The organism is Pollutimonas subterranea (assembly GCF_002849655.1).
GTDB classification, from domain to species: domain Bacteria; phylum Pseudomonadota; class Gammaproteobacteria; order Burkholderiales; family Burkholderiaceae_B; genus Pollutimonas; species Pollutimonas subterranea.
On record NZ_PDNW01000005.1, the window covers coordinates 1 to 114,076 of the forward strand.

Sequence of the window (114,076 nt, forward strand, 5' to 3'; positions counted from 1 at the left end):
GCCAACAGGCCTTTGGTTTCACTGCGCTTCGCCGTCTGCACCGCGGGTAAACCCTAGGTGTTGGAGCAGCGAAGAACGAAACTATAGCACAGGTATTTTGTGCCGCGCAAACGAAAAACGGGGAAATAATACGGAAAAGCGGCCTTTCGTGACCAAAGAATCGATAAGCCCTTGAAACAAAACAGTAAGATATTTTTAACGGGAATGAAATAATTTGGGGTCGCTGGCCCAATTCACGCGAAAGGGATGGAAAATGGGCTGATTTATGTTCTCCCATCGGCGTCCGGGCTCGCCCAAGAAAGAGTTAACGCGTCACAGCGAAGCTTTGCTGTCCATCCAGGCTGGGGCGCCATCTGCGTTGCATCCCTATATAAGTACCCTCCCTATATAGGCGGCTCTATCTATATAGAGAGCTAGCGGCCGCTATCTATATAGACAGGTAAGCGACCCGCTATCTATATACAGAACACATCCGGCGATTAAGACAAGAAGCACACCTCTCAAGACGGGGCGTCTATAGAATGCGTTGGATAGGATGCCAGGAATCCATTCACGGCCACGGCGCTACACGGCCAACTCGGTCGTCTCTTTAATGCGCTGCAAGGTAAAGCTCGACCTCATGTCGACAACAGCAGGATGTTGCATGAGTTTGTCCATGGCAAAGCGGGAAAATTGCGTGAGGTCCTCGACCTGGACGCGCAACAAGTAATCCATGTCACCCGACATGGCATAGCACTCTACGACCTCAGGCCAATCCTGCACATCATGCGCGAAGTCGGAGATCGGCGCATGGCTTGCCCTGTGTATCTTGTTCAGCCTGATGGTCACATATGCCAGCAGCTTGAGCCCGACCTTATCGGGGTCAACGAGCGCGACGTAGCGCTGTATGTAGCCCTCGTCCTCCAGCCTTCGTACCCGGCGCAAGCACGGGCTGGGCGAGAGCGCCACCTTATCGGCAAGATCCTGGTTGCTAAGGCGGCCATTACGTTGCAGTTCCGCCAGAATTTGCTTATCTATCCGGTCCAAATCATTTTGCGCCATAAACTGCCTATATTCGTTTCAATAGCCATATTAAATTGCTTTAACCACTTTCTATCAAGGGGATTTCGCAAGCACCTGCCAGGGCATAGTGCTTAAAATCTTGCTATTACCCTACCACCGCCGCCGCATATTGCAGGAGCCTTATATGACCGCTCAATTCCAGCCATGGGACAACCCCATGGGCACTGCAGGTTTCGAATTCATTGAATACACTGCCCCCGACCCCGTTGCCCTTGGAAAGGTTTTCGAGGCGCTAGGCTTCAAAGCCATCGCCAAACACCGCAACAAGGACGTTACGCTCTACCGCCAGGGCGGGATCAATTTCCTTATCAATGCTGAACCAGATTCCTTTGCACAGCGCTTCGCACGGCTGCATGGGCCATCCATCTGCGCCATCGCATTTCGTGTCGACGATGCCGGAAAAGCCTACAAACGCGCCCTTGAATTGGGTGCGTGGGGTTTTGATTCGGGTAGCGGCCCCATGGAACTCAATATTCCTGCCATCAAGGGCATAGGCGATTCGCTCATCTATTTGGTGGATCGCTGGCAAGGCAAGCAAGGGCACGGCGGAATCGGCGACATCAGCATCTACGACGTCGACTTTGAACCCATCGATCCGGCCACCGCCCAGGCGGACCTCAACTACACGGGCGCCGGCCTGACTATTGTCGACCACCTGACCCACAACGTGCACAAAGGCCGCATGGACGAATGGGCCGAGTTCTATGAGCGGCTGTTCAACTTCCGCGAGGTTCGATACTTCGATATTGAAGGCAAGGTGACAGGCGTGAAGTCCAAGGCCATGACTTCGCCTTGCGGCAATATCCGCATTCCCATCAATGAAGAAGGCACAGAGGAAAAAGGCCAGATTCAAGAGTACCTGGATCTCTATCGCGGTGAAGGCATACAGCACATCGCCCTGGCCAGCGACAATATCTATGGCACGGTGGAACACTTGCGAAGTGCCGGGCTTCAGTTCCTGGACACCCCCGACACGTATTACGAACTGCTCGACCGCCGCCTGCCCAACCATGGCGAAGACGTTTCCCGTTTGCAAGCGAACAAAATACTGCTGGATGGCGCCGCAGAAGGCGAACTGTTATTGCAAATATTTACCGAGAACCAGATCGGCCCCATCTTTTTCGAGATCATCCAGCGCAAGGGCAATGAAGGTTTTGGAGAAGGCAACTTTAAGGCGCTGTTCGAGTCCATCGAACTCGATCAAATGCGGCGAGGCGTGCTGAAAAACGTCGAATAGCATTGCGGTACAGGCAACGGGGTAACCCTGTTGCCTGAAAACCGATAAAATCGCTGCACTCAATATGCAGGGAAGCGTGATGCTCTCGTATCCAAAGACCATGCTGTCGCGCAGCTGGCACATGTTTATTGCTGTCAGCAAGGTCATGCTCCCGGTCATGATCATCGTCCAGATCGCTCAAGAATTTGGCCTGGTGGACCTCGTGGGCCGCGTCATCGCACCGGCCATGTCCCTGCTGAACCTTCCCCCCGAAGCCGGCATCATCTGGGCCACCACGCTACTGATCGGAATATACGGCGGCATCGCCTCGCTAAGCAGCCTGGCCGGCACCATCGACATGACAGCCGGACAGCTCAGCGCCCTGTGCGCCATGATGCTTTTTGCGCATGGTCTGCCGGTAGAACAGGCTATCGTACGGCGCGCGGGAGCGGGCTTCTGGGTAACAGGCGCATTGCGCGTTGGGACGGCCTTGGTGTACGGTGCTGCCGTCTCGTGGGCTTGCTATTTCACTGGCGCGCTCGCCGACCCCGTATCTTTCGAGTGGCTTAGGGGATCGGACACGGCGGTTGCCGCGGCATCCGGCGGTTATCTGGACTGGATACGAGCCACTGCGTTTTCGCTGGCCCTGACTTTTGTAATCATTGCAGTCCTCGTGGTCATACTCGACGTGCTGGAGCGTCTAGGCATTACCCGGCGTATTACGGCCGCCATGATGCCCTTGCTTCGCGTTTCAGGCTTGAACGCCCAGGTTGCACCGGTGACCACCGTCGGGGTATTGCTTGGACTTACCTATGGCGGCGCGCTGATCATCGAAGAGGCGGAGAAGCAGAACTTCTCGCCGCGGACACGATTGTTGGCCTTGTCGTGGCTATCACTATCCCATTCCCTGATTGAAGACACCCTGCTGCTGATGGCGTTGGGTGCCGATATATGGGTAATACTGGTCGGCCGTGTTTTAGTGACCCTGGCCATTGTTGCGGTACTGGCCAGGCTGACAGGCGGAGGTAGCCGAAGCGCTGTCCACGTCAGCGTTCAGCAGCCCTGAATTCAACACACTGATACATAGCCGTGGCGCTAACAGCGCATGCTATTTGATCTCGGGCAGATTTTTGTCCGCCAGCGACAGTATCCATGCGGCGATCAACTGGGCATTCGCAGGACTTACCTGTGGCTGGGCAGGCATGGGTACGGCACCCCAGCGACCACGCCCCCCGTGCCGTATGGTGTTGGCCAGGTATTCCAAGGCGCCGTCCTGATTGGCGAATCGCTGCGCAACCAGCGTGAAAGACGGGCCTACCCTTTTCTTGTCGACCTGATGGCATGCCAGGCAGTTATTGGATTTGGCCAGGTCAATACCAGTGGTCTGGGCGGTCACATTGGCGCTCAGTCCAAAGCTGGCCCAGCACAATAAAGTGATGAAAAAACGTGAATACATAAACTACCTGACTGCGTTAAAAGAAATGCCGGATTCAAAGCAGGCCAGCTTGAGCCTGTATCGCGGTATTATCGGCCATATTTCAACAAGACAATCAAAGCCATGCTTCACTATCCGCAAATCGACCCCGTCGCCCTGCAAATCGGCCCGGTGGCCATACACTGGTATGGCCTCATGTATCTCATCGGCTTTGCGTTGGTGTGGGTGCTTGGGCGGTGGCGTATCAACAGGGGCGACACCGACCTGAGCTTGCGCGACCTTGAAGACATCATTTTCTATTGCGTGCTTGGCGTGGTGGTGGGCGGCCGCCTGGGTTATGTGTTGTTCTACAAGCCCGCCGAATATCTCGCCCGTCCGCTGGAAATCTTCTATTTATGGCAAGGCGGCATGTCGTTTCATGGCGGGCTGGTGGGTGTAATCGTCGTGCTGCTGATTTTCGCGCGCAAACGCAATAAATCCCTTCTGGAAATCGGCGATTTCGTTGCGCCGTTGATCCCGCTGGGCCTGGCAGCCGGACGCCTGGGCAATTTCATCAATGGCGAGCTATGGGGCCGACCCACCACATTACCATGGGGCATGGTGTTCCCACATACCGAAGACGGCATTGCACGCCATCCCTCGCAGTTATACGAAATGGGCCTAGAAGGATTCGCGCTGTTTGCCCTGGTCTGGCTCTTCGCGCGCAAGAAGCGGCCCGTCGGTCAGGTCAGCGCCGTATTCCTCATGGGTTACGGCACGTTCAGATTCCTGGCGGAATTTACGCGAGAGCCCGACTATTACCTGGGCCTGTTGGCGGGCGGCTTGTCCATGGGCCAGTTGTTGTCGCTGCCCATGGTCCTGGCCGGTGCGATTATTTTTGCGTGGTCTGTAAAAAAATCGAACCGCGAATCGACACCGTGACCGTTTCCGTGCCGCCTTCCAATGGGACACTGGATTTGTCTGCGGCCATTCCGACCATGCGCTGAGCAGGCTGGTACTGGGCTCCGGCGCCACTCAAGTCGATATTGCGTATGGAATAGCCGGCAAAGCCCAGCGCATCGGTCAAGGCCTGGGCCCGCTGGCCGAAAGCCTTGACGGCTTGCGTCAGCAAGGCCTCTTCGTGTTTCGCCCGGACTTGCGGCGAAACCGAAAAATCAAGGTTTGAAATGGGCATGCGATCGCTTAATTTTGCTGCGAGCTCGGATGCCGCGGCGAAATCCGTGGATTTCAGGAAAATTTCACCGCGCCCGCGCCAATTTGATATCTTGCCCTTCTCATTGTTCATGGGCCATACATGGTAGTTGCCGCTACTGACTTTCACCTTGGCATCGCCCTTGGCATCGTCCATCACGCTTTGCAGCGTCTTGCTGAGGGATTTGGCAACGGCCGACTGCGTGGCATCGCTGACTTCGGACGCAAGCGTGATTCTCACGGTGTCCTGAGCAATCTGTTCGGACGCTTCAGCACGCAAGCTTGCCTGTGGCCACTTCCCGCCTTTCGGCTCGTCATCGCCTTCTTGCTGCGCCAATACCGGTAACGTCATGGTACTTGCACCCACACTCAAAGCGAGTGCGAACAGCCGTTTTCGATTCTGCCCTGATAAGTACATAGTTTCATCCCATAAAGAAAAAGCTCGTCCGAAGACGAGCTTTGATAAATTGCCCCGCCTGTGCCGTCTAGGCCGGCATCCTGGAACCGAGGGTTCAAGGTGGTCGCCTTCAGTCAAGCTTCGGGTTCGCCATAAATGGAGAGCACTCCTACTTGTCAATCCAGCAACCGGTATGCCAAAAGCATTGGTTCAAGGAATGTATGGCCAAGGTCACGAACACGGCAGGGACTAACTGGTGGATATTGAATGCCAATATCCGAAAACTATTATGTTGATTCTACCTCTGAGCTTGAGTTGCTGGCCCGACTACTTGGTCGAGCATGTTGTTCATGTCATCAATTTTACGCTTGAAATCACCCAATGCAAGGTTACTTAGCGGTCCGTCGGGTGCGCGCATGGCTAAAAGCTCGACGGCGATCTGAATTGCCGCCATAACTGCAATGCGCTCGTTGCTGGCCACCTTGCCCGAACCTTTTACACCAAGCATGCGTTGATCGACGTGGCGTACCGCTGCCAGCAGAGCTTCTTTTTCGGCGGGCATGCATGCTAAGGAGTAATCCCGGCCCAGAATGGATACGTCTATGCGTTCCATAATACTCTACTCCTGCGGCGCGCCGGGCAGGCGCACTAAGATTGAATCGATATGTTCGCGAGCCTTGTCAGCCACGACGCGCAAACGCGAGGTATCGGACTGACTGGCCGCAAGCTTCAGCTTCAGTGCTTCGCACTCGGTCCTGTACTGCGTGACTTCGACTTGCAGCGTCGCATGGGCAGCATCGGTCGCGGAACGAAGTGTGTTCATCTCGGCTTCGTGCACACTGACGCGCTGAGCCATGGACGCATATTCGGCTTCGCGCCGCAACAGTTGGTCGCGCAAGGCGGAGCGCTCGTCCTCGAGATTTTTAAGGCGAGCCTGCAAGGCAGCGCGTTCGCTTTGAAGCTGGCGGGCGAACTGTACCATTTGCCCGATACGGGCAGCGAGAGAATCTAGATCTTGCAACATGGGCGTTATCGTAAACCATCCCACACCGATGTGGATAGGGAAAAATGAAAACCAATCATAACCTTTCACCGCTCTTTCCAAAACCTTTCAGTTTTCTTTCATGCAGGGCTTGAAAATGCATGATAAGCCGCATGACGGCAAAAAAAAGGCATTTTCAGGGGTAAACCCTAAACCAACTCGCCCCTGTCTTGCTTCTCAGCCCTCCCCGCGTCTATTACCATGCCTCACCTTTCGATATTCAGCCAGTCTGATTGTCTTCGCGAAACGCAGGGACTCGTGCAGATACGCTTGAGAATATCTTGTTCTACCTCGCTGTCAGGGAGTTTTCGTCAACATGCAGCTCAGAAATAAACAGGACTTCTGGTCCGGTATTATGTTCGTCACCATAGGCGTCGGCTTTGCGTTAGTCGCCACCAATTACTCCATGGGTACCGCTGCCCGCATGGGTCCCGGCTATTTCCCCTTCTGGTTGGGCGTCTGCCTGGCCGTGTTGGGCGCATGCGTCACACTCGGCTCCATGTCCAAAAAGGCAGAAGAAACTGAAGTCGAAAAATTCGACTGGAAGATCGTGTTCGTCGTGATCGGATCGGTTGCGCTGTGCGGCAGCGTACTAGACTTCCTTGGTGTCTATATTTCGGTCTTCCTGCTGGTGTTTCTCAGCAGCATGGCAAGCCACATCTTCAACTGGAAGGTCGCCGCGATCAACGCGATATTTATCGTCCTGTTCGTATGGCTGGCATTTATCAAGGGTCTAGGTCTGATCTTCCCCTTGTGGCCTAGCTTTCTCGGCAACTAAACGGAAATCGGAAAAATGGAACTCATTGAACATTTATCGTTGGGCTTTTCCGTCGCGCTCTCGTTCGAGAACCTGGCGTACTGCCTCCTGGGCTGCCTGTTGGGCACATTGATCGGCGTGTTGCCGGGTATCGGCCCTGTGCCGACCATCGCGATGCTGCTGCCCATTACCTATGTCCTGCCACCCGTGGCTGGCCTGATCATGCTGGCCGGTATTTATTACGGCGCCGCCTACGGCGGATCAACCACAGCAATTTTGGTGGCGCTGCCGGGAGAAACAGCCGCGGTGGTGACCGTGCTGGATGGCCACCAGATGGCGCGCAATGGGCGTGCCGGAGCGGCCCTGGCCATTGCCGCACTGGGCTCCTTCTTTGCCGGCTGCGTGGCCACACTGATGATTGCGGCCTTCGCGCCGCCCCTGGCTGAAGTCGCATTCAAGTTTGGCCCTGCGGAATACTTTTCGCTGATGGTATTGGGCCTGATCGGCGCGGTCGTGCTGGCATCCGGTTCGCTGCCCAAGGCCATCTGCATGATATTGCTGGGCTTGTTGCTGGGTATGGTCGGCACCGACGTGAACTCGGGCGTTGCCCGCTACGACTTCGGCATTCCTGAACTGCAGGATGGCATCGACTTTGCCGTGGTCGCCATGGGTGTGTTCGGTTTCTCCGAGATCATGAACAACCTGGAACTCAAGGACCAGCGGGTAGACCTGACCGGTAAAGTCGGCAGCCTGTATCCCAACAAGCAGGAATTCAAGGAATCCTGGCCCGCCGCCGTTCGCGGTACGGCCGTCGGTTGCGCACTGGGCATCCTGCCCGGCGGCGGCGCGGTGCTTTCGTCCTTTGCCTCCTACACATTGGAAAAGAAGATATCGAAGAATCCCGAGCGTTTCGGCAAGGGCCACCCCGCTGGTCTCGCCGGCCCGGAATCCGCCAACAACGCTGGTTCGCAAGCGTCTTTCATTCCGTTGCTGACCTTGGGTATTCCGGGTAATGCGGTCACGGCCCTGATGATCGGCGCCATGACCATCCACAACATCCAGCCTGGTCCCCAGGTCATGACCAGCCACCCGGACCTGTTCTGGGGCCTGATCGTGTCGATGTGGATTGGCAACCTGATGCTGGTCATCCTGAACCTGCCGCTGGTGGGTCTGTGGGTCAAGCTGCTGAACGTGCCATACCGCATTCTGTTCCCCGCCATTCTGGTGTTCTGCACGATCGGTGTGTATTCGCTGAACTACAACGTCTTTGACATCTGGATGACCGCGGCCTTCGGCCTGATCGGATATATCTGGAGCAAGCTCAAATGCGAGGGCGCACCGTTGCTGCTGGGCCTGGTGCTCGGACCCATGATGGAAGAGAACTTCCGGCGGGCATTGCTGCTGGCCCGGGGCGACTACACCACCTTCGTGACCCGGCCCTTGTCGATGTCCTTGCTGATTGCCGCAGCAGTCCTCGTGGTGCTGGTGGCGCTTCCTTCGATCCGGAAAAGACGCGAAGAAGCATTCGTGGAAGAAGGCTAAGCCGCTAACGAAGTACGCAGTCCAATTGGCCGAGCCCTGTCACACAGGGCTCGGCCTTTTTAGTTTTTGTCCGACTCTACCGTGGGCCTCTGTCTATGAGGTAATCTTACGGATAGAACAACACAGAACTTTCATTACACGGAGAACAACGATATGTCGTCTATCAAAGCCAGGCCCTACGATTCCGTCCCTAGTTCCCAGATCGCCTATCTGGGCCTGGGCGTAATGGGCTTTCCCATGGCGGGACACCTGGCAACGTCGGGCCACCAAGTCACAGTCTATAACCGCACATTCGAAAAGGCAGAGGCGTGGGCTCAGGAGTTCGGCGGCAAAGCTGCCCGGACCCCCAAAGAAGCCGTACAGGGTGCCAGCATCGTGTTCTGCTGCGTGGGCAACGACGACGACCTGCGCAGCGTCGTGCTGGGCGAGAACGGCGCATTGGCGGGCATGGCCGCGGGAAGCATTTTTGTCGATCACACGACCGCCTCTGCCGAGGTTGCTCGCGAACTTTATGAACAGGCCAGGAAACAGAACGTCGGTTTTGTCGATGCACCGGTATCAGGTGGCCAGGCCGGCGCCATCAATGGCGCGCTGACCGTCATGTGCGGCGGCGAGCAGGCACACTTCGATACCGTCAAGCCGTTGATCAGCGCCTGCGCGCAGGCCGTCACCTTGCTGGGCGAATCCGGTGCGGGCCAACTATGCAAAATGGTCAACCAGATCTGCATCGCGGGGCTGGTTCAGGGCCTCTCTGAAGGCATCGCGTTCGGCCAGGCAGCCAAGCTGGACATGAAGCAGGTTCTGGCCGTCATCAGCAAAGGTGCGGCACAAAGCTGGCAAATGGAGAATCGCGGCTCGACCATGGTCGATGACAAGTTCGACTTCGGCTTCGCCGTCGACTGGATGCGCAAAGACCTGGGCCTGGTGCTGGATGAGGCCAAGCGCAATGGGGCGCGAGTTCCGGTAACGGCCTTGGTCGATCAATTCTATGCAGACGTACAGCACATGGGCGGAAACCGCTGGGATACCTCCAGCCTGATCAAGCGCCTGCAAAACAAGTAGAGGAACAGGCCTCAAGCCGAATGTTTCGGCATGATCAGTACCGCGCACAGTCCGACGCCGCCGTCCACGGTGGCATCGCCGTCTTTCAGCAAAATGGTACCGCGATTGCGTTGCGCATACGCCAGCGCAATCGCAAGCCCAAGTCCTGAGCCGCTACCGCGATTTCCCTTGCGCGCGGTGCCACCGCGGTCAAAACGTATGAACACGCTTTCACGCAACGAAGGGTCCAGCCCGACGCCGTTGTCGCAGACGCTGACCCAGGCGTCGTTTTCTTCGATCCCGGCAGAAACCGTTATGGTGCTGCCATCGCCAGCATGATTGATGGCGTTATGCACAAGGTTGGAGATCGATTCGTGAATTTCGGCATCGCTGCCCAGTACCCATACGTGGGCGGCATCCTCCTCGTCGTTCGCCTCGCCGCAGTCAACCCAGCCGAGATCCTGGTGCTTCTCTCGCGCTAGCGGCAAATATAAAAGTACGACTTCGCGAGCGAGTGCATTGAGATCCACCTTTGCATGGGGCGAGGCGTCATTACGGCTGGCATGCGCCAGCGATAAAAGCTGCTCGGTCAGACGCGAGGTTTGGCCCAGCTGGCGGATGATCGCGGCCAGCGTTTCGCGCATGCGGGCGATATCCGGCTCGCGTTGAGCATATTGCGCCTGCGTGCGCATGATTGCCAAAGGAGTACGCAACTGGTGCGACGCGTCTGCCAGAAATCTTGCCTGTCGGTCCAGTACCTGGCGGTACAGATCGATATGGTGATTCACCGCTTTTACCAGCGGCACCACTTCGCGCGGTACGTGGCTGTCGTCCAGAGGCATGAGGTTGTCAATATCGCGTGCCTTGATTTCGCGCCGCAGCTCGTTCAATGGGCGCAATGCCCACAGGACGCTGAGCCATACCAACAATATCGCGAGGATAAGCATGCGACCATCGCGAAACAGCCCCTCTCGCCAAGCCTGTTGCTGCGTACGCAGCCGCATGTCCATGCTTTCACCCACCAACACCACCACCTGCCGATGAAGGCCGTCGTAATGCAGGTCGCGCCAAAGCGCCACCATGCGAACCTCGTCGTTACGGTACATGGTGTTGTAGAAGACCGGCATCCCTTCGTTATCAGCGAGATTTTCGGGCGGGGGCAGGCCCTGCATTCCTAGCAGCGTGCGTCCATTGATTTGCTTGCCCGATGAACCCGCCAGGCTCAAGACCCTGGGTACCACTTCTTCCACGTGGAAATATTTTCGATTGCCTGCGCGCGATTCCAGCATTACTTGTGCATAGAAAGGAGGGTCGATGCGCAGCGTCCCGTCCGTGTTGAACTCGACACTGTTTTCCAGGATCTTTGCGGGCTCAAGCAGCGCGCTGTCATACACTTCCTGGGTGACGATGTTCAAGGCTTGATAGTCGCTGCGACTGTCGACCAGCAATAAAGTGACCACGCCCGGAATAAGAAGAACCAGTAGCCAGAAACGGATGCCGCCACGCCTGACGGGTTTCAAGACCAAGCCTCAGACATCATCAAGAATACTCTCAAGCATATAGCCGAGACCGCGCACGGTCACGATGTGGACATCGCTGCCGGCAAGCTTTTTGCGAAGGCGGTGCAGGACAACCTCGATGGCGTCGGTGCTTGATTCGCTGTCGTGCTCGAATACCCGATTGAATAGCTGGCTTTTTTCGACGGGCATCCCGCTGCGGGTGATAAGCACGGCAAGCGCGGCATGTTCGCGCGGGGTCAGGTGCAGAATGGTCCCATCCAGCGAGAACGCCCGGCTTTCGCTGTCGTACAGCAGGGACCCGCAAGCCATGCGAGGCGTCTTGCGTCCACGGCTGCGCCGAACCAGCGCGGCGAGCCTGGCTTCGAGCTCTTCCAAGGCAAAAGGTTTGGTGAGGAAATCGTCGGCGCCCAGATTCAGGCCCCGCACGCGATCCTGCAATGCCCCTTGGGCCGTAAGAATCAGTACCGGCGTTACGTCGCCGCGATTGCGCATTTCGCGCAGCAATACGAGCCCGTGCTTGTCAGGCAGGCGCAAATCCATGACGACGGCATCGTAGCTTGCACCCTCGAGCATCTGTTCCGCCGTTTGCGCGTCGGGCGCATGCTCTGGCACAAAGCCGCTTTGAGCGAGCGCCCGTTCCAGCCAAGCCGCCATTTCGCGCTCATCTTCAACCAACAATATGCGCATGACCCTCGTTTTCCGATGACGCAGCCCGGTGTCCCTGGACACGCTGGCGCAAATAACGGGTTTCCTGTCCGCGTTTGAACAGGATCAATGCCAGCTCGTTAAGTGCCTGGGTGTAAACGTCGCGTTTGAACTCGATGACGGCATCGAGAGGAACCCAATACTGGCTCCATCGCCAGGCATCGAACTCCGGATTACGGGTGGCGCGCAAACACACGTCGGTATCGCGGCCGACCATTCTTAACAAAAACCAGATCTGTTTTTGACCCTTATAGTGGCCGCGCGAATCCCGCCGAACAAAATTGTTCGGCACGTTATAACGCAGCCAATCACGTGTCCGGCCTAATATGCGAACGTGCTCGGGCCGCAAACCCACCTCTTCGTGGAGTTCACGGAACATGGCTTGAACGGGACTTTCCCCGAATTTAATGCCACCCTGCGGGAATTGCCACGCATGCTCCCGAATACGTTTACCCCAAAAAACCTCGTTTTTCTGATTTACGAGGATAATGCCGACATTAGGACGGTAGCCTTCACGGTCTAACATGGGCCACCCCAAAGCGAATTCAATACAATTACCATTGATTATACGTATCTGTCGAGATCACCACCATGCATGCAAGCAAGTATCACATTAATACACTCAAAGAAGCACCTGCAGAAGCCGAGGTAAAAAGCCACCAACTGATGACAAGGGCCGGCATGATACGCAAGGCGGCCGGAGGCATCTACACCTATATGCCCATGGGCCTGAAGGTGCTGCGCAAAATCGAAGCGATCGTTCGCGACGAGATGAACAAGGCGGGAGCCATTGAATTACTGATGCCCGTCGTGCAGCCGGCCGAACTATGGGTCGAGTCAGGCCGCTGGGAACAATACGGCGGCGAGCTGCTGCGGATCAAGGACAGGCATAACCGCGACTTCGTATTGCAGCCTACTTCTGAAGAAGTGATTACCGATATTGCGCGCAACGAAATTCATAGCTGGCGCCAGCTTCCCCTGAATTTCTATCACATACAAACGAAGTTCCGTGATGAACGGCGCCCGCGCTTCGGCCTGATGCGGGGCCGCGAATTCACGATGAAGGATGCGTACTCGTTCGACCGGGATGAGGCTTCCGCCCAGGCCAGCTACGACGCCATGTTCGAGGCCTACATGCGCATCTTCGGTCGCCTGGGACTGGAGTTTCGCGCGGTTGCGGCGGATACAGGATCAATCGGCGGTTCTCGCAGCCATGAGTTCCAGGTCATAGCCGACACGGGCGAGGATCTCATCGTATACAACCCGGCGTCCCCCTATGCCGCGAACCTGGAATTGGCCGAGGCGCCCTGCCTTATTGCAGAAAGGGGACCCGCCACCGAAAACCTGGCGAAAACCGCCACGCCCGATGCACCGAAGTGCGAGATCGTTGCAGAGCAATTGAGCCGCCCCTTAACCGATACCGTGAAATGCATTGTCCTGGCCACAGAGGTCGAAGGCAAGCCTGAAGAAACGCGCATCTGGCTGCTGCTGCTGCGTGGCGATCACGAGCTGAACGAGGTCAAGACGGGCAAGCTGCCCGGCTTCGAGAATGGCTACCGATTCGCCACGGAAGACGAGATCCTGGAAACGTTTGGCTGCATACCCGGCTATCTCGGACCTATCTCCCCAGTCAAACCGATTACCGTCATTGCGGACCGTACCGTCGCCAACATGAGCAATTTCATTTGCGGCGCCAATGAACAAGGCTACCACTACACCGGCGCCAATTGGGGCCGCGACCTGCCCGAGCCGCAAGTTTCAGACCTGCGCAATGTGATCGCCGGGGACCCCGATCCACAAGGCGGAAACCTGGCCTTGCAACGCGGAATAGAAGTCGGCCACGTATTTTTCCTGGGCGACAAATACTCCAAAGCCCTGGGCGCCACTTTTTTGGAGAAAGACGGCAAACCTGCCATGCTGCAAATGGGCTGCTATGGAATAGGCATCAGCCGCATCTCGGCCGCAGCCATCGAGCAGAACCACGACGACAAGGGAATAATCTGGCCGCTGGCCATCGCGCCTTTCGAAGTAGTCATATGTCCGATGGGCCTGCAGAAAAGTGAAACAGTCCGCAACGCCTCGGAATGGCTTTATCAGGAGTTGCAGGCTGCGGGCGTTGACGTCATACTCGATGATCGCGACACACGTCCTGGAATCATGTTTGCAGACTGGGAGCTGATCGGCGTTCCGTTGCGCATTACCATTGGAGACCGCGGGCTTAAAGACAATGTCCTCGAAATCCAGGCTCGGCGTGACGATTCTGCCGCTAAGGTGCCAGTTGAAGAGGCTTTATCCCACATACTGGACAGGCTTAAATCGCTGTAGCAAGCCATGGGCTGAGGATGCATCCTTGCCTCCTGACATTCCCGTCGACAGCCGGGAATGTCACACCACCTAACTAAAGACATGGCGACTGAAACACCCACTGCATTTTCGACATTCGATATTCGCGTATATTACGAGGACACCGACGCCGGTGGCGTTATGTATTATGCCAATTACTTGAAATTTTTTGAACGAGCCCGAACAGAATGGCTAAGACGCCTCGGTGTAAACCAATCGGAACTGGCCTCCAAAGAACATCGGATATTCGTTGTCAAAAAGGTTGAAATACAATATCGCAAACCGGCAAGGCTCGACGACTTGCTTGTCATACACAGCCAAATCACCCGCCTTGGGCGGGCCTCGATCATCTTTGGTCAGTCCGCCTCCCGGGATGGAGAGCTGCTGTGTGAAAGCGGGACGCACGTCGGTTGCGTCGACGCGAATACTTTCCGTCCGGCCGGGCTCACTCACGAACTTAGAAACCTACTGGAAAAGGCTCAGAACTAACCATGCAAGCCTCTAGCGACCTGTCGCTGCTTACTCTATTGCTGGATGCCAGCATCCCCGTACAACTGGTCATGCTCGTACTGCTTGGCATTTCCGTTTTATCCTGGACTTACATTTTCAGCAAGCGCTCGGCACTCAAGCGCGCCAACGAACAAACGCGCCGTTTCGAGGACGACTTCTGGGCGGGCGGCGACCTTTCGGTGCTTCAACAGGCGGTGGCCACGCGCCGCGCCGAACATGGCGCACTCGCCCGTATCTTCGATGCGGGAATGACCGAGTTCGTCAAAGCACGCCGGAACAGTGCCGGCGGCGAAGCCATGCTCGATGGTCCCCGCCGCGCCATGCGAGCCACCTATCAGCGCGAAATGGACAGTCTGGAGTCGCACCTGAACTTCCTCGCGTCCGCCGGCTCTGTCAGCCCGTACATCGGCTTGCTGGGAACTGTCTGGGGCATCATGCACGCCTTTATCGGACTGTCGTCGATGCAGCAGGCCACTCTGTCAGCAGTCGCGCCAGGCATTGCCGAAGCGTTGATCGCCACGGCAATCGGCCTTTTTGCCGCGATTCCCGCTGTTGTTGCCTACAATCGATACACCAATGAGATCGACCGCCTGTCGATTCGCTTCGACAGCTTCATTGACGAGTTCCTGAACATCTTGCAACGGCAGGTGCGGTAATGCCTTCCGCCCGCGGCAGCAGCCGCTCCCGCCGCCTCAAAAACGATATCAACGTCGTGCCTTACATCGACGTCATGCTGGTGCTGCTGGTTATTTTCATGGTTACGGCGCCCATGATCACGCCTGGACTGATTGAGCTTCCTTCCGTAGGAAGCGCCGCCGAAGTTCCGGCCAAGCCGGTGGAGGTCGAGATCAGCGAAGACGGCACCATCGCATTGCGCGTGCGCGATGCGGGCGCCAACTTCGAAAAGATCAACAGCCAGAACCTGGTCTCGGAAGTGAAGTCCCGGATTTCCGCCGACACCCCAGTGGTTATTGCTGCTGACGGAAGAGTTCCGTACGATACGGTCATGAAGGTCATGGACCAGTTGCGCACCAGTGGCGTGACCCGATTGGGGCTGCTCGTAGACCAAAAATCCAGCCCGGAACCGACAACGAATTAGGCGCTTTCCGCCGCCTCGCGGCAGGCGAAGGACGACCTTACGCAACTTGATGAAGCAAAGACGAAACAATTCCGGCAAGACCCCTGAACGCACTCCCGAGCAGCGCGACGAGCGGCGCGCGCTTACCTATGCGGTTGCCATACATGCCCTGCTACTACTATTCATGTTGTACGGCTTCATTGCGACGCCTTCCACCCCCAATCCCGTCCAGGTTGAACTCTGGACAGACGGCACGACACCGACCGCGGGCGAGCCCGACGCTGAGCCCGAACCGGCCGATGAGGCGCAAGATGAGCCTCAGCCGGAGCCCGAACCCGAGCCTACTCCCCAGCCGGAACCCGAGCCGGAACCCCAGCCAGAGCCTGAGCCCGTTGTCGAGCCGCCCCCGCCGCCCCCTCCGCCTCCGGCACCAGCGGCTCCGGTCGTCGAGCCTGAGCCCGAGGTAGATCCTGATATTGCCCTCGAAGAGGCCCGCAAGAAACGCGAGCAAGAAGATAAGGCCGAGAAGGCTGCACAGCTAGCGGCTGAAAAAGAAGCCGCCGAAAAGAAAGCGGCAGCCGAGAAAGCGGCGGCTGAGAAAGCGGCGACCGAAGAAGCAGCCGCCAAACAGGCGCAGGCGGAGCAGCAAGCCAAGGAAGAGGCAGCCGAAAGAGCAAAGGCTGAAAAGGCTGCTGCCGAACAAAAAGCCAGGGAACTCGCCGCTGAAAAAGCAGCTGCGGAACAGGCCGCGAAGGAACAGGCGGCCAAGAAGGCAGCGGCTGAGAAAGCGGCAGCCGAAAAGGCGGCTGCAACAAAAGCCGCGGCGGCAAAAGCTGCTGCAGAAAAACAGGCAGAGGCCGAGAAGCAAGCCGAGGCCGAAAAGAAAGCAGCAGCCGAGAAGAAAGCGGCTGCTGAAAAGAAAGCGGCTGCCGAGAAAAAAGCAGCGGCTGAAAAGAAAGCGAAAGAAGATGCCGCCAAGAAGGCAGCCGCCGATAAGGCAGCTGCCAGCAAGCGGGACGCGCTTCGCGCTGCAATGCGCGGTGACGCGTTGGGCGCCGCGGGTATCCCGGGCGGAACGGCGGACCGTAATCAGTCAGGCGGTGCGGGCGGCGATAGCGGCTATGCATCGAAGGTACGCTCCTGCATACGGCCACGCGTGATTTTCAACGTGCCGCCACGTCAGGGCCGCGCCAACCCCACAGTACAATACAGGGTAGACCTGAGCTCCAATGGTATCGTTGACAACGTGCAAATAAAGGGGTCCTCTGGCGATTCCCGCTTCGATGCGGCGGTCAAGAAGGGGATCGAAGCATGTTCGCCCTTCCCCAAACCGCCTAGCGGCAAATACCCGTCCTATATCGACGGTGATTACCGAATGTACGACTAACAGGAGATCATAGATATGACAGCCGCCACTCCAGCCAGAACTGCTGCGCCCAGTACCTGGCGCGTATGGACTTTCGGAGCGCTCGTACTGGCAGCCGGCCTTATGGCTGCCAATACGTCCCACGCTCAGCTGCGCGTCGATATATCGGGCGTAGGTGCAACACAGTACCCAATCGCCACCGCCGACTTTGCGGGCGATGCCCAGGGCCAGGCCGTGGCCGAGATCATCCGCGCCGACCTCACGCGATCAGGCCAATTTCGATTGGTCAACGCCACGGGTACCAGCTTGAACGCCGAAAGTTCAATCGCTTACGACGAATGGCGAAATCGCGGTGCCGACTATTTGGCGTATGGCTCAATTTCCCAAACGGGGGGCCAATACAGCATCAGCTATCGTCTGGTCGATTCGGTCCGCAAAACCCAGCTTGATGGCGTGGCCTTCGCGGGAAGCGAGAAAGAGCTGCGTCGCATTTCACACCAGATCGCCGACCGAATCTACGAAAAAATCACCGGCGTTCGTGGCGTTTTTTCGACGCGCATTGCGTATGTGTTGCAAACTGGCAACAGTTATGAGTTACAAATTGCAGACGCCGACGGACAAAATCCACAGGTAATGTTGCGGTCCAAACAGTCGATAATCTCGCCTTCATGGTCGCCGGACGGCAAGCGCCTGGCCTACGTCAGCTTCGAGGCGGGCAAGCCTGTGGTGTATGTTCAAACATTGGCGACTGGCCAGCGTGTTCCCATTGCCAACTTCAAGGGTAACAACAGCGCTCCGGCCTGGTCTCCCAATGGCCAGCAATTGGCCATCGTTTTGTCGCGGGACAGCATATCGCAGATATACACCATAAATGCCGATGGATCGGGCCTCCGCCGAGTGATGCGCTCGCCTCTTATCGACACGGAACCCACCTATACGCCCGATGGCGCATCATTGATTTTCACCAGTGATCGGGGCGGTAATCCCCACATCTACAAGGTGCCCGTAGCCGGTGGCGATGCTCAACGTATCACCTTCAACGGTAGTTACAATATCTCACCCGCGCTGTCGCCAGATGCAAACAACCTGGTGTACGTTACACGAAGAGATGGTGCTTTCCGGATTGCAATCCAGAATATGGGGTCGGGATCTGAGCAATTATTAACCGCTGGCCCCGATGATGAGTCACCAAGTTTTGCACCGAATGGAATGCAAATCCTATATAGTTCCGTACAAGGTGGCCGTAGCGTTTTGGCCGTTATTTCGGTCGATGGCCGCGTCCGCCAAACGCTGTCAGCACTTAACGGCAAAGTACGCGAACCTACCTGGGGACCATTTACTAATTAATCAGTGTGACTCTTTTTCAAAGGAACTTTAAATGAGCTCGCGCATCGCAAGACGCCTCACAATCGCCGCTTTTGTTGCTACATTGGCAGCATGTAGCTCTGTACCACTGGACCAGTCCGCAAGCGGATCTGGCACTGGCGGCACAGATTCGGCCAGCTCGGGGCAAATCATGGACCCGTTTAATCCGCAAAGCCCGCTCGCTCAACAGCGTTCGGTCTATTTCGATTTCAACAGCTACACAGTCCCTGACCAATACCGCAGCGTGGTCGAAATGCACTCGACGTACCTAACCAGCCACGGACAACAAAAAGTCCGCATCGAAGGCAACGCCGATGCACGTGGTGGATCCGAGTACAACTTGGCGCTCGGCCAGCGCCGCTCCGAAGCAGTTGCGCGTATGATGACCCTGTTGGGCGTCAACAGCAGCCAAATCGAAGCGATCAGTTTCGGCAAGGAAAAACCCAAAGCATTGGGCAATACCGAAGCCGACTTCGCTGAGAACCGTCGTGCAGATATTGTCTATCAACAGTAATATCTGATCACTGTGACTGTTAACGCCGTGGCGGCATTCCGCCGCGGCGTTTTTATTTCAACGGAACCCGAAATGAGCGTTTATTCCCTGCCCCTGCGTACTGCCGTCCTGACCGCGACACTATCGTTTTCCGCCCTGTTTGCAGCGCCCGCGCTGGCTTTTTCCGACGATGAAGCCCGCCGCGCCATTCTGGAACTGCGCGGACAGATCAAGCAATTGACCGAACAGAATCAACAGGCGCGCATCCAGCTGGCCGATCAGATGGAAGCCATCCGCCACGAAATGGCCACAATGCGCGGCCAAATGGAAACGCTGAACTGGCAGCAGGAGCTCGAGAAGCGCTCAAGTCAAGCTCAATCAGGCGGCACTGCCTCGACCCAGGCATCCGATCCTCAAGAACAAGCCGTCTACGATGCGGCCATGGGACTATTCCGCAGCGGCAAGTACAAAGAAGCGGCAAGTTCCCTTGCATCATTCATCCAGACCTATCCGGAAAGCGCGCTCGTGCCGGAAGCCCGCTTCTATCGGGGCAGTAGCATGTACGCCAGCAAGGATTTCAAGGGATCCATCCAGGGTTTGCAAGGCATGGTTAAATCATCGCCCGACGATCCCCGTGCGCCGGACGCGCTGCTTGTCATAGCGGCCAGCCAGATCGAACTCAACGACCTGGCGGGTGCCAAGGCGACCCTGCAGCGTATCGTAAAAGACTATCCACAGGCCTCTGCCGCTGAAACGGCCAAGAGCCGGCTCAAACTGCTGCAATAATGTCCGCGAGTGCCTCGGCCGCCAATCTTGCGTATCAGCGAACGTGGCATCGCAGAAAGCTTTTGCTGGCGCTGTTGTTGGCCGCCATCCTTGCGATGACATGCATTGATCTGCTGCTGGGGCCTTCTGAAGTGGCGTGGACCTCATTGCTGAAGACCTTGCTGGATTTCGGTTCTGCTGATCCGACGCTGGACATTATTGTGTGGCAAATTCGGCTGCCGCAGGCCCTGATGGCGCTCATGGTGGGCGCTGCGCTCGGACTGGCCGGCGCCGAAATGCAGACCGTGCTCAACAACCCCTTGGCCAGTCCGTTTACCCTGGGCGTGTCTTCCGCCGCGGCGCTCGGCGCTGCGCTGACCCTGGTGTTCGACTGGCGGTTGCCGCTGATCCCGCAGCAGTACGCCCTGGTGCTCAATGCCTTCATTCTGGCACTATCCTGTGCCCTTTTGCTTGATGCCGTAGCGCGACGCGCACGCATAGGCACCGCCGGAATCGTCTTGTTCGGAATCGCCCTGGTATTCAGCTTCAACGCCCTACTTTCGCTGGTACAGCTGACGGCCAATGCCGCGGCCTTGCAAGACCTTATGTTCTGGATGATGGGCAGCCTGGAACGCAGCGATTGGCCCAAGGTACTTATGATGGCCGCCGTGCTGGTGGCGGTGCTCCCTTTCTCATTACGAAAAGTCTGGCAGCTTACGGCGTTGCGCTTTGGCGATGACCGCGCCGCCAGCCTGGGCGTCGATGCGCAAGGAGTGCGGCGGGGCTCGTTGCTGCGTGTCAGCCTTTTGGCTTCGCTGGCCGTGGCGCTGGTAGGTGTAATCGGCTTCATCGGCCTGGTGGCCCCGCACATAGCCAGACGGCTCTGGGGCGAAGATCACCGGTGGTACCTGCCGGCCAGCGCCTGTATTGGCAGCGCCATCCTCATCAGCGCCTCCGTGACGGCAAAGCTGATCAGTACCCATACCGTCGTTCCTGTCGGGATCGTCACCACCTTGGTGGGCATTCCCTTTTTCATCGTTGCCCTGATGCGGCGGATCGTTCACTAGGCATGGCCGCATTATCTTCGCCTGTCCAGTTGCGCATCACCGGCTTGTCCTGCACTCTGGGCCGCAACCGGGTCTTGAACGATCTGACGCTACCCGTGTTGCAGGGAGGCCAACTCGTGGCACTGCTAGGCCGAAATGGCAGCGGCAAATCCACGCTTTTGCGCAGCATTGCCGGGCTGGTCCCTGCCCATGCGCAAACGATGCTGTTGGATGATCAGAGCCTGTCGCCCCTTGCGCCGCGAATACGCGCCGAGAAAGTCCGCTATCTTCCACAAAGCTTGCCGGAATTCGTTCACCTTACGGTGATCGAAGCTGTCCTGGTCGCACTTAAAGCCCGTGGTCCGATAAGCACCGCGATCGCCATGCAGAAAGTCACGGCCGTTCTGCAAGATCTCGATATCGAGCACCTTGGCGCCTGCTTCCTTGATGAGCTGTCCGGTGGGCAGAAGCAAATGGTGGGGCTGGCGCAAGCATTGGTCCATGAACCCACGGTGCTTCTGCTGGACGAGCCTCTTGCTTCGCTCGACCTGAACTACCAGCACCATGTCATGCAAATGCTGGCTGAACTTGCGGCCACCCGAGGACTACTGATTGTGATTGTGCTGCACGACCTGAATATCGCCTTGCGCTATGCAAACCTGGCGCTGCTTCTGCATAAAGGAGCCTTGCTGGCCAGCGGCGAGCCCCTTGCCGTAATAACGCCTCCCCATCTGGCTGAAGCTTTCCTGATCCAGGCGCGGGTAGAGCGCTGCAGCCTGGGACATTCCAACGTGTTCGTCGACGACCTGATCCAACTCTGATTTTTCCCATGACGCCTACCCAATCCCTGGCCCAATTTACCGCCCATCTCGATGGCTCCCCGATCCACTACACCGAGGCCGGAACCGGGGACATCGTGTTGCTTATCCATGGTTCGCTATGCGACTACCGTTACTGGCGTTGGCAGATTCCCGCATTGAGTCCCTTGTTCCGTGTCGTCGCACCCAGCTTGCGCGGCTTTTGGCCGGAGCCATTCCAACAGGAAGATGCAAGCTTCAGCATCGAGCAGCATGCCAGCGACATGATCACCTTCGCCCGACACCTTGGCCAGGGGCAATCCATCCATGTGCTTGGCCACTCGCGCGGCGCCCACGTTGCACTGGAGATGGCATGCCGCGCGCCGGAGCTCGTTCGAAGCCTCTCGCTGGCGGATCCTGGATTCCGGATCAACGATGAAGCACCCAGCACGTCGGTGCATACCAGGGTCGCCGCGCTGCTGGAGCGCGGCGAGGTCGAGCAGGGCCTGTCCGAATTTGTCGACGCCGTCAACGGCGCCGGTACCTGGCGTCAGATGGTCAGCTGGTTCAAGACCATGGTCAAGGACAATGCCTATACCCTGCTGTCACAAATACGTGAAGTGGACCTGAGCATGGACCTGTCACGAGCCCGCCAATTGCACTGTCCTGTATTGCTGGTGGGAGGCGCCAACAGTCCGGCCCGATATGGCAGCCGGCTGGACGCTCTGGAAAAGGCATTCCAACACGTATCGCGCATCACGATTCCGCTAGCTTCGCATGGAATGAACCTGGCCAATCCAAGGGCCTTTAATCAAGGCCTGACCACCTTCCTGGGCACGGTGGCGCCGCAATAAAGAATCGACCGCGGCAAGCGCGGTCGGCGTTTCCGGGGCCTTGGCGACGTGCCAGCCTGATGAAGGCAATTTAATGCGGCATCGGCGTCCGGGTGTTGGCAGGCTTTACCTCGCATTCCGCAGATGCTTTTTCGCCATTGTCGAACAGGAAGTCCATGACGATCTTACTGCCGACGGGATGGGCCTTGATGGGATCTTCCAGCATCGCATGATAAGCACCTGGCTTGAACTCAAGCTGACCACCAGCCGGAATAGCCACGCTGTGCGTCGCCGACATCCGGCTCATGCCGTCTTTATGCGTGGTCTGATGCAGCATGACCATGCCATAGTCGGCCGAGGAAGCGCCTTTCAGGTGCAGCGGCTTGCTGCCGGAATTGGACACCACGAAGTAGCCGCCGGACGGCGCTGGCGCCGGCATGGATCGTATCCAGCATCCGGAAACCTTCAATGTGGTCGACGTTGTGGCATTGGCCATCTCCGACGCGACGGCGTCCGACGCAACGGCGCCCGACGTATCGCCATGCGCGGCGTGGGCATTTGGTTTTGCCCCGTGATCATGACCTGCGTGAGCGATCTGCATGGGTGGCTTGGCCGACATAACGCTTTGTTCAGCCGCTTGTGCGCCCAGACCCAAGCCGACGCCGCAAAGCCCGATAAGGCCGGTGATGATTTGTTTGTTCATGATGTACTACCCCTGTGGTTTATTGGATAACGGCTTACTGTTTGCTATGCCGCAAGAGGTGGGCCGCGGGCGCCCAGGGGCGGACCCCGCCACGCCTGCGCAAAAGCCGGCGCCGCCCCTCGCCAGATCGCCACGTAGATATCGTTCAACGGCGCGGCAATCGATACATCTGGGGACAGCGGCAACACAGCCGGGGCGATGGCGGCGCCGAAAGCGCAATCAAGCGCCTGGGGTTCGACAGAAACAGGGGTATCGTCAAGTGCCAGGATTTTTAGCGCACTCGCCGACAGGCCTTGAACGCACAAGGTCATGCCGAACCGGCCACCTTCGGCAGAGGCAGGGGTCGGCATGTAGCCCACTGCGATCATGGCGCGCAACACGAATGCCAACAGCAGCACACCGGCAAAAATGCGCCAGTGTGTGTGCTTGGTGGGATGCCGCAAATGCCTGTACATGGTCGGAAAGTGTACTACGCTGCCGGCGCATGACGGTTGATTGCGCGCAACGACAGCTCTTGTGGCACACTAGCCGAGCCAGCCACCGACAGTTCTTTCGAATATGCACATCCATGACGCTTATCTCGCCTGACCACCCTGCCCGGATCTCTGTTGCCGAGTTCAACCAACTACTGCAGGAGCAACATCCGTTTGCGTCCATCCTGGACATCGAGGTCATGGATATCGGCTGTGGCACGGCAACACTGCGCTTGCCGGAAAGGAACTCGCACCAACGACTGGGAGGCATCATCGCCGGACCCATGTTGATGGGCCTAGCCGACCTTGCCTTGTATGCCGCCGTCGTCGGCGCTACCGGTAATCCGCAAGCCGTCACGGCCAGCCTCAGCATTAACTTCCTGCGCGGTGCGCCCCCGGGCGGCATCCTGGCACACGCCCACATCCACAAGATCGGACGCCTGGCGTCGGGCGATGTACTGTTGGTCCCGGAGGCCGGTGGAGACGCCGTGGCACAAGTCATCAGCACATGGTCTTTGCCGCGCAGCACGTGATTGGGTGGTTGCCGTTCCCATCGATACTTCACGACGGCGCGATGCTCGTTAAGTGCTTGACCAACAAATCAGCGGCCGGCGACAAAAGCGCCTCGCCGCGATAGCAAATGGCGAACCGTCGCTGGGCCCAAGGGTCGTTCAATGGAATCACCCTCAAGCTTTGCACATTGGCATAGACTTGCGCCACTTCCACTGGAACCACGCTGATCGCAAGATTGGCCAGCACCACACGCAAGACCGCATTCAGATTCGACACGAATACACGTTCGACAAGTTGCCGCCCCATCAGCAAGGCCTGGCGCTTGAGCATTATTTGCACGGCACTTGCCGACGACAAGCTGACATGCTCGTAGTCCAGCGATGCTTCGAAGTCCATGGATTGCAGCGACGCCAAAGGATGATCCGGATGCACGACGACAGCAAGACGGTCCGTCCGGTACGCCTGTGTTTGCAGCCCCTGGAAATCAGCGACATCCCAGCAAATGCCTACAGATGCCACGCCTTCCTTGATGCCCCTGATGACATCGGCGCTCAGCCGCTCCTCGATGTCTATCTGTATCGTCCGGTAGTCGGGATTCTGGAGAAACACGGCAAGGTCTTCCGGCAGAGACTCCGCCAGCACCGACGCGGTAGCCAGGATCCGCACTTGGCCCTTGACTCCGGCCGCATAAGACTGCATGTCCCGCCTTATCCGTTCGGCGCTCGCCAGCATCGCCCTTGCATGCTCAAGCAGGGTCTCGCCGGCGGCAGTTGGAACGACCCCATGGCGCCGACGTGTCAGCAAGCGCACACCCAGCACTTCTTCCAGAGCGGCGATGCGCTTGCTGACCGCCGAACCGACGATATTTGATTGATCAGCCGCCCGTGCAATGCTGCGCATCTCGCATACGGTGACAAATAGGCGAAGCGTCGTGAGATCAAGATCCCGCATGTCATTTCCCGGAAAGTTACGATCCCCCGATGATATTCCGATCCGGAATCTTCAGGCTTCTAAAATTGACAAGTATATATTTTTGAGAACATCTAAGATGGCTGCACGCAATTTTTCTTCCCTGGTAGAACCAATATGGCTGCAATCCCTGACGCGCGACATTTCTCTCCCCTTTCATGGCCCCGCGAAGCCATCATCCGCGAAGTAGGCTTGCGGGACGGCTTGCAGAGCATTGCGCGCACGCTACCGACCGAACACAAGCTGGAATGGATACGCGGTGCGCACGCTGCGGGGCAACGCGAGCTTGAAGTCGGCTCCTTCGTTCCCGCCCGCTTGCTTCCCCAGCTGGCCGACACGCGGCAATTGGTAGAATTCGCCAAGACACTGCCTGAGCTCTTTGTATCTGTACTCGTACCGAATATGCGGGGGGCTGAAGATGCAATGGCCGCGAATGCGGATCTAATGCTTATCCCCCTGTCGGCCAGCCATGCGCACAGCATGGCCAACCTGCGCAAGACACCTGATGAAGTCGTGGCCGAGGTCGCCAGAATACGCGCGGCCCGCGATGCATCGGGCTCACGCACCATTATTGAAGCAGGCGTTGGAACGGCATTTGGATGCACCTTGCAGGGCGCCGTTGAACCATCAGAGGTATTGCGCCTGATGCAGGCGCTACTGGATGCCGGCGCCGACCGGGTCAGCCTGGCCGACACCGTGGGCTATGCCAATCCCGCCATGGTCGACGCCCTCTTCTGTGAAGCCCTGAGAGTTGCAGGCGGACGGCTCCACGGCGCCCATTTTCACGATACGCGGGGCCTGGGCCTGGCCAATGTGGTCGCCGCGCTCCGGGTGGGCATTACATCGTTCGACGCCTGCCTGGCAGGCATTGGGGGCTGTCCCCATGCGCCCGGCGCCAGCGGAAATATTGCCACCGAAGACCTGGCCTTCATGCTGGAGGGCATGGGCGTCGCTACGCATCTGGATATGCCGCGACTGCTTGCACTGCGCGAATACGTCGCCCAATGCCTGGAGGGTGAAACACTGCATGGCGCCCTATGGCAGGCGGGACTGCCCAGCACCTTTACACCCGCGCCGGTTCGTCCGGCAGCGCAACGGCGACTGCCGCTGGAAGGCCTGCGGGTCGTCGAGTTCACGCATATGGTCATGGGTCCCACCTGCGGACTTGTGCTGGCTGACCTGGGTGCGGAAGTCATCAAGATCGAGCCGGTCGACGGCGACCGAACACGCCACTTGCTTGGCGCAGGCGCCGGCTTCTTTCCAATGTTCAATCGGAACAAGAAAAGCATCGCCGTCAACCTGCACACGCCGGAAGGGGTGGAGGTGGCGCGCAAGCTAGCCTGCAGTGCAGACATCGTTGCCGAAAATTTCCGGCCCGGCATGATGAAGAAATACGGATTGGACTATGCGACGCTGAGCGCCGGCAATCCGGGACTTATCTACGCAAGCTTAAAAGGCTTCTTGCCGGGTCCGTACGAATCACGCACAGCACTGGACGAAGTGGTACAGATGATGGGAGGCCTCGCCTACATGACCGGGCGCCCCGGAGACCCACTGCGCGCGGGCACCAGCGTCAATGACATCATGGGCGGCATGTTCGGCGCCATCGGGATTCTGGCAGCGCTGATCGAGCGCGGCGCGACCGGAAAGGGACAGGAAGTTCAGTCGGCCTTGTTCGAGAACAATATCTTTCTTGTCGGCCAGCATATGTTGCAGTATGCCATTACGGGCGTCGCCGCCGCACCGATGCCCGAGCGAATTTCCGCCTGGGCGCTCTACGACGTCTTCACCGTCAAAGACCAGGAACAGATTTTCCTTGCCGCCGTCAGCGATGCCCAATGGAAGGTCTTCTGCAACGCGCTGGGCTTCACCGATCTGCTTTCACGGCCGGAACTGGCGACCAACAATGATCGCGTTCGTTTACGCCCTGCGCTGTTGGCCGATCTACGGGAGCGACTGGCTACGTATACCGCAGCTGAATTGTCCGAACTTTTTGAAAAACATGGATTGCCTTTCGCCCCTATTGTCAGACCGGAAGACCTGTTCGATGATCCACACCTTCAGGCAACAGGCGGGCTGGCCGAAATACGGCTGACTGACGGCGAGCGCGCCGGACAGATAACGCGCGCCGCCTTGCTGCCATTGACCATGACCGGCGAACGCCTGGGCGTACGCAGCAACCCTCCGACCCTCGGCGAACACACCGGCGAGGTACTCGCCGCCCTGGGCTATGGCGAGGACCAAATACAGAACCTGCTTGGCAAAAAGGCGGTTGGATAGCTTCTTGCCCATTACATTCATCACTACAAAACGAAGGAGACATCGATGACTAATTCAAATACCAATTTCAAACGACGCCAGCTGCTGCGTGCCCTAGGAGCCACCGCACTGGGGACCACCGCACTGGCCATGCCTTTTTCCATCCTCGCCCAAAGCGGCGGCTCCCGAAGCGACAGGCCGATCAGCTTCATCCTTCCCGTGGGTGCGGGATCGGGCGTTGACACGATAGTACGAGCGGCGGGCCCGGCCTTGTCCAAGGCTCTTAAGCACACCGTCGTCATTGAAAACCGGCCTGGTGCCGGAGGCATTGTCGGGACCTCGGCCGTCGTCAAGGCGGACCCCGATGGCTTTACGCTAAGCGTCGTCTCGAACAATCATGTCATCTATCCCAGCGTGTACAAGACAGTGCCCTTCGACCCTATTGCGGACATCACTCCCATAACGCTCATCGGTTCCACCCCTTTCGTCCTGGTGGTGAACCCGAAAAAGCTTCCCGTGGGCAACGTACAGGAGATGGTGGCATTACTGAAGAAGCATCCCGGCGACTACAATTTCGCGTCATCGGGCAACGGCACGGTCTTGCATCTTGCGGCCGAAATGTTCGTGGACCAAGCCGAAGCGGACGCGCGCCACATACCCTATAAAGGTGTCGGCCCAATGATTACCGATCTTATAAGCGGACAGGTGGATTTCGGCGTGCTGTCTCTTCCATCGGTAAGGCCGCATCTGACCAGCGGCAGCTTGCGCGCGATTGGCGTGGGCGGCAAGACTCGGCTTCCTTCCTTGCCGGACGTGCCGACCATTGCCGAACAAGGCCTGGCCGATTACGACATGACGGGTTGGTTCGCGGCGGTTGGCCCCGCGGGACTATCCGATGCACAGGTCAAGGAAATCTACGACGGTTTCGTGCAGGCGTTCAAAGACCCCGGCTTACAGGAAAGCATGGAATCGCAGGGCAATACCATAACGCTTGTGCCTCCGGACGAAACGGCTGCCTATTTCCGTTCGGAACTGAAAAAATACGCCGCTGTCGTGAAGCAGGCCGGCATCGCGCTGAAGTAAGGGCGCGCGCCGCTGCGGTATTATTGGCGGACTATCAAACAAGAGAGGAAAGCCATGCAATATCGACGTCTCGGCAGCAGCAATTTGCAGGTCTCGGCCCTCTGCCTGGGAACCATGATGTTTGGTGACCAGACGGATTTCGACGAGGCGCGGAACATCGTCGCCTCGGCACACGAACACGGCGTAAACTTCATTGATACCGCCGACGTCTATAGCAAGGGCGGTTCGGAGGAAATGGTCGGCAAGCTCCTGGCGGCGGAGCGCCACGACTGGATACTGGCCACCAAGCTGGGCAATTCCATGAGTCGGCAACCGAATCAATCACATTATTCGCGGCACTGGATGATCCGGGAAGTCGACAACAGCCTGCAACGCCTGGCCACCGACCACATCGATATCCTGTACATGCACCGCGATTTCCACGGCGAGAATCTGGATGAAGCCGTGCGCACCATGGGCGACCTGATCCGATCCGGGAAAATACGCGCGTTTGGCGTGTCGAATTTCAGGGGTTGGCGCATTGCCGAGATCATCCGTCTGTGCGAAAAGACCAATGTTCCACAACCCGTGGTTTGCCAGCCGTACTACAACCTGCTCAATCGCGGCCCTGAAACCGAAATACTGCCGGCTTGCGGCCATTATGGCTTGGGCGTGGTGCCGTACAGCCCCATCGCCCGCGGTGTACTCACCGGCAAATATCAGCCGGGACAGGCTCCTACGGAAGGAAGCCGTGCGGCGCGTGGCGACCGGCGCATGCTTGAAACGGAGTTTCGCGAGGAATCACTGCTCATTGCCCAGAAGCTGCAGGAGCATTGCCAGGCACGTGGCATAAAGCTGGGCCAGTTCGCGACGGCATGGGTCCTGGCCAATCGACACATTAGCGCGGTGATTGCAGGACCGCGCACGCTGGCTCAAATGGAAGATTACTATCCAGCGATCGATGTCACGATCAGCGACGAGGAAGAAGCACTGGTCGATAGCCTGGTAGCGCCGGGGCATGCATCCACCCCGGGCTATAGCGACCCCAGCTATCCTTTCTTCGGCAGGAAAAAACCGGCGTAGCCACACCGCCCGCCACCCGCGCCTCTGCGCGGGTTTACTTCGTCGGCAGTTGTCCGACCACACCTTCGACGTAGTAGTTCATCTTGTTCAAACCGGCGTCATCGATCACGCCGGACTCAAGCTGTACTTTGCCCTGGTTGTCCTTGACGGGGCCGGTAAACGGAGACAGGGTTCCGGCCACGATTTCGGCCTGTTTATCAGCAACCAATTTTTTCAAGTCGTCAGAAACGGCGGGACCGAAGCCTTCCAGGGCCACCATGTCATCCTTGATTCCGCCCCAGGTCGAGTCGGATTTCCAGGTGCCGTTCAAGACGTCCTGCGCCTCTTTCGTGAAATACTTGCCCCAATGATGAGTCACCGCGGCAAGCTGCGCCTTGGGACCAAACTGCTTCATGTCGGAATGGTAGGCAATGGCGTACTTGCCCTTTTCTTCGGCCGCTTGAACGGTGGCGGTGGAGTCGGTGTGGTGCGTAACGATATCGGCACCCTGTCCCATCAGCGCCAGCGCGGCATCGCGTTCCTTGCCGGGATCGAACCAGCTGTTCACCCAGATCACGCGCACTTCAGCATTAGGATTGACGCTGCGCATGCCGCGCGTAAATGCATTGATGCCTTGCAATACCTCTGGAATGGGAAACGCACCCACATAGCCTGCGACATTGGACTCGGTCATTTTCCCGGCAATGATGCCGGATAAATAACGAGCCTCATAGAAGCGCGCGTTCGTCGTCGCGACATTGGGCGCCGTCTTGTATCCCGTGGAGTGTACGAACTTCACGTCGGGAAATTGCCTTGCCACCTTCAGCGTAGGATTCATGAAACCGAAGGAAGTCGAAAAGATGAGCTTGTTGCCCTGCTGTGCGAGATCGCGGATCACGCGTTCTGCGTCCGCGCTTTCCGGCACGTCTTCAACATATTGCGTCTTGACCTTGTCCCCAAGGTTCTTTTCCATTTCCTTGCGTCCGAGGTCTTGCTGCCACGTCCAGCCCGCTTCACCGATCGGGCTGACGTAGACGAAACCTACTTTCAGCGGTTCCTGATCGGCGGCGTTGGCGGCCGGAATTGAAGCGATGGCGGGCAGGACCGCCAGTGCACACATGGCTTTGCGTATGAATTTTGCAGACATAAGTATCCTCAGGAGTTCGGGTTGAAGTTTTTGCCCAGCGACGCAGGCATATTCAGCCTGATCCAGCCAGCGTTGCGGGAGATTAGGACCAATACGAGTATCGTTGCCAGGTACGGCAACATGGACAGGAGCTGGGAAGCAATAGGCACCCCTAGCGCCTGCATGTGGTAGGAAAGAATCGTGATCCCGCCGAATAAATAGGCGCCCGCCAACACTCGAACCGGCCGCCAGGTGGCAAAGGTCGTTAACGCCAGCGCGATCCAGCCGCGGCCGGCGACCATGCCTTCGACCCACATGGGCGTGTACACCAGCGACATGAAGGCGCCCGCCAGCCCACAACAGGCGCCGCCAAACAGTAATGCACCCAGGCGGATGTGGCGCACGTTGTAGCCCAATGAATGCGCCGAGGTGGGCGACTCGCCCACCGAGCGCAGGATCAGGCCTGCCCGTGTGCGGTTAAGCAACCAAACTATCGCAAAGCATAATACCCATGAGAGGTACACCATGGGATGGTGCCGGAATACGGCTTCGCCCAGAACGGGGATGTCCTGAAGAAAAGGAATGCCGAAACCGCTCGATTGCAGGGTCTTGCCGACGTAACCGATGCCCAGATAGGCCGACGCCCCCGCGCCGAAGAGCGACAAGGCCAGGCCGGTGGCTATCTGATTTGCGCCCAGCCACACGGTAAGCCAGGCAAAGAATCCGGCCAGGACAGCTCCTGCGGCGGCTCCGCCAATGAATCCCAGGCCCACGCTTCCCGTGTCCACGGCAATCGCGAAGCCTATGACCGCAGCCATCAGCATCATGCCTTCGGAACCCAGATTGATGACTCCGGATTTTTCATTGACCAGCAGGCCGAGTGCCGCCAGCATCAGGGGGGTACCGGCGATGATGGCCGAAGCAACGAGCGGCGCCAATGCATCCATTATTTTCTCCAGCGCAATTTATTCTGAATCAACACATCGCAGATCAGCAGCGAGAACAGCAATATTCCCTGGAAGATTCCCGTGATGGCGCTGGGCATGCCGAGGCGGCTCTGGGAAAGCTCTCCGCCTATGTACAACAAAGCCATGATGAAGCTGGAGAAGATCACCCCAATGGGGTGCAGGCGCCCGACAAAGGCCACAATAATGGCGGCAAAGCCGTACCCCGGGGAAATCGTCGGAGTGAGCTGGCCCACCGGCCCCATGACTTCGCAGGCTCCGGCCAGCCCTGCCAGCCCGCCCGAAACCAGCATGCCGGTCCACAACGAGCGGCGTGAGGAAAACCCTGCGTAGCGTGCTGCGAGCGGGGCGAGACCGCCCACGCGTAGCTTGAACCCCGAGAAGCTGCGCGCCAGGTAGAGCCAGCCCAGCACGGCTGCAATCACGGCCAGAACGATGCCGATATGCAGGCGCGTCCCCGGCAGTACCATGGGGAGCAAAAAACCCTCGGAAAAAAGGCGGGACTGGGGGAAGCCGAACCCGTCGGGGTCCATCAGCGCACCGTGGACCAGATAGCTCAGGAGCAATTCGGCGACGTACACCAGCATCAGCGAAACAAGGATCTCGTTGGCATTGAACCGGTCGCGCAGCCAGGCCGTTATGGCGGCCCAGCCCGCCCCGCCCGCGACACCCGCCAGCAAGGCGATCGACATCAGCCAGAATCCGCCATTGCCGCCGTCGTCGAAGTACAGGATGGCAGCACCCGCGGCGATGGCGCCGGTGACCAGCTGGCCCTCGGCACCAATATTGAAGACGTTGGCGCGGAAGCAGATGGCCAGGCCTACCGATATAAGCAGCAACGGTGCCACCTTGATGCCCACTTCGGCCCAGCCTTGAAGGTCCTTGATCGGTTCCAGGAAGAACACGGCCAGGCTGGCGAAGGGATCTTTACCGACGGCCACAAAGAGCAGGACGCCGCAAGCCATCGTCAACAACACGGCCAGCACCGGCGAGAACCATGCCATCAGCAACGACGGCTTCGTGCGTGGTTCAAGCCTTAACATACGGGCTCCTCAGTGCCTGCAGGTGCGCCCGTGGAATCCCATAAGCCGCTCATCCATTGCCCGATAAGATCCTGGCTGGCTTGCGATGTTTTTATTGATGGAGACATTCGTCCTTTCGCCAGTACGACCAGCCGGTCTGAAATTTCAAAGAGCTCGTCAAGCTCTTCCGAAATGATCAACAAGGCACAGCCTGCATCGCGCAAGGCGAGAAGCTCGGATCTAATCTGAGCCGCCGCGCCGACATCCACGCCCCACGTCGGCTGTGCGACCAGTAATACCTTGGGATTGCGCGTGACTTCCCGTCCAACGATATACTTTTGCAGGTTTCCGCCTGAAAGACTGGCTGCAATGGCCTGCGCGCCCGGAGCCTTGACCTTGAAGCGCTGGATGATACCCGCAGCCAGGGACTGGATTGCACCACGATTGACCAGGCCTTTGCTGACCGTGGCGCGGGTCTGGTGCGACAACAACATATTGTGGGCCAGCGAAAGCTCGGGCACGGCCCCGCGGCCCAACCGCTCTTCCGGTACAACCCCGATGCCATGAGCTCGGCGCCAAGCCGTGGACTTGTCGCCGATAGGTCTACCGTCGAAAACCAGTGCGGTTCGAGGGGCACGGGTGTCCTCGCCCGACAATACCGCCAGCAATTCTTGCTGGCCATTACCGGACACGCCGGCGACCCCCAGGATCTCGCCTGCCCGTACTTCGAAATCGATATCGTCCAATTCCGTGGCAAACGGATGCGCCTTGGGCAGCGACAGCCGCTGGACCGACAATCGGGCTTCCCCGGCCGGACGCTCGTTGTGCGTGATAGCGGGTGGCTCGGTGCCTATCATGAGGCGTGACAGGCTGGCATCGGTCTCGTTGCGCGGATCGCACACGCCGGTGACCTTGCCGCCACGCATCACTGTGCAGGTATGGCAAAGCGCACGTATTTCGTCCAGCTTGTGGCTGATATAAAGAATGCTGCAGCCCTCATTCGCCAACTTGCGGAGGGTTTCGAAAAGCTTGTCCACCGCCTGCGGGGTCAGAACCGATGTCGGCTCATCGAGGATGAGCAATTGCGGCCGGCCCAGCAGCGCGCGCACGATCTCAACCCGCTGGCATTCCCCGACCGACAATGTATGCACATGGCGCTGCGGTTCAAGGTCGAGCCCATACTGCCTTGCGGTATCGGCAATGCGGTTTTCAATATCGTCCAGGCGAATGGTGGAAGGCAAGCCCAGCGCTATGTTCTCGGCGACCGTCAGGGTGTCGAAAAGCGAAAAGTGCTGGAACACCATGCCTATGCCGAGTTCCCGCGCTGCCGAAGGACTGGAGATGCGCATCTCCTGGCCATTCCAGAACATTTGCCCGCTGTCCGGCTTAGTCACGCCGTAGATGATCTTCATGAGCGTGGACTTGCCCGCCCCGTTCTCTCCCAGCACGGCGTGGATCTCTCCGGGCAGGACAGTCAGGTCGACGTTGTCGTTGGCGACGACCGCGGGATACTGCTTGGTGATCTGTTTCAGCGCAAGGCGGGTAGTCATAGGTGCTAACGTTGCTGCAACGCCTTTTCGATTTTCTTGTCAGTCTTGTACTGGCTTAGGGCATATACTGCCCAGATCGTTGCCGGCAGCCAGCCGACCAGCGTGATTTGCAATATCAGGCACACGATACCCGCAATGGGTCGCCCAATGGTGAAGAAGGTAAGCCAAGGCAATAACAGGGCAATAATCAGTCGCATTATTCAACACCATTTTTGTTGAAGTTTACAGAGCCTGCTATTCTAACCGCTGCTTAAATTGAGATTATCGACTATGGCTGATATTGCATCCAGCATCTGGAACACAATCGTTCATGAGTTTTCCGATATTCCCGACGTAGAACAAGCAACACGAATTCTGCTGCGCTTGTCGATGGCAATTATCCTGGGCGCCGCCATCGGATATGAGCGTGAATTGCGCGGTAAAGACGCCGGGCTTCGCACCCATATGCTGGTGTCGCTGGGCGCGGCGATTTTTATCCTGGCGCCGCTGCAAATCGGCATGCCCATCGAAGATGCCAGCCGTGTGCTCCAGGGCATCATTGCCGGCATTGGCTTCCTGGGGGCAGGCGCCATCATCAAGCTGAGCAACGATCAAGAGATCAAGGGGCTTACCACGGCGGCCAGTGTCTGGGTCGCCGCCGGCATAGGCATTGCCGCCGGAATGGGCCTGGAAGCCACCGCCGTAGTGAGTACCGCGGCGGTGCTGTTCATCCTGGTCATAGTCAGGCGGATGGAAGACAATATAGATCCGAATTCGAAGTAACCAAGCCAATATCGATCACGGACGCGGTTGGTTGGACGGCCAGCTGTCCCGCGGATTCTCGGGCTTTTGTTTTTCCTGGGCCTGATCGGGGCGCGACTTCTTTTTATCGGATTCGCCAACCACTGGCTCGCAATCGTTGGATTCGTTGGTTCCGGTATTCAGCAAGGGCAGCAAGGCGGCAAAAGGCGTCGCCACCACGCCCAGCGCTATGGCCGCCCCGGCGCGCGCGGCCAACGGGCCCACTTGCACGCCTACGTCCGGATCCTTGAGCGTACCTTTTGCGTACAACGGCGAGCGTAGCGTAAAGATGCGTAGCGATTTGTTTTCCGGTCGCACATCAAGATCGATCACTTCGGAGCGCAAATTGATGCCGCCCGTGACGTCCACAGTCGTATCCTCGGTTTCCAGCTTGAAGACCCGGATTTGCATCTGCCCATTGCGGACACCGAAATTGGCGGCGACACAGTTCAGGACCACCTGTTCGTCGCCGAACAGCTTGGCAATGACCATATTGGCCACGTTCAGGCCCGCTGCCTCCAGCAGGAAACGACTGATGGTGCCACGACTTACCAAGGCCTTGATTTCGCCATCGGCATGCCCCAGCAGCTCGGCGATGGAATTGCCTTGGCCCTTGAGCGTTGCATCGCCGTGCAGCTCGCCGAAACTGGCGTCCATGCTTTCTGCGCCCGGAAAAAGCTCTTTCAGCTTCAGATGACGCGCAGCCGTATCCATGTCGGCCTGCAGTTTCTCGCCACGGCCATCCAGGGTAATCGTGTTGCTAAGTGTTCCCCCTGCAAATCCAAAATTCAAAGAGGTGAGCGACAGCACCCGATCTTGCAGTTTGACATGCGCCTCGATGTTGTCCAGCGGCAAATCTTTATCACGCAGTATCTTGCGGCCCTTGAACTTGACGTCCGCGTCCATGGTTCCCCACGCTTTGGTACTGATGGGATCAACGGGCAAAACCTGGCCGGGCGGCGGCTTCACCACATCTTTTTTCCCTTTGTCTTTGACATCGCTGGTGTCCGCACCGATCAGCGGTCCGAGATCCTGGAGTCGCAACTGTTGTGATTCGACTTGTCCGGTGAGTAATGAGCGGGGCTTGCGTATCTGGTATTCCAATGTGCCGTTCAGGTCGCTCTCACCCACAACGCCCTTGAAGTTCTCGTACCGCCATTTGTCATCGTCGCCTTCCAGCATGCCTATGAGCCGGCCTTCCGTGCTGTATGGCGGGGTATTGGGCAGGGTGACACCGATAAGCGGGTACAAATCGGCCATGCTGTTGCCGGCGAGACTGAGCCGGACGTCGAGCGCCGCCAGTTGTTGCGGCTTGGTGACTGAACCTTCGATACCGATGGTGGTTTCCCCGACACTAACCTTGCCTTGCAACGGGAATGGATTGCCGCCCGCCCGCAACGACAGGATGTCGCCCGCCTGACCTTCACCCTTGATGTCGGCATCGTTATAGGTACCGCTGGCTTTGAATCCTATACCGTAGCCCTCCTTGCTTGCCTCCTGCAGAGTATCGAGTTCGGCGTTCATGTCGAGCTTGCTGGCAACATCGATGACATGCACCCTGGCCCGCGATAGCTGTACCTGCTGCAAGTCGAATTGCCATTTCGAAGGGGGCTGGTCTTTGGCGTCTTCCTTGGTGAACGTCCAGTTGTTGGCGCCTTCCGCATCACGGTTCAGCACTACATTGGCCTCATCGACCTTCAGGCGCGGGAGTTCAATAGTGTGATCGAGCAAAGCCAGAGGATTGATCACGACCGTCAGGTTCTTGACCTCGGCCATATTGCCCTCTAGTGTGCTTCCCTCGGGGTTTCCCACGGTAAGCTGCTGGGCGGTAATTTCCGGCCAAGGCACCCAGCCGCGCCATCCGGTTTGTTCCTTGGGACGCAACCAGTTCACGGACAAGTCGCCCTCGATCGCTACCGGCCGGTTGGCGAGCTGGCTCGCTTGCTTGTTGATCCACGGCTTGGCATGGTTCCAGTTGAATGTGGCCGCTATCAGCACGGCCAGAGCCACTATTACCAAAAGGCCGGAACATCCCCACAAGATAATTTTTATATAGCGCGGCATGTTCGCTCCCCGATTCGCCGCCCCTATCATAGGGGCAGCCATTGCTTCATTGTAGGGGGATCATTATCCGGCCCCTGATACGAAACAATACCGTGGACGACGAAATGCGGCAACCATATTGGCGCCGCAAAATATCTAGGTGCAAACAAACTACTGCAGGCCCCGGCCGGATATTTCCCGCCAGTGGCCTGCTGAAGGCCTTATGCCGCAGCCGTCTCGAGCGCCGTGGCGGGCACGGCTTCTTCATCGGTTACCGAACTGCGTATCAGATGGTCGAAGGCACTGAGCGCGGCCTTGGCACCATCGCCAGCGGCGATCACAATCTGCTTGTAGGGCACTGTCGTGACATCACCGGCCGCGAATACGCCAGGCAAGGAAGTTTGCCCTTTGGCATCGATCTCGATCTCGCCATGACGCGACAAAGCCAGGGTGCCTTCCAGCCACTCGGTATTGGGCACCAGGCCAATCTGGATGAACACGCCTTCCAGCTCGATACGGCGAAGCTCATCGGACCCGCGATCCTTATATGTCAAGGCACTGACTTTCTTGCCGTCGCCATGTATTTCAGTAGTCAGCGCAGACGTAATGATTGTGACGTTCGCCAGACTGCGCAATTTGCGTTGCAGGACAGCATCGGCACGCAAGGTTTCTCCGTATTCGATCAGCGTCACATGCTTGACCAATCCCGCGAGATCGATGGCCGCCTCGACTCCGGAGTTACCTCCGCCGATTACCGCGACGCGCTTACCCTTGAACAGCGGACCGTCGCAATGCGGGCAATAGGCCACGCCATTGTTGCGGTATTCGCGCTCGCCCGGCACATTGATTTCACGCCAGCGGGCACCCGTCGACAGGATTACGGTCTTGCTTTTCAGTACACCGCCGTTGGCCAACTTCACTTCGATGAGCTTGCCAGGCACAAGGCTGGTAGCTTCTTGCAGATTCATGATGTCGACATCGTAAGCCTTGACGTGCTCTTCCAGAGCCACGGCAAACTTCGGTCCTTCCGTTTCTTTCACCGAGATGAAGTTCTCTATAGCCATCGTGTCCAGGACCTGGCCACCGAAGCGCTGTGCCACGACACCGGTACGTATGCCTTTGCGTGCGGCGTAGACGGCGGCTGCCGCGCCAGCCGGGCCACCGCCAACGATCAGGACATCGTAGGCATCCTTGGCACTGAGCTCTTCGGCCTTGCGGCTGGAGGCTCCGGTATCCAGACGGGAAAGGATCTCTTCCACACTGGAACGGCCCTGGCCGAACACTTCACCGTTCAGGTACATGGTCGGCACCGACATGATTTGGCGGGCGTCCACTTCGTCTTGGTACAAGGCGCCGTCGATGGCCACATGCTGGATGCGTGGATTGATGATCGACATCACATTCAGCGCCTGGACAACATCAGGACAGTTCTGGCATGACAAGGAGAAATAAGTCTCGAACTTGTAATCGCCATCAAGGTTGCGTATTTGTTCGATCACCGCTTCATCGAGCTTGATCGGATGGCCGCCGACCTGGAGCAATGCCAGGACCAGCGACGTGAATTCGTGCCCCATCGGTATACCGGCAAAGCGCACACTGATGTCAGTGCCGCTGCGGTTGATACTGAACGAGGGCTTGCGTTCATTGCTGTCGTTACGCTCGGTCATCGTGATGCGATCAGACATCAGCTCGATTTCCTGTAGCAGTTCACGCAGTTCGACCGATTTGGCGCTGTCGTCAAGGCAGGCCACGATCTCGATGGGTTGCGAGATCATTTCCATATAGGATTTCAACTGATTCTTGATATTTGCATCTAACATAACGTATCGACCTTCTTGATAAGAGGAATTCTGGATGTCGCGCCACGGCTCGTAGCCTTGACGCGACGGGGTAGGTAAACTTACCTGCTTATCGCAAGCGAGCTACGCCTTAGATCTTGCCTACGAGGTCCAGCGAAGGAGTCAGCGTTGCGGCGCCTTCTTCCCATTTGGCAGGGCAAACTTCACCGGGGTGGGCGGCAATGTACTGGGCGGCCTTGACCTTGCGCAGCAATTCGGAAGCAACACGGCCGATGCCGTTGTCATGCACTTCCATGACTTTGATTTCGCCTTCAGGGTTCACGACGAATGTGCCACGCAATGCCATGCCTTCTTCTTCGATCAGGACTTCGAAGTTGCGCGACAATACTTGAGTAGGGTCGGCGATCATGGGATATTGCACTTTGCCAATTGCGGCCGACGTGTCGTGCCAGGCTTTGTGCGAGAAGTGCGTGTCGGTCGATACGCTATAGATTTCGACGCCAAGCTTCTGGAATTCAGCATACTGGTCGGCCAGGTCTTCCAGTTCGGTCGGGCACACGAACGTGAAGTCGGCGGGGTAGAAAACGAATACCGACCACTTGCCTGCAACGGACTCATCGCTTACGTCGACGAACTTGCCGTTATGGTATGCAGTGGCTTTGAATGGCTTGATTTGCGTATTGATCAGGGACATTGTGTTTTTCCTTTAAGTGGTTGAAAAACTGAACACAACGCCAGTATAGGCCAGAACTATCATTTTCCATAATTGATAGTTTTTATATTGATCATTGCTTTTGCCTATAGTCTCATCCAATTATCGCTTTCCGCGTTTCGTCCCGACACGGCGGGACGAAACGGGACAAGGCTTTAGAATGTTTTCGATAAGGCCAGCAGCGCGGTCGCGCGTCCCGTGTACTTTCCTTTCGTATTCGTATAAATATCCCGGTCTGCGTTGGTATCTATATAGCTGAGGGTCGTCGAAAAACCGTTGCCCCAATCCTTCGCAAGGCCCAATGACCAATCTGTATAGGATCCATCGTCCAGGTTGCGCACCTTTTGATAGCCCACATGGGCCGTAAGCGCCAGCCCCCAGACCCCTGTATCGAACTTTCCGGACAGATCGTAATACTGACTATTCTTGCTGTCGGGCACGCCGAACAGGTTCGTCAATGAATGCGAGTACTTGACCGTGATGGGACCGTAGCCCACGCCGACGTACAGTTCCGTCGTGTTGGGACTTGCGTAACCATCGGGGTAGCTGCCAGGATAATGATAGTGCAGCGCACCCACGTCGTAGCTCAGATCTTGCCACAGGGTTCCACGATAGCCGCCATAAACATCCATTTCAACCGCCGCCGATACATCAGGGTGTGAATCATCCAGCCAGCTAATGCTGGAATTCCAATTGCCCAAGTACAAGCCGCTGGTATGGCCCAGGTCAAATCCGCCCTGTATCGCCGGCTTGTTATTGGTCTGCATGATGCCGCGATAGCGGTATTGGCTCACCAACGATACGTTTGCGCTCAAGGTGAAGTCGGAATCCGACGTGGCGGTCGAGTCTTGACCATAAGCGGGCATCAAGGCGCCGGCAACGACCAGCATTGCCAGCGCTGCGGTAGGGCTCAAGATTGTTCTCATGACAGCCTCCGCAGAACTACCAACGCCGGCAGCACCGCCGTGCATAACAAATGGGGATGGGAATGCCTACTCATGGATCTACTCCTGGGACTGAATTACTCGCAGAATAGTGACGAGACACGGTTGACGCCGCGAGCGAATCGCATCAAACGAAAACGACTCGTCAGTCTTTACATACGCAACCCGTATGCCAGTTTCTCAGCGAAACCCAGTGAGTAGAATTGCGCGCAGGCGTGTTTGCGCTACGTTCGGGTGCACCCGCCGCGCCCCGCAATGATGCATTGCGCACATCATCCGTCGCGACGGTGCATTTCAAAGAACTGCCAGATCAGGACAGAAGCCCTTGGACCTTCCTTGGCATTGAATTTTTGACTGGCATCACCACCGCTCCAGGCATGCCCCACGCCTTTGATCAGGCATAGACGCACTACCGGCTTGCGGTTTCGAAGATAGTCCCATCGCTGATATTCCCGATGTGTGCCCCGTGCCAGCACGGTTTCCTTGCCGGCTGGCTTGGCACCCGAGCGCGCCTCTAACAGGCCGGACACAGGACTTTCCGGAGTCAGCCCATGGAGCGGCGGCTGCCAATTCACGTGCACGAACTGCTGGGCGAGTTGCCCGGCATTGCGAGGCGCGACCACATTGTCGCCTAGCCCGTGCAGGATCAGGGCGGGCATGCCGGGAAAGCGAGCCGCGCCGTCAAGCAGCGACTCAATCAACGCGGTGGGTTCATGCGAGGCTCCGCGCCGCATCGTACGCATTCCTTCAGAGGGGCTGTGCGCCTCGCCCAATGCCGCGCCCGAGTGCATGGCGACTGCGGCAAAAAGCGCGGGATGCCGCAATGCGGTCAAGCCGGCCATACCGGCGCCCGCCGACATGCCTGCGACGTACACCTTGGCGCCATCCAGCTTATGGCGCGCGACAATGCTGCTGGTCAATTCTGCAATAGCATCTGCTTCGGCACAACCATGCGCGTCGTCCGGCTGGAACCAGCGCCAGCACCGCAGCGCCTGGACACGCCTGGTTTGCTGAGGATAAATCACAACAAAGCCTTTGCTGTCCGCCAGGCGATTCATGCGCGATCCCAGCGCCATTTCGTAAGCCGTCTGCTGGCATCCGTGCAGCATGACAAGCAGGGGCATTCCGGCGACCGACCGGCCCGGGGGCCTGTACAAGCCATATGCAAGCCGGCCCAGCAGCTCAGTTCTGGAAGGTGCAGTCTTGTATACGAGGCTTTGCCATGTGCCCTTACCGCCAGGGAGCGCAGCCGGGGCTGACTTGGCTGCGACACGGCGTACAGCAGTCTTCTTGACTGCTTTCTTGCGGGCCGGTTTTACGGGCGGCCCACTCACCATCTTGACCGCTTGCCGTTGCAGGCGGGACATACGCTTGATTGTGGAGAAAAACAGGCTGCTCAACTTTTTGGCCATACGCCTCCGATTCGGTCGCGCCGCATTGAATGGCTTTGTTCGGTCTTCGGCTTTGAAAAGCAAGTTGTGTACCCGAATTCCAACGGAACCTGGCAAACTGAACCCACGCGCGAGGATGATGGAAAATGAGTTCACTGTTCGCCTTCCCTGGAACTGGCAATGGCGGCAGCCCTGATCCTGTGCGCCGCGCTAATGGCTCGTGGCGTCGGCAGCGTCTGAATCTCGACGGGTACAATTGCACTCCGTTACGTTTATGGCTGTCGCTGTGCAATGAGACAACTTATCAGCATTATGGCCGTGCTGCTTGGACTGATCCTGGCCGGACCAGTTGCGGCTGGGGATCTTATCGTATCACGCGCCATGCTCGAAGATCCAACGGGCATGCTGACAATAAGCGATGTGGCGACACGCGAATTCACGCCTGTAGCACCGTTGATATCGAAAGGTTTTTCCAAATCGGCGTACTGGATGCGCTTTCAAATTCAGCGCCCGCCGCATGCAAGCGCAGTGGCGATTAACGTAGGGCCTGCTGTCCTCGACGATATCAGGCTTTATGAGTCGGCTGACGACAATCCGCTGGAATGGCTGACGCGCGTTACAGGTGATCACCATCCCTATGGAGCTCGGGATCGCATCGGCGTTTCCCTGGGCTTTGAGGTAAATGTAGATCTACCGGTGGAAACGTTTTACCTGCGCATAAAGACAACCAGCGCCTCAGTGTTGAACGTAGAAGCCCTGGAGCCCCGCGAAGCCAAGCGACGGGACTTGGCATCCAGACTATGGCGTGACGCTTTCCTGGCGTTCATGCTATGGGCGCTGATGTGGTCGGTCGATCACTTTTTCCTGGGCCGCGAACCGCCAGTCGGGCTATTCGCTGTGTATCAAGCGGTCTACATATTATTCGGCCTGAGCGCCACGGGAAATCTTGCGCCGTTCATTCCGGCCGGACCCATTCCGTTCGGCCATTGGCTGACCAGTCTTCTCACCTGCATCGTCCCGTTTGCCTTCCTGCTGTTGAGTCGCGCGCTGTTCAGGCTTTATGCTCCGCCCGCCATTCTTATGCGCGGACTGGACATACTCTTGCTTGCTTTTTGCCTGCCATTGTTGGCATTGCTTCTCGCCGATGCGCATATGGCGCAGCGACTGAGCACTATTTTGTCCCTGGTCGCCGCTTGGTACTACGTAGCGGTGGCCCTGTCCACCCGGCAGGAGCAAACGCCAGACCGGCACTTGCTCCTCCTGGTCTACGCCGCCCTGGCGCTTCTCACTACGGAATCCATTTTCGCCAGCCTGGGCTGGGCGACGCTTACATCAACCAGCATTGACAGCGAATGGATGTTGATTGTCCACGGTTTCGCGGTCAGTTCTTTAATCGGCACACTGCTTTACATCCGGGTGCGACGACTTGGAAAAGACTCGCAAGAGGCCGCCGTAGCGCTCGCGCTATCCGAACATGCGCTCCAGGAAGAGCGCAGCCGCAAAGAGACCGCGATGCTTCATGCGCGTACCGACTACCTGACCGGCATATTCAACCGTCGCCACTTTGTCGAACTTGTCGACCACGCACTGGCTCGTGCGGTACACCACCAAGAGCCGCTGTCTCTTATGATGATCGATATCGACCATTTCAAGGCCGTCAACGACAACTGGGGACACCATGGAGGCGATCTTGTCCTTCAGAAAGTCGCGCAGCTTATTCGCGACACCTTGCGTGACGCGGATATCCTGGGCCGAATGGGCGGAGAAGAATTCGCCGCTGCATTGGTCGGCATCAATGCCGAACAAGCGCTTGATGTGGCGCAAAGGGTCCGGACGGCGATAGAAGACGCCCTGACAACAATGCCGGCGGGCCAATCTGTGCGCGTTACCCTTTCGCTCGGAATCACCGAACTGAGGAATGGGGAATTCAACCTGGATAACCTGATCCAAAGGGCCGACCAAGCCCTATATAGGGCGAAGCAGGCCGGCCGCAATCGGGTCATGGTCGGAGATTGAAACTACCGCAGCCTCAGTTGTCCGGACCTACGCGTATTACCAGTTTGCCGAAATTCTCGCCTTGAAGCAGTCCGATAAACGCCTGCGGCGCATTTTCAAGGCCATCGACCATATCTTCCCGGTACTTGATCTGTCCGGCATCAAGCCAGGTATTCATGTCACGGGCGAACTCATCGTAGCGCGAGGCGTAGTAGTCAAAAATGATGAATCCCTGGATCTTCAGCCGCTTGGTCAGCACGGCGCGCATCAGCGAGGCCAGCCGGTCCGGGCCCGGCGTCGGCGACGTTGCGTTGTAGGCCGAGATCAACCCGCACACCGGAATTCGCGCCGATGTATTGAGCAAGGGGAGAACGGCGTCGAACACCTTCCCACCCACGTTCTCGAAATAAATGTCGATGCCATCGGGACAAGCCTGCGCAAGCTGCTCGGCAAAATCGTCGGCCTTGTGGTCGAGGCAAGCATCAAAGCCCAACACGTCGACGGCATAGCGGCATTTGTCCGGGCCGCCGGCGACGCCAACGACGCGGCAGGATTTCATCTTGCCGATTTGCCCCACTGTTGCTCCGACCGGGCCTGTGCAGGCCGCGACGACCAGCGTTTCGCCAGCCTTGGGCTGACCAAGGTCGAGCAAGCCCACGTAAGCCGTGAACCCCGGCATACCTAGAATACCCAACGCATAGGATGGATGCGAAATCCCGGCATCGAGACGAACAAGGCCATCGCCGTTGGATACCGCGTAATCCTGCCAACCGCCTGTAGCCACCACCCAGTCGCCTTGCGCGTAGTCAGCATGGCGTGACGCGACAACCCGGCTGACTGTTCCGGCGCCCATGACGGCATCGATTTCCACGGGTGGCGCGTAGGAAGGCGCGTCGCTCATGCGGCCACGCATATAGGGATCCAGCGACAGATAAACGGCGCGCAGCAATACCTCACCATCCTGGGGCTGGGGAACCGGTACCTGCTCCAGGCGAAAAGCCTGGGGCGTCGGCACGCCATGCGGGCGGGATGCCAGGACGATACGGCGATTGACAGTGCTTGATTGCGTCATATTCGTGGTCCTTTAAAAACGAGAAAAATATTAATGCGACTGTGGACTGCGGGCAGGCCCCGGCCTTACCTGAATGGCGCGTCCCGCGCCCCAGCCACTGACCGCGGCGCCTAAACCCAGCAAGGCAAACAGCCAGCCCGTTACCGCATAACCGCCCGTGGCGCTGTGCAGCACGCCCACAAGCAAGGGCCCGAAAGCAGCCAGCACATACCCGAAACCTTGCGCCATTCCGGACAATTGCGCAGCCACCAGCGAGTCGGGCGACCGCAATACGATGACAGTCATGGCCATGGCGAACAGGCCGCCCTGCCCTATTCCCTGCAATATCGCCCATACCCATATGGTCGACAAGGGTGCGAACACCAACCCGAGCAGTGCCGCCGCGGCAAGGAGAGCAAGTCCTGCATTGATCATGCGTTGATCCCTGCATCGCACCGCCACGGCGGGAATAAGCAGACAAGTGGCCACCTGCATCATGATCGACACCGACACCACTATACCGGCTGTCACGCCGTCGAGCCCACGGTCCCGCAATATGGGTGCCATCCACCCCATGACACAATACGCCAACGCCGATTGCAAGCCCATGAAAAAAGTAACCTGCCACGCAAGTAGATCACGCCTCAGCCCCCCTGGCCTGCCACCCGCTCGGCCCGGCCCGTACGGGCTGCTCATAGCCCGCGGTGCCCAGATAAGGGCTACCACTGCGGCGGGCACCGCCCACACAACAAGGCCGATTGACCAGGAATCATCGAACCAATGCACCATGGGCAGCGTGAAGGCGGCGGCAGAAGCCGCACCGCCACAAAGCGCCATGGTGTAAAGCCCGGTCATGAGCGCCGCCTGCCTCGGGAAGTCACGCTTGACCACACTAGGCAGCAAGACATTGCCTGTGGCAATGGCCGCGCCCGCCATTGCCGTTCCGATGAACAGGCCATACGTACCACCCCACCCGCGCAGTGCTGTCCCCAGCGCCAACAAAACCAGCACAATAAGCAGGGTACGCTCCGGACCGATGCGTTGTGAGATACGCGGTGCCAGCGGAGCAAACACGCCCAGGCACAACACCGGCAAGGTGGTCAGGTACCCCGCTCCCGAAGAAGACAGGCCGGTTTGCCGCAGGACTTCGGGCAACGAGACTGAAAGACTGGCAAACAAAGGGCGCAGGTTGAACGCAATCAGCATCAGGCTAAGGCCCAGCAGGAATTGTCCGGCGCGGTTACGAGGCATGCGTGTATGCAAACCGCGTTCGGCGCTTTTTTCGGCAGTGGTCATGACTTCTTGATCATTATTTTGGGCCGGCCGACGATAGCCGTGCCTCTCATCATAGCGTGCACAGCCAACACTGAAACCGATGGCCGCCGTGCAGGAAGCCATCGCGCTTGTCGACCACGTACAATTCCAGTTTTCACTCCCCCTTCGAGAATCTACTATGCGCGCTATTGGAACTCCTTTATCCGCTTCGGCAACCAGGGTCATGTTGCTTGGATCCGGCGAGCTCGGCAAAGAAGTCATTATTGCGCTGCAACGGCTGGGGGTGGAAACCATTGCCGTAGATCGTTACCCCAACGCGCCGGGGCAGCAGGTAGCGCATCATGCACGAACGATCACCATGAGCGACCCAGAACAGCTCAAGGCGCTGATTGAAGCCGAAAAACCCGATCTCGTGGTACCTGAGATCGAGGCCATCGCCACGCCGATGCTTGAAGATCTCGAGGCTGGCGGCACGCTACGGGTGATACCCACCGCACGCGCAGCGCGACTGACGATGGACCGTGAAGGGATCCGCCGATTGGCGGCGGAAACACTGGGTGTCCCGACAAGTCCTTACTGCTTCTGCGATTCGCTGGAAGAGTTGCAGGCGGCGATCGACAAGGGCATAGGCTATCCCTGCGTGGTCAAACCCGTCATGAGCAGCTCCGGCAAAGGTCAAAGCAAAATCGACGGCCCCCAAGACGTTCAACAAGCCTGGGACTATGCCATGGCCGGCGGCCGGGTCAGCCACGGGCGCATCATCGTGGAAGGATTCATCGACTTCGATTACGAGATCACACTGCTTACCGTTCGCGCCCTGGGCGCCGACGGCAATGTCGAAACACATTTCTGCGAACCTATCGGTCACGCACAGGTCGCTGGCGACTATGTGGAAAGCTGGCAGCCGCACGCCATGCATCCGACTGCGTTAAAAAAGGCGCAAGACGTAGCGCGCGCCGTGACGGACGACCTTGGCGGGCAAGGCGTATTCGGTGTGGAGCTCTTCGTTCGCGGCGACCAGGTGTGGTTCAGTGAAGTCAGCCCCCGGCCGCACGACACCGGGATGGTCACCATGATCACCCAATGGCAGACCGAATTCGAACTGCACGCCCGCGCGATTCTTGGCCTGCCGGTGAGCACCGCATTGAAGAGTCCCGGTGCCAGTGCCGTGATCTATGGCGAGATCGATGCCGAAGGCATTGCGTTCCATGGCGTGGACGATGCGCTGCGCGTACCGCAGACTGAACTGCGTTTATTCGGTAAACCGGAAAGCTTTGAAAAGCGCCGCATGGGCGTGGCGCTTGCCTACGATGAAAATGTGAACGTGGCCCGCGAACGGGCCAAAGAGGCAGCACAACGGGTAAAGCCTCGCCGAGGAGACTGACCCCGCCAGGGCGGCTATTCAGCCCTGGAAGCAGTTGCCATGAATTGCAGGTAGCCCCGGGCCCGCAACTCGCATGCAGGGCATTTTCCGCAGCCATAACCCCAGTCATGCCTGATGGAACGGTCGCCCAGGTAGCAGCTATGAGTATGTTCCTGCGTCAAGGCGATGAGTTTTTGTCCACCTGTTGCGTCGGCAAATTGCCATGTTGCGGCTTTGTCCAGCCACATGAGCGGGGTTTCAATGCGAAAGTGCTGATCCATACCCAAGTTCAAGGCGAGCTGTAGCGCCTGCATGGTGTTGTCACGGCAGTCGGGATAGCCTGAGTAATCTGTCTCGCACATCCCTCCGACGAGGATGTCTATGCTTCGGCGGTAGGCCAGCGCCGCGGCATAGGTCAGAAAAAGCAGATTCCTGCCCGGCACAAAGGTATTGGGCAAACCGTTATCGGCAAACGCAATCTCTTTTTCCGCGGTCAAGGCGCAATCAGACAATTGCCCCAGCAGGCTGAGGTCCAGCACATGGTCGTCGCCCAGGCGCCCGGACCACTCGGGAAACTGGTTTCTCAATTCGCGAAGAACGTCTTGGCGACATTCCATTTCGACAATATGGCGCTGTCCATAGTTGAAGCCTATGGTCTCGACATGCGTGTAGCGGGCAAGAGCCCAGGCCAGGCAAGCCGTCGAATCCTGGCCGCCGGAGAAAAGTACGAGTGCGCGTGACATGCTGGAGAATTCCAATCAGGGATAGTTCTTCCACTGAATTGTAGTTCACGGGCCCGGCCATTTTATCTAGCCCTTGAACTTCTCCCGCAAGCCGGCGCACGGGTCGGGACGAGCCTCAGGCGGCATCACAATATTCCGGTCGAACATATCGATGGGAGCCTCGCCTTCGGTAAAACCCACGGCCAGCGTCTCGAATTCGTTCAGCCACCTGGGCACTCCCTTGTCACGGCGAACGTGTCCATTACCGGCCAGCAACACTACCGGCACGGGCCTCGCTGTGCCGCCAGACCAGGCAGCGCGACGCATCAGCAAAGCCATCATGGCGTCCCGCGCAATTTGCGCCGTAGCCATGCCTGTATGCAGCTCGGTGGGGAGCATGCCGCAATGGCCGTCGACGACTTCCCTGACTTGCTCCCGCAGCAAGGCAGGATCGGGGCCATGCTCCAGACCCAGCTCCTTCAGTTCCTCCGGCGCAAATACGGCCGTCAGGCCCGATTTCATCACGCGGCTTGCATCCGACCGTGAAAGATTGGCGGCAAGTAACGGCAGGCGATGGCGCAGGGCCAGCTCGATCACCGGCTGGTAGTAAAGCCAGTTCCACTGTGTCTGGGCCGGCGATGCCGCCGCGATGACACACTGGGCATCGGTGCATGTTTTCAGGGCTTCGTTCAACGGCGCCTGGAATTCACGATCAAATTGTTCCATGGCAATTACCGGTCGCCATCCCGCGTCAATGGCGTCGGCCAGTGCTTCCCTGCGCAAGTCGTGTCCCTTGGCGTTGTCGTGAACTTCGCCCAGGAGACTCTGCGAATATCGTGGCAACGCTTGCGCAAGCTCCGCGACGTCAGTGTATGCGTATGGCTGGGATGCGCATGCAGTAAGCGCGACCGCCAGCGCGCCTGCGAGGACGTGGCGCCAGACCCCTTGCCGGCAAGCGTTGAACGGGTACGGCACTGGCTTTTTCAGCATCAGAAATAACCTGGACGAGTCAACATTCATCGCATTATCACTTAGACCACGCGTTCCGCACACCGCTAAGATGGTTTCCTGTGTCCACCGGTGAGTGGCGGCGCAATATCCTCCAGCGAACGACATTCCGCCGCCACGGCGAATCGCAATGCGATAAAACCGGCGACGATCACCAGGAATGCGGCAAAGCCATATCCGGCAGCGACCGCAGCCGCCTCCCCGCTATCGATCAAAGCACCGAAAAGCACGGGCCCCACCACTCCTCCTACACCGGTACCGACAGCATAAAACAAGGAGATGGCCAGAGCACGCATCTCCAGTGGAAACACTTCACTGACCGTGAGATAAGCCGAGCTGGCCGCCGCCGATGCCAAAAAGAAAACGGCCGACCAGCAAATGGCCTGGCTGCGGGCATCGAGCCAACCCTCGAGAAAGGCCCAGCCCGTCAGTGCAAGTCCCACGCCTGCCAGGATATAAGTCAGCGCGATCATCTTACGCCGCCCGACCTTGTCAAAAAACGGTCCGAGCACCAATGGCCCCAGGACATTACCCAACGCAAACGGGAAAATATAAAGCCCCACACGGGTGTCGGGCACGCCGTAGAAGCGTGTGAGCACCAGGGCATACGTGAAGAATATCGCGTTATAGAAAAAAGCCTGGGAGACCATCAAGGCCAGGGCCACTGCGCTGCGGCGCCGGTACGTGTGCACGAGCACGTGCATGATTTCACGAAGCCGTGGCGCAACACCCGCTCCAAGCTGAATATGGGCACTGGACGGCACCGCGAGAAGCGGCCCGTGCTCCATGGCAACGCGAGATTCGATATCGGCAACGATACGTTCGGCTTCATCGGCCCGGCCATGCACCATCAACCACCGCGGGCTCTCCGGTACGTCACGGCGGACCAATGCGATCGCGAAGGCCAGCATGGATCCCAGAATGAAACCAAGCCTCCAGCCCCACTCGACCCTCACGATGGATTCGTCCAGCAGCACCAGACTCAAGCCTGCACCTAACGCCGCGCCGAGCCAGAAGCTGCCGTTGATGGCAAGACTGACCCGCCCCCTTACGCGCGCCGGCACCAGTTCGTCGATGGCCGAATTGATGGCGGCATATTCTCCTCCTATGCCCAGTCCGGTCGCGAACCGGCACAGGATGAAAAACCACGTCTCGGTGGAAAAGCCCGTTGCCAGCGTCGCGATCATGTAAACGGCCAGGGTGATCAGAAACAGTCTCTTGCGACCCAGCAGGTCGGCCAACCGTCCAAAAACCAGTGCACCGATTACCGCCCCGCCAATGTACAGCGACCCTGCCCATCCTACTTCTGCAGCGGTCAACCCCAATGTCTCGGGCCGCTCCAGAATGCTGCCGAACGAACCGACAAGGGTCACTTCAAGGCCATCGAGCATCCAGGCGACGCCCAGCGCAATGACGATTCGCCAGTGCCAGGCCGACCAAGGTAGCCGGTCCAGGCGCGCCGGGATATCTGTGTAGGTGCCGGGTGAAGCTGGAGCGGGAATGGTGGTAGCAACCATGCAGGATCTCCTTGGCGCCGCGTCACTGCCAAAGACACCTATCCGGCCGGGACGCGCAGCCCTACACGTTGGGGGGCTGTGTTTCTCTTTCGAAATGCCGATGCTTGGCAAGCGCCTGGATAAACTGCTGCGTTGCCTCCGTTGCATCGCCGGCAGCGACAATCAGCCCCGGGTCCTGGCCGGCCTCAACATCGATACCTGATCGGCTCAGCAACTGAGCCGCGCCGCCCAGGGCGAGTATGGTTTTGCAATGCCGGTACTGGTCCTGCAGAAACTCCCGCGCGCGGCCATCAGCCGACAACATAGTGATCGCTTCGGCTCCGTCGGGCAACACCACACCATCGAACAGCACGGCAGGCTGGTTCTCCAGCGAGGCATCGGCGTCAATTTGGTCGCCGTCCGACGTGGCCAGGGGACCAATGCGCGGCCCAACGAAACGGACGACGGCGCCCTGCGCTTGCAATGTGTTGGCGATCGCCCAGGCTGTGGCGCCATCGGTGCCCGGCGCAATCATAATGGCAACCTTGCGTGTACGTATACCGCCATCCCCGGGTCGGGCCATCAATGACAATCGCGGCGATTGATTGACCTCGGGCGCCGGCGGATTTTCCAAGGCTTTAGGCATAGCATCCGGCATCGGCATGCCCAGGCCTTCGGCGACCTTGCCGGCGAGCTCCTCCGACGCATTACGCAGCATCGATACAACCCGCTCGCGAACAGCAGCGACGGTGACCTTGCTCAGCTCGAAACGGAAGGCGTCCGCAATATGCTGCTGTTCGAATTCGGTCTGGCTTTCATAAAACAGTCGGGCCTGGTTGTAGTGCTCCGCAAACTTTTCCGGCTTGCCGCGTACCTCGTCCTGTTGTACGGGCTCGGGAAAAGACACGAATCCCGCCGTCCCGGCCTGGAAAGGACAGCCGCCGCCCAGCGAATTGGGCTCATAGGAAACCCGTCCCCGGTGTATGGCTTGCCGATGCATGCCGTCCCGTTGATTATTGTGCACTTGCGCAAGCGGGGCGTTAATGGGCAATTCGTGGAAGTTCGGGCCGCCGAGCCGGGTAATCTGCGTGTCGATGTACGAGTGTATGCGCCCTGCGAGCAATGGGTCATTGCTGAAATCGACGCCCGGCACCACATGCGCCGCACAGAATGCCACCTGTTCTGTTTCGGCAAAAAAATTGTCCGGGTTGCGGTTGAGCACCATGCGCCCGACCGGCTGCACCGGCACCAGTTCCTCGGGAACAATCTTTGTTGAATCCAACACATCGAAACTGTACTTTTCCGCCTCTTCCTCGGTGAAAATTTGTACACCAAGCTCCCACTCCGGGTACTCGCCCGCATCGATAGCTTCCCAAAGGTCGCGACGGTTGAAGTCAGGGTCGGCGCCGGAAATTTTCACCGCCTCGTCCCACGTCAGTGAATGCGTCCCCAGTTTAGGGTCCCAGTGGAACTTCACAAAGACGGATTCGCCCGCCTCGTTGACGAAGCGAAACGTGTGCACCCCGAAGCCTTGCATCATGCGAAAGCTGCGCGGGATGGCGCGATCGGACATTTGCCACATCAGCATGTGCGTCGATTCAGGCATCAGCGACACAAAATCCCAATACGTGTCGTGCGCCGACGCCGCTTGCGGCATTGCATGATGAGGTTCCGGCTTAACCGCGTGCACCAGATCAGGAAACTTCATCGCATCCTGTATGAAAAACACGGGCATGTTATTACCAACCAGATCCCAATTACCTTCGTCCGTATAGAACTTGACGGCGAAGCCGCGTACGTCGCGGGCCGTGTCCTTGGAGCCGCGTTCACCCGCTACGGTGGAAAAACGTACGAACACCGGCGTGATTTTTCCCTTTTCGGCAAAGATCGACGCCCGCGTGTACTGCGTAAGTGGCTCGTAGCACTCGAAATACCCATGGGCACCTGATCCACGCGCATGCACCACGCGCTCCGGGATGCGTTCGTGATCGAAATGTGTCAATTTCTCGCGCAGAATGAAGTCCTTCAACAACGCGGGGCCACGCAATCCCGCCTTCAAGGAGTTCTGGTTGTCGGATATGGTCACGCCCTGGTTGGTCGTCAACATCCGCTCCGCCGAGTCGGCGCGAACGCGATTCAGCGAGCCGCCGGCAGCGTTGACGCCAGGTTGCGCCGCATCGCCATATTTGGCCGTCTGGTTCTTTTCCGAAGGAGTGCTGGCGAGCGCCTCGCGAGTGGCGGAGGGCGACGTGGCGCCACGCAGGGGCGACAAGGCATTTTCATGTCCGTGTTCATTAGGCTTGGTCGGATTGAAAGGCATGTCCTTCGCCATGCCGGCGGTATCGCTCGCCTTGCGGGCTGCGGGATCAGGGTTGCCCGGGTCGGGCGGCAAAGCCGGACCACTGTCGGTATTTTTATAAGCACTATCCGCGGACTTCTGCTTCGGATGGTTCTTGCCTGTGGGCGGCGGCGTGGTTGGCATGCTGATCTCCTTTATCTTATACGGTCACCTCTGGGCTGGCTGGCACAATGCCGAGCGACAGCGAATGAGGTGCACGGAGGCGATGCATAGCAAGTCCCGGACCCAGGCAAGAAAAGTGACAGGGACAAATAGCGGATGGACACATTACTTACTTTCCTCAACACTTGACGGGTTCCTAAAGCGATCTCAAGCACAAAAAAATGTCGCTACGGACATATCGAGAGAAAGTCGGGGGGTGAGACATGAAAAAATACAGTTTCTTAGGCGAGTACCACCGGCCCGCTGGATCGGGGCACCTTCCATGCAGGAATATCGCTGCGTATGCCGGAGTGCTGGTACTGGCCATGTGCTGGGCGGTCCCGGCAAATGCCCAGAATATCAATGATTTGCTCAGGATATTCGTCCCTCCGCCTCGAACACAAGAAGCTCCCGTGATCAGAACGTATCCAAGCGCTCCGCCACCGGCGCCCGCGCCGGCCCCGGCGCAGCAGCCGATTACGCCGAAAAATCTTCAAATCAGCCGGGCCCAGGTCTTACAGATGCAGCAAATGTTGAATGACATGGGCTACGACGTCGGCGCGGTGGACGGTGCCGCTGGCCGAAAAACCGTGGATGCGCTCAACGCCTTCCGTAGGGACTTTGGCCTTCGCGAGTCTGGCGGGCTGGACGTACAAAGCCTGAATACGCTCAGCGCCGTGCACCAACGCTCGGGCAACGACGCCGCCCCCTACCTCGCCGCCGGCAATTCGGCCGGAGCCGACGTCAGCCCGCCACCGGTCGCGACGGCGCAGCCAAGTTTCGATTGTGCTCGAGCTTCGACCTCAACTGAACTGGCTATCTGCAACAATGCCGCATTAAGCGGCTTGGACTCCTTGCTTTCCACCCTGTATAACGGTCTGCTTGCCGGGGCCAAGCCAGCGCTTGCTCAACAAATCAATGCCGATCAGAAAGGATGGATCAGGCAACGCAATCAATGCGCCGGAGACTCCGACTGCATTCAGATGGCGTACTCCAACCGGCTTGCCGCGCTTCAAGTGGCCGGTAGCACGTCGGCGCAGATCTCGCCCTTCGTCCCTTCGGCTTTGGGATCTGTCGTAGCTGCGCCTGCGTCAGGAAACGCTCCGTTTGCCGCTGCAGGCCCCGAGGCAGGGCAAACCGTTGCTGTTCGAGGCGAACGTGATGATTTGCGCAGGCTGCTCCATCCCCCTCAGGATATCAATCCGGTAAAGCTGCGCTTCTTCCAGGGTATCCCCATTATGGAGTACCCAACGAGCCACCAATTCTTTTCCTTGCTTATGCTGAGGGAAGTCCCCGGCTATTTTCAAAGTGCCGAGTGTCCGCTGGTTCGATCGTTGATGGCCAAGTCGGTGGTCGACAAGTATCTGGTTAAATCGAGCTACAACTCATGCTGGCTTGGACGGGACGAGTTCCAACAGAGTGATACGCGTCAAGCCTTTCATGACCGCTACCTGAAGGCGTTGGTGGACTTTGCTCCGGCACCGCCTTTCCGTGTTGCAATTGTCGGCAAGGTGAACCTCCAGTCGCACAGCGTGGAAAAAGGCGGCTTCCCTTTTGTGCCTTCCCTGAAAGATATTATGTCTGTCGGAAAGCTGATGGGTGATCTTGGCGGTGGACGATCCCGCTGGGCGCCCAGTATATCCGATCGGACTATCTGGCCGGACTCGATCGTTTCCATGGATACCGACGCTGCACGTGGCTTCATCAGCATGGTGGCCGCGTGGCCTGTCCACGACAAGTACAGCAGGGAAACCAGTACCGGCCCACGAAGTGTAAGCCTTGTCGGAATTGTCGAGATATCGGGCATTGACGCCGATGCCAAGCGTATGGACGTCAACGTGCTATCGCTGGCGCTTTATGACCCGCAACTCCAGCAGAAAATCTATGATTTTCCGGTCAATGCACTCATTGAGCCCTTCGTGCGAGGGGCCATCCCCGAAAAGTTGGATGTTCAGGCCCCGGTAGAATTTGACCGCATCTATGCGTTATTGCGTACCATCGAGCATGGCGACAAGCCGGTCAGCGAAGAAACCTGGACGCAGTTGGCGGATTCCGTGTGGCAACGGGACCGCGCCAACTATGCCAACTCGAAGACTCTTGATACGTCGATGGGCAATGGCGATTCGAGGCGTCCATTCTTTCCCAACCCCCAGGGATACAGAGCCGGCAACATGGAGCCAATAAGCGCCGCCAACCGGGCCAAGCTCGAGCAGTGGGCCACGGCATTCAAGAATGGCCTCCCCGACGAAGTCGCAATCACGCAGCATGCAGGCTCGGGGACACTCACGAAAAGCCGCCAACACGCCTACAATGCGATGACTGGATTGGGTGCCAGGATCCCAGCTTCCTATCACAATGTGCTCCAAAGCGAAGGGCTGCAGACAGACCAGGTAACGCTCTGGAAACCAGCAAACCAGGACTTCCTGCTCGCCATACCGAACCAGCAATCGCTTTATACCGTCGAGCTCGAACCGTCGAAGGTTCGGCCTCACCTTTCACATACCCTCCGTCAGCAAACGAAGTTTCGTACAGCCGCCATAAAAACCGTAACGGGAAGCGAAGGCCGCCAAGCCATTCTTATTCGTCTCGAGCCCCTGAGTTTGACGCTTGAGAGCGGACTCGGCACGGTCACGACTCACGCCTTCAACCATGTTCCCAAACTCGATGACAAAAGCTTCATCACCGCGGGACAAGTAACGGTATCGGACAATCCAGTGGCACTTTCACCCGAGTCGGTCGTGCTGTCACCGGCGCTTATCGATTTGATGGTTGCCAGGGCGGTGGGCGAAAACCTGTCGGAAGCCGCCATGGCACATATCATTGCCCGGCGCTGGCGCTTCGAAAACACCGAAGCGTCGCCCATGGGCGGCAGGTTTTTTGTTCGTGGGAAACGGCAACCGAGTCTCGACGAAATACATCCGATCATCCCGCAATTCGTCACGTGGGCCACCCAGGCATTACCGACTGTTCCACAACAAGTAATGATCAAGGTCCCGATGATGAATGGATTGCAGCCCGCAGGACCAAAGAAAATGGACTGGTCGCGTTTCGGATGTTTTATCGGCACGAATGAAGACAGGTGGCTGATGTCTAGCACGGCAACCCGAATCAATGTCGACACGAGTCGCCGCGAACAGGCGCTCAAGGACGGACAATCGGGATGGACCCCGTCGGAGGAAAGACAGCTCATCGCGATGCGGGCGATTGTCGAGGTCGCCGATTTTACGCAAGCCATCGGCAGATCATGCAAAGGAAAAGATGAAAACCTTGGCGTTACAAATCCGGCGACTTTTTATATGCGGATGAGTAACTCTATTCCGTCCACCACCATAGACCGCGCATCGTCGATTCAGCAGCCCATGGCAAATGCCGTCTTCAAGATCAAAGGCATCAACCATACCGACGCCAGGCCCAGTCATACCGATTTGCTGCCCAAGGAACTACTCGACATCTACAAAGAAGCCGGTTCAAAGTCGCCAAGCAGCCAGGAAGGGGTAGTCATCGAGGGCGAATTGCTAGAAATAGCTTATTTCGATAACGCCGGCCGGGAAGTGGATCGCCTGCAACCCGATCCCGCATTGTCGTTGAATGAAATTATCAAGCGCTTTCACGCCTCCCTTGAAGCCGCAACGCCGGCAGCGACCGATGGCCCCTATGGGCCTGACATGGTAGGCCTGCAACTGGGAATGTCGTTCGACGAAGCCGAAAAAATCATACGCCAGCATATGGACGTTGGGCGTGTGTTCGAGGGCCAGCGCAATCACGCCGCGGTTACCGATGCAGGCATGTTGCGTCCGCTCAAGTCGGGAAAGTTGTTTGTGTCGGCCGACGGACGCGAGCTGATTGCCATTATCGACGAGCCGCCCGCGATTGACCGCAAGGTCCTGGCCGCGTGGCGGCGCGTTTATGTTCCGGCGGCCACTGTCGGCGAAGCCGACGCTGCATCGGCACTACGCGAAAAATATGGGAAGCCGGGACCGTACCAGGACGTACAGGCCGGCAACAGAAACATATGGCGCACCCCCGCAGGACATCATTGCGAGCCCATTTATCGCTATGGTCAGGCTAATGCCTTGTCCGTGACGTGGATGGATGAGGGAACCATGACCGATTTAAAGTCGGGTGACGGCAAACCCATGCTCGATGCGGCGTACCCCGCCCCTTACTTTGATCCGACAAATCCATCGTTTAGCGCCCTCACCGAATGTGGCCCTATCCTGACAGCCCAACTGAACTTCGATGCATCACGTGCGCACAACCGTGGCATGAAAGCTTCCTCCATGGACTGGATTGAAATGACCTTGACCGATATAGGGCCATATTTGAAGGCATACTCTCGAAATCGAGACAGCTTGCAGCGGGCGCCTCAAGAAGACGGTACAAGCGGCGCGTCGCGGGTCAATGCGTCGGGCATTAAGTTCTGACGCGCTCGCCGGGCCATCGGCACCATGCCGATGGCAAAAGCCTGCCTGATACTAGAAATCGACCGCCGCCGACAGCATGACGGTGCGTCCGGCTGCGTTGGTCGCAAAGGAACCGTTGGCAAGCCAATACCTCTTATCCGTCAGGTTATCGATATTGGCACGCAATACCACAGCTTTCCCTGCCACCGTTGTCCGGTAGCGAGCGCCCACATCAAACGTGGTGACTGCTGGCAGCGTCCGCGTATTGGCCGCGGTGGTATAGCTTGACGAAGTGTGAGCGACACGTCCATTGAGGCTCAGGCCGTTTACCCAAGGCGTATCCCAGTCCAGGCCAAGATTGAAAGTCCGGCTCGGCACACCCGGTGCCCTGTTGCCCTCGTTGACGCCACCTTGCGTCTTGGTCAACGTGGCCTGCGTGAACGCCGCAGAAGCCATCACGCGCAGGCCAGGCTGCACCTCGCCATAGGCGGCCAGCTCCAGACCTCGATTGCGCTGCTCGCCGAAATAACCATAGACGTTCGCATCGTCGGCCTGGGCCGCTGGCCGTGCCAGTTGAAAAACGGCCGCCGTGGTGGTTATGCGGCCCCAGTCGACTTTGACCCCGGCCTCATACTGCTTGGATTTGTATGGGTTGAGCACTTCGCCTGCGTTCGCGTAAGTAGCGCCGACAATTGCGCCGCGCGTCAGGCCTTCTGTAAAGTTGCTGTACACCGAAACGTTGTCTGTCGGCTTAACGACAATGCCGGCGACCGGAGATATGGCATCGGCCTTATAGTTGCCGGTTTTTGCGCCAGTCGCCGTGTTGTAGCTATCGACATCAACGGTTTGCTTGCGCGCACCCACGGTGAGCAACACACGGTCTTGTGCAAACGATAGCGTATCGGCAATCGCGATACTGTCCAGTGTGGTCTCGGAGGCACGCTGCATGCTATTGCGCATAAGCGCATTCGCAGGGAGCGGCGACGGATGGTAAATGTTCGAGGCGACCGCCGTCGTGCCCGGCGAGTAACCGTTACCTCCTTCCTGGCTCATGCGCGTCACCCCGAGGGCAACCGTATGGCCAACGCTTCCCGTATCGAAACGAGCCTGCAGGCCAACATCGCCGCTGAGGGTTTTGGTGTAGGAGTCATAGTAGGAGTTCATGACGCCAAAATTACCATCGGCGTCCACACCCTGACGTGCAAGCGTGACCGGGTTGACGGAGATCGGGAAGACCTGCTTCACGACGCTATCCCGGTAGCCCAAAGCAACATGGCCCGTCAGGTTGTCGGTAAAGTCGTACTCCACCCGTGAAGCAATCGTCTTGTCGCGCTGAGTCAGCGTGGTGCCCGGGTAGAAAGTAATGCGCCCATCAGGCGCCGCCGGGATATCGGTGGCGTCCGGCAATGCGATCTGAGCACGGAAGTCATCCACATCTTCATCTTGGTAGATGGCGTCCAAGGTCCAACGCAGACGATCCCCCTGGTAGTCCAGCGCAAGCGCGCCCAAGCCCAGGTCCTGCTTGCCGTCATCGATGGATGCTTCGCCGCCCCTCACCACGCCATTAAAGCGTATGCCCCAGGCGTTGTTCTCGCCAAACCGTCGCCCGACATCGAGGTGTGCGCCCAGGTTGGACTGGCTGGTGTAGGTAGTGGTCAGGCGTGTCAGCGGCTCGTCCTGGGCGCGCTTGGTCACGACGTTGATGCTGCCGCCTATGCTTCCGTTGGGCGGAATGCCGCGCATGAGCGTACCGGGTCCCTTGAGCAACTCGACACGCTCGACCAATTCCATCGGCACGCGGTTGGAGGACAACAGGCCATAGAGGCTGTTCAAACCCACGTCGCCGGAAGTGACGCTGAAGCCGCGAATTTGGAAATCCTCTCCAAATCCCCCTGTGGACGTGGTCGTACGCACCGACGCGTCATTGGTAATGACATCGGCCAGTGTACGGGCCTGGATATCTTCTATCAATTCAGACGTGTAGTTGACCGTGCTGAAGGGAGTGTCCATTGCATCGCTCGTGCCCAACAAGCCCAGGCCGCCTCCTTTCGCCACCTGCCCACCCGCATAGGGCGGCTGCATCTGTACAGCACTCTGGCTGCCTTGGACAGTCACTGTAGGCAGTACCGTGGCGGGTGTTGTCGTTTGCGCTATCGCCCCACCACCCGACGCGATCAAAAGGCCGGCAGCGGTCAAGGGACGCAATGAGGACGGGCGAAATAAGGGGCGATGGGACATGAGAGCTCTTATGGATAGAAATCAGGAAGGGAAACGAAATTCGTGCGATTGCTTTGTCGATCTATGTATAATTTTGCAAACACGGTGATAGTAATCGTTCTCAATACCATTATCAATAAATTAAAATCAGAAATTCTCTGTTGACCCCCGTACCTGGAAAACCCTAATGACCGGTCATTTGTCTTTCAATTTCACTATCTTTCCCGGCCATGCCACGCGGGGCGCAGCCGTGCCGTCGACCGCTGTCGGGTTCTGATAATGTTGTCTCCAGTAGCGCTGCGCAAGTGGTCTTTTGTACACAAATGGGCCAGCCTGGTCAGCACAGTTTTTTTACTGATGCTGTGCCTTACCGGCCTGCCTCTCATTTTCGAGCATGAGATCGAACATTGGCTGAACGAAGGTGTGCAGCACACGACGGCCGCAAGCGGCCTTCCCATGGCGAATCTGGATGATGTCGTAGCGGCGGCAAAAGCACAGGCTCCCGATAAAGCCGTCATGTTCCTGGGCGACTTTACCGACGATGGATTCTGGTATGTGAACCTTGCCGATACGGTCGCCGGCGAAGGCGCCCACACGACAGTGACGGTGGACTATTACACCGGCCAGGTACTGGATCCATCGGCCCAGCGTAGCGGCTTCATGGCGTTCATGCTGGAGTTGCACACCGACTTGTTTCTAGGCCTGCCCGGCAAGCTGTTCCTTGGCCTGATGGCTTTTCTATTGCTGACGGCAATCGTATCGGGAGTGGTGTTATATGCGCCTTTCATGCGGCGACTGCGTTTCGGCGAGGTCCGCCGTGATCGCAATCCCCGCCTGAAATGGCTGGACCTGCACAACCTGCTGGGCATCGTGACCATAGTATGGGTCGGCACGGTCGGCGGCACGGGAATGATCACTACTTGGGCGGAGCTGATCGTCAATGCATGGCGAGCCGACCAGATGGCCGAGATGGTCGCACCGTATGCCGGCCAACCGCCCGTCGCACGGGCCGGGTCGCTCCAACAGGCAGTCAGCGCAGCCCAGCAACTTGAACCCAACATGCAGCTGGGCTTTGTGGCGTATCCCGGATCAAGCATGTCCAGCCCGCATCATTATGCCGTGTTCATGCGCGGAACCGAGCCGCTGACGTCACGCCTGTTGAAACCTGTATTGGTGGACGCGCGAACGCTGCAAGTCACGGACAATCGCCCCCTGCCCTGGTACATGATCACCTTGCTTATTTCGGAGCCGCTGCACTTTGGCGATTACGGAGGCCTGCCAATGAAGATACTCTGGGCGGCGCTGGATATCATCACCATTATCGTGCTGGGCAGCGGCCTGTACCTTTGGCTGGCTCGTGGCCGTAGCGCTGCGGCCCAGGGTGCTCAGGTCAACGGAAGCCAGCGCATAAGCCGCCTGCCGGTAGGTAATGACCGCAAAAGCGTACACAACAACATACGGCAAATGTGGCAAGCCCCATTCCTCATTGCCCTGATCACACTGGTCGGCCTGATAGCCGCACTGGTGGGCGACGGCTGGCCCGACACGCTGTCATGGGCGGCGCTTACTGTGCCCGTAGGATTGATAGCGTGGAAATGGGGACGCCGCTGATCCGTTACCATCTATGAGGGAGAGTGGGCTGCAGCCGGTGCTGCTCACCATGATTTCAGACGCTCAAACTCCCTAAGCTGCTCGCCGGGGGCCAAGAGGCTTTCTGGCGCGAGATCCTAAGCTCAGCTGTTGAATATATTCCTGAAAGATATACAATTTTAATGTATATCAATCAACGGAGCATAAGCATGCAGGTCGCAAAATGGGGAAATAGCCTGGCTGTGCGCCTTCCCGCCAGCTTGGTAGAAGCGCTGGAGCTGCGTGAGGGTGACGATATCGAGATCATCGTAGACGATGCACGCACATTCGCTGTTCGAAAGAAACCGGGATCCGATGCCTTGCTGAAGCGTCTGCGCACCTTCAGAGGCAAACTACCGGCAGATTTTCGCTTCAATCGGGATGAAGCTAATGCGCGAGACTAGGTTTAAGCACTTCCTCGACAGCAATGTGGTGTTGTACTTGCTCTCAGGCGACTCGACCAAAGCGGACAGGGCTGAAAACTTATTGGTAGCCGGGCCGGTCATCAGCGTGCAAGTGCTCAATGAGGTGACGCATGTTTGTCGTCGCAAACTCTGTATGAACTGGGATGAAATCACACAGTTCCTCGAGCTTGTACGGAAATTTTGCAAGGTTGTTCCTCTCACAGAAACTATCCATGACCGGGCCCGATTGATCGCAGAGCGGCACAAACTGTCTTTCTACGATGCGTGCATCGTCGCAGCAGCGGCCGCAACAGGTTGCCAGACGCTCTATAGCGAAGATATGAACCACGGGCAGCGTCTGGAAGACGGATTGAATTTAAAGAATCCATTCTTGTAAGCCTGACATTCATCTTTCGAAAGTCTTCCAGAGCTCTCCGGCTTTGATATTTTCTTGATGTTTATTTGATGATTTTTTGTTCATATCTTTCTTACGCTAAGCTCAATTGAATCAAACTTATCGGGCATGACGACCTCAGATCCCTTCTTGACGTTTCGTGCCTCAAGAGTGAGCATGAAAAAGCGAGGAAATATGTGGGCGACTGCTTTGTTCACAAAAACCTCTATCCGACGAGACCGCCATGTCCTTGAAGCACGCCATAAGAATGCTGATCGTGGAGGATCACGCAGGCTTGGCCACCAACCTGCTCGAATTTTTCGATGATCAGCGCTACATCCTTGATTTCGCTTCCGACGGTTTGACGGCACTTCATCTCATTACGACCAACGAATACGACGTCATCATCCTGGATGTCATGCTTCCTGGGCTTTCCGGGTTCGAGATATGCCGCCGTATCCGCAACGATGTTCGCTGCTCGACGCCAGTCATTATCATGACGTCAAAGGACCAGCTACAAGACAAGGAAGAGGGCTTCAGCGTCGGCGCAGACGATTATCTTGTCAAGCCGTTTAATCTGCGCGAGCTGCAATTAAGGGTCGATGCGCTATACCGGCGCAAGGCAGGATTCTCCAGAACTCCGGAGATTCGAGTACCGGGCATCTGCTTTGATCCCGGCACACTTATGGTGAGTACGGAAAGTGGAGAACGACTTGAGCTGTCCGGCACGGCGGCGCGGATTTTCGAAGGATTGATCAAGGCGTACCCTAACGTCCTTTCATACGCTGAAATCCAGGATACGGTTTGGGGTGAACGGGAGGTTGATATGAATACCTTACGTACCCATGTGTACTCACTTCGCAAGCTGCTGCAGGATACGTTCCAGTACCCGATGATCAAAACCATGCATGGGCGTGGCTACAGGCTCCTGGCGCCAAACAAAGACGCGTAATGAAACTCAAATCGATCTCCCGCAGGGTTTATCGCGCCATACTGACGGTTAGCGTGGTCAGCATGATCGCGATGGTGATGACCGTGCTTCTCGTCAACGAAGATCTTGAGCACACCATGCTTGACGTGGAGTTTGCGCAAGAGCGTGACTTCATCTTGATGAACAACACGGGTGAAGACGTACTTGTCTGGGAGACACCAAATCTCGTCGTTGTTTTCGTACCCTCGGGTAAGCCTCGCCCCGCGGTCTTGCCGCCGGTATTCCAGGGATTGCCTGACAATTATTCAGCGGAAATCACACAGGGATCCGAGACATATCTGGTCGCAGTGAATACCGTCGAGACGGGGCTGCTTTACGTCGCAAAGAACATCACGCACTTTGAGAATCGGGAAGCACTGTTTGAGATAGCCCTGATCATTATGACGCTGGTGATTGTCGCATTCAGTCTACTGCTTGCCGTATTGAGTAGCCGCCGCATTGTCCGGCCATTGAAGCTTTTATCAGAGCGTATAAGCCGGATTCCAGTTGGGCCGAACATGCCTCGGATGGAAACCGACTATTTCGATGCCGAACTGCACTCCATCGCTGTGACATTCAATCGCTTCCTGGATGAACTTGAATCCTACGTGCGACGAGAACAATCCCTCGTGAACCTGGCCAGCCATGAATTGCGCACTCCGATCGCGGTCATGTCGGGTGCGCTCGATATTCTGGAGTTGCGCGATCAACTCACCCCAAATGACCGGGCCACACTCAAGCGTGTGCGTAGCGCGTGTGACGAAATGAGGGACAACGTCAATATTTTGCTCACGCTGGCTCGCCGTGAGTCCACCGCTCAGACTCAGGGAGTGTTTGACGTACGTTCCGGCTTGCTGCAGGTCATCGACGATCTGAAGATTAGCCACCACGCGGGAGACCGTGTGACGCTCGACGCCCGGTTCCCAATGACGGTACATGCAGATCCCGTCATGGTGCGTATGTTGTTGCGGAACCTGATACAAAACGCCATCCAGCACACCAAAAGCGATATCCGCGTAACGATATCGGAAGGTCTCATTGAAATCGAAGACCAAGGGGCGGGGCTTACTGCCGACCAAAAATCGATTCTTCTGGGCGAACGAAAAATCGCGCATGACGAATCGACACTCAATGGATTAGGTCTATACATTGTGACGCTGATCACCGAAAGGCTGGGCTGGCAACTCAATATAGGCCAGACAGACAACAAGGGCGCAAGAATCCGCCTGATTCCGGGTCGAAGCGACCGAGGCAGAAAAACTTGAACGACATTTCTGCCCGGCAGCAGCCTTGATGAATTATTGATTTTTGCTTGACGAATTCTTGTTGTCGATACTCGTATTCTTGCTTCCATCGCATCGACTGGCGACCCTCATTCGTTCGACCGTGATGGTTTTGCTCGTCGAGGATGGGTTCCAAGCAGCAAGTGGCCGTCAGCTCGACGCAGATTTGCAGCACCGCTGCCGTCGCAGTCAAGAATTTCATTGTTTACAAAAAGGTCGTGTTCCATGAATGCTTTGGTCGAAAGCCGGCACCTTGAGTTCCGAAGGAATCGCAAGACCGAGTTGTCAGTGGTGATTCCGCTCTATAACGAGTACGAAGTCATCCCAATGATGTATGAGCGTCTAACCGCTGTACTCGCCAGCCTGGCTATTCCGTACGAACTCGTACTGGTCGACGACGGAAGCCGTGACGGCACACCCACCACCATGAGCCGGCTGGCCGACGCAGATCCCAACGTGACGGCCGTATTCTTGAGCAGGAACTTCGGAAAGGAAGCCGCGCTGACTGCAGGTCTTGATCATGCCACGGGAGATGCAGTCATCATCATGGATGCCGACTTGCAGGATCCTCCGGAACTCATTCCCGAAATGCTCAAAGCCTGGAAGGCCGGCGTGGACGTGGTCTGCATGCGTCGCCGCTCACGATCGGGGGAGAGCTGGTTCAAGCGGTACAGCGCACATCGCTACTACCGGGTGCTCAACGCCATCAGTGACGTAGACATTCCTACTGATACTGGCGACTTTCGCTTGCTCAGCCGCAAGGCCGTCAATGCGCTGAAACAGCTGAACGAGCGGAACCGCTACATGAAGGGCTTGTTTGCCTGGATAGGCTTGCCTACCACCATCATTGAATATGACCGCATGCCACGGGCTGCGGGCGTCACCAAATGGGACTACCTAAGCCTTTTCAATCTTGCCTTCGAAGGTATTACTTCTTTCTCAACGGCACCGCTACGTCTGGCCATGGGGGGAGGTTTGTTGACCGCGTTATTCGGCATCCTGTTCACCCTGTGGATTGTTATCAAGGCGCTTTTCCTGGGCGATCCCGTGCAAGGCTATCCTTCGCTTATTTCCATGATCACCATCCTGGGCGGTGTGCAACTGTTGTCGATCGGCTTGCTTGGCGAGTACATCGGCAAGACCTATTACGAAACAAAGCAACGACCCGTGTACTTGGTGCGCGATGTGATGCGACGAGGAAAGTCAGCAAATGAGACGGCACCAACTGCCGCGTTCGCGTCGATGGAAAAAGAGACCTATGTCCGGTACAAGTAAAACCGCGTGGGCTACGCTGGCAGCATTGCTGCTACTGCCACTGATCTCGATGACGGTCATCCCATTTTATGACACGAGCGAGCCTCGCTATGCAGAGATGGCTCGGCTGATGGCTCAATCGGGGGATTGGATAACACCCTGGTTTAGTCCGGGAGTTCCCTTCTGGGGTAAGCCCCCTCTTTCGTTTTGGGCTGAAGCCTTGTCAATGAAGGCGTTTGGCGTTACTGAATTTGCCGGGCGGTTCCCGTCGTGGATATGCCTACTGCTAACCAATGCCATACTATTGACCGGGCTGAGAGCGCTGCGGGGACCGCAGGTCGCACTATGGACGGTCATCATCTACAGTACTTGCGCGTTAACCTATATCAGTTCGGGTGCCGTCCTCACTGATCCTTTTCTGGCGCTTGGCACTACCCTGTCATTGGTTTCCTTTGCCATGGCCGTACAACCCTGCGGCCTTGCCTTGACAATCCCTGGCGACCAAAGCGGTGAAACGACCGACGCAAAGCATAAACGTCAGACTGCGTGGTGGTCGTATGGCTTCTTCGTCGGCCTGGCTATCGGCCTTCTGGCAAAAGGGCCGTTGGCTGTGGTACTGAGTTGTGCACCCATATTTGTCTGGTATGTTCTGAATAGAAAGAGGGTTTCGCTGGCCGCATCCTTGCCGTGGAGTAAAGGGCTGCTCCTGGTGGCGGCCTTAAGTTTGCCTTGGTATATCCTGGCCGAAATCAAGACACCTGGGTTCCTGGATTATTTCATCGTGGGCGAGCACTTTCGCCGCTTCCTGGATCCGGGCTGGGCAGGCGATTTGTATGGATCGGCCCACAGGCGGGTATATGGAACGATATGGCTCTACTGGTTGCAGGCGTCGTTCCCGTGGGGTGTACTGATGGTGGCGGTAGTATTCGGCGCAATGCGCAGTGCGCGCTTGCGATCGGCTGTGCGGAGCGTCGCTGAAGATCCATTGTTCAGCTATTGGCTGACGGGTGCTTTGTTCACGCCATTCTTCTTTACCTTTTCCGCCAATATTCTTTGGACTTACCTGCTTCCTTCATTGGCCGGACTTAGCATCCTTATTGCTATGCTTACCATCGAGGTGTGCAAGCGGTTCGCCTCTCTGGAGGGCAAGTTATTATCGGCAGCGGTTGTTGTTCCTGTGGCGGCCCTTGTGTTCAGTACGATCGTTTGGATCGATCCCGACTTGAGGAATACAGAGCGAAGCTTGGTGCGTTACGCCATGCAAAGCGATGAGCCCTCCCTACCGTTACTGTATCTCTCGAAGCCGCCGTTCTCGGCACAGTTCTATTCACACGGGCGAGTTCAGGAAACCACACAAAGCCACCTCAAGCACGCAGTCGACGATGGAACCCCTTTCTATTTGGCGATTCCTAAAGAGCAACAGGACGTTATTGCCAGAATCTTCGGCCAATCGCCGAGCATAATCTTTTCCAATAAGCGCTACTTACTGGTAAAAGCATCCAAAAATCAGCGGTAAAGCTCGCATGTTGTCGATTGTCATTGAGTTTGGCAACGCCGCTCCGGCAATTTTCGTACTTTGCTGCACTGAGTTTGCAGGGCGTATGTCATTGCGTAGGTAGCCACGATTGGGGAAGCTTTGAAAGCTCTCGCAATAGCTCAGGACGCTATCCGTGTACCGCTTAGCGATATCAGGCGAGGCCGCTTTAGCGATGTAGTTGTACAAGGCGACAACCTGATCTTCGGCCTCGGGAGCGAAGACAACGGGGTAGTTCATCGTGTCTTGTTATGTTCAGCAGCAAGGCGGTCGCGCACGCTCTCGATAGCTACGGCTCTGGCCGGATCTTCCTTTAACGCATCGAAGGCAGGACCAATATGGCCGATCAACCAACTTTCCACGGCTCGATCATGCGCCTGAAGAATACCTGAGCCATCACGGATGACCTCACTTTCGGACGCATATTCTTCGACACGAACCTTGGCCTTTATTATTTCAGCCTTTTCTTTAGGCAAAGTAATACTCATTTGCTGAGTTGTTCGCATGACAAGCTCCGTAAAATAGTAGGAGTTGCAAACTGAGTGACATAATTTGCAAGCTCAATGACAATCGACCAATATTGGCGCGCTAACGTATCCAAACGTAACAAATCTGCCAGCCCCCCTTGAAGATATCGACTTCGTCCTTATAATTAGCACTCGTAGTGGCTGAGTGCTAACACAACGCCCTAACCCGATTTTCTTATCAATTAAACAGGAGTTCCTTCATGGCACTGCGTCCTTTGCACGATCGCGTGATCGTCAAACGTCTGGACAACGAGCGCACCACAGCCTCGGGTATTGTTATCCCTGAAAGCGCCGCTGAAAAGCCCGATCAAGGTGAAGTCATTGCAGTCGGTCCCGGCAAAAAAACCGAAGACGGCAAAGTACTTCCAGTTGATCTGAAAGCGGGCGACAAAGTTCTGTTTGGCAAATACGCCGGCCAGTCGGTCAAGATCGATGGCGAAGAATTGCTCGTCATCCGCGAGGACGAAATCCTCGCCGTGGTCCTGTAATTACAAACGAATCAAGCAAGGAATTTTACAATGGCTGCTAAGCAAGTTCTATTTGGTGATGACGCACGTGTACGTATCGTCCGTGGCGTCAACATTCTCGCCAATGCTGTTAAAACCACGTTGGGCCCTAAAGGCCGTAACGTCGTTCTCGATCGCTCTTTCGGCTCCCCTACCGTCACTAAAGACGGTGTGTCGGTTGCCAAAGAAATCGAACTCAAAGACAAATACGAAAACATCGGCGCCCAGCTGGTCAAGGAAGTCGCTTCCAAGACTTCCGACGCTGCCGGCGACGGTACCACGACTGCAACCGTATTGGCTCAATCCATCGTTGAAGAAGGCCTGAAGTTTGTTGCGGCCGGCATCAACCCAATGGACTTGAAGCGCGGTATCGACAAAGCCGTTGCCGTTGCTGTTGAAGAACTCAAGAAGCTGTCCAAGCCTTGCACCACCAGCAAGGAAATCGCTCAGGTCGGTTCCATTTCGGCTAACAGCGATGCATCGATCGGCGAAATCATTGCCAACGCAATGGACAAGGTCGGCAAGGAAGGCGTTATTACCGTTGAAGACGGCAAATCGCTGGACAACGAACTCGACGTCGTCGAAGGCATGCAGTTCGATCGCGGCTACCTCTCGCCTTACTTCATCAACAACCCAGACAAGCAAGTGTCGGTTCTTGAAGATCCATATGTCCTGATTTTCGACAAGAAAATCAGCAACATCCGCGATCTGCTTCCTATCCTGGAACAAGTTGCCAAATCCAGCCGTCCTTTGTTGATCGTTGCTGAAGACGTCGAAGGCGAAGCCCTGGCTACGCTGGTTGTGAACAACATCCGTGGCATCCTCAAGACGACTGCTGTGAAGGCTCCTGGTTTTGGCGATCGCCGTAAAGCCATGCTGGAAGACATCGCCATCCTGACCGGCGGCACTGTTATCTCGGAAGAAACCGGCATGTCGCTTGAAAAAGCCACGCTGGAAGAACTGGGCCAGGCTAAGCGCATTGAAGTGGCTAAAGAAAACACCACGATCATCGACGGCGCTGGCGACAGCAAGTCCATCGAAGCGCGCGTCAAGCAGATCCGCGTTCAAATCGAAGAAGCCACTTCCGACTACGATCGCGAAAAACTGCAAGAACGCGTTGCCAAGTTGGCTGGCGGTGTTGCTGTGATTCGCGTCGGTGCTGCTACCGAAGTCGAAATGAAGGAAAAGAAAGCACGTGTTGAAGATGCTCTGCATGCAACACGCGCCGCAGTCGAAGAAGGCATTGTTCCTGGCGGCGGCGTAGCCCTGATCCGTACACGCGCTGCTGTTGCTCAAGTCAAGGGCGACAACCCTGACCAGCAAGCCGGTATCAAGCTGGTTCTGCGCGCTATCGAATCGCCTTTGCGCACTATTGTTGCCAACGCTGGCGACGAGCCTAGCGTAGTGGTCAACAATGTGGCCAACGGTACAGGCAACTACGGCTACAACGCTGCTACCGGCGAGTACGGTGACCTGGTTGAGCAAGGCGTTCTGGACCCCACCAAGGTAACCCGCACTGCATTGCAAAATGCAGCGTCGATTGCCAGCCTGTTGCTCACGACAGAGGTCGCAGTGGCCGAAATCGTGGAAGACAAGCCAGCAGGTGGCGGCATGCCTGACATGGGCGGCATGGGTGGTATGGGCGGCATGGGCGGCTTCTAAGCCAGTTTATTCCCTAACTACCGCCGACCCGGGTCTTGTACCCGGGTCATAGGGGCTGAGTTCTGTATTGCACGGAACTCAGCCTTTTTGTTATGGGTTCGATACAAAAAAGCCCAAAAGCGGCACGTCGGCTTTTGGGCTTTTCTTTACGTCAGGACTGGATCTTGCCCGACGGCTACGATCAGTTAGCTACGATACCCGCGGTATCGATCACTTTCTTCCAGCGGGCAAGTTCTTCCGCCTGGAACTTCTCGAACTCTTCGGGTGTATTGCCCACTATTTCAAAGCCGACGCCCAGAAGATTAGGCTTGACCGCCGGGTCGTTGATGGCTTCGACGACACCATCGCGTAGCTTGTCACGGATGTCGGCGGGCAGGCCCTTGGGGGCTGCCACCGCTTGCCAGGAATTCACCACCACGTTCTTGACACCGGCCTCTTCCATTGTCGGCACATCGGGGAGCAAAGGCGAACGTTTCCCGCTGGTCACGGCCAGCGCCTTCATTTTGCCGCCACGAATGTGGCCGATAACCGCGTTCAGATTCTGGAAGGAATAAGCAACCTGTCCGCCCATCAGGTCGGCTTGGGCGGGTGCACCGCCCTTGTAGGGGACATTGACGCCTTTTGTGCCGGTCTCCTGCCAGAACAATTCGGCGGTAAGGTGATCCGATGAACCGTTGCCCGAGGTTGCGAAGGTGACTTCATCGGGATGCTGCTTCATGTACTTGACGATATCAGCGACCGTGTCGCCACCCTTGGCGGCGGGGCCGGCGACCAGTACGTTGGGCGCCTGAACCGCCACGGTGATCAGGTCAAGATCTTTGGTAGGATCATATTGCAGAGATTTTTGCAGGTGCGGGTTCACCACGAATACAGACAGCGATGAGACCAGCAACGTATAACCGTCAGGCGCTGCACGAGAAACCTGCGTGGCGCCAATGGCTCCTGTTGCACCCGGCTTGTTTTCAATGGGAAAAGGTTGTCCGAACTTGGTGGCCAATTTTGCACCTATGATCCGGCCGATGTTATCGGTGGACCCACCTGGTGGGAACGGCACAACGATGGTTACCGGACGCGTGGGATAGTCAGCCGCCTGCGCGAACGTTGTGGCTGCCAACAAACCTGCAGCCAATATATATTTAAACTTCATCACCATGTCTCCTCGACTGTTAACGTTAACATTTTTACTAATGATAACGTAAGGGTAGACAGCCCCACTAAAATATTAGATCGTGGTTTACCCGTATACCGATGGGGTTACGTGCTCTCCCGCTCCATGATCGAAAAGCCGATATCGACAATGCGCTTGCCCGGATCCAGGCCTGCGGCGCGTGCAATGATGAAGTCCGCCGCCTGCGCGCCGATGGCATTGCCGTCGATACGCACGGTAGTCAATGCGGGATGTAGACTGGCCGCGAAGTCGAGGTCGCCAAATCCGACCACCGCCAGCTGCCGGGGAACTTGAAGTCCGCGAGCCTGCGCCTCCGTCAGCACTCCCAGGGCCAACATATCGGAGCTGCAGAAAACGCTATCGACATCCGGAAAATCACGCAATAGCTGGGATAATCCTGATCGACCGATGGCAAGCGTGGTCGGTGCAGGAAGCCTAAGGTGGCGCACCGGCCCGATGCCCAGTTCAGCCGCCCGTTCAATAAACGCCTTGCACCGTCGGGTCGCACGGACGTCCTGGGCCGAGAGCAAAGCGGGATACCGGCGACCTCGCTGGTGAAAAAACTCGCACACCTTTATGCCCACTTGCTCATGTGAGAAACCCACCAGCATATCGATGGGTGTGTCGCTAAGGTCCCATGTTTCAACAACAGGGATACCTGCGGCTCGCAGGCGCCTGCAGCCTTGGTCGGAATGCAGCACCCCGGTCAGCACGATCCCGTCCGGGCGGCGGCCGATCAACGCATTCAGCAAGGCGTCTTCCTGCAGTTCGCCATCGTAGCCGCTTTGTCCAAGTATCAGCTGGTAGCCATGAGCGGTGAGCTTTTGCATCAACGCCTGTATCGTCTCGGAAAATACCGGCCCGGAGAGTGTCGGAATCAATGCCGCAACCAGGCGTGCGCTTTTCTTTGCATTCAAGCCCTTGGCCAGCAGATTAGGCACATAGCCCGTCTGCTCCACCGCCTGTAAAACCCGGGTGAGTGTCGATGCGGACAGCTGGTCCGGATTATTGAGCGCGCGTGAAACGGTGATCGCCGAGACATTGGCGACGCGCGCTACATCGTGGACGGTCACGCTGTTCGAGCTTGTGTGGAGTCGTGTCATCAAAAAGCCGGTAATGGTTTAGCAGGCATAATATCGATTGTACCGACCAGGGCATATTTCCCGTCCGGCCAGCAGCATCTTTACATGGCGCCATGACACCCAGCAATTCACCCTACAAAAGCAGAGGCGGCATTGGCCGCCTGTTCAAGGCCTTGCGCTATTCCGCACAGGGCCTGGCTGCGGCGTTCAAGCACGAAGCCGCGTTCCGGCAGGAACTGCTGCTGATCGTGGTGCTGACGCCCGTCGCCATATGGATCAGCCGCAGCGTGGGCGAAATGCTGCTGCTGATCGGGACGATGATTTTCGTCCTGATCATTGAAATTCTGAATTCCGCCCTGGAGGCGCTTGCCGACAGCATCACCGTCGAGCATCACCCCATGATAGGGCGGGCGAAAGACCTCGGCAGTGCGGCGGTCATGCTGTCGATCGGGCTGTGCATTCTGGTCTGGCTGTGCATCATTGGCACTCATATGTCTGGCGCCAGCCTGATACCGTAATACTCTTAAAACTTGTGACGCATTCATGATCTTTACACAGAAACTCGAGCACGCCTGGGCGACCTCAAATTCCATGCTGATGGTTGGATTGGACCCGGATCCGCAACGCTTTCCCGCCGAATTGCAAGGGCATCCAAACGCAATCTTCGAATTCTGTCGCGCTATCGTTGACGTAACCGCGCCGTATGCCTGTGGCATAAAACCGCAGATCGCCTACTTTTCGGCCATGCGCGCCGAAGACCAGCTGGAAGCGCTGTGCGAATATATCCACGAACATCATCCGGGGCTTCCTATCGTTCTGGACGCCAAGCGGGGCGATATCGGATCGACGGCGGAACAGTACGCTCGCGAGGCGTACGAGCGCTACCAGGCGGACGCCGTCACGGTCAGCCCCTATATGGGCTTCGATACGATACAGCCGTATCTGGCTTGGAATAGCAAAGGCGTCATTGTCCTGTGCCGCACGTCCAATAAGGGCGGCTCCGACCTCCAGTTCATCGAATCCAAGGACGATACCCCTTTATACCTGCATGTCGCCGGCCTGGTTGCCGATCACTGGAACACCAACGGCCAATGCGCCCTGGTCGTAGGGGCAACATTCCCCGAAGAAATTGCGCGGGTCCGCGAGCGCGTGGGCGACATGCCCCTGCTGGTGCCCGGCATCGGGGCGCAAGGCGGCGACATTCCGTCCACCGTCAAGGCGGGCATCGACAGCAAGGGCACCGGGATGATGATCAATTCGTCGCGGGCTATTCTGTATGCCAGCGGCGGCGACGACTGGCGCGAGGCGGCAGCATTGGCTGCCCGAACCACGCGGGATGCGATTAACGCAGCTCGATAAAGCTGATGGCGGTTTCCAGGGCAAAAGCAACCGACGCGTTGCGTATCTGCCTGCGGTCTCCCTCGAACACCTTGGTCATGGCACGGGTAACAATGCCTTCGGACGTGCGCCGGGCGAATCCGAAACACACCATGCCCACGGGCTTGCCCGGTGTGCCGCCATCGGGCCCGGCGATGCCGGTCGTGGATATCGCAATATGCGCGGGCGCCGCCACGGTGAGCACGCCGGATGCCATTTCCATGGCGGTTTCTTCGCTGACGGCGCCGAATCGCTCGAGCGTATCGATGCTGACCTGAAGCTCCTCGGCCTTGGCCGCATTGCTGTACGTGACAAAACCGCGGTCAAACCATTGGCTGGATCCGGGCGTGTCGGTCATGGCGGCAGCCAGCAAGCCGCCGGTGCATGATTCGGCGCAGGCGAACATCAAGCCGTGGTCGAGCAAAAGCTGCCCGAGAACGGGCGCGTAGGTCAGCGATTCGTTATTGCTCATGGAAACACCTCAAGTCTGACGAGAATGGCAACCACCAGCAAGCTGTAGGCCGCCGCCACGATATCGTCCCACATCACGCCAAAGCCGTTCTTGAAATGGCGGTCGAAAAAGGCGATGGGGGGCGGCTTGATAATATCGAAAAATCGAAATATGACGAAAGCCAGCAGTTGAGCCCAGAGGCCGTCAGGCGTCAGCCACAGCACCAGCCAGAAGGCCACTACTTCGTCCCACACCATGCCGCCGTCGTCCGCCCGGCCCATTTCCTTGCCAACTCGATGGCAGCACCAGCAGCCTAGCGCAAAAGCCGCCGATAGCAATACAGCAATGTAGGCATCGGGCAAGCGTGAAACCGCCAGCACCCACAACAACCAACCCAGCAAAGTGCCCCAGGTACCCGGTGCCGGACGGATCAGGCCGCTACCCAGCCCGAATGAAATCATGCGCGGAAACGAGCGGAATACCCAGGCGGCACTGGGCTTGAAATCAGATTCAGCACGAGCATCAGTGTCGGGGGCCGGCATACGAGGGTCTATTGAAATCCGTGAGAAAGGTCAGGAAAAATGATCGAAACCGCCCTGCTTCATTACGATGACTGTTGAGTCCGCTTTCTTGACGCGCAAGCCGGGCTGCGCGACTATCGTGCCCACGCGCGCCACCTGGATCGATGCTCCTTGCGCCAAGTCCTTGATGCGCGCCCTGGCATCTACGGGAGCGGTAAAACAAAGTTGATACACATCGCCGCCTGACAGGACGGCGTCTTGAACCAGGAACTCGTCCAGGCCCTGCAGCGCCGAGGCGATGGGCAGCGCATTGTAGACGAGCTCTGCACCGCAGTCACTAGCCTTCAGAATATGACCAAGATCTTGGGCCAGGCCATCCGAAATATCCAGCGCAGCATGCGCGACGCCAGCCAATTGCTGCGCGAAACGCCAGGGTGGCAGCGGCCTCTCGAGGGCATCCCGCGTAGCAGCGAGCAAGGAAGGATTCGATGGCAGCTTATTTTGCAGGAGGCGCAAGGCAATATCGGCGGCGCCGAGCGTACCCGTAACCCATATATCGTCACCCACCCGAGCCGCATTTCGACGCAAGGCATGTTGCGGCTTGACCTGGCCCATGATGGTTACGCTAATGACAATACCCGCGGAACTTCGTGTGGTATCGCCCCCGATTAGGGGACACCCGGACGCCTCCGCAAGCGCGTAAAAGCCATCGGCGAAACCCTGCAACCAGTCGTCGTCGACTGCGGGAATGGATAGGCTCAACAGGCAGGCCAGCGGTTGTGCGCCCATCGCCGCAAGATCGGACAGATTGACGGCCAGCGACTTGTGTCCCAATGCGGCGGGATTGACATCGGCAAAGAAATGCCGGCCTTCCACCAGAAGATCGGTACTGGTTGCAAGATGGTGACCCGCTGCAACCGGAAACAGGGCACAGTCATCGCCGACCCCAAGGAAGCCCGGCGGCGCGGGCCGCGTGAAGTAACGCGCTATCAGGCCGAACTCGGAATTCAATAGGCCTCCCGGGGATTTGGCGACTAGCGGCGCGGAGCCGCCTGTACTTCTACCGGACGGACGTCAGCCGCCATTTTGTCGAGCACGCCATTGACGAACTTGAACCCGTCTGTGCCGCCAAACGACTTGGCCAGCTCTACGGCTTCGTTGATCGCGACCTTATAGGGTACTTCGGTATGATGAATGAGCTCGTAGCTTCCTATCAGCAATATGCCATGTTCTATAGGAGATAGTTCGGCAAGCGGGCGGTCGATGTAGGGCAGGAAACTTTCGCGCAAAGACGGTGCCTCGCGCAATACGCCATGCAATAGCGTCTTGAACCATGTTGCATCGGCTTCCTGGAATTCCTCATCGTCGCGAATGTGCGCATCAATAGCCCCGGCTTCCTGGAGTCCGGTATCGCCATGCAGCAGCCAGGAATAAACACCCTGCAATGCGAACTCGCGCGCGCGACGCCGCGCGCTACGGCTATTGGCCCGGGGGGAAGCGCCCGAAGGCGCACCCGGCGTGTTATTTATCGTCAAAATCTTCGTCCTCGTCCCCGATGTCGTCTTCGTCGTCCTCGTCTTCGTCGTCATCCAGGTCATCTTCGGATTCGGGCTCGAGTGCCGCGACCAGGTTAGCCATTTCGACGGCGCTACGCGCGCAGTCACGGCCTTTTTCCGTGGCACGCGATTGTGCTTGCTCGTCGGTGTCGGTGGTAAGCACGCCGTTGGCCACGGGAATGCCGGTTTCAAGCGCGACGCGACTGATGGCCGCGGCGCTTTCATTGCTGACAATTTCAAAGTGATAGGTGTCGCCGCGAATGACCGCACCCAAAGCGATCAGCGCATCGAACTCGAACGTTTCGGCCATTTGCGCCAATGCGACGCCGAGTTCGAGGGCGCCAGGTACGGAGACCAGCATGACGTCACGTTCGTCAACGCCCAATTCGGCCAATTCGGCCAGGCAGGATTCAAGCTCGGCTTGCCCGACCGGCTCGTTGAAGCGAGCCCGCACAATGCCTATATGCAGACCCTCTCCGTTCAGATCGGGAGACAAAGTATATGGGTTCATAGTCAGTAATTCCTGTTATTGGGTGGAAAGAGGTTCACTATCGTAACCCGTTATGGTCAGGGAAAACCCTGCCATGCTGGGCATTTTTCGGGGACGGGCCAACAAGCGAGCCTGGCCAACGTTCAGGTCGCGCATGATTTGGGCACCAATACCGTAAGTAAGCAGTCCATAGCGACTTTCACGGTCGACAGCTTGCCCTTCATGGCCGGACGACAGGTTCCAGGATTCAAACTGGCTGAAGAGGAGGTCTGGCGAGCCTTGGCAGTTCAACATGATGAGGACTCCGGAGGGCGCCGCGACGATGGCCTTGAGGGCTTGCGGCACGCTCCAGCTATGTGACGTTGCGCCCTCGAAGAGCACGTCGAGCATTGTCGAAGGTTCGTGTACGCGCACCAGCGTTTCGGCATCGGGTGTGATGGTGCCATGGACCAGCGCGAGGTGCGGCGCGCCCGAAGACAGGTCGCGATAGGCCACAGCCTGGAATTCGCCCCACGGTGTCTGCATACGCCGGCTGGCCAGGCGTTCAATCATGGACTCGTGTTCGCTGCGGTACTGGATAAGATCGGCAATGGTGCCAATCTTGAGACCATGCTCGCGCGCGAAAAGCTTGAGGTCGGGCAAGCGCGCCATGGTGCCGTCAGGCTTCAGGATTTCGCAAATGACCGCCGCTGGAGTAAGCCCCGCCAAAGCCGTGAGATCGCACCCGGCTTCCGTGTGCCCGGCCCGCACCAGCACGCCGCCACGCACCGCCTGCACCGGAAAAATATGGCCGGGCTGCACGAGGTCGGACGGTTTGGCGTCGCGCGCCACTGCCGTCTGGATGGTGCGGGAACGATCGGCGGCCGAGATGCCCGTATCGACGCCTTCCGCGGCCTCGATCGACATGGTGAAGTTCGTGCCGAAACGCGTGCCATTGCGACTGGCCATGAGCGGCAAATCGAGCTGGCGACAGCGCTCTTCGGTAAGGGTAAGGCACACCAGCCCTCGAGCATGGGTGACCATGAAATTGATGGCTTCGGGGGTGACGAATTCGGCCGCCATGACGAGATCGCCTTCGTTCTCGCGATCTTCTTCATCCACCAATATCACTTGCCGGCCCGCGCGCAACTCGGCCACAATATCGGTAACGGGAGAGATATCGCAGGCCTCTATGGCGTTGATATCCAGGTCGGACGGCTTGCTCATGACATGTGCTCAGTAAAAAGTTGGGTCATTTTAACGCCTTCCGGGATAAGGTCGCGCGAAGCCGGGTAATATCCGCTAAAACCATAACACGATTCAATCATGCGCGAAAAAATCACAGCGCCGCAAGCCGGCAACGATGGTCGGCGCAGCATACAGTCGGTCGAGACCGGCTTTCCTTTGCTCGCTGCCTTGGTCGACTCCGGCGCCGCACTCACCTTGCGCGACCTGGCTACGCGGGCCGGCATGACGTCGGCGAAAGCACACCCTTATCTGGTCAGCTTCACCCGAGTCGGCCTGGTCCAGCAAGACCCCGCCACGGGACAGTACGAACTGGGGCCCTTCGCCCTGCAAATGGGGTTGGTCAGCCTGCAGCGCCTGGATCCTGTACGAGTCGCCCTGCCGCAGGTCAATCTGCTGGCGGGCGAAATCGGGCACACCCTGGCCATTGCCGTACTGGGTTCCCACGGCCCCACCATGATTCACATCTCGGAAGCCAGCTACCCCGTCCATGTCAACATGCGAAAAGGCACCGTGATGTCGATGTTGCACACTGCCACGGGCCACGTCTTCGCTGCGTGGCTGCCTCCCAAAATTGCGCGGCACTATATCGAGCGTGAAGCCGGCGATACCGCCGTGGTTACCAGCATCAGTCCCTTGCGACCCTCACCCGAAGCACTGGAAGCACAGCTGTCGCAGGTTAGAGCCACAGGCGTCGCACAGGCGCTGGGCAACCCCCTGCCCGGCATCGACGCCTTGTCTGTACCGGTATTCGATCATTCCGGAAATATTGTGCTGGCCTTGACGAGTCTTGGGCCGGCCACGCTGTTTGACGCACGGGCGCAAGGCCCGATCGCCACGGCATTGAAAGAATGCGCGGCGGTCATCTCAGGAAAACTCGGGTATCGGCCTGGGCGATAAACCGCTAAACTGGCTCCCCTTATTACAAATTTATTACAAGTTTATTACTTGTCATACCCGTATTCGGCTCAGTTCAAATCAACTAATAAACCCGACTTATTCCGGAGACAACCATGAAATCATCAAGCCTGCTCTTGACGAGCACCTTCGTCGCGCTTCTTGGCGCATCGCAGTTCGCTTACGCTCAAGATTCCTGCTCCAATCGCGGCGACCTGGACACAATGTTCTGCGACGCCAATAAAGACCTGGTGGCAGACACCCCCACCGATCCCAGCCAGCAGAAAACACCTTCCACCATCGTGTTCACCTATACACCGGTCGAAGACCCAGCCGTATACGCCGAAATATTCTCGCCGTTCACCAAGCACCTGGCCCAGTGTATCGATCGCAAAGTCGTGTTCTATCAAGTCCAGAGCAACTCCGCCGAAATCGAAGCCATGCGTTCAAGCCGGCTTCACGTCGGGGGCTTTTCCACCGGCCCGACCAATTTCGCCGTCAACCTGGCCGGTGCGGTACCCTTCGCTGTCAAGGGAGACGCCAGCGGCTTCCAGGGCTACAACCTGATCCTCATCGTCAAGAAAGACAGCCCGTTCAAGGCAATTTCCGACCTGAAGGGTAAAAAAGTCGCTCACACCTCGCCATCGTCCAACTCCGGCAACATGGCTCCCATCGCCCTCTTCCCGAAAGAAGGCCTGGTTCCCGGAAAAGACTATGAACTCCTGTATTCGGGAAAGCACGACCAGTCCATCATGGGCGTAAATTCGGGCGACTATGACGCCGCCGCCGTTGCCTCCGACGTGTTTCACCGCATGGCCGAGCGCGGCCAGGTCAAGGCCGAGGACTTCCGTATCCTCTACACCAGCGAGAAATTTCCAACGTCGTCGTTTGCGTACACCTACGACCTCGAACCAAAATTCCGCGACAAAATGTTGAAATGCTTCTACGACTACCGCTTCCCGGCGGAAATGAAAGAAGCGTTTGACGGTGCCGACCGCTTCTACCCGGTCACCTACAAAAAAGACTGGGCCATTGTGCGCGACGTGGCCAAGGCAGGCGGCGAAAGTTTCACGCGCTCCGCTTATGACAAAGCAAGCAAAAAGGCGAATTGAGTTTTATGGGTGCGTCTCTGCAAATCAAGAACCTGGTCAAGGAATACCGGTCAAACCAGCCGGTATTGAAAGACATCAGCCTGGACCTTACCGGTGAGGGCCTGACGGCCATCATCGGACCTTCAGGCACCGGCAAAAGCACGCTATTGCGCTGCATAAACCGGCTCATCGAACCTACAAAAGGCACCATCCTGCTGGAAGATGGCGGCGTTGTGGTCGACTTGGCCCAGGTCCGCGGTGCGCAGCTCAGGCACGCCCGTCGTCGTATCGGCATGGTTTTCCAGGAATACAATCTGGTGGAACGCCTTACCGTCATGGAAAACCTGCTGACAGGACGCCTGGGCTACACCTCGGCGTTCAATGCATGGCGGCGCCGCTTCGACGCCGACGATATCGAGTATGCCTTCAAGCTGCTGGATACCGTCGGCTTAGGCGGCTTCGCCGACCAGCGCGCCGATGCCCTCTCGGGCGGACAGCGTCAGCGTGTAGGCATAGCGCGCGCGCTGATGCAGCGCCCGCAGCTATTGCTCGCCGACGAGCCCACCTCGTCACTCGACCCAAAAACCTCGGTCGAGATCATGGAGCTGCTTATCGACCAGGGTCGCGCGTTCAATATTCCAGTCATCGTCAATATCCACGATGTCGAATTGGCCAAACGATACGCCACCCGCATCATCGGCATGTCGGGCGGCAACGTCGTCTACGACGGCGAGGCCTCGGGACTGAGCACAGAAGTACTGAAAAAAATCTACGGAGGCGAGTCGTGGCTAAGCTGAACGCGCCCTCGGCAACGCGGTCCAGCAAGCCTTTCGCCCTGTCCTCGCGCGCCAAGCTCGGCCTCATCCTGGTTGTGGCCTACACGCTTTTCGCGTCGACTCAACTTGGCTTCTCGTGGGACCGTTTCGAAGCGGGCCTGGGGCATGGGGCCAAGTTCCTTGCCCGGATGTTTCCGCCCAATTTCGACCGCGGCGCCATGCTATGGAAGGGTATCGCCGAAAGCCTCGAGATCGCTGTCCTCGCCACGACACTCGGCATTATTCTGGCGCTGCCGCTTAGTCTGCTTGGTGCGCGCAACTTGATGCCGGCGTGGGCAAGCTGGCCCGCGCGTGCCTTCATTTCCCTATGCCGCGCGCTGCATCCCGTGATCGTCGCCATCATCTTCGTCAAGGCGGTCGGCTTTGGCGCGCTGGCCGGCGTACTGGCGCTTACGGTGGCATCCATCGGTTTCATCGGCAAACTGTTTACCGAATCCATCGAGGAAATATCCTTGAAGCAGGTCGAAGCGGTGCGGGCTACCGGCGCATCGTTTCCCAATGTCATTATCTTTTCAGTAATGCCGCAGGTTTTTGCACGGTTCGTAGGATTCTCGACCTATCAGCTCGACTCCAACCTGCGCAACTCCACCATGGTCGGCATCGTGGGCGCCGGCGGCATCGGCGGAACGCTATTTTCTGCGTTCCAACGCTTCGACTACGACTTCGTCTGCACCATACTCCTTTCGATCATTGCAATCATCATGGTTGGAGAAGTTCTGGCGGGCATCGTGCGCTCCATCCTGCTCGATAACGTCTCGCCCACAGAACTTTTCCGCGGCAAGGCGCATCGTCCCCGCCAGGCAAGGCCCATCGAGGACGACGCATGAATACCTCCCATACCCTGCCAAACTCGGAAGCTCGAAGCTGGGTGCGCTATACGCCCGGCCAGCGTCTTCTACGCTTTGTCCTGTACCTGCTCTTTGTCCTGGCCATCGTTCAGTCAATGCGAACGATCGATGTCATTCCCGAGTTCCTTTACGACGCTCCTACCCAGATGGCCGACCTGGTTCATCGGATGTGGCCAGTATCATGGCAGAGCTTTCAGGGATCCATCCAGAAAGCCTTGATTGAAACGCTGCATATGGCCACGCTGGGGACCATTCTTGCAGTGGTCTTGGCCGTGCCGGTCGGTTTGCTGGCCTCCGAAAAACTTACACCGAACAAGGCGGTCAATTTTCTGGCGCGCCTTATCCTGGTGTCCAGCCGATCAATCAATTCGCTTGTATGGGCACTGTTGTTCATTGCCGTCTTCGGCCCCGGGCCGCTGGCTGGAACGATCGCAATCGCGTTCCGATCCATCGGTTTCATTGGCAAGCTACTTGGCGAGGCACTGGACGATGCGCACCCCGGCCCCATCGAAGCGCTCACCGCAACGGGCGCAAGCACCGGTTCCATCATCGGCTATGGCTATTGGCCTCAGATCCGGCCTGCGTTCTGGTCTATCGTTCTGCTGCGATGGGATATCAATGTCCGTGAATCCGCCGTGTTGGGACTGGTCGGAGCTGGAGGCATAGGCATGGCACTGAACAGCGCCATGGACCTGTTCCAGTGGGATAAAGTTGCGCTGATTCTCCTGCTGATCTTCGGCATCGTCATCGTCGCCGAAATCATCATCACCCGCGTACGCAAAACCTTGCTGTAGAGCTGGGTTGGTGCATGCGCGCCACCAAGCTCTGGCGCCAGCCGCGCCAGAGCTTGTCATGGACCGGATAGGTTCCGGTATAACGCGGTAAGATGCGCCCATGATCAGCCAGGGGACATCATGCTCGAACGTGAACTCAAATTCTACGTGCCCGCTCGTAAACGCGCTTCGCTTGAAAAGCGCCTGCGCAAAGACGGTGCCACGGACCTTCCCCTGCATGCCTGTTACTTCGACACACAGGATCACGAACTCGCAAAACGAAAAATCGCACTACGCGTGCGCCAGGAAGGCGAGCTATGGGTGCAAACCATCAAGACGCCGGGTCCCGACGAACTATCGCGCATCGAGATAAACCACCCACGGCCCGGCCCGACGCTGGACCTTGGCATTTACGAAGGGACATCCGTCGAAGGCCTTCTTTCCGGACTTGAGCACCCGTTGACGCTGCGCTATGAAACCCAGGTGCAGCGGTTGGTACTCAAGATGGAATGCGGCAACAGCGAGGTCGAGCTTGCCTATGACCAGGGCGTCATCAAGTCAGGCGGACTGGAGCTGCCGTTGTGCGAGCTGGAGCTGGAACTGGTCACCGGCGACACGGCTGGCTTGTTCGAACTGGCCGGACAGTGGCTTAAAAAGTACGGTTTGATCCTTGACTTGCGCAGCAAAGCCGAGCGCGGCGACGCGCTGGCCCGCCTCGCGCCCAAGCACAGCAATTCCAAAGACATCAATGACAAGGACGCCACGCCGCAAGCGCTTCCGTGGCCGCAACTACTCAAGCCTCGTCGCGCAGGTCCAATCTTGCTGACACCCGACTTGACCATGCAGCAGGCATACCAGCGCTGCGCTACCGATTGCATCAACCAGATAATCAGGAACACGACCTTCCTGGCAGCAGCAGAGGGCGCGCAGGCCATGGCAAGCACCCGTGTCGATTATGTGCATCAGATTCGGGTAGGCATACGCCGTATCCGATCATGCTGGAAGTTTTTTGGGAAGTGGATAGACCTGAATGAATCGCAAGCGGAAGCAGAGCTGCGCAATTATTTTTCACAGCTCGGCAAAATACGCGATCGCGACGTGATCGATCTGGTGATTACACCACGCCTGGTCGCCGCAGGCATGCCGGAATTGGAGCTACCTCCCAACAGCGACAGTGATGACGGCAGCATACCCGCACTGGCTGCCAGCCCGCGGGTCCAGGCCATATTGCTCACGCTGCTCCAGCACCTTACCGATACAGAGATCGCCGCGCGGAACCCGGAAAAGGACGTCAAGCCGGGAAAGGCGATGATCAAGCGGCTGAACAAGAGAATCGATGCGTTATGCGAACAAGGTGAGCATTTTGTTCAGTTGTCGATCGAAGACCAGCACCGCCTGCGCAAACGACTGAAGGGTTTGCGCTACAGCATGGAATTTGCGGGCAGCCTGCTGGCGGAAAAGCGGCTGGCACGCCTGCGCGAAGCGCTGATAACCGCCCAGCATACCTTGGGCGACCTGAACGATTTATATATCGCTGACGACTTCTACCGCCCTCTTATTGCTGCGCAGCCACAAGCCTATTTTGCCATCGGCTGGTTGCATGCCATGCAGGAGCAGAAAAAAGCCGAAGCGCAGGGGAATTTCACCCGCCTGCATAAAGCGGGACGCTTTAAAAAGGCCTGAAGCCGCCCGTACTAATCGCCGATCAAGGCCGCTGCAAACTCGCGGGCCACGAAGGGCTGCAAGTCATTCAAGGCTTCGCCGACACCTATCCAATAGACGGGCACCGGCCGAACGCCCTGGCTGCCCGCCGCAACGGCAGCCAGCGTGCCGCCCTTTGCCGTGCCATCCAGCTTGGTAACGACCAGGCCAGTAAGATTTATGGCCGCATCGAAGGCGCGTATTTGTGCGATGGCGTTTTGCCCGGTATTGCCGTCAATGACCAGCAATACCTCGTGAGGCGCGGCGCCATCGGCCTTGCCTATGACGCGCTTGATCTTCTTGAGCTCTTCCATCAGGTGCAATTGCGTCGGCAGCCTGCCGGCAGTATCCACCATGACCACACTGGCCTCGCGCGCCCGACCGGCATTGACGGCATCGAACGCCACGGCAGCGGGATCGCCGCCATCCTGAGCGATGACCGTCACGTTGTTTCGCGCGCCCCACTCCATGAGCTGTTCACGCGCCGCCGCGCGAAACGTATCGCCAGCGGCAAGCAGCACCTTGGCGCCCTGCGCCTGGAACGCATAAGCCAGCTTGCCGATCGAGGTGGTCTTGCCCGCCCCGTTCACACCCGCAATCATGATTACCAACGGCGATGCCTTGCCCAGGGGAAACGGCTTTTCCAGCGGCGCAAGGTGGTCGGCCAGAATATCGCGCAAGGCCGCCTTCACCTGCCCGGCTTCGGAGAGCTTTTCTTTCCGTACCCGGGCACGCAGTGCCGTCAGGAGCTTTTCAGTCGCCTCGACGCCGGCGTCGGCCATGATCAGCGCGGTTTCAAGGTCTTCGAAAAGCGATTCATCGACCTTTACGCCGACAAACAGTCCACCTATATTCTGACCTGTGCGCGACAAGCCTTTTTTCAGCCGGGTAAGCCACGAGCTTTTTTCTATCTCGGCGGGCGCAGGCATTGGCGTGTCGGGCGACGGCTCGGGAGTCGGCATCGGCGTATGGGACGGCAGCTCGGGCGCAGGCCCAGGAATATCGGCCTGAATTGCAACGTCGACCTGCACCGTGTCGGCGGCGGGGAGCGCAGTAGGCGCCAAGAGATCCACCGGCGCCTGTGCCGCCTCGCGTTCGACCAGAGGTTCGGGAATGGGCGCATTTTCAAGCGGCTGCTGCGGATGCGCGTCCTCCGCCGGACCTTCCACGGTCGGCTGGGGCTCTGGAAGCCCCTGATCAGAAAGGGAGCCTTCGTCGGGCGTAGCCGAGCCCTGCTGGCCAGTTTCGACAGATGAAGGTTTCTTTCTTTTAAAAAAACTGAACATACGTTTTACACTACCCGAATATATTTGAATAACGCCACTGAACGATCCCAGACTGCGCATGAAAAAGCATGTAGTACGTATTGTAGGCGGTGATTACCGCCGAACTCCCATACCGGTCGTCGACGCGACCGGCCTGCGCCCTACGCCCGACCGCGTGCGCGAGACCCTGTTCAACTGGCTGCACCACCTATGGGGCGGCGATTTTTCGCAAAAACGGGTGCTCGACCTGTTTGCCGGGACCGGCGCCCTGGGATTCGAGGCCGCATCGCGCGGCGTGGCCCATGTCCAGATGGTCGAGAACAACCCGGCCGCAGTAGCCGCGCTTCGTACGCTGCGCAGCCGCCTGGACGCCCAATCCGTGCGCATACATGCGGGCAGCGCCTTGACGGTCCTGGACCGGGCAAACGATACACCTTTCGATCTTGTCATGCTTGATCCTCCCTTCGATTGTGGCTGGCTCGAACGGTTGTGGGACAAGATGCCATCGGTTCTCGTGCCGGGCGGCTTGTTGTATATTGAATCCGAAGCGGCGGCCCATCCGCCCGCACAATTCGATATTCTGCGCCAGTCGCGCGCAGGCCATGTTCATTTTCAGCTTCTTCGATTTGCTGCATTGCAAAAAACAGTCAATAATCCTGAAATCGAAATAAAACGCGTAACCACCGGCAGTCGAGAAAGCGCGCCGCTATCCACTCCATTTAACAATTCGGAATCTGCATGATTACTGCTGTCTATCCCGGAACGTTCGACCCCCTGACCCGCGGCCACGAAGACTTGGTTCGGCGGGCTGCCGGCCTTTTCGACCATGTCGTGGTGGGCATCGCCCACAGCCACGCTAAAAAACCGTACTTTTCGATCGAAGAACGGGTCGAGATTGCGCAAGAGGTCCTGGGCCATTATCCCAATGTCGATGTCAAGAGCTTTGACGGCCTGCTCAAGGACTTCGTGCGAGAACAGGATGGCAGGGTCATTGTGCGCGGCTTGCGCGCGGTTTCCGACTTCGAATATGAGTTCCAGATGGCGGGCATGAATCGCCACTTGCTTCCCGAAGTCGAAACCTTGTTCATGACCCCGTCGGATCAGTATCAGTTCATCTCCGGCACTATTGTTCGCGAAATCGCCATGTTCGGCGGAGATGTCAGCAAATTTGTTTTCCCGTCGGTAGAGCGGTGGCTGCATAGCAAGGCCAAGGCGCGGCGCGAGGAACAGGAACAATCCCGGAAGGGGTAATACGGCACGATACCGCATTGGGCATTACACTAGTCCATTGACCAGTCCGGCCTATGTGCCGCGGCTTGGCCGTATCCGACAGTTTTTGCAGGAAAAGACCATGGCTCTGCGTATTACCGAAGAGTGCATCAATTGTGATGTCTGTGAACCGCAATGCCCCAACAACGCCATTTCGATGGGCCTTGAGATCTACGAAATAGAACCCTCGCAATGCACTGAATGCGTAGGGCACTTCGACGAGCCCCAATGCCAGGTGATATGCCCGGTCGAATGCATCGTCTTCGACCTCGATTGCCCCGAAGATCAACAGACGCTACTCGAAAAGTACCACCGGCTGACAGCTACGGCCTGATCGTCCGCGCAAAGTCCGCCATAGGCGGCTTTGGCATGCTTATCCGGCGAACTCCCCCTGTCTTACACGGCCGGCCATAATACCGGCGGCGCATCCGGATGCACCTTGACCAGGCGGCATGGCCGCTCCAGGTATTTGGACACCCAGGTGGCTACCAGTTCGCCTTCGTCCACCACGTCCACATGCTTGCCCCCCACGATCGCCTGCCGACGCACGCTATCGTCGTCTTCGATGACATCGAGCGGGATATCCAGACGCAACATGCCCTCGCCCCGCATGACCAGGCAACCCATGCTGAGGTCTACCTGGATGGCAGACAGCTTTGGGCATTCCTTCTGAGTCAGCCAGGTATCGGAATCATCGACGATCAGCCATTTTTTATCATAGGCAGCGGCCTCAGGCTTGGCGGTGCCTGCGCATGAAGCGATCGGAAAGTAGAGAGTGGAGATCATTTGCCTAAAAGCCCTTTTAACGCGTCGCCTATGCTTTTTACAGGATCCATCGGTTTTTTCTGGGCTGGAGGAATAGGCGAGTCCGGGAACAAGGGCTGATCAAGATTGCCGCCCTTGTTCGACAACAAGTCCAGCAAGCCTTCCTGCACGGCGTCCTTGATGGCCTGGTTGCTGATTTCCTTCCATTGCACTTGATAACCCAGCTTATCGAACGGTCCCGAAATACGGATGGGGATCGCGACATTCCTCAAGTCGGCAAGCTCTTTGCCTTCCGGCGTCGTCGCGGTATTGGCGACACGCACATTGATGACCAGGTCGAGCTGATTGTTGACGATGTCGAGCGACGCAGGCGTGCCTTGCGAAATACGCAATACGGGAGCAATCAGATTCAAGGTCTTTACGGTACCCTGCCCATGATTGAATTCAACATCTGCGTTCAGGGTGGTGAAGTCGGTCCTGCGTTCCATATCGAACTGCGTCGCGACCTCGGGCAGTTGACCGCTGAACATATTGCGCACGGCAGCCCTTACTTCGCGCAAAGTCTGGCTCACATTAAGGCCGCGAACCGCTCCATCGCGCAAGCGCACCTGGACGGTGCCCATCAGGCCGGCTTTCAGGGCCGGCAAGGTGGAGCCTTCCGCAGCCACCTTGACCTTCAGTGTTCCAAGGCCGGACAAACGGCTTTCCCGGGTCCATCCTTGCAGCAAAGGCGCTATTTGCACATTATTGAGCGATAGATCGGCTGTCAGAGCATTCTTCGAATTGGCGGTCAGTTTTCCGTCCAATTTACCTTCGTACAAATCCGCCTTCAGTCCACTGACAACGAGATTGCCGTCAACCGCGCGCAATGCGGCGGTAAATTGATTGGCCACCACTTCCCTGATCTTGACTTCACCAACTGCAATGTTGCCGGTGAGATCGACTGAATCGAGAAACCCCAGGTCCAGCGTTGTGGCCGGCTTCGGCGCGGCCTTGCCTGCTGGAGGTTTGGGAGCCGGCTCCGCTGGCTTTGCACCGTCCGCAGGTGCTGCCGGCGCCGGTGCCGGCGCAGTCACAGGAGGAAACATGGTGTTGAAATCCAACCGGTCCGCGTTGAGATCGAAAGCCACCTTGGGATCGTTCAACTGGGTGGCCTTGACACGGAAATCAAGCTTGCTGCTGCTGACCACCGCATTGATTTCGCTAACCAGCTCGTCCTTGACCAGGTCTGCCTGCATGCTCCCGATGAAGGGAATCTCGAAGCTGCCGCCGGGCAAGGCCGCATCTTCAATCCGGACATCCCCTTTCATCGCGGACAAGGCGCCGTTATCTTTGAACCGGTCCCAGTGTGCGGGCGAAGTCATCTTCAATTGAACCAGGCGCTCGCCCTGCTTAAGCCCGCCATCGATCTTCAGCTCCCGCAATGTCAACCTCTGTGCGTCGCCCGCTATGCCGCTCAGGCCGATTGCCACGCCCAGGGTTTTATTGTTTCCCCGCAGCTTCACCGTACCTGAAACCGGCTCACCCTTGGCCGCTTCGGGCGACACGGAAAGACTGGGCGCGTCGAAAGCAATATCGAAGCTCTCGTCAGGCAAGTCACCCTTGGCCCGGTACGCCAGCTTTTCCACTTGAAGCTCCGCCTGGCTACGGTCGATCTTCAACTGGGGGACAATCAGGCTCGTTTCCAGATTCTTTATCGGCGTATCGCCGCCGAGCTCGCCCTGCACGAGAAACTCGACGTTACTGGCATTGAACATCTCTGAATAGGCGCTATAGGCCAGGTTACCACGCAAGGAGACCGACTTCGCGTCGAGGTCGCCGAGACTACCATTGACCAGCACATTGATTTTCTGAGCAGAGTAAGTTTGCTGGTCAGGATTGAACTTGACGACCGCTTGTCCCTCGATATTGGCATCGGCGACCGGGAAGTCACCGAGAAGCTTCCCGGTAAGCGCAACGTCAAAGGCCTGATCAAATGTCATCCGACCGGTATTGACATTAAGCTGCGTCACCCGCGCCACTGATCCGGTGACGCGATCGAAAAGGTGGATCTCGCCGCTCTTGAGATCGAGTCCCGCAATATCGATCTGGAAATCAGTACCCGAGGCTGTGCGACTGCCCAGTACCGCCGGCAACTGCCTTGCAGGGGCGGACGGCGCAGGCGGCTGTACCAATTGCGTATCGGCGCTCGCCACTCCTGGTGCGCCCGGCGTGATTGCCGGGCTGTCCGCCGTCACGGGTGCAAGCACGGTCGACGTTATCGGGCGGCGCTCGATGAGGTCGCGAAAGTTGTACTCCCCTTCTTCGTCGCGGATCAGCCAAGCCTTGAAGCCTGTAACGGCCACGTGATCGACCACAAGACGATCGAACATCAACGGCCAGATAGCGACGGCGAAGCGCGCGCTATCGATTGAGGCGAACGTATCGGTGCTGTTGCGATCAGACAAGGACACGCCCTGCACCGACAGGCCTATACGTGGAAACAGCGACAACTCGATATCGCCCTTGATGGACAAAGTGCGCTGATAACGGTTATAGACAATTTCCTCTAGCTTATTCTTGTAGGCATTCGGGTCGAACGTCAGCAGGAAAATCGCAATACCAACGACGGCCACCAGCAATACCACGACGATACTGATAAGTATCCTCTTGAACCAAAATTTCATTTACGGCCTCTAAAACCACGGGAGAGCTCCCCGGCACGATACATGGTAAATACCTAGAATGCTAACCGAAGTCGAGGGTCTTATTGTTAAACCCCAGAACTCAATCGCGACGAACGGCGTCAAAGCGTGACGGGGCGAGCGACTTTTAAGCATTAATTACCGCTGGTTATATAAAAATCCGACAATGTTCTATCGCCTGCGCTGATAGCTGGGTACGATACCTGTGTTGTTACGTCTTCCACGAACCTTATAAGAGAGCACATGAAATTCGAGACACTTGCCATCCATGCCGGGTATCAGCCCGATCCGACCACGAAATCGGTAGCCGTTCCCATCTACCAGACCACGTCGTACGCCTTCGATAGCACACAACACGGCGCCGACCTGTTCGACTTGAAGGTAGCCGGAAATATCTATACCCGCATCATGAATCCCACGAACGCGGTGCTGGAAGAGCGTGTCGCAGCGCTGGAAGGAGGCGTGGCGGCATTGGCGGTTGCATCGGGGATGGCGGCAATTACTTATGCTATACAGACTATTGCACAAGCTGGCGACAACATTGTATCGGTAAGTAAACTGTATGGCGGCACCTACAACCTGTTTGCGCATACCTTTCCACGCCAGGGCATCACCGTCAAATTTGCACCACACGACGATGTTGCCGCACTGGAAGCCCTGATCGACGACAACACCAAAGCCGTCTTTTGCGAAACCATCGGCAATCCTGCCGGAAACATCATCGATATCCAGGCCTTCGCCGATGCCGCCCATCGGCATGGTGTTCCCTTGATCGTCGACAACACCGTCGCATCGCCTGCGTTGTGCCGGCCCATCGAACACGGTGCCGACATCGTCGTGCACGCACTCACCAAATACATGGGCGGCCACGGCACCACCATTGCCGGCGCAGTCGTGGACTCGGGCAAATTCCCCTGGGCGGAAAACAAGAAACGCTTTCCCATGCTCAATGAACCGGACCCTTCGTACCATGACGTGGTCTACACCGAAGCTTTCGGTCCGGCGGCATTCATCGGGCGCTGCCGCGTGGTGCCGCTACGCAACACCGGTGCGGCGCTCTCGCCATTCAACGCCTTTCTAATTCTGCAAGGTATCGAAACGCTGGCGCTGCGCATGGAGCGCCATACTGAAAATGCGCTCAAAGTCGCGCAATTCCTTCAACAAAATGAGCAGGTCGCGTGGGTTCAGTATGCTGGCTTGAGCGATCATCCTGAACATGCCCTGGCGCAAAAATACGTGGGCGGCAAACCGGCCAGCATTCTGTGCTTCGGCATCAAGGGAGGCGCTGCCGCCGGCGCCCGTTTTATCGACGCGCTGAACCTCATACTGAGGCTGGTCAACATCGGCGACGCCAAATCGCTGGCCTGCCATCCGGCATCCACCACACATCGCCAATTGAATCCGGAAGAACTCGCTGCCGCCGGCGTGGGCGAAGACATGGTGCGCCTGTCGATCGGCCTTGAACATATCGACGATATCCTGGCCGATCTGACACAGGCTCTGGAAGCCAGCAAGGCGTAATCAAAAGGCCGGCTCAGCGGAATTCCTGCCCACAGGCAAAAACCTACAGCCGGCCCAGCATTCCAGAGAGGGCTCCAAGCACGGAACTATTGCCGGTATTCCCATCTGGAACGGTCCCGTCGGGAGTGGCTTGATCGACAAGACTGGGTAGCATCACGCTAAGTTGGTTCAGCACCGAAGTGATATCCAGCCCTGATCGTTCAGACAGGCCCTGGACCACATCATCGCCGAGCACGCCTTGTAACTGGCCGGGAGAAACCGGCTCGTTCGGACCCGTGCCGACCCAGGAAGCAATGAGGCCGCCAAGGCCTTCTTGCTGGAATTTTTCGATGATACCGGCAAGACCGCCGGGATACTTTGCCACCTGCTCGATCAGCGCGGGCAACAAGGATGCCTGTGCACGCGCCTGTGGATTTTCTGTGCCCATTGAGGCCACAATAGACTCTAGAAGTCCCATATTCGCTTCTCCATCTTCATGTCATCCTGAGTCTATCGGAATTTCGCTCAACAGACTGTAAGCACGTGTCAAGAGTTCGAGTATAGTAGCCGTGGTTAAAAGTAAAAAAACAATGGTGGAGATGTTTTATGCACATAGGAATCCCAAGGGAATGCCTGTCCGGCGAGGCGCGCGTGGCCGCGACGCCCGAAACCGTCAAGAAATACTTGGCGAACAAGCACACGGTGGTGGTGGAACAGGGGGCGGGCATTGCCGCGCACTATCCTGACGAAGCCTATGCCGAAGCGGGCGCGCAACTGGGTGACTCCACCCAGGCGCTGGCTGCCGACATTGTCCTGAAAGTACGGACGCCGGACGCACAGGAACGCCAGCACATCAGGCGCGGGGCTGTCCTTGTCGGCATGCTCGATCCTTTCGACGCGGCCGGCATCGCCGCGCTGGCGGAAACAGGCGTAACCGCCTTCGCCCTGGAGGCCGCTCCCCGCATTACGCGGGCGCAGAGCCTGGACGTACTGTCCTCCCAAGCCAATCTTGCGGGGTACAAGGCGGTTCTGCTGGCGGCAAACCAGTACGGCCGACTTATTCCCATGATGATGACGGCAGCCGGCACCCTCAAGGCCGCCCGGGTCGTGGTGCTGGGCGCCGGCGTGGCGGGGCTGCAAGCCATTGCCACCGCCAAACGCCTGGGCGCCGTGGTCGAGGCCTCCGATGTACGGCCCGCCGCCAAGGAGCAAATCGAATCGCTCGGGGCGAAGTTCATCGATGTCCCGTTCGAAACCGATGAAGAGCGCGAGATTGCACAAGGCATAGGCGGCTATGCCCGTCCCATGCCTGCAAGCTGGATGGCCCGGCAAGCCCTTCTTGTGGCCGAACGGTGCCGCCAGGCCGACATCGTTATCAGCACGGCTCTCATCCCCGGTCGCCCTGCCCCGGTACTGATCAGCGCGGAAACGGTGAAGGGCATGAAGCCGGGCTCCGTCATTGTCGATCTGGCGGTCGAGCGCGGTGGCAACTGCCCCCTGTCGGAAAAGGATAAAGTCGTCGAAAAACATGGCGTCACACTGATCGGCTACAGCAACCTGCCTGCCATGGTCGCCACCGATGCCTCCGCACTCTACGCACGCAACGTACTGGACTTCATGAAGCTCATTACAAATGCCGACGGCCAGCTTGCCATACAGCAAGACGACGAAATCATCACTGCCTGCCTCATGTGCGCGGACGGCAAAGTACTAAGGAGCGCCTGATGGAAGCCGTAAGCCCTACCCTGATCAATTTAATTATCTTTGTGCTGGCCATCTATGTGGGCTTCCATGTCGTCTGGAACGTCACTCCGGCCCTGCATACGCCGCTCATGGCGGTCACCAACGCCATCTCCGCCATCGTCATCGTCGGCGCCATGCTGGCCGCCGCGCTGACCGAAAGTAGCCTGGCGCGTTATATGGGGGTGTTTGCCGTGGCATTGGCCGCGGTGAACGTTTTCGGGGGCTTCCTGGTTACTCGGCGCATGCTGGAGATGTTCAAGAAGAAAGACAAGAAAGCAGGAGTCAAAGCATGATCTCGGTCAACCTGGTCACGATGTTCTACCTGATCGCCTCGGTATGTTTCATCCAGGCGCTCAAGGGCTTGTCCCACCCCACCACCTCGCGTCGCGGCAACGCGTTTGGCATGGCCGGCATGGCAATCGCCGTGCTGACCACAGCGGCGCTCATTGTCAGTCTTGCCGCCGAAGGCACGACCGGCATCGGATTGGGCTGGGTGCTGCTGGGCCTCCTGGTCGGCGGCACTATCGGCACGGTCATGGCACAACGGGTCGAAATGACCAAAATGCCCGAACTTGTCGCCTTCATGCACAGCATGATAGGTTTGGCCGCTGTCGCCATTGCGGTGGCCATTGTCGCCGAGCCCCACGCCTTTAACATTACGGCACCGGGCGAACCTATTCCGACCGGCAACCGCCTTGAACTGTTCATCGGCACGTTCGTCGGCGCCATCACATTTTCCGGTTCGGTCATCGCCTTTGGCAAGCTATCCGGAAAGTACAAGTTCCGGCTGTTCCAGGGCGCGCCTGTCGTCTTCTCCGGCCAGCATATGGTCAACCTCGTGCTCGCGCTGGCCATGCTGGGCTGCGGCCTTTGGTTCATGGCCACGCAATCATGGCTGCCATTCATCATCATGACCATGCTGGCATTCGTCCTGGGCGTGCTCATCATCATCCCAATCGGCGGCGCCGACATGCCTGTCGTGGTTTCCATGCTCAACAGCTACTCGGGCTGGGCGGCGGCCGGCATCGGCTTTTCACTGAACAACCCCATGCTGATCATTGCCGGCTCGCTGGTAGGGTCATCAGGCGCCATCCTGTCCTACATCATGTGCAAGGCGATGAACCGTTCGTTCTTCAATGTGATTCTGGGCGGCTTCGGGGCAGCGCCGGGTTCCGCCAGCGCGGCAGACCAGACACAGCGCAATGTCCGTTCAGGCAGCCCCGACGATGCGGCTTTCCTCATGAGCAATGCCGAGTCGGTCACGATTGTGCCAGGGTACGGCCTTGCCGTGGCGCGTGCGCAGCATGCCCTCAAGGAATTGGCCGAAAAGCTCACCGCCAACGGCGTCACCGTGAAATATGCCATCCATCCGGTCGCGGGCCGCATGCCGGGCCACATGAACGTGCTGCTGGCCGAAGCGGAGGTTCCCTACGACCAGGTCTTCGAGATGGACGACATCAACAGCGAATTTAGCCAGACTGACGTCGTGCTGGTCCTGGGCGCCAACGATGTGGTTAACCCGGCAGCGAAAAACGATCCATCCTCACCCATTGCCGGCATGCCCATTCTTGAAGCCTACAAGGCACGCACCGTCATCGTGAACAAGCGCTCCATGGCCGCCGGTTACGCCGGCCTGGACAACGAGCTGTTCTACATGGACAAGACCATGATGGTCTTCGGCGACGCCAAGAAGGTAATCGAAGACATGGTCAAGGCTGTCGACTAGCCCGTAGTGGGCCAAGGGGTCAAGTATCGCTGCCGAACGTGATCCCCTGTGCCAACGGCAATTCGCGAGAGTAATTGATTGTATTGGTGGCGCGGCGCATATAGGCTTTCCACGCATCCGAACCCGACTCACGTCCGCCACCGGTTTCTTTTTCACCGCCGAATGCGCCGCCAATCTCGGCTCCCGATGTCCCGATGTTGACGTTGGCAATACCGCAATCGGATCCGGTCACCGACATAAACTGTTCCGCCTCGCGCAAATCGTTGGTGAAGATCGCCGACGATAAGCCTTGCGGCACACCGTTCTGCATGTCGACGGCTTCGTCGAACGTTTTGTATCGCATGACATAAAGTATGGGCGCGAACGTCTCTTGCAACACCACCTCGGTCTGCGCGGGCATCTCGACCAACGCGGGCTCTACGTACCAAGCTTGCGGATATTCGTCAGCCAGCCGGCGTTCACCCCCTGTTGCCTTGCCGCCCTGCCGGCGCGCACTCTCCAGCGCCCGCTGCATGCCGTCGTACGCGGCGCGATCGATAAGGGGTCCGACCAGTGTATCGGGCTCAAGCGGGCTGCCTATGCGCGCACTGTCGTATGCCTGCTTCAAGCGCGCGACCAGTTCGTCGGCCACGCTTTCATGCACAATAAGGCGGCGGGTGCTGGTGCACCGCTGGCCGGCCGTACCCACCGCTCCAAACAGAATGCCGCGCAAAGCCATGTCGAGATCGGCGGTTGGCCCAACGATAATGGCGTTATTACCGCCCAGCTCCAGCAGGCACCGACCGAAGCGCGCCGCTACGATAGGGCTCAGTTCACGACCCATGCGGGTGGAACCGGTGGCGGAAACCAGGGCAACACGATGATGTGCAGCCAGTGCCTGTCCGATTTCCCGCCCGCCTATCAAGACCTGCGACAACTTCGCCGGGGCATTGCCGAATTTGGCCGCCGCGCGATCGAATAGCGCCTGGCAAGCCAGTGCGGTAAGAGGCGTCTTCTCGGACGGTTTCCATACCACCGCATCACCGCAAACAATAGCCAGCGCCGTATTCCATGACCAGACCGCAACCGGGAAATTGAAGGCTGAAATAACGCCCACCACGCCAAGAGGATGCCAAGTTTCCATCATGCGATGGCCAGGACGCTCCGACGCAATAGTCAGGCCGTACAACTGCCGTGACAAACCCACGGCGAAATCGCAGATATCGATCATTTCCTGGACTTCCCCGGTTCCTTCGGCCAGGATCTTGCCAGCCTCCATGGACACAAGCCGCCCGAGGGCCTGCTTATTGGCTCGAAGCTCGTCGCCCAAAAGGCGCACGAGTTCACCGCGGCGTGGAGCAGGCACAGTTCGCCAAGCCATGAATGCCTCCTGCGCGGCGTCAATGGCCAAGTGGGCGTCTTGTGTCGTGCACTCGGGCACCCGCGCGATTTCCGCGCCATCGATGGGCGAGCATACCGCCAGGGTGCCAGCTTGCTGGTTCCTGGCATCCAGTCCCAATGGCGTCAACAAATCATCAATATTCATTCCGTCTCCTGAGCTTCACATTCGGGTTGCATTCCAAGCGCACCACTATAATCGTCAAGCCGCCACCGCGCCCGTCCTGGCCGGTGTCGTATCACTGCCATCTATCGCGAGCCTCATGCCAAACTCTTCCGTCACCGTCTTCAATGCCGAGCAAACGGCCCAACTTCTCGACTTTCCCGGTCTGCTCGATGCGCTGGCTATCGCTACCGTTGAATACGTCAATGGTGCCATCCATGCACCGGAGCGCCAGGCGCTGCCGTTTCCACAGGGCGGCGTCATGTTGTCCATGCCAGCGACGGCTCACGATATTGGCATACACAAGCTCGTGAATGTCGTTCCCGGGAACCGCGTTCGCGATCTACCCACTATAAGCGGGATCGTGTCCGTCTATGACGGCCAAACCGGACAAGCGCAATTCGTGCTGGATGGACCGACCGTGACGGCACGCCGTACGGCCGCCGTATCCATGCTGGGACTGAAGACGTTTCTGCCCTGTGACCCCGAGTGTGTCGTGCTCGTTGGAACGGGCACGCAGTCGGTCGGCCATGTCATCGCACTCGCCGCTATCTTCCCCGGTTTGCAGGTCATTGTGGTGGGCACCAGCCCGGAAAAGGCACAGGCTTTTGTCGACGCGCATCACCACCTGCCTTTACATCTCCGGGGCGCCACCGCGGTACCTCACGACGCGGACGCTGTCATCACCCTGACCACAAGTGCCACCCCGGTCTACACGCAGCCGGCCAAGGCGGGAGTGCTCATAATCGGCGTGGGGGCATTTCGGCCCGAACTTGCGGAAATCGGTGCAAACACCTTGATGAGCAGTCAAATCTACGTCGATGATCCGGCCGGCGCGCGGCATGAAGCCGGCGATTTGATCCAGGCAAATGTCGATTGGACTCGAGTCCGCTCACTGTCTGACGCGTTGACTGGTGGCGTCCGCCACGATGAGCCCATCGTCTTCAAGACAGTAGGCTGCGCGGCATGGGACTTGGCGGCCGCACGCTGCGCGCTGCGCGCCATCAATCTTTAACAGGCCACATTTATAATGGAGTAGACTACGCTCAGCGCGGCGCGCGGGTCTCCTTGCCATCCTTATTTTGTTACTAGAAATGTCTATTGCTACTATCGGTACTCACGATGACGAGGAAAATCCCTTCCTGGTCACTTCCTCTTTAGAGATCCATGCGCTGTTGCGCTCCATCGCAACAAAAGGCGCCCTGCTACGCATGCATATAGAGGGGCGGACCGTCGCCATTATCACGACCATACTTGACGTCGATCCCGATAATGCGGCGTTTATCGTCGACAACTCCGCCGAGGAAGACTTCAATCGCCGCGTCGTCAGCGCCGACACTGTCACTTTTGAGACATCGCTCGATAAAGTCCGGATTCAGTTCTCTGTCACCAAGGTAGAGTCCTGCATGCAAGAGGGACGCCCTGCCCTTCGTGCTTCCTTTCCAAGCAGCATCACCCGCATCCAGCGCCGTGAGTATTATCGCGTAGACATTCCGGTAAGCAATCCCGCGACATGCACCATACCGACGCCGCAAAACAAGGACACGAAACAGGTAACGCTTGAGCTCCGGGACATCAGCGCGGGCGGAATTTCCGCCATGGACAATGAGCACACCCTGGATAACGCGCTGAATGCGCTTTTCAAGAATTGCAGGCTGGAGCTTCCCGAAGCGGGCACAGTCATTACCGACTTACAGATCGTTCGATCCCAAGACGACACGCTGGCTAACGGCAAACCGTCGCGCTCACTGGGATTTGCATTCATCAATCTGTCCAATCCCATGAATTTCATTGTCCAGCAGTACATCGTCAAGCTGGAGCGCAAGCTCAATGCAAAACGACGGGGATTCGAGTAGGAAAATCCACGCGCCGCTCGCTTCGCGGCATGGCACTTGCAGCAAACTACCGTTTCATTCCAGTAAACGGAGTTGTAGTCCATGCCCGCCCCTCGTCAGTTATTAAAGGATGCCAGGGCACGTCTTCAGCAAGACGAAGTCAGAATTCCGATCCAGACAGCGTCCGCAGTCCTCCTGGCCTACTTTGCGACCAGTTTTATGGACAAGGAAAATGTGTCGTGGGGCGTGTTTTCGGCGTTATTCGTCGTGCAGGCGAGCATAGGCGGTACGATCAGCGCCGCCTTGGGACGTATTGCGGGTGCCATTTTAGGCGCCGTCGTCGCCGTCGTTTTAGTGATGCTGTTCGGCGACGAGAACTGGGGCACCGTTATCGCCCTCTTGGCAGGCGTCGGCCTCATGAGTTTCCTGACCGCGAAATGGCCCATGTTGGCATACGGCCTTGTCACGGTAACCATTATCGCTGTCGCGCCCGACATCTACATCGTAGAAGGTGCGTTCAAAAAAGTGCTGGCAATCGCTATCGGCTCGATCTGCGGGATGGTAGCCGCTTTTGCGGTGTTGCCGGTTCTCGCCCGGCGCACCGAGCAAGAGTACCTGGCCGCGGCGCTGCGCAGCTGCGGCGCCTACATTCTGGAGTGCACGATCTGTTTAGTCGGCGATAAACCGCGCAAGGACAAGAAGGCCCAAGACGCCATACAACGATCAATCGAACGAGCCCGCGTGATGGCCCGGGAAGCGCGCATCGAAGACAAAACACCGGCCATGGGATTCAGCCCCTACTCAAAAACGCTCTTGCCTGAAATTGAGCGTTTTGGCTACACGCTTACCTTGATCGACCGTTTCAGTGACAAACCGATTTCCGAAAGTCTGTGCCGCGTCCATAAGAAAGCGCTTCTGGAACTCGCCACTGTTGTAAAGGTATGCCTGGAGAAAATCGCCGATGCCGTGGATGCTGGCGAAGCCTGCGAGGAAATCGACGACGCCTGGGATGCCTACAATGCGTTCTCCCAACGGGTGGATGAGTCTCTCGAACAAGAACAACTCCCTATCGAGGACAAACAACATCTGATGTCCATCAAAGGGGCATACAGCTCTGTGCTTTCCAACATGACTGAATTGACGCGGCAGGTGCAATGCCAGCCGGATAAAGGCAGTTCAGGAGGGCCTTGAGCCCGCTGCTCTGGCGCCAAAGACGAATTCGGCTATGTTGTGAGAGCCAGAGCAGAATTTACCTGCAGCTAATTGAGCCAGCGTGCTTGCGCCTCGCCAAGCACGCCACGCTTGTCGATCAGGTCCCACGAAAACTGCATCACGCGTACGTAATCGGCATCGTCCACAGGCACCATAAAGCCAAGGTAACTCTTCGGCGTCAGCGGCTTATCAATAAACAGCGCAGCAAGCCGAGGATCTGCCTTGCTGTAGTGCAGTGCTTCGTATGTCTCTGTAATCATGACATCGCCCTTGGCATCGGCAATCAGGCCGGGAATTTCGGCGTTTTTATCATGGGTGCTGACTTCGGCTTGCTTCAGGTTTTCAAGAACGAATGTCTCATTCGTGCCGCCCGGGTTTTTAATGACATGCACTGAAGCTTGATTCAAATCGTCCACCGTCTTGTACTTGGATGCTTCGTCCTTGCGCACCAAGGCCACCTTGCCAAACGGGGCATAGCCGGGCAGCATTTCTACTTTGGCAATGCGTGCCGCGTTGCGCGTAATGCCGCCGACCGCCACATCGAACTTGTCGGCTGACATATCCTTCAATAAATTCGGCCAGGAAGTCTGCACATATTCCACTTTTACGCCGAGTTGCCTAGCCATCGCCTCGATAAGGTCAATATCGTGGCCTTCGAATCCACCCTGGTCGGTCTTAATAGCAAATGGTCGGTAGTCCCCTGGCGTACCCACGCGGATCACCTTGCTTTCCATAATTTGGTCCAGACGGGGGCCAGCCTGTGCCGTAGCGGCCAGCGACAACGCAGCAGCCAGACCCATACAAATGCGCAATATACGATTCATAAACCTACCTTTTTATGATCGTCGGATGCTGCGAAAGCCTCGCGACGGTACGGAGAACGTGATTCCAGTTGGTGCCAGGCAGCAACTGACTGATTTGGATTGTAGGCTGCTTCGGCCGTTCCGGGTGCAAAGGCTACCAAGAGGTTAAGACTGAATCGAACACGTTTTCGATGCGCGGACGTAATCTTACGCCCTGCCCTAGCTCAAGAACGTCTTGCCACATCGGACTCCAGGATCATTCGCACATAGCGGGTATATGGAATGCCCTTGGACTTGGCCTTGGCTTTTACCGCTTCCAGCAATGAGGCGGGCAAGCGCATATTGAGCGCCGCCGATTTTGGCTCAATCTCGAACCGCATGGGTTGGAAGCCCGACAAGTCGTATTCGGACAAATCCGACTCGGCGACGAACTGCTCCGCCTCGGCATCGCTGCGCAACACCGGCATGGGTTTAGTTTTGTTTCGCAAAATGTTCGACCTCCTTCTTATGCATATACCTAGCGCTGATAGGACGCAGCAGAATTTGCCCATCGACTTTCTTGAGCACGAAAACCAGGAACACATATCGACCAATCCGCGTCTTACCGATAGCCCGCATGCGAGATTCAGCGGAATGGGGATCAGCCATTACTGCTGGTGTGCCCAGCAGCATATCTTCGATCTCGGCACGAGACACGCCATGTTTACCGCATTTTGGCCAGTTGCCGGCATCCCAATCGAAGCCTGCAATTTTCATTTGAAAATTATACATTAACGTGTAGACAAATGCGCAACAGGTTGCCGCGCAGCCTACGTCGAGCCTTGCTGTATCCACACTCGAATATGGCTGCGAACCAAAAGTGAAGGCAGGCATGCCTTCGCGACCGAGAATAGTTTGCAGCTGGATAAGTTAAAGCGAACAGCCACAGAAAAACATTAGGCGTATTTGTCCGGGCGGACGGAAAACGCGTCGGCGCTTGAGGGATTCGGCGCAGCGCGGGTATTGGGGCTCAGATCGATGCCCCAGTCCGGATCCAGGCCTTCGGCCCCGTCGGAAGGCAAGCCTTACGCAGCCGCGCGCGCCCGCGTTACGTCAGCACCCGGCAGATTGGCTTTCTCTGCATGTAAAGTGAAGTCAAAGACAATGTGCGAAAACTCGCCCTTCAGCTTGTATTTGGCAATTTCAGCAGGGTCGCCCACCTTGGTCAGAACCGGCACCAGGCCTTCCCGCGTGGCGAAGGCGAAATCGTCCCAAAGGTAAGGGTCGCCATCAATATTAATCTGCGTTGTGAGTTTGCGGTGATCGTCGGCGGTGACGAAAAAGTGAATATGTGCAGGGCGGTTACCGTGACGCCCCATTTTTTTCAGTATGGTGTCGGTGGCCCCGTTTGGTGGAACGCTGTAGCCGACAGGCACCACGCTTTGAAAACAGTAGCGACCGTTTTCGTCCGTGCGAATACCCCGGCGCAGGTTGAACGCTTCCTGCGATGGATCAAAATACGAGTAATTGCCCAAATGATTGGCATGCCAGACTTCAACCAAAGCATTTTTTAGCGGCGTAATGCCGTCCTCGTCGAACACCTGGCCCTCCATGATTAAGGGATCGCCTACTTCTTCGTCGCCGCACAAGCGCGCAAATCCCTGCGATTCGGGCGCGCCAGCCACATAAAGCGGGCCTTCGATCGTGCGCGGCGTGACGTTGGGGTTGAGTCCCGCTTTGGCTTCGGCTTCGTCCATGCGAACGTCCAGCAATCGTTCGAAGCCAAGTCCTGCGGCGATAAGCCCAAACTCTTTCGAGCCAGCGCCCAAGAAGTTCAGCGCAGTCCAGAACTCGCTGGGTGTGATGTCGAATTCTTCAATTGTGTAGAACAAATCCTTGACGATGCGATTGGCGATGGCCTTGATGCGCTCGTCAGCAACGGGGCCTTCGGTACTTTCTATTTTCGTTATTAAATCGTCGATTAGTTGCTTGCTCATGGATACGGCTCCTTTTTGATGGCCATAAAAATTCTAACGGTTGCCGTAGCGGATGCACGCATTGACCGCTATGCCGACCAACATGCGCAAACGAAGAGCGTCGGTCAGCTCGCGCTTAGTGGGAACCACGGCGGTATTGAAACGGCTTCTATGCGGCAATAAGTATAAGAGTCGCTAAACATGAGGTCTAATACTATTGAAGACCCCTCGCATACCTTCAGGGTATGGCTGCGGGCCTATTGCTAGCTGCCGCTACTGGTCTCATATCGCCATGAGTGATCATATTGGGATCAGAGCATCCAGTCTGTCGAGCAGTAGGCATTCCTACGACGAAGCGCTCACGACCTTGGAATATGCCGTCTGTTTGCGACGGTAAGCAACGCACAGCATGCCCAGTTGCGAAGTGAATGTTTGAGTATGTTCATTGTCTCTCTCTGTGTAGTTAGAAAACAGCTCGGTGAGCAGCAACGAGCTCGGTCAGATAAGGAAGGACAGGCCAACGATCGGTTGAAAGCGATTCAATAGAACGATTTTCTTCGCGGAAATTTTCCATGCACCATCCACCAGGCGCGCTTGCAACGAGCACCTTCCGGGGAAGACTCGCATTTCGCCTAGACCGCGCTGGCGCCAGTCTCCCGAGCGCACTTCTGTCAGGTGCAGACAATATCGTGCAGTGGCGCTAAATTCGTCGCTCAGTTCGATTTGAATATTTGTGACCATACGCATCGTTAGAGATTTAGGGGTTTGTGCAACGCGCGCTTGATTGACTATCTGCTCGACACGCATGGCCAAACGGACTCTATTGTCATAAATGATGGATGACTCTTTAAGTGGGTCGATATTTTCATCGATAGGAATCCAGTAGCGGGCGTCCTCGGTGTAAAGTGCGAGCCAGTCCTCCAGTTGTCCAGCGTCGAGCAGTTCTGCTTCATGCAGAATCAATGTTTCAATAGGGTGTGTCATAAGGGTCCCTGAATCGTTTTATTAAGCTTGCTGGCTCAGCATTGCGTGCCATTTGCGCCAGAAAGCCCGCTGCGGCACCTCATCGCTATAGACCCCAACACATTCGCCATCAGCCTTGATTTCTTCGTGTCCCAAGCCTCGGCTCAAGGTGATCCAATCGAAACCAATTGCATTCAAAGCATGTTGTCCGCCGGCAAAATGCCTGCCGTACCCACGCGTGTTTGGGCATCCAGCATTCGATTGCTATTGATGTCGTCGTGCGCGTCATCGATCATCAGAGGGTATGAATACACTTCTGTCTGATCGTGGCTGATAGGTTGAATGACGCGAATATTGAAATCAAAGATGACCAGGTTCGGAAAAATCAGGAACTGGCGATTAGTCAGTACTTCGGCGGCGCCCTCTTCTCCGTAGAGCTCTTTGAGCTTGTCGTTATAGGCTTGGCGCACTACAGAATCAATACCGCCCGACTCCAGAGGCGCACCTGCCTCAAGCGTGCCATGGCCTTCGGGGTAACCACGGGTATAGCCGCCGGGCCGCACAGCCACATCTACCGCTCTATTTTCAAAAGAACCATCAAATTTCCGTACGGTATTGAAAGCCGAGCGGTGCACAAAGCCTGGGTGGTAGCCATCACAGACGTTCTCCACCTGAAACTTCCAGTTGCCTTCATAGCCATACTTGTGTGAAGTAGTCAACAGGGCCGAGATATCGTTTCAGCTCCTGATGAGGTAGCAGTTGTGTGGAAACTTGGTTAAATGAGAAAGCATGCCGCTCTACTCAATATCGAAAGCCCAGCATATTTTCAATACCTTGCACCAACGCGAATAATTTGGGGCCGATCTGAGCTGCGCGCTCGTGGAATGAACCTTCGCCAACAGGCACGCCACTATTGAATACAAACAAATTCGAATCAACTGCCCTGGACATAGGCACAGCAAAGCCATAGGCCTGAGGGTACCATTGCGCATTGTTTCCACAATAACCAAGCTTCTCGAAACTAAGCAAAGTTTCATCGATCGCTGCTGCATGCCGGGCATAATGCCCGGGCTCTTTCAATCGGATCTGATTCAATACAACGGCTCGCTCTTCAGCGGAAGCCCTGCACAACCAAGCCTTGCCTGCTGCAGTAGACAGCATAGGCAGCGACGCGCCAATATCCGGGTGCGTATGCAAAGCCTCGTTAGCCCTTGCCGTTTCCACATAAACCATTTGTTGTCTATCGCGGATTACCAATGACACCGCCCCATTAATCTCGGCAGCCAAACGTATCATCAGAGGCCGGGCAATTTGACGTATTTGCAAGCTAGCCAATAACGGGTAGCTCGCCACCAGCAACGCTGCGCCAGGCCGGTAACGCCGACCCCCTGGATCGCGGCGTAGATATCCCAGTTCAAGCAAAGTATGTGTAAGACGCGCTACTGTGCTTCGAGACAAACCTGTACGTTCGGCAAAATCTTTATTGCCCAAAGAAATTTCACCTGCTTGAAAACAAGCCAGAACATCAATACCCTGCGCCAGAGTCGATGCAAATTGAGGATCTTTCCGCTTATTCAAAGCTTGCATCAAGAAGCCTCTAGTAGTGCATTAATCTCTCTGACCATAGCCAGCAATCGTGGAGCAATAAGGCCCTCTAACTGCCCCTCTTTCAGGCGAGCCACCGGAACCCCGCAATTAAATACCATGACATCCCCGTTAACCGGAGTAGGTAAAGGGACGGCAACAGCATGCACGTCGGACTGCCATCCACCAAGCGAAACACAATAGCCCTTCCTGGAAAAATCAATCTTGGCCTGCCGCCAGCTATCTGCGTTGCGGCTGTAGTAGTTTGGGTCGTTTTGCATAATCGTGTGGACAATATCCTGGCGTACAGGATCGGGCGCCTGAGCCAGCCACGTCATGCCTATTGCCGACGCCAATACCGGCAGACGGGCGCCGATATCTGGCCGAAAAGCTATAGCGTCATGCCCCCTGCTGGTTTCAACGTAAACCATATGCAGCTTGTCATACAAACCTAAGGACACAGACCCTCCTGCCAAATCAGCCAGATCTTTCATATAAGGGCGCGCAAGCTGCCTTACCTTCATGCTGGCAAGTAGCGGATAGCTCAGCGACAGCAATGACGAACCCAGCCGATAACGGCGCAGATTAGCGTCGTACATTAAAAGGCCCTTTAGCACCAAGGTATAGGTGAGCCGAGAAATCGTCGCTTTGGACAAGCCGGTTCGTTCGACGAGGTCTTTATTGCTTAACACGGGCTCACCCACACGAAAGCATTCCACGACAGCCAGCCCATGGGCGACTGTCGTGGCAAACGCCGTATTGGTTTCTTGTGATCTATGACGCATGACGAAATGCCTCTTGGACGATAGCTGCTGAAAAACCGATAGCTAAGTATAGGCGAAGCTCCATTCTAATTCAATATAACGAAACAAAAGTATCGACATACTAAACCTAATGCTATGCTGAGTTAACAAAACCACACTTATCAACACAAATAACCGACGCACGAGGCACTCTCATGATCCGGGACGAAAGCGGGTTCAAACTCTTTCTTGACTCTTTACAACGCTTCGTCAAAGAGCGTCTTATTCCTCAGGAAGCTGAAGTCGCCAAAAGCGACGAAGTCTCAGCTGTCCTGGTAGATGAAATGGCGCGCCAAGGCCTTTTCGGCTATTCCATACCCAAGGAGTTTGGCGGCGCTGGCATGACCACTGAAGAACTAGTGCTTGCAGCCATGGAGCTATCTCAATGCTCGGTAGCCTTCCGGGCGCGCGTTGGCACCAATACAGGCATAGGCTCAGAAGCACTGGTGGCCGATGGCACGCCCGACCAAAAGCAGCGCTATCTACCCAAGCTGGCCTCCGGAGAAATTACCGGCTCTTTTGCCCTGACTGAACCTGAAGCCGGTTCGGACGCCACGTCATTAAGCTCAACGGCTCGGCGCGATGGCGACCACTACATCCTTAACGGCACTAAGTGTTTCATCACTAACGCCCCCATCGCCGGGCTATTTACAGTCATGGCTCGCACCGACCCAAACCAACCGGGCGCAAGCGGCATATCAGCCTTCCTGGTTGAGCGTGACACCCCAGGCCTTAGTACCGGGCAGCCCTACGAGAAAATGGGCCAGGCAGGCTCGCCCGTATCTGAAGTCCATTTTGACGATTGCCGCGTACCAGCGGCAAACCTGATCGGCGGCAAAGAAGGAGAAGGCTTTAAAACCGCCATGAAAGTGCTCAACAAACAGCGTATCCATCTTGCCGCCCTATGCATTGGACCCGCCATTCGCATGCTGGACGACGCCATCAAATTTGTCGCCAATCGCAAGCAATTCAAGCAGCCCCTGATGAATTTCCAGTTGATTCAGGCCATGATTGCCGACTGCCAGACGGACATCCAGGCAGCCAAGGCCTTGGTGCTGCAAACCGCAAGGCAACGCGATCAAGGCGAAGATGTGACGCTGAACGCATCAATTTGCAAGTATTTTGCCTCGGAAATGTGCGGGCGTGTTGCTGACCGGTGCGTGCAGATGTTTGGCGGCTATGGCTATATCGCCGACTACAGTATTGAACGTTTCTACCGCGATGTCCGATTATTCCGCCTGTACGAAGGAACTAGCCAGATTCATCAATTAAACATTGCGCGCCTTACCTTGAAACAGGCTGGCTTCAACCCCGATCGCTAACGCCCCGCTTCTACCCTTACAGCCACCACAAGCAGAATGATGGCGTACTTACCCACGGAGACTGACCACCATGATACGCAAACTCGCCGCACCAGCCCTGGCCACCTTAGTGTTGAGCATCACCCCCATCGGTGCGCAGGCCGTCTACCCAGACCACCCCATCAGACTGATTGTGCCCTTCTCCCCCGGCGGCTCTGCCGACATCGCGGGACGCCTACTGGCAAACGCCATGGCCCCCATACTGGGGCAAACCATTATTGTAGAAAACAAGCCTGGCGCCGGGGGCAACATAGGCGGCCACCTTGTGGCGCAGGCACCGCCTGACGGATACACATTGCTGCTGGCCGCCACCGGTCCTACGGTCATCAACCCAAGCCTGTACAAGAACATGCCATATAACCCCATAAAGGATTTGGCTCCGATTACCGCCCTGACGCGCGAACATAACATCATGGCGATCAATCCCTCGATTCCGGCCCAAAACCTTGCCGAATTTATTGCCTACGCAAAGAAAAACTCTGACTCTGTATCGTTCGGCTCGCCAGGAACCGGCACACCCGCCCATCTCGCGGGAGAACTGCTGAACCAAATGGCCGGCCTGAAAATGCAGCATGTACCTTATAAAGGCTCGGGCCCCGCCGTTGCCGATCTTATCGGCGGCCATATATCGGTAATGATAGACAACATGCCGCCGCTACTGCCGCAGATACAGGCAGGCAAGGCGCGCGCCCTGGCGGTACCCAGCATAAAACGGGCGTCAGCCATGCCAAACGTTCCGACTTTCGAAGAAGAAGGGATGAAAGGCTATGTGATCATGGCCTGGAAAGGCCTGATGGCGCCGGCTGGCACACCTGAGCCCGTCATCAACCGCCTTCATGCAGCGGCAGTGCAGGCACTACAACAACCCGATATCAGGAAGAGCCTTGAGGACCTGGGTGCTGAACCCGAAGGCAATAGTCCCCAGGAGTTTGCAGAGCAGATCAATAACGAAACCAAATGGTGGAAAGATTTGATCAAAGAAACCAATACCAGTGTTAACTGACTCGGGAGCCTGCAATGAAAATGCTTAAACAGTCGCTGATAGGTCTGAGCCTACTATTGCCTTTGGCCTGTATTGCTAAGTCGTATCCCGAGCAACCCATCCGACTGATTGTGCCTTACGCCGCAGGCGGAGGCACAGATATCGCAGCGCGCATGGTGGCGCAAGAATTATCACCACGCCTGGAACAAACAATTATTGTAGAGAACAAGGCAGGCGCCGCGACCCAGATAGGCACTACGCAGGTAGTGCGCGCCAAACCTGATGGCTACACTTTGCTGATGGGCACCGCCAATCTGGCTACCAATACAGCCTTCTACGACAACCTGCCCTATTCTGTTTCGCGCGATCTGACTGCCGTCATCCAAATCACTGACGTACCCGTTTATATCTTTGTAAGTACCGACAGCCCCATCAAGGATTTTGCCTCGCTGATCGTCGCTGCAAAAAAAGGTGAAAGCCTGACTTATGCCACAGCGGGGGTGGGCAGCATCCCCCATCTGGCAGGCGAAATATTCAGCCGGGAAGCCAAGCTGAATATAAGCCATGTGCCCTACAAAGGCAGCTCTGAAGCCGTAATCGCCTTAATCAGCGGACAAGTCGCTTTTAGTGTGGACAACCTCCCACCGGCATATGGACAAGTAAAGGCCGGCCGCATCAAGCCGTTGGCCATCGCGGCAAAGAAACGCAGCCTGACATTTCCTGATATTCCCACGCTGGAAGAACTAGGCTATCCCGTTGAGGCCTCGTCATGGTGGGGTGTCATGGCGCCCGCCGGCACACCGGAAAAAATCATTACCAAGCTTAATACCGAAATCGGGGCAGTGATAGCCGAACCCAAGGTCCGAAACTACTTCATTGAACAGGGTATGAATCCAGTTGGCGGGTCGCCCCAACAATTCACTCAGCATATCGCCGCCGAAACCAACAAATGGCAGAAAACCGTAAAAGATGCCGACATCAAGATTGGAAACTAAGGCCTTATGAATACAACCTCCACCTTGAGCGCTGGCGCGCTGCGCGAGCTTCGTTCTCGCGTTCGTAACTTCATTGATCAGGTCGCGATTCCCCTAGAGCACCCCGAGCTGGCGCAGGACGTAACCAAGCTTGATGCGGTAACAACAACATTGCGCAAACAGGCAAAAGAAGCTGGCATATATGCCCCCCAGTTGCCTTGCGAGTGGGGGGGGTTAGGCCTGAATTGGGTGGAATGCGCAGCTATTTTCGAAGAAGCCGGGCGCGGCCTGCTAGGCCCGCTCGCCCTGAATTGCGCCCCACCCGACCAGCCCAATATGCTCACTTTGCTGGAGCTTGGCACAACACAGCAAAAAGAGCGTTACCTGCTGCCGCTGGCGCGCGGAGAAAAAAGAGCCTGTTTCGCCATGACGGAACCCGAACCCGGCGCAGGGTCCGACCCCGGCATGCTGTCTACCTGGGCTACCCGTCAGGGTAGCAGCTGGGTGCTCAATGGCCATAAAATCTTTATTAGCGGAGGCGTTGGCGCTGACTTTGCCCTGCTCTTGGCTCAAACAAGCATGGGCCCTACCTTATTCATTATCGACACGCATATACCGGGCTACAACATGGTTCGCGATGTCGGAACCATTACCGGCTACCAGGCCGGCGGCCATGCTGAAATTCTTTTAGAAAACTGTCAACTCACCGGCGATGCAGTCCTTGGCGAACCCGGGCGTGGCCTGCAATATGCGCAGCTACGCCTAGAGCCCGCACGCCTGTCGCACTGCATGCGTTTTATCGGTCGAGCCAGCCGGGCGATGGAAATAGCCCAAGACTATGTATGCCGTCGCAGCTCTTTTGGCAGCCAACTATCTGACCTCCAACAAATTCAGGCCATGGTTGCCGATTCTCATATTGACTTGCATGCAAGCCGGCTCATGACACGGCACTGTGCTGAATTAATGGACTCGGGAACATCGGTCAAACATGAATCCAGCATGACCAAGGTGTTTGTATCAGAAGCCGTCAACCGGGTCACCGACCGCGCCATGCAAATGCTGGGTGCCCTCGGCGTATCAGATGAAACACCCGTATCAATGCTATGGCGTGAAGCCCGCCCTTTCCGTATCTATGATGGCGCCAATGAACTGCACCGCGCCACTCTGGGTATACGCATACTGAAGTACAAGCTGCTGCCCTAAAAGGTAATAATCATGACCCAATTCACCGCTTACCGACTGCACTCCGCAATACAAGACGCTCTTCCGCAAGGGCGCTTTGAAACAATAAGCATCGACGACCTGTCTGCTGGCGACGTAGTCATACGCATTGCCTACTCTAGTCTTAACTACAAAGACGCCCTGGCCAATGCCGGTATCGGCAAAATTATTCGATCCTACCCACGTATCGGAGGCATAGACCTTGCCGGGTACGTCGTCTCCTCTGCCAGCCCTGCGTTCAAAGAAGGAGATGAAGTCGTTGTACATGGCTTCAGCATAGGCGTAGACCATGATGGCGGCCATGCCCAATATGCCCGCGTGCGTAGTGAATGGGTAATGGCCCTGCCAGCAGGCTTAAGCTTGCTAGAGGCCTGCACCTTGGGCGCCGCTGGCTACACCGCAGGTCTCGCCTTGCATTGGATGGAGCAATGCGGCTTGTCTCCAGAACAGGGAGATATCGCTGTCACTGGCGCCACTGGCGGCGTGGCTAGTGTTGCTATCGACATACTGACACAACGCGGATACCGGGTCTGCGCCTTCAGCGGAAAAGAAGGCGTTAAAAGCTATCTTGAAAGACTGGGCGCCGCCGAAGTCTTGCCTGCCCCCGACACCACGACCGTGCCGGCTCTGGCCAAAGCCCAGTGGGCTGGCGCCGTTGACTCCGTGGGAGGGTCGACTTTGGCATGGCTGCTAAGCGCGACCAAACCAGAAGGCATCCTTACCTCTTTTGGCAATACTGGCGGGGCCGAACTGCCCACCACTGTCTTTCCATTCATTCTGCGCGGCGTCAAACTGTTAGGCATCAACGCCAACAGCCCGATGTCTTTACGGCGTACGGTCTGGGACAAGCTAAGCACCATATATCGCCCTGCCCACCTAAGCGACATAGCGCAATTAATTGAATTCCCCGACCTGCCAAAAGCCATGTCGGCCATGCTGGCTCGAGCCACCCATGGCCGAACCGTGATTCGCATGCATTCCTGATACGTTTATTTCGCTGGAACATCCCATGATCTCTACTCCTAACCTGGATAAGCTTTTTTCTCCTCGCAGCATTGCCATTGTGGGAGCATCCGCTACACTGGGAAAAATTGGCGCTATGCCGGTAACTTTGCTGCAGAGCAATGGCTATACAGGCAGTATCTACCCTGTAAATCCCCGTGCAACAGAAATCCAGGGTCTGCCCTGCTATTCATCGCTCTCCAAAATCGAAGCTGATATCGACCTGGCTATTATCGCCGTTCCGGCAAGCCATGCTTGTGAAGCACTTGAACAGGCTCGCCCAGGCCAGATAGCCAGCGCCGTCATATTCAGCTCCGGCTTTTCCGAAACCGGCGATGAAGGTCACCAGCAACAATTACGCCTGCAGACGCTGGCCAAAGAACGCCAGATCCAGTTGCTGGGGCCAAATTGTCTGGGCTACATGAATCTACGTGAAAATACCTACGCTACATTTTCCCCGGCACCGCTAGGCGGCATCGTCGCACCCGGAAGTATCGGCATGGTCACCCAAAGTGGCGCTTTTGGCGCTTACGCTTACTGCATGGCGCGCGAACGCGGGCTGGGGCTATCGTTCTGGATCAGTACCGGCAATGAAAGCGATGTCGATGTTGCAGACTGCATCAGTTGGCTAGTACAAGACCCTCACACGCAAGTCATCATGGCCTATATGGAAGGCTGCAAAAATGGCGACAAACTAAAAGATGCGCTAAGTGCGGCGCGCAAGGCCAGCAAGCCTGTCGTCATCACAAAAATTGGCCGTACCCAGTCAGGGGCGGTCGCGGCAGCCTCGCACACGGCCGCCCTGGCAGGCGATGATGCCGTCTATGACACGTTGTTCAAACAATATGGCGCCATTCGCGCCCATACAATCGATGAGTTCTTCAACATCGGTCATGCATTAAGCGTATGGAATAAGGCGCCTGCGATCAGCAGCCTGGGCATTATGTCGATATCCGGTGGCGTCGGGGCCCTGATGGCCGACGAAGCCGACGAAAACGAGCTGCTGCTGCCCCAAATGCCAGATGCCATGCAAGAACGCCTGCTGAAGCGCATCCCATTCGCTAGCCCACGCAATCCCGTCGATGTCACTGGTCAGGCCATTACAGACCCTGGCGTATTCATCGATACCGCGCTTGACATGCTGGAAGCAGGATCATACGGCGCCCTGACAGTATTTTTAGCCGCAGCCGGCTCTTCTGAAGCCTTGTGGCCGCATATTCAAAACTTTGCCCGAACTTTACAAGACCGTTATCCCGACACGCCACTGGCACTATGCGCGCTGCTACCCCCTGAACGTCGACATGAACTGGAAAAGCTGGGCTGCCTTACCTTTTCCGATCCCAGCATTGCCATACGCACCATTGCTGCCATTCTCAAGCGCAACCGCAGCCAACCACCTGCTGTAATTGCCAATGCAGCAAAAACCATCATATGGCCCGAAGGAAACGGCACGTTAAATGAAACAGACTCCTTACGCATACTGAAACAGGCCGGCGTACCCGTTGTTCCCTTCGATATCGTGTCTTCCAAATCAGCAGCGTCCGCCGCCGCGGCACAGATCAATGTGCCCGTGGTCATGAAAATTATTTCTCCCAATATTCTGCATAAAAGCGATATGGGCGGCGTCAAACTCAACATACAGGGGGCAGACAGTGTAGGCCGCGCCTACGACGAAATCATGGCTTCCGCCGCCGAGCATGCGCCTAATGCTCAAATCGATGGAATTCTCATTGCTCCTATGGTGCCCAACGGCGTCGAATGCATTATGGGGATGCATCGAGACCCAGTGTTCGGACCAGTCATCATGTTTGGCCTTGGGGGAGTATTTGTTGAAATACTGAAAGACGTCAGCTTTCGCTTGGCTCCCTTCAGCAAACAAGAGGCGCTAGAAATGATCCACGAAACCCGGGCCGTCGATTTGCTCAAAGGCGCACGCGGCCGTCACCCGGCGGATATTGATGCCATTGCAGAAGGTTTGGCGGCATTATCGCAGCTAGCACATTTAACAGACGGCCTTATCGATTCGATAGACGTCAATCCTTTCATCGCTTTGCCAGCGGGCCAGGGCGCTATGGCATTGGATGCGCTGGTAATACGGAAATCATCCTCGTAAGCAACTGAGCGACGTTTATGTGATGTTTCTTTTCCTGCGTTGCAGGTCGGATTATGCAGCGCTGATCGGATGAACCACTATCAAGGCTAGGCGTATTACGAGAAACGGTATCGAGAACGGGGCCTTTAGCATCTAAATATGCGCGCCGAGCAAATGCATATGGCGCTCGGCGGTAACATCGAAGAAGGCTCAAAAACAAGCGCCTGATGGCATGGTTCTCATCTGTAGCGGTACTTTCCGAATGGGATCGGACAGTCACTATCCCGAGGAAGCGCCGTCGCTTCGTGCGACAGTGGACACCTTCTGGATAGACCTCACTCTGGTGACCAATCGCGAGTTTTGCAGGTTCGTGAACGTCACCGGACACGTGACCACTGCGGAGATCACACCTAACGCCTGTGGGTCTTGGCCCAGTGCGGTCGGAACTGTGTGATCAACCGTGTCTGATGAGTGCACATCCTGTGCCGTTAACCATAACCTGGCCAGGAATAAAGCATAAACAGGCCAAAATCCCGGCGAAAACCTACTTATTCTGGACTAGATAAGCCTGATATCAAACACTAATAAAGCATATCTCGGCCAAACGGGACGAAATAAAGCATAAAGTGGCCAAAAAAATTTGCCCTGAGAATACAGCCTATTTTTGACTTTCCAAGCCGCATAGAGGCCAGCCGAAGCGAGTTTGAATTCG

At 57.2% G+C, this 114,076-nt stretch carries 110 protein-coding genes, 1 other RNA gene and 1 pseudogene; 60 read left to right on the forward strand and 52 right to left on the reverse strand.

All coding sequences use genetic code 11. The annotated features are described in order from the left end of the window. Positions 1–564 precede the first annotated feature (564 nt). A complete protein-coding gene (locus CR159_RS07365) occupies positions 565–1,041 on the reverse strand; it encodes an Lrp/AsnC family transcriptional regulator (RefSeq protein WP_102073377.1) in 477 nt (158 codons plus the stop codon). Positions 1,042–1,186: 145 nt separating this feature from the next. Between CR159_RS07365 and hppD the strand changes: the two genes are divergently transcribed. Both hppD and CR159_RS07375 read left to right on the forward strand, forming a co-directional pair. Next, positions 1,187–2,299, forward strand: a complete 1,113-nt coding sequence (gene hppD / locus CR159_RS07370; protein ID WP_102073378.1) for a 4-hydroxyphenylpyruvate dioxygenase — start codon at positions 1,187–1,189, stop codon at positions 2,297–2,299. Positions 2,300–2,378: 79 nt separating this feature from the next. Then, positions 2,379–3,344, forward strand: a complete 966-nt coding sequence (locus tag CR159_RS07375) for a nucleoside recognition domain-containing protein (RefSeq protein ID WP_102073379.1) — start codon at positions 2,379–2,381, stop codon at positions 3,342–3,344. A 42-nt stretch (positions 3,345–3,386) separates the two neighbouring features. Here the strand turns inward: CR159_RS07375 and CR159_RS07380 are convergent, their stop codons facing one another. Beyond that, the gene (locus CR159_RS07380) at positions 3,387–3,734 is read right to left on the reverse strand and encodes a c-type cytochrome (RefSeq protein ID WP_102073380.1); all 348 of its coding nucleotides are present in this window, start codon (positions 3,732–3,734) and stop codon (positions 3,387–3,389) included. Between the two features lie 102 nt (positions 3,735–3,836). Between CR159_RS07380 and lgt the strand changes: the two genes are divergently transcribed. Beyond that, positions 3,837–4,634, forward strand: a complete 798-nt coding sequence (lgt, locus tag CR159_RS07385; RefSeq protein ID WP_102073381.1) for a prolipoprotein diacylglyceryl transferase — start codon at positions 3,837–3,839, stop codon at positions 4,632–4,634. Here the strand turns inward: lgt and CR159_RS07390 are convergent. The 4 genes from CR159_RS07390 to CR159_RS07405 all read right to left on the reverse strand — a co-directional run bounded on the left by CR159_RS07390 (position 4,585) and on the right by CR159_RS07405 (position 6,325). Continuing rightward, a complete protein-coding gene (locus tag CR159_RS07390) occupies positions 4,585–5,256 on the reverse strand; it encodes an SIMPL domain-containing protein (protein ID WP_233208213.1) in 672 nt (223 codons plus the stop codon). The two genes, lgt and CR159_RS07390, sit on opposite strands and share 50 nt — an antisense overlap. Positions 5,257–5,369: 113 nt before the next feature. Beyond that, positions 5,370–5,553, reverse strand: a non-coding RNA gene (ssrS, locus tag CR159_RS07395) — 6S RNA. 46 nt (positions 5,554–5,599) lie between these two features. Continuing rightward, entirely contained in the window at positions 5,600–5,914 is a 315-nt protein-coding gene (locus CR159_RS07400; RefSeq protein WP_102073382.1) for a cell division protein ZapA, read from the reverse strand. Positions 5,915–5,920: 6 nt separating this feature from the next. Then, positions 5,921–6,325 carry a hypothetical protein gene (locus tag CR159_RS07405; RefSeq protein WP_143705452.1) on the reverse strand — a complete coding sequence of 135 codons (405 nt, stop codon included), beginning with the start codon at positions 6,323–6,325 and terminating at the stop codon, positions 5,921–5,923. Positions 6,326–6,659: 334 nt separating this feature from the next. On the opposite strand from CR159_RS07405, the gene CR159_RS07410 reads away from it, so the two are divergent. The 3 genes from CR159_RS07410 (at position 6,660) to CR159_RS07420 (ending at position 9,704) form a co-directional block, all read left to right on the forward strand. After that, entirely contained in the window at positions 6,660–7,121 is a 462-nt protein-coding gene (locus CR159_RS07410) for a tripartite tricarboxylate transporter TctB family protein (RefSeq protein ID WP_102073384.1), read from the forward strand. 15 nt (positions 7,122–7,136) lie between these two features. Then, on the forward strand, positions 7,137–8,642 hold the full coding sequence (locus CR159_RS07415; RefSeq protein ID WP_102073385.1) for a tripartite tricarboxylate transporter permease: 1,506 nt from the start codon (positions 7,137–7,139) through the stop codon (positions 8,640–8,642). A 153-nt stretch (positions 8,643–8,795) separates the two neighbouring features. Continuing rightward, positions 8,796–9,704 (forward strand): NAD(P)-dependent oxidoreductase, encoded by a 909-nt coding sequence (locus CR159_RS07420; RefSeq protein ID WP_102073386.1) that lies wholly within the window; start codon positions 8,796–8,798, stop codon positions 9,702–9,704. An 11-nt stretch (positions 9,705–9,715) separates the two neighbouring features. On the opposite strand, the gene CR159_RS07425 is transcribed toward CR159_RS07420, so the two are convergent. From CR159_RS07425 to CR159_RS07435, 3 genes are read right to left on the reverse strand one after another with little or no spacing between them, the layout of a single operon-like run. Then, positions 9,716–11,203 carry a sensor histidine kinase gene (locus CR159_RS07425; protein ID WP_233208214.1) on the reverse strand — a complete coding sequence of 496 codons (1,488 nt, stop codon included), beginning with the start codon at positions 11,201–11,203 and terminating at the stop codon, positions 9,716–9,718. Between the two features lie 9 nt (positions 11,204–11,212). Then, a complete protein-coding gene (locus CR159_RS07430) occupies positions 11,213–11,890 on the reverse strand; it encodes a response regulator (protein ID WP_102073387.1) in 678 nt (225 codons plus the stop codon). Next, a complete protein-coding gene (locus tag CR159_RS07435) occupies positions 11,871–12,434 on the reverse strand; it encodes an RNA pyrophosphohydrolase (protein ID WP_102073388.1) in 564 nt (187 codons plus the stop codon). Before CR159_RS07435 ends, CR159_RS07430 begins: the two co-directional genes overlap by 20 nt. 65 nt (positions 12,435–12,499) lie before the next feature. On the opposite strand from CR159_RS07435, the gene CR159_RS07440 reads away from it, so the two are divergent. The 11 genes from CR159_RS07440 (at position 12,500) to CR159_RS07490 (ending at position 22,525) form a co-directional block, all read left to right on the forward strand. Next, the gene (locus tag CR159_RS07440) at positions 12,500–14,233 is read left to right on the forward strand and encodes a proline--tRNA ligase (RefSeq protein ID WP_102073389.1); all 1,734 of its coding nucleotides are present in this window, start codon (positions 12,500–12,502) and stop codon (positions 14,231–14,233) included. Positions 14,234–14,290: 57 nt separating this feature from the next. Continuing rightward, positions 14,291–14,740, forward strand: coding sequence for a tol-pal system-associated acyl-CoA thioesterase (gene ybgC, locus CR159_RS07445; RefSeq protein WP_439650499.1), 450 nt, complete (start codon positions 14,291–14,293; stop codon positions 14,738–14,740). A gap of 2 nt (positions 14,741–14,742) precedes the next feature. Further along, positions 14,743–15,417: a protein TolQ gene (gene tolQ, locus CR159_RS07450; RefSeq protein ID WP_102073391.1), complete on the forward strand. Its 675-nt coding sequence runs from the start codon at positions 14,743–14,745 to the stop codon at positions 15,415–15,417. Continuing rightward, positions 15,417–15,860 carry a protein TolR gene (tolR, locus tag CR159_RS07455; protein WP_102073392.1) on the forward strand — a complete coding sequence of 148 codons (444 nt, stop codon included), beginning with the start codon at positions 15,417–15,419 and terminating at the stop codon, positions 15,858–15,860. Before tolQ ends, tolR begins: the two co-directional genes overlap by 1 nt. Positions 15,861–15,909: 49 nt before the next feature. Beyond that, a complete protein-coding gene (gene tolA, locus CR159_RS07460) occupies positions 15,910–17,226 on the forward strand; it encodes a cell envelope integrity protein TolA (protein ID WP_102073393.1) in 1,317 nt (438 codons plus the stop codon). A gap of 15 nt (positions 17,227–17,241) precedes the next feature. Beyond that, positions 17,242–18,552: a Tol-Pal system beta propeller repeat protein TolB gene (tolB, locus tag CR159_RS07465; protein ID WP_102073394.1), complete on the forward strand. Its 1,311-nt coding sequence runs from the start codon at positions 17,242–17,244 to the stop codon at positions 18,550–18,552. A gap of 31 nt (positions 18,553–18,583) precedes the next feature. Continuing rightward, positions 18,584–19,084 carry a peptidoglycan-associated lipoprotein Pal gene (gene pal / locus CR159_RS07470; protein ID WP_102073395.1) on the forward strand — a complete coding sequence of 167 codons (501 nt, stop codon included), beginning with the start codon at positions 18,584–18,586 and terminating at the stop codon, positions 19,082–19,084. A 72-nt stretch (positions 19,085–19,156) separates the two neighbouring features. Beyond that, positions 19,157–19,849: a tol-pal system protein YbgF gene (ybgF, locus tag CR159_RS07475; protein WP_102073396.1), complete on the forward strand. Its 693-nt coding sequence runs from the start codon at positions 19,157–19,159 to the stop codon at positions 19,847–19,849. Further along, positions 19,849–20,895: a FecCD family ABC transporter permease gene (locus CR159_RS07480; protein ID WP_102073397.1), complete on the forward strand. Its 1,047-nt coding sequence runs from the start codon at positions 19,849–19,851 to the stop codon at positions 20,893–20,895. Before ybgF ends, CR159_RS07480 begins: the two co-directional genes overlap by 1 nt. 2 nt (positions 20,896–20,897) lie before the next feature. Further along, on the forward strand, positions 20,898–21,695 hold the full coding sequence (locus CR159_RS07485; protein WP_102073398.1) for an ABC transporter ATP-binding protein: 798 nt from the start codon (positions 20,898–20,900) through the stop codon (positions 21,693–21,695). Positions 21,696–21,703: 8 nt separating this feature from the next. Further along, positions 21,704–22,525: an alpha/beta fold hydrolase gene (locus tag CR159_RS07490; RefSeq protein ID WP_102073399.1), complete on the forward strand. Its 822-nt coding sequence runs from the start codon at positions 21,704–21,706 to the stop codon at positions 22,523–22,525. Between the two features lie 70 nt (positions 22,526–22,595). On the opposite strand, the gene CR159_RS07495 is transcribed toward CR159_RS07490, so the two are convergent. Next, positions 22,596–23,207: a copper chaperone PCu(A)C gene (locus tag CR159_RS07495; RefSeq protein WP_102073400.1), complete on the reverse strand. Its 612-nt coding sequence runs from the start codon at positions 23,205–23,207 to the stop codon at positions 22,596–22,598. 44 nt (positions 23,208–23,251) lie between these two features. Continuing rightward, positions 23,252–23,662 carry a hypothetical protein gene (locus tag CR159_RS07500; RefSeq protein ID WP_102073401.1) on the reverse strand — a complete coding sequence of 137 codons (411 nt, stop codon included), beginning with the start codon at positions 23,660–23,662 and terminating at the stop codon, positions 23,252–23,254. Between the two features lie 113 nt (positions 23,663–23,775). Between CR159_RS07500 and CR159_RS07505 the strand changes: the two genes are divergently transcribed. Further along, positions 23,776–24,213, forward strand: a complete 438-nt coding sequence (locus CR159_RS07505; protein WP_102073402.1) for a PaaI family thioesterase — start codon at positions 23,776–23,778, stop codon at positions 24,211–24,213. 28 nt (positions 24,214–24,241) lie between these two features. Here the strand turns inward: CR159_RS07505 and CR159_RS07510 are convergent, their stop codons facing one another. Further along, positions 24,242–25,144, reverse strand: coding sequence for a LysR family transcriptional regulator (locus CR159_RS07510; protein WP_102073403.1), 903 nt, complete (start codon positions 25,142–25,144; stop codon positions 24,242–24,244). A 135-nt stretch (positions 25,145–25,279) separates the two neighbouring features. Between CR159_RS07510 and CR159_RS21790 the strand changes: the two are divergent. The 4 genes and pseudogenes from CR159_RS21790 to CR159_RS07525 form a co-directional block, all read left to right on the forward strand. After that, positions 25,280–26,167: pseudogene (locus CR159_RS21790) on the forward strand (hydroxymethylglutaryl-CoA lyase); the annotation flags it as partial. Between the two features lie 45 nt (positions 26,168–26,212). Continuing rightward, entirely contained in the window at positions 26,213–27,442 is a 1,230-nt protein-coding gene (locus CR159_RS21795; protein WP_255398746.1) for a CaiB/BaiF CoA transferase family protein, read from the forward strand. A 45-nt stretch (positions 27,443–27,487) separates the two neighbouring features. Beyond that, entirely contained in the window at positions 27,488–28,504 is a 1,017-nt protein-coding gene (locus CR159_RS07520; protein ID WP_102073405.1) for a Bug family tripartite tricarboxylate transporter substrate binding protein, read from the forward strand. A 54-nt stretch (positions 28,505–28,558) separates the two neighbouring features. Beyond that, a complete protein-coding gene (locus CR159_RS07525; RefSeq protein WP_102073406.1) occupies positions 28,559–29,566 on the forward strand; it encodes an aldo/keto reductase in 1,008 nt (335 codons plus the stop codon). Between the two features lie 34 nt (positions 29,567–29,600). Here the strand turns inward: CR159_RS07525 and CR159_RS07530 are convergent, their stop codons facing one another. The 5 genes from CR159_RS07530 to CR159_RS07550 are packed head-to-tail and all read right to left on the reverse strand — an operon-like array spanning position 29,601 to position 34,405. Continuing rightward, entirely contained in the window at positions 29,601–30,692 is a 1,092-nt protein-coding gene (locus CR159_RS07530; protein ID WP_102073407.1) for a BMP family ABC transporter substrate-binding protein, read from the reverse strand. 8 nt (positions 30,693–30,700) lie between these two features. Further along, the gene (locus CR159_RS07535) at positions 30,701–31,618 is read right to left on the reverse strand and encodes an ABC transporter permease (RefSeq protein WP_102073408.1); all 918 of its coding nucleotides are present in this window, start codon (positions 31,616–31,618) and stop codon (positions 30,701–30,703) included. Continuing rightward, positions 31,618–32,679 (reverse strand): ABC transporter permease, encoded by a 1,062-nt coding sequence (locus tag CR159_RS07540; protein ID WP_102073409.1) that lies wholly within the window; start codon positions 32,677–32,679, stop codon positions 31,618–31,620. The genes CR159_RS07535 and CR159_RS07540 overlap by 1 nt, the downstream gene beginning before the upstream one ends. Then, positions 32,673–34,208: an ABC transporter ATP-binding protein gene (locus CR159_RS07545; protein ID WP_102073410.1), complete on the reverse strand. Its 1,536-nt coding sequence runs from the start codon at positions 34,206–34,208 to the stop codon at positions 32,673–32,675. The genes CR159_RS07540 and CR159_RS07545 overlap by 7 nt, the downstream gene beginning before the upstream one ends. A gap of 5 nt (positions 34,209–34,213) precedes the next feature. Next, positions 34,214–34,405, reverse strand: coding sequence for a YqaE/Pmp3 family membrane protein (locus CR159_RS07550; RefSeq protein ID WP_102071601.1), 192 nt, complete (start codon positions 34,403–34,405; stop codon positions 34,214–34,216). A gap of 73 nt (positions 34,406–34,478) precedes the next feature. On the opposite strand from CR159_RS07550, the gene CR159_RS07555 reads away from it, so the two are divergent. After that, a complete protein-coding gene (locus CR159_RS07555; RefSeq protein WP_102073411.1) occupies positions 34,479–34,970 on the forward strand; it encodes an MgtC/SapB family protein in 492 nt (163 codons plus the stop codon). A gap of 15 nt (positions 34,971–34,985) precedes the next feature. Here the strand turns inward: CR159_RS07555 and CR159_RS07560 are convergent, their stop codons facing one another. From CR159_RS07560 to CR159_RS07580, 5 genes are all read right to left on the reverse strand, one after another. Then, entirely contained in the window at positions 34,986–37,052 is a 2,067-nt protein-coding gene (locus CR159_RS07560) for an AsmA family protein (RefSeq protein ID WP_102073412.1), read from the reverse strand. Positions 37,053–37,252: 200 nt separating this feature from the next. Further along, positions 37,253–38,851, reverse strand: coding sequence for an alkyl hydroperoxide reductase subunit F (gene ahpF, locus CR159_RS07565; protein WP_102073413.1), 1,599 nt, complete (start codon positions 38,849–38,851; stop codon positions 37,253–37,255). A 109-nt stretch (positions 38,852–38,960) separates the two neighbouring features. Beyond that, positions 38,961–39,524 (reverse strand): alkyl hydroperoxide reductase subunit C, encoded by a 564-nt coding sequence (gene ahpC, locus CR159_RS07570; RefSeq protein ID WP_102073414.1) that lies wholly within the window; start codon positions 39,522–39,524, stop codon positions 38,961–38,963. Between the two features lie 173 nt (positions 39,525–39,697). After that, positions 39,698–40,468, reverse strand: coding sequence for a TorF family putative porin (locus CR159_RS07575; protein ID WP_102073415.1), 771 nt, complete (start codon positions 40,466–40,468; stop codon positions 39,698–39,700). Positions 40,469–40,758: 290 nt separating this feature from the next. Further along, positions 40,759–41,898 carry an extracellular catalytic domain type 1 short-chain-length polyhydroxyalkanoate depolymerase gene (locus CR159_RS07580; protein WP_102073416.1) on the reverse strand — a complete coding sequence of 380 codons (1,140 nt, stop codon included), beginning with the start codon at positions 41,896–41,898 and terminating at the stop codon, positions 40,759–40,761. Between the two features lie 270 nt (positions 41,899–42,168). Here CR159_RS07580 and CR159_RS07585 point away from each other — a divergent pair, with 270 nt between their 5' ends. Further along, positions 42,169–43,893: a diguanylate cyclase gene (locus CR159_RS07585; protein ID WP_102073417.1), complete on the forward strand. Its 1,725-nt coding sequence runs from the start codon at positions 42,169–42,171 to the stop codon at positions 43,891–43,893. Positions 43,894–43,906: 13 nt separating this feature from the next. On the opposite strand, the gene curA is transcribed toward CR159_RS07585, so the two are convergent. Together curA and CR159_RS07595 are read right to left on the reverse strand one after the other, a co-directional pair. Continuing rightward, on the reverse strand, positions 43,907–44,944 hold the full coding sequence (gene curA, locus CR159_RS07590) for an NADPH-dependent curcumin/dihydrocurcumin reductase (protein WP_102073418.1): 1,038 nt from the start codon (positions 44,942–44,944) through the stop codon (positions 43,907–43,909). Positions 44,945–44,974: 30 nt separating this feature from the next. Next, positions 44,975–46,219, reverse strand: coding sequence for a CynX/NimT family MFS transporter (locus CR159_RS07595; RefSeq protein ID WP_102073610.1), 1,245 nt, complete (start codon positions 46,217–46,219; stop codon positions 44,975–44,977). Between the two features lie 157 nt (positions 46,220–46,376). Here CR159_RS07595 and purT point away from each other — a divergent pair, with 157 nt between their 5' ends. After that, the gene (purT, locus tag CR159_RS07600) at positions 46,377–47,582 is read left to right on the forward strand and encodes a formate-dependent phosphoribosylglycinamide formyltransferase (RefSeq protein WP_102073419.1); all 1,206 of its coding nucleotides are present in this window, start codon (positions 46,377–46,379) and stop codon (positions 47,580–47,582) included. Between the two features lie 14 nt (positions 47,583–47,596). On the opposite strand, the gene queC is transcribed toward purT, so the two are convergent. The 4 genes from queC to CR159_RS07620 form a co-directional block, all read right to left on the reverse strand. After that, positions 47,597–48,304, reverse strand: coding sequence for a 7-cyano-7-deazaguanine synthase QueC (gene queC / locus CR159_RS07605; protein WP_102073420.1), 708 nt, complete (start codon positions 48,302–48,304; stop codon positions 47,597–47,599). A gap of 66 nt (positions 48,305–48,370) precedes the next feature. Then, positions 48,371–49,273: a ChaN family lipoprotein gene (locus CR159_RS07610; protein WP_102073611.1), complete on the reverse strand. Its 903-nt coding sequence runs from the start codon at positions 49,271–49,273 to the stop codon at positions 48,371–48,373. A gap of 65 nt (positions 49,274–49,338) precedes the next feature. Then, positions 49,339–50,808, reverse strand: coding sequence for an MFS transporter (locus tag CR159_RS07615; protein WP_102073421.1), 1,470 nt, complete (start codon positions 50,806–50,808; stop codon positions 49,339–49,341). A 61-nt stretch (positions 50,809–50,869) separates the two neighbouring features. Beyond that, positions 50,870–53,269, reverse strand: coding sequence for a catalase (locus CR159_RS07620; protein ID WP_102073422.1), 2,400 nt, complete (start codon positions 53,267–53,269; stop codon positions 50,870–50,872). Positions 53,270–53,700: 431 nt separating this feature from the next. Between CR159_RS07620 and CR159_RS07625 the strand changes: the two genes are divergently transcribed. Further along, positions 53,701–57,711: a peptidoglycan-binding protein gene (locus tag CR159_RS07625; RefSeq protein WP_158238520.1), complete on the forward strand. Its 4,011-nt coding sequence runs from the start codon at positions 53,701–53,703 to the stop codon at positions 57,709–57,711. Between the two features lie 51 nt (positions 57,712–57,762). Here the strand turns inward: CR159_RS07625 and CR159_RS07630 are convergent, their stop codons facing one another. After that, positions 57,763–59,928, reverse strand: a complete 2,166-nt coding sequence (locus CR159_RS07630) for a TonB-dependent receptor (RefSeq protein ID WP_102073424.1) — start codon at positions 59,926–59,928, stop codon at positions 57,763–57,765. A 258-nt stretch (positions 59,929–60,186) separates the two neighbouring features. On the opposite strand from CR159_RS07630, the gene CR159_RS07635 reads away from it, so the two are divergent. From CR159_RS07635 to CR159_RS07665, 7 genes are all read left to right on the forward strand, one after another. Beyond that, positions 60,187–61,518: a PepSY-associated TM helix domain-containing protein gene (locus tag CR159_RS07635; RefSeq protein ID WP_102073425.1), complete on the forward strand. Its 1,332-nt coding sequence runs from the start codon at positions 60,187–60,189 to the stop codon at positions 61,516–61,518. Between the two features lie 188 nt (positions 61,519–61,706). Continuing rightward, positions 61,707–61,940, forward strand: a complete 234-nt coding sequence (locus tag CR159_RS07640) for an AbrB/MazE/SpoVT family DNA-binding domain-containing protein (RefSeq protein ID WP_102073426.1) — start codon at positions 61,707–61,709, stop codon at positions 61,938–61,940. Next, positions 61,927–62,337, forward strand: a complete 411-nt coding sequence (locus CR159_RS07645; RefSeq protein ID WP_102073427.1) for a PIN domain-containing protein — start codon at positions 61,927–61,929, stop codon at positions 62,335–62,337. Before CR159_RS07640 ends, CR159_RS07645 begins: the two co-directional genes overlap by 14 nt. 241 nt (positions 62,338–62,578) lie before the next feature. Next, the gene (locus CR159_RS07650) at positions 62,579–63,286 is read left to right on the forward strand and encodes a response regulator transcription factor (RefSeq protein ID WP_102073428.1); all 708 of its coding nucleotides are present in this window, start codon (positions 62,579–62,581) and stop codon (positions 63,284–63,286) included. Then, positions 63,286–64,569, forward strand: coding sequence for a sensor histidine kinase (locus tag CR159_RS07655; protein WP_102073429.1), 1,284 nt, complete (start codon positions 63,286–63,288; stop codon positions 64,567–64,569). The genes CR159_RS07650 and CR159_RS07655 overlap by 1 nt, the downstream gene beginning before the upstream one ends. A 243-nt stretch (positions 64,570–64,812) precedes the next feature. Next, on the forward strand, positions 64,813–65,862 hold the full coding sequence (locus CR159_RS07660; RefSeq protein ID WP_102073430.1) for a glycosyltransferase family 2 protein: 1,050 nt from the start codon (positions 64,813–64,815) through the stop codon (positions 65,860–65,862). Then, a complete protein-coding gene (locus CR159_RS07665; protein WP_102073431.1) occupies positions 65,846–67,357 on the forward strand; it encodes an ArnT family glycosyltransferase in 1,512 nt (503 codons plus the stop codon). The genes CR159_RS07660 and CR159_RS07665 overlap by 17 nt, the downstream gene beginning before the upstream one ends. Here CR159_RS07665 and CR159_RS21410 read toward each other — a convergent pair. Both CR159_RS21410 and CR159_RS07670 read right to left on the reverse strand, forming a co-directional pair. Further along, entirely contained in the window at positions 67,325–67,615 is a 291-nt protein-coding gene (locus CR159_RS21410) for a type II toxin-antitoxin system RelE/ParE family toxin (protein ID WP_143705453.1), read from the reverse strand. The two genes, CR159_RS07665 and CR159_RS21410, sit on opposite strands and share 33 nt — an antisense overlap. Continuing rightward, entirely contained in the window at positions 67,612–67,881 is a 270-nt protein-coding gene (locus tag CR159_RS07670; protein WP_102073432.1) for a ribbon-helix-helix domain-containing protein, read from the reverse strand. Before CR159_RS07670 ends, CR159_RS21410 begins: the two co-directional genes overlap by 4 nt. Positions 67,882–68,102: 221 nt before the next feature. On the opposite strand from CR159_RS07670, the gene CR159_RS07675 reads away from it, so the two are divergent. Further along, entirely contained in the window at positions 68,103–68,390 is a 288-nt protein-coding gene (locus tag CR159_RS07675; protein WP_073107815.1) for a co-chaperone GroES, read from the forward strand. Positions 68,391–68,420: 30 nt separating this feature from the next. Next, positions 68,421–70,070, forward strand: coding sequence for a chaperonin GroEL (groL, locus tag CR159_RS07680; protein WP_102073433.1), 1,650 nt, complete (start codon positions 68,421–68,423; stop codon positions 70,068–70,070). A gap of 181 nt (positions 70,071–70,251) precedes the next feature. On the opposite strand, the gene CR159_RS07685 is transcribed toward groL, so the two are convergent. Then, positions 70,252–71,217, reverse strand: a complete 966-nt coding sequence (locus tag CR159_RS07685; protein ID WP_102073434.1) for a Bug family tripartite tricarboxylate transporter substrate binding protein — start codon at positions 71,215–71,217, stop codon at positions 70,252–70,254. A 107-nt stretch (positions 71,218–71,324) separates the two neighbouring features. Further along, positions 71,325–72,341, reverse strand: coding sequence for a LacI family DNA-binding transcriptional regulator (locus CR159_RS07690; protein ID WP_102073435.1), 1,017 nt, complete (start codon positions 72,339–72,341; stop codon positions 71,325–71,327). Positions 72,342–72,433: 92 nt separating this feature from the next. Here CR159_RS07690 and CR159_RS07695 point away from each other — a divergent pair, with 92 nt between their 5' ends. Both CR159_RS07695 and pyrF read left to right on the forward strand, forming a co-directional pair. After that, positions 72,434–72,838, forward strand: coding sequence for a diacylglycerol kinase (locus CR159_RS07695; protein ID WP_102073436.1), 405 nt, complete (start codon positions 72,434–72,436; stop codon positions 72,836–72,838). Positions 72,839–72,863: 25 nt separating this feature from the next. Then, complete coding sequence (pyrF, locus tag CR159_RS07700; RefSeq protein ID WP_102073437.1) at positions 72,864–73,679, forward strand: orotidine-5'-phosphate decarboxylase; 816 nt, start codon at positions 72,864–72,866, stop codon at positions 73,677–73,679. Here the strand turns inward: pyrF and CR159_RS07705 are convergent. From CR159_RS07705 to ribBA, 6 genes are read right to left on the reverse strand one after another with little or no spacing between them, the layout of a single operon-like run. Continuing rightward, a complete protein-coding gene (locus tag CR159_RS07705) occupies positions 73,663–74,169 on the reverse strand; it encodes a CinA family protein (protein WP_102073438.1) in 507 nt (168 codons plus the stop codon). The genes pyrF and CR159_RS07705 overlap by 17 nt on opposite strands. Beyond that, entirely contained in the window at positions 74,166–74,690 is a 525-nt protein-coding gene (locus tag CR159_RS07710) for a phosphatidylglycerophosphatase A family protein (RefSeq protein ID WP_102073439.1), read from the reverse strand. Before CR159_RS07710 ends, CR159_RS07705 begins: the two co-directional genes overlap by 4 nt. Positions 74,691–74,720: 30 nt before the next feature. Beyond that, entirely contained in the window at positions 74,721–75,680 is a 960-nt protein-coding gene (thiL, locus tag CR159_RS07715) for a thiamine-phosphate kinase (RefSeq protein WP_102073440.1), read from the reverse strand. A gap of 23 nt (positions 75,681–75,703) precedes the next feature. Continuing rightward, positions 75,704–76,198 (reverse strand): transcription antitermination factor NusB, encoded by a 495-nt coding sequence (gene nusB, locus CR159_RS07720; protein ID WP_439650504.1) that lies wholly within the window; start codon positions 76,196–76,198, stop codon positions 75,704–75,706. After that, positions 76,191–76,736 carry a 6,7-dimethyl-8-ribityllumazine synthase gene (gene ribH, locus CR159_RS07725; protein ID WP_102073442.1) on the reverse strand — a complete coding sequence of 182 codons (546 nt, stop codon included), beginning with the start codon at positions 76,734–76,736 and terminating at the stop codon, positions 76,191–76,193. Before ribH ends, nusB begins: the two co-directional genes overlap by 8 nt. A gap of 15 nt (positions 76,737–76,751) precedes the next feature. Beyond that, a complete protein-coding gene (ribBA, locus tag CR159_RS07730; protein ID WP_102073443.1) occupies positions 76,752–77,921 on the reverse strand; it encodes a bifunctional 3,4-dihydroxy-2-butanone-4-phosphate synthase/GTP cyclohydrolase II in 1,170 nt (389 codons plus the stop codon). Between the two features lie 99 nt (positions 77,922–78,020). Between ribBA and CR159_RS07735 the strand changes: the two genes are divergently transcribed. The 6 genes from CR159_RS07735 (at position 78,021) to CR159_RS07760 (ending at position 84,067) form a co-directional block, all read left to right on the forward strand. Continuing rightward, the gene (locus CR159_RS07735; protein ID WP_102073444.1) at positions 78,021–78,839 is read left to right on the forward strand and encodes an IclR family transcriptional regulator; all 819 of its coding nucleotides are present in this window, start codon (positions 78,021–78,023) and stop codon (positions 78,837–78,839) included. 113 nt (positions 78,840–78,952) lie between these two features. Further along, on the forward strand, positions 78,953–79,948 hold the full coding sequence (gene phnD / locus CR159_RS07740) for a phosphate/phosphite/phosphonate ABC transporter substrate-binding protein (protein ID WP_102073445.1): 996 nt from the start codon (positions 78,953–78,955) through the stop codon (positions 79,946–79,948). A gap of 5 nt (positions 79,949–79,953) precedes the next feature. Continuing rightward, positions 79,954–80,724 (forward strand): phosphonate ABC transporter ATP-binding protein, encoded by a 771-nt coding sequence (phnC, locus tag CR159_RS07745; RefSeq protein WP_102073446.1) that lies wholly within the window; start codon positions 79,954–79,956, stop codon positions 80,722–80,724. Then, entirely contained in the window at positions 80,721–81,590 is an 870-nt protein-coding gene (gene phnE, locus CR159_RS07750) for a phosphonate ABC transporter, permease protein PhnE (protein WP_102073612.1), read from the forward strand. Before phnC ends, phnE (CR159_RS07750) begins: the two co-directional genes overlap by 4 nt. Beyond that, positions 81,587–82,405: a phosphonate ABC transporter, permease protein PhnE gene (gene phnE, locus CR159_RS07755; protein WP_102073447.1), complete on the forward strand. Its 819-nt coding sequence runs from the start codon at positions 81,587–81,589 to the stop codon at positions 82,403–82,405. Before phnE (CR159_RS07750) ends, phnE (CR159_RS07755) begins: the two co-directional genes overlap by 4 nt. Positions 82,406–82,525: 120 nt before the next feature. Next, complete coding sequence (locus CR159_RS07760) at positions 82,526–84,067, forward strand: CYTH and CHAD domain-containing protein (RefSeq protein WP_102073448.1); 1,542 nt, start codon at positions 82,526–82,528, stop codon at positions 84,065–84,067. A gap of 11 nt (positions 84,068–84,078) precedes the next feature. Here CR159_RS07760 and ftsY read toward each other — a convergent pair whose 3' ends face one another. Beyond that, entirely contained in the window at positions 84,079–85,371 is a 1,293-nt protein-coding gene (ftsY, locus tag CR159_RS07765) for a signal recognition particle-docking protein FtsY (protein ID WP_102073449.1), read from the reverse strand. Positions 85,372–85,429: 58 nt separating this feature from the next. Between ftsY and rsmD the strand changes: the two genes are divergently transcribed. The 3 genes from rsmD (at position 85,430) to CR159_RS07780 (ending at position 86,953) form a co-directional block, all read left to right on the forward strand. Further along, complete coding sequence (rsmD, locus tag CR159_RS07770; RefSeq protein ID WP_102073450.1) at positions 85,430–86,092, forward strand: 16S rRNA (guanine(966)-N(2))-methyltransferase RsmD; 663 nt, start codon at positions 85,430–85,432, stop codon at positions 86,090–86,092. Continuing rightward, a complete protein-coding gene (coaD, locus tag CR159_RS07775) occupies positions 86,089–86,601 on the forward strand; it encodes a pantetheine-phosphate adenylyltransferase (RefSeq protein ID WP_102071561.1) in 513 nt (170 codons plus the stop codon). The genes rsmD and coaD overlap by 4 nt, the downstream gene beginning before the upstream one ends. A 100-nt stretch (positions 86,602–86,701) precedes the next feature. After that, complete coding sequence (locus tag CR159_RS07780; RefSeq protein ID WP_102073451.1) at positions 86,702–86,953, forward strand: YfhL family 4Fe-4S dicluster ferredoxin; 252 nt, start codon at positions 86,702–86,704, stop codon at positions 86,951–86,953. 62 nt (positions 86,954–87,015) lie between these two features. Here the strand turns inward: CR159_RS07780 and CR159_RS07785 are convergent, their stop codons facing one another. Together CR159_RS07785 and CR159_RS07790 are read right to left on the reverse strand one after the other, a co-directional pair. Continuing rightward, on the reverse strand, positions 87,016–87,405 hold the full coding sequence (locus CR159_RS07785; protein WP_102073452.1) for an MOSC N-terminal beta barrel domain-containing protein: 390 nt from the start codon (positions 87,403–87,405) through the stop codon (positions 87,016–87,018). After that, positions 87,402–90,050, reverse strand: coding sequence for an AsmA family protein (locus tag CR159_RS07790; protein ID WP_102073453.1), 2,649 nt, complete (start codon positions 90,048–90,050; stop codon positions 87,402–87,404). The genes CR159_RS07785 and CR159_RS07790 overlap by 4 nt, the downstream gene beginning before the upstream one ends. Before the next feature lie 261 nt (positions 90,051–90,311). Between CR159_RS07790 and CR159_RS07795 the strand changes: the two genes are divergently transcribed. Next, on the forward strand, positions 90,312–91,589 hold the full coding sequence (locus tag CR159_RS07795; protein WP_102073454.1) for a bifunctional O-acetylhomoserine aminocarboxypropyltransferase/cysteine synthase: 1,278 nt from the start codon (positions 90,312–90,314) through the stop codon (positions 91,587–91,589). Positions 91,590–91,632: 43 nt separating this feature from the next. Here the strand turns inward: CR159_RS07795 and CR159_RS07800 are convergent, their stop codons facing one another. Further along, entirely contained in the window at positions 91,633–92,046 is a 414-nt protein-coding gene (locus tag CR159_RS07800; protein WP_102073455.1) for a YidB family protein, read from the reverse strand. Between the two features lie 128 nt (positions 92,047–92,174). Here CR159_RS07800 and CR159_RS07805 point away from each other — a divergent pair, with 128 nt between their 5' ends. Genes CR159_RS07805 through CR159_RS07815 form a run of 3 tightly spaced genes read left to right on the forward strand, consistent with a single transcriptional unit; the run spans position 92,175 to position 95,037 of the window. Further along, positions 92,175–93,293 carry a Re/Si-specific NAD(P)(+) transhydrogenase subunit alpha gene (locus CR159_RS07805; protein ID WP_102073456.1) on the forward strand — a complete coding sequence of 373 codons (1,119 nt, stop codon included), beginning with the start codon at positions 92,175–92,177 and terminating at the stop codon, positions 93,291–93,293. Further along, entirely contained in the window at positions 93,293–93,604 is a 312-nt protein-coding gene (locus CR159_RS07810; protein WP_102073457.1) for an NAD(P) transhydrogenase subunit alpha part 2, read from the forward strand. Before CR159_RS07805 ends, CR159_RS07810 begins: the two co-directional genes overlap by 1 nt. Beyond that, positions 93,601–95,037: an NAD(P)(+) transhydrogenase (Re/Si-specific) subunit beta gene (locus CR159_RS07815; protein WP_102073458.1), complete on the forward strand. Its 1,437-nt coding sequence runs from the start codon at positions 93,601–93,603 to the stop codon at positions 95,035–95,037. The genes CR159_RS07810 and CR159_RS07815 overlap by 4 nt, the downstream gene beginning before the upstream one ends. Before the next feature lie 19 nt (positions 95,038–95,056). Here CR159_RS07815 and amaB read toward each other — a convergent pair whose 3' ends face one another. Then, on the reverse strand, positions 95,057–96,562 hold the full coding sequence (amaB, locus tag CR159_RS07820) for an L-piperidine-6-carboxylate dehydrogenase (protein ID WP_102073459.1): 1,506 nt from the start codon (positions 96,560–96,562) through the stop codon (positions 95,057–95,059). 115 nt (positions 96,563–96,677) lie between these two features. Between amaB and lhpI the strand changes: the two genes are divergently transcribed. From lhpI to CR159_RS07835, 3 genes are all read left to right on the forward strand, one after another. Beyond that, a complete protein-coding gene (gene lhpI, locus CR159_RS07825) occupies positions 96,678–97,592 on the forward strand; it encodes a bifunctional Delta(1)-pyrroline-2-carboxylate/Delta(1)-piperideine-2-carboxylate reductase (RefSeq protein ID WP_102073460.1) in 915 nt (304 codons plus the stop codon). 79 nt (positions 97,593–97,671) lie between these two features. Next, complete coding sequence (locus tag CR159_RS07830) at positions 97,672–98,433, forward strand: flagellar brake protein (protein WP_102073461.1); 762 nt, start codon at positions 97,672–97,674, stop codon at positions 98,431–98,433. A gap of 81 nt (positions 98,434–98,514) precedes the next feature. Then, complete coding sequence (locus tag CR159_RS07835; RefSeq protein ID WP_102073462.1) at positions 98,515–99,603, forward strand: FUSC family protein; 1,089 nt, start codon at positions 98,515–98,517, stop codon at positions 99,601–99,603. A 68-nt stretch (positions 99,604–99,671) separates the two neighbouring features. On the opposite strand, the gene CR159_RS07840 is transcribed toward CR159_RS07835, so the two are convergent. The 8 genes from CR159_RS07840 to CR159_RS07875 form a co-directional block, all read right to left on the reverse strand. Next, a complete protein-coding gene (locus tag CR159_RS07840; RefSeq protein ID WP_102073463.1) occupies positions 99,672–100,448 on the reverse strand; it encodes a transporter substrate-binding domain-containing protein in 777 nt (258 codons plus the stop codon). 203 nt (positions 100,449–100,651) lie between these two features. Then, positions 100,652–100,915, reverse strand: a complete 264-nt coding sequence (locus tag CR159_RS07845) for a CopG family antitoxin (RefSeq protein ID WP_102073464.1) — start codon at positions 100,913–100,915, stop codon at positions 100,652–100,654. Beyond that, positions 100,899–101,300 (reverse strand): BrnT family toxin, encoded by a 402-nt coding sequence (locus tag CR159_RS07850; protein WP_233208216.1) that lies wholly within the window; start codon positions 101,298–101,300, stop codon positions 100,899–100,901. Before CR159_RS07850 ends, CR159_RS07845 begins: the two co-directional genes overlap by 17 nt. A 191-nt stretch (positions 101,301–101,491) precedes the next feature. Further along, on the reverse strand, positions 101,492–102,403 hold the full coding sequence (gene catA, locus CR159_RS07855; protein WP_102073465.1) for a catechol 1,2-dioxygenase: 912 nt from the start codon (positions 102,401–102,403) through the stop codon (positions 101,492–101,494). 477 nt (positions 102,404–102,880) lie between these two features. Then, complete coding sequence (locus CR159_RS07860; RefSeq protein ID WP_102073466.1) at positions 102,881–103,366, reverse strand: aromatic-ring-hydroxylating dioxygenase subunit beta; 486 nt, start codon at positions 103,364–103,366, stop codon at positions 102,881–102,883. Between the two features lie 173 nt (positions 103,367–103,539). Beyond that, a complete protein-coding gene (locus CR159_RS07865) occupies positions 103,540–104,064 on the reverse strand; it encodes an SRPBCC family protein (protein WP_158238521.1) in 525 nt (174 codons plus the stop codon). Positions 104,065–104,146: 82 nt separating this feature from the next. Next, positions 104,147–104,932 carry an IclR family transcriptional regulator gene (locus tag CR159_RS07870; RefSeq protein ID WP_102073468.1) on the reverse strand — a complete coding sequence of 262 codons (786 nt, stop codon included), beginning with the start codon at positions 104,930–104,932 and terminating at the stop codon, positions 104,147–104,149. Next, positions 104,932–105,714 carry an IclR family transcriptional regulator gene (locus tag CR159_RS07875; protein WP_102073469.1) on the reverse strand — a complete coding sequence of 261 codons (783 nt, stop codon included), beginning with the start codon at positions 105,712–105,714 and terminating at the stop codon, positions 104,932–104,934. Before CR159_RS07875 ends, CR159_RS07870 begins: the two co-directional genes overlap by 1 nt. 173 nt (positions 105,715–105,887) lie before the next feature. On the opposite strand from CR159_RS07875, the gene CR159_RS07880 reads away from it, so the two are divergent. The 7 genes from CR159_RS07880 to CR159_RS22215 all read left to right on the forward strand — a co-directional run bounded on the left by CR159_RS07880 (position 105,888) and on the right by CR159_RS22215 (position 113,818). Next, positions 105,888–107,054 (forward strand): acyl-CoA dehydrogenase family protein, encoded by a 1,167-nt coding sequence (locus tag CR159_RS07880; RefSeq protein WP_102073470.1) that lies wholly within the window; start codon positions 105,888–105,890, stop codon positions 107,052–107,054. Between the two features lie 70 nt (positions 107,055–107,124). Further along, entirely contained in the window at positions 107,125–108,096 is a 972-nt protein-coding gene (locus tag CR159_RS07885) for a Bug family tripartite tricarboxylate transporter substrate binding protein (protein ID WP_102073471.1), read from the forward strand. A 14-nt stretch (positions 108,097–108,110) separates the two neighbouring features. Continuing rightward, entirely contained in the window at positions 108,111–109,070 is a 960-nt protein-coding gene (locus tag CR159_RS07890) for a Bug family tripartite tricarboxylate transporter substrate binding protein (RefSeq protein WP_102073472.1), read from the forward strand. Between the two features lie 6 nt (positions 109,071–109,076). Continuing rightward, on the forward strand, positions 109,077–110,252 hold the full coding sequence (locus tag CR159_RS07895; RefSeq protein ID WP_102073473.1) for an acyl-CoA dehydrogenase family protein: 1,176 nt from the start codon (positions 109,077–109,079) through the stop codon (positions 110,250–110,252). Between the two features lie 12 nt (positions 110,253–110,264). Then, entirely contained in the window at positions 110,265–111,254 is a 990-nt protein-coding gene (locus CR159_RS07900; protein WP_102073474.1) for an acrylyl-CoA reductase family protein, read from the forward strand. Positions 111,255–111,279: 25 nt separating this feature from the next. After that, positions 111,280–113,385 (forward strand): acetate--CoA ligase family protein, encoded by a 2,106-nt coding sequence (locus tag CR159_RS07905; protein WP_102073475.1) that lies wholly within the window; start codon positions 111,280–111,282, stop codon positions 113,383–113,385. A 157-nt stretch (positions 113,386–113,542) separates the two neighbouring features. Further along, on the forward strand, positions 113,543–113,818 hold the full coding sequence (locus CR159_RS22215; protein ID WP_500796516.1) for a formylglycine-generating enzyme family protein: 276 nt from the start codon (positions 113,543–113,545) through the stop codon (positions 113,816–113,818). Positions 113,819–114,076 lie beyond the last annotated feature (258 nt).

Coding starts and splice junctions, on each gene's coding strand:
- CR159_RS07365 (WP_102073377.1), bottom strand. CDS start 1,041: ATGGCGCAAAATGATTTGGACCGGATAGATAAGCAAATTCTGGCGGAA.
- hppD (WP_102073378.1), top strand. CDS start 1,187: ATGACCGCTCAATTCCAGCCATGGGACAACCCCATGGGCACTGCAGGT.
- CR159_RS07375 (WP_102073379.1), top strand. CDS start 2,379: ATGCTCTCGTATCCAAAGACCATGCTGTCGCGCAGCTGGCACATGTTT.
- CR159_RS07380 (WP_102073380.1), bottom strand. CDS start 3,734: ATGTATTCACGTTTTTTCATCACTTTATTGTGCTGGGCCAGCTTTGGA.
- lgt (WP_102073381.1), top strand. CDS start 3,837: ATGCTTCACTATCCGCAAATCGACCCCGTCGCCCTGCAAATCGGCCCG.
- CR159_RS07390 (WP_233208213.1), bottom strand. CDS start 5,256: ATGACGTTACCGGTATTGGCGCAGCAAGAAGGCGATGACGAGCCGAAA.
- CR159_RS07400 (WP_102073382.1), bottom strand. CDS start 5,914: ATGGAACGCATAGACGTATCCATTCTGGGCCGGGATTACTCCTTAGCA.
- CR159_RS07405 (WP_143705452.1), bottom strand. CDS start 6,325: ATGTTGCAAGATCTAGATTCTCTCGCTGCCCGTATCGGGCAAATGGTA.
- CR159_RS07410 (WP_102073384.1), top strand. CDS start 6,660: ATGCAGCTCAGAAATAAACAGGACTTCTGGTCCGGTATTATGTTCGTC.
- CR159_RS07415 (WP_102073385.1), top strand. CDS start 7,137: ATGGAACTCATTGAACATTTATCGTTGGGCTTTTCCGTCGCGCTCTCG.
- CR159_RS07420 (WP_102073386.1), top strand. CDS start 8,796: ATGTCGTCTATCAAAGCCAGGCCCTACGATTCCGTCCCTAGTTCCCAG.
- CR159_RS07430 (WP_102073387.1), bottom strand. CDS start 11,890: ATGCGCATATTGTTGGTTGAAGATGAGCGCGAAATGGCGGCTTGGCTG.
- CR159_RS07435 (WP_102073388.1), bottom strand. CDS start 12,434: ATGTTAGACCGTGAAGGCTACCGTCCTAATGTCGGCATTATCCTCGTA.
- CR159_RS07440 (WP_102073389.1), top strand. CDS start 12,500: ATGCATGCAAGCAAGTATCACATTAATACACTCAAAGAAGCACCTGCA.
- ybgC (WP_439650499.1), top strand. CDS start 14,291: ATGTCACACCACCTAACTAAAGACATGGCGACTGAAACACCCACTGCA.
- tolQ (WP_102073391.1), top strand. CDS start 14,743: ATGCAAGCCTCTAGCGACCTGTCGCTGCTTACTCTATTGCTGGATGCC.
- tolR (WP_102073392.1), top strand. CDS start 15,417: ATGCCTTCCGCCCGCGGCAGCAGCCGCTCCCGCCGCCTCAAAAACGAT.
- tolA (WP_102073393.1), top strand. CDS start 15,910: ATGAAGCAAAGACGAAACAATTCCGGCAAGACCCCTGAACGCACTCCC.
- tolB (WP_102073394.1), top strand. CDS start 17,242: ATGACAGCCGCCACTCCAGCCAGAACTGCTGCGCCCAGTACCTGGCGC.
- pal (WP_102073395.1), top strand. CDS start 18,584: ATGAGCTCGCGCATCGCAAGACGCCTCACAATCGCCGCTTTTGTTGCT.
- ybgF (WP_102073396.1), top strand. CDS start 19,157: ATGAGCGTTTATTCCCTGCCCCTGCGTACTGCCGTCCTGACCGCGACA.
- CR159_RS07480 (WP_102073397.1), top strand. CDS start 19,849: ATGTCCGCGAGTGCCTCGGCCGCCAATCTTGCGTATCAGCGAACGTGG.
- CR159_RS07485 (WP_102073398.1), top strand. CDS start 20,898: ATGGCCGCATTATCTTCGCCTGTCCAGTTGCGCATCACCGGCTTGTCC.
- CR159_RS07490 (WP_102073399.1), top strand. CDS start 21,704: ATGACGCCTACCCAATCCCTGGCCCAATTTACCGCCCATCTCGATGGC.
- CR159_RS07495 (WP_102073400.1), bottom strand. CDS start 23,207: ATGAACAAACAAATCATCACCGGCCTTATCGGGCTTTGCGGCGTCGGC.
- CR159_RS07500 (WP_102073401.1), bottom strand. CDS start 23,662: ATGTACAGGCATTTGCGGCATCCCACCAAGCACACACACTGGCGCATT.
- CR159_RS07505 (WP_102073402.1), top strand. CDS start 23,776: ATGACGCTTATCTCGCCTGACCACCCTGCCCGGATCTCTGTTGCCGAG.
- CR159_RS07510 (WP_102073403.1), bottom strand. CDS start 25,144: ATGCGGGATCTTGATCTCACGACGCTTCGCCTATTTGTCACCGTATGC.
- CR159_RS07520 (WP_102073405.1), top strand. CDS start 27,488: ATGACTAATTCAAATACCAATTTCAAACGACGCCAGCTGCTGCGTGCC.
- CR159_RS07525 (WP_102073406.1), top strand. CDS start 28,559: ATGCAATATCGACGTCTCGGCAGCAGCAATTTGCAGGTCTCGGCCCTC.
- CR159_RS07530 (WP_102073407.1), bottom strand. CDS start 30,692: ATGTCTGCAAAATTCATACGCAAAGCCATGTGTGCACTGGCGGTCCTG.
- CR159_RS07535 (WP_102073408.1), bottom strand. CDS start 31,618: ATGGATGCATTGGCGCCGCTCGTTGCTTCGGCCATCATCGCCGGTACC.
- CR159_RS07540 (WP_102073409.1), bottom strand. CDS start 32,679: ATGTTAAGGCTTGAACCACGCACGAAGCCGTCGTTGCTGATGGCATGG.
- CR159_RS07545 (WP_102073410.1), bottom strand. CDS start 34,208: ATGACTACCCGCCTTGCGCTGAAACAGATCACCAAGCAGTATCCCGCG.
- CR159_RS07550 (WP_102071601.1), bottom strand. CDS start 34,405: ATGCGACTGATTATTGCCCTGTTATTGCCTTGGCTTACCTTCTTCACC.
- CR159_RS07555 (WP_102073411.1), top strand. CDS start 34,479: ATGGCTGATATTGCATCCAGCATCTGGAACACAATCGTTCATGAGTTT.
- CR159_RS07560 (WP_102073412.1), bottom strand. CDS start 37,052: ATGCCGCGCTATATAAAAATTATCTTGTGGGGATGTTCCGGCCTTTTG.
- ahpF (WP_102073413.1), bottom strand. CDS start 38,851: ATGTTAGATGCAAATATCAAGAATCAGTTGAAATCCTATATGGAAATG.
- ahpC (WP_102073414.1), bottom strand. CDS start 39,524: ATGTCCCTGATCAATACGCAAATCAAGCCATTCAAAGCCACTGCATAC.
- CR159_RS07575 (WP_102073415.1), bottom strand. CDS start 40,468: ATGAGAACAATCTTGAGCCCTACCGCAGCGCTGGCAATGCTGGTCGTT.
- CR159_RS07580 (WP_102073416.1), bottom strand. CDS start 41,898: ATGGCCAAAAAGTTGAGCAGCCTGTTTTTCTCCACAATCAAGCGTATG.
- CR159_RS07585 (WP_102073417.1), top strand. CDS start 42,169: ATGAGACAACTTATCAGCATTATGGCCGTGCTGCTTGGACTGATCCTG.
- curA (WP_102073418.1), bottom strand. CDS start 44,944: ATGACGCAATCAAGCACTGTCAATCGCCGTATCGTCCTGGCATCCCGC.
- CR159_RS07595 (WP_102073610.1), bottom strand. CDS start 46,219: ATGACCACTGCCGAAAAAAGCGCCGAACGCGGTTTGCATACACGCATG.
- purT (WP_102073419.1), top strand. CDS start 46,377: ATGCGCGCTATTGGAACTCCTTTATCCGCTTCGGCAACCAGGGTCATG.
- queC (WP_102073420.1), bottom strand. CDS start 48,304: ATGTCACGCGCACTCGTACTTTTCTCCGGCGGCCAGGATTCGACGGCT.
- CR159_RS07610 (WP_102073611.1), bottom strand. CDS start 49,273: ATGCTGAAAAAGCCAGTGCCGTACCCGTTCAACGCTTGCCGGCAAGGG.
- CR159_RS07615 (WP_102073421.1), bottom strand. CDS start 50,808: ATGGTTGCTACCACCATTCCCGCTCCAGCTTCACCCGGCACCTACACA.
- CR159_RS07620 (WP_102073422.1), bottom strand. CDS start 53,269: ATGCCAACCACGCCGCCGCCCACAGGCAAGAACCATCCGAAGCAGAAG.
- CR159_RS07630 (WP_102073424.1), bottom strand. CDS start 59,928: ATGTCCCATCGCCCCTTATTTCGCCCGTCCTCATTGCGTCCCTTGACC.
- CR159_RS07635 (WP_102073425.1), top strand. CDS start 60,187: ATGTTGTCTCCAGTAGCGCTGCGCAAGTGGTCTTTTGTACACAAATGG.
- CR159_RS07640 (WP_102073426.1), top strand. CDS start 61,707: ATGCAGGTCGCAAAATGGGGAAATAGCCTGGCTGTGCGCCTTCCCGCC.
- CR159_RS07645 (WP_102073427.1), top strand. CDS start 61,927: ATGCGCGAGACTAGGTTTAAGCACTTCCTCGACAGCAATGTGGTGTTG.
- CR159_RS07650 (WP_102073428.1), top strand. CDS start 62,579: ATGTCCTTGAAGCACGCCATAAGAATGCTGATCGTGGAGGATCACGCA.
- CR159_RS07655 (WP_102073429.1), top strand. CDS start 63,286: ATGAAACTCAAATCGATCTCCCGCAGGGTTTATCGCGCCATACTGACG.
- CR159_RS07660 (WP_102073430.1), top strand. CDS start 64,813: ATGAATGCTTTGGTCGAAAGCCGGCACCTTGAGTTCCGAAGGAATCGC.
- CR159_RS07665 (WP_102073431.1), top strand. CDS start 65,846: ATGTCCGGTACAAGTAAAACCGCGTGGGCTACGCTGGCAGCATTGCTG.
- CR159_RS21410 (WP_143705453.1), bottom strand. CDS start 67,615: ATGAACTACCCCGTTGTCTTCGCTCCCGAGGCCGAAGATCAGGTTGTC.
- CR159_RS07670 (WP_102073432.1), bottom strand. CDS start 67,881: ATGCGAACAACTCAGCAAATGAGTATTACTTTGCCTAAAGAAAAGGCT.
- CR159_RS07675 (WP_073107815.1), top strand. CDS start 68,103: ATGGCACTGCGTCCTTTGCACGATCGCGTGATCGTCAAACGTCTGGAC.
- groL (WP_102073433.1), top strand. CDS start 68,421: ATGGCTGCTAAGCAAGTTCTATTTGGTGATGACGCACGTGTACGTATC.
- CR159_RS07685 (WP_102073434.1), bottom strand. CDS start 71,217: ATGAAGTTTAAATATATATTGGCTGCAGGTTTGTTGGCAGCCACAACG.
- CR159_RS07690 (WP_102073435.1), bottom strand. CDS start 72,341: ATGACACGACTCCACACAAGCTCGAACAGCGTGACCGTCCACGATGTA.
- CR159_RS07695 (WP_102073436.1), top strand. CDS start 72,434: ATGACACCCAGCAATTCACCCTACAAAAGCAGAGGCGGCATTGGCCGC.
- pyrF (WP_102073437.1), top strand. CDS start 72,864: ATGATCTTTACACAGAAACTCGAGCACGCCTGGGCGACCTCAAATTCC.
- CR159_RS07705 (WP_102073438.1), bottom strand. CDS start 74,169: ATGAGCAATAACGAATCGCTGACCTACGCGCCCGTTCTCGGGCAGCTT.
- CR159_RS07710 (WP_102073439.1), bottom strand. CDS start 74,690: ATGCCGGCCCCCGACACTGATGCTCGTGCTGAATCTGATTTCAAGCCC.
- ribH (WP_102073442.1), bottom strand. CDS start 76,736: ATGAACCCATATACTTTGTCTCCCGATCTGAACGGAGAGGGTCTGCAT.
- ribBA (WP_102073443.1), bottom strand. CDS start 77,921: ATGAGCAAGCCGTCCGACCTGGATATCAACGCCATAGAGGCCTGCGAT.
- CR159_RS07735 (WP_102073444.1), top strand. CDS start 78,021: ATGCGCGAAAAAATCACAGCGCCGCAAGCCGGCAACGATGGTCGGCGC.
- phnD (WP_102073445.1), top strand. CDS start 78,953: ATGAAATCATCAAGCCTGCTCTTGACGAGCACCTTCGTCGCGCTTCTT.
- phnC (WP_102073446.1), top strand. CDS start 79,954: ATGGGTGCGTCTCTGCAAATCAAGAACCTGGTCAAGGAATACCGGTCA.
- phnE (WP_102073447.1), top strand. CDS start 81,587: ATGAATACCTCCCATACCCTGCCAAACTCGGAAGCTCGAAGCTGGGTG.
- CR159_RS07760 (WP_102073448.1), top strand. CDS start 82,526: ATGCTCGAACGTGAACTCAAATTCTACGTGCCCGCTCGTAAACGCGCT.
- ftsY (WP_102073449.1), bottom strand. CDS start 85,371: ATGTTCAGTTTTTTTAAAAGAAAGAAACCTTCATCTGTCGAAACTGGC.
- rsmD (WP_102073450.1), top strand. CDS start 85,430: ATGAAAAAGCATGTAGTACGTATTGTAGGCGGTGATTACCGCCGAACT.
- coaD (WP_102071561.1), top strand. CDS start 86,089: ATGATTACTGCTGTCTATCCCGGAACGTTCGACCCCCTGACCCGCGGC.
- CR159_RS07780 (WP_102073451.1), top strand. CDS start 86,702: ATGGCTCTGCGTATTACCGAAGAGTGCATCAATTGTGATGTCTGTGAA.
- CR159_RS07785 (WP_102073452.1), bottom strand. CDS start 87,405: ATGATCTCCACTCTCTACTTTCCGATCGCTTCATGCGCAGGCACCGCC.
- CR159_RS07790 (WP_102073453.1), bottom strand. CDS start 90,050: ATGAAATTTTGGTTCAAGAGGATACTTATCAGTATCGTCGTGGTATTG.
- CR159_RS07795 (WP_102073454.1), top strand. CDS start 90,312: ATGAAATTCGAGACACTTGCCATCCATGCCGGGTATCAGCCCGATCCG.
- CR159_RS07800 (WP_102073455.1), bottom strand. CDS start 92,046: ATGGGACTTCTAGAGTCTATTGTGGCCTCAATGGGCACAGAAAATCCA.
- CR159_RS07805 (WP_102073456.1), top strand. CDS start 92,175: ATGCACATAGGAATCCCAAGGGAATGCCTGTCCGGCGAGGCGCGCGTG.
- CR159_RS07810 (WP_102073457.1), top strand. CDS start 93,293: ATGGAAGCCGTAAGCCCTACCCTGATCAATTTAATTATCTTTGTGCTG.
- CR159_RS07815 (WP_102073458.1), top strand. CDS start 93,601: ATGATCTCGGTCAACCTGGTCACGATGTTCTACCTGATCGCCTCGGTA.
- amaB (WP_102073459.1), bottom strand. CDS start 96,562: ATGAATATTGATGATTTGTTGACGCCATTGGGACTGGATGCCAGGAAC.
- lhpI (WP_102073460.1), top strand. CDS start 96,678: ATGCCAAACTCTTCCGTCACCGTCTTCAATGCCGAGCAAACGGCCCAA.
- CR159_RS07830 (WP_102073461.1), top strand. CDS start 97,672: ATGTCTATTGCTACTATCGGTACTCACGATGACGAGGAAAATCCCTTC.
- CR159_RS07835 (WP_102073462.1), top strand. CDS start 98,515: ATGCCCGCCCCTCGTCAGTTATTAAAGGATGCCAGGGCACGTCTTCAG.
- CR159_RS07840 (WP_102073463.1), bottom strand. CDS start 100,448: ATGAATCGTATATTGCGCATTTGTATGGGTCTGGCTGCTGCGTTGTCG.
- CR159_RS07850 (WP_233208216.1), bottom strand. CDS start 101,300: ATGCCTGCCTTCACTTTTGGTTCGCAGCCATATTCGAGTGTGGATACA.
- catA (WP_102073465.1), bottom strand. CDS start 102,403: ATGAGCAAGCAACTAATCGACGATTTAATAACGAAAATAGAAAGTACC.
- CR159_RS07860 (WP_102073466.1), bottom strand. CDS start 103,366: ATGACACACCCTATTGAAACATTGATTCTGCATGAAGCAGAACTGCTC.
- CR159_RS07870 (WP_102073468.1), bottom strand. CDS start 104,932: ATGCAAGCTTTGAATAAGCGGAAAGATCCTCAATTTGCATCGACTCTG.
- CR159_RS07875 (WP_102073469.1), bottom strand. CDS start 105,714: ATGCGTCATAGATCACAAGAAACCAATACGGCGTTTGCCACGACAGTC.
- CR159_RS07880 (WP_102073470.1), top strand. CDS start 105,888: ATGATCCGGGACGAAAGCGGGTTCAAACTCTTTCTTGACTCTTTACAA.
- CR159_RS07885 (WP_102073471.1), top strand. CDS start 107,125: ATGATACGCAAACTCGCCGCACCAGCCCTGGCCACCTTAGTGTTGAGC.
- CR159_RS07890 (WP_102073472.1), top strand. CDS start 108,111: ATGAAAATGCTTAAACAGTCGCTGATAGGTCTGAGCCTACTATTGCCT.
- CR159_RS07895 (WP_102073473.1), top strand. CDS start 109,077: ATGAATACAACCTCCACCTTGAGCGCTGGCGCGCTGCGCGAGCTTCGT.
- CR159_RS07900 (WP_102073474.1), top strand. CDS start 110,265: ATGACCCAATTCACCGCTTACCGACTGCACTCCGCAATACAAGACGCT.
- CR159_RS07905 (WP_102073475.1), top strand. CDS start 111,280: ATGATCTCTACTCCTAACCTGGATAAGCTTTTTTCTCCTCGCAGCATT.